Annotated in this window: 88 protein-coding genes and 3 pseudogenes; 39 read left to right on the top strand and 52 right to left on the bottom strand. The window is 42.9% G+C overall.

Annotated features, from left to right (window positions below; translation table 11 throughout):
- Nucleotides 1–52: 52 nt before the first annotated feature.
- From KTR06_RS12415 to KTR06_RS24495, 4 genes and pseudogenes are all read right to left on the bottom strand, one after another.
- Nucleotides 53–1,582: pseudogene (locus KTR06_RS12415) on the bottom strand (YWFCY domain-containing protein); the annotation flags it as partial.
- Nucleotides 1,583–1,612: 30 nt separating this feature from the next.
- Nucleotides 1,613–2,860 carry a conjugal transfer protein MobB gene (mobB, locus tag KTR06_RS12410; protein ID WP_005816802.1) on the bottom strand — a complete coding sequence of 416 codons (1,248 nt, stop codon included), beginning with the start codon at nucleotides 2,858–2,860 and terminating at the stop codon, nucleotides 1,613–1,615.
- Entirely contained in the window at nucleotides 2,839–3,267 is a 429-nt protein-coding gene (gene mobA, locus KTR06_RS12405; protein WP_004312006.1) for a conjugal transfer protein MobA, read from the bottom strand. The genes mobB and mobA overlap by 22 nt, the downstream gene beginning before the upstream one ends.
- Nucleotides 3,268–3,672: 405 nt before the next feature.
- Complete coding sequence (locus tag KTR06_RS24495) at nucleotides 3,673–3,813, bottom strand: hypothetical protein (protein ID WP_229039951.1); 141 nt, start codon at nucleotides 3,811–3,813, stop codon at nucleotides 3,673–3,675.
- On the opposite strand from KTR06_RS24495, the gene KTR06_RS12400 reads away from it, so the two are divergent.
- From KTR06_RS12400 to KTR06_RS12310, 20 genes are all read left to right on the top strand, one after another.
- Entirely contained in the window at nucleotides 3,812–4,738 is a 927-nt protein-coding gene (locus KTR06_RS12400; protein ID WP_229039950.1) for a ParA family protein, read from the top strand. The two genes, KTR06_RS24495 and KTR06_RS12400, sit on opposite strands and share 2 nt — an antisense overlap.
- A 2-nt stretch (nucleotides 4,739–4,740) precedes the next feature.
- Nucleotides 4,741–5,181 carry a DUF3408 domain-containing protein gene (locus KTR06_RS12395; RefSeq protein WP_004291503.1) on the top strand — a complete coding sequence of 147 codons (441 nt, stop codon included), beginning with the start codon at nucleotides 4,741–4,743 and terminating at the stop codon, nucleotides 5,179–5,181.
- 2 nt (nucleotides 5,182–5,183) lie between these two features.
- Nucleotides 5,184–5,537, top strand: coding sequence for a DUF3408 domain-containing protein (locus KTR06_RS12390; RefSeq protein ID WP_032534628.1), 354 nt, complete (start codon nucleotides 5,184–5,186; stop codon nucleotides 5,535–5,537).
- A 16-nt stretch (nucleotides 5,538–5,553) separates the two neighbouring features.
- Entirely contained in the window at nucleotides 5,554–6,282 is a 729-nt protein-coding gene (locus KTR06_RS12385) for a hypothetical protein (RefSeq protein WP_005816809.1), read from the top strand.
- Nucleotides 6,275–6,403, top strand: coding sequence for a hypothetical protein (locus tag KTR06_RS24660; protein ID WP_256445742.1), 129 nt, complete (start codon nucleotides 6,275–6,277; stop codon nucleotides 6,401–6,403). The genes KTR06_RS12385 and KTR06_RS24660 overlap by 8 nt, the downstream gene beginning before the upstream one ends.
- 81 nt (nucleotides 6,404–6,484) lie before the next feature.
- A complete protein-coding gene (locus KTR06_RS12380; RefSeq protein ID WP_005816811.1) occupies nucleotides 6,485–6,802 on the top strand; it encodes a DUF4134 domain-containing protein in 318 nt (105 codons plus the stop codon).
- Between the two features lie 11 nt (nucleotides 6,803–6,813).
- Nucleotides 6,814–7,146, top strand: coding sequence for a DUF4133 domain-containing protein (locus KTR06_RS12375; RefSeq protein WP_005816813.1), 333 nt, complete (start codon nucleotides 6,814–6,816; stop codon nucleotides 7,144–7,146).
- The gene (locus tag KTR06_RS12370) at nucleotides 7,143–9,647 is read left to right on the top strand and encodes a TraG family conjugative transposon ATPase (protein ID WP_005816815.1); all 2,505 of its coding nucleotides are present in this window, start codon (nucleotides 7,143–7,145) and stop codon (nucleotides 9,645–9,647) included. Before KTR06_RS12375 ends, KTR06_RS12370 begins: the two co-directional genes overlap by 4 nt.
- Nucleotides 9,648–9,685: 38 nt before the next feature.
- Entirely contained in the window at nucleotides 9,686–10,066 is a 381-nt protein-coding gene (locus KTR06_RS12365) for a DUF3876 domain-containing protein (RefSeq protein ID WP_005816817.1), read from the top strand.
- 23 nt (nucleotides 10,067–10,089) lie between these two features.
- Nucleotides 10,090–10,719, top strand: coding sequence for a DUF4141 domain-containing protein (locus KTR06_RS12360; RefSeq protein WP_025072698.1), 630 nt, complete (start codon nucleotides 10,090–10,092; stop codon nucleotides 10,717–10,719).
- A 3-nt stretch (nucleotides 10,720–10,722) separates the two neighbouring features.
- On the top strand, nucleotides 10,723–11,727 hold the full coding sequence (gene traJ, locus KTR06_RS12355) for a conjugative transposon protein TraJ (RefSeq protein WP_005816821.1): 1,005 nt from the start codon (nucleotides 10,723–10,725) through the stop codon (nucleotides 11,725–11,727).
- 30 nt (nucleotides 11,728–11,757) lie between these two features.
- Nucleotides 11,758–12,381 carry a conjugative transposon protein TraK gene (traK, locus tag KTR06_RS12350; RefSeq protein ID WP_004293887.1) on the top strand — a complete coding sequence of 208 codons (624 nt, stop codon included), beginning with the start codon at nucleotides 11,758–11,760 and terminating at the stop codon, nucleotides 12,379–12,381.
- A gap of 6 nt (nucleotides 12,382–12,387) precedes the next feature.
- A complete protein-coding gene (locus KTR06_RS12345; protein ID WP_004293888.1) occupies nucleotides 12,388–12,696 on the top strand; it encodes a TraL conjugative transposon family protein in 309 nt (102 codons plus the stop codon).
- On the top strand, nucleotides 12,677–14,023 hold the full coding sequence (traM, locus tag KTR06_RS12340; RefSeq protein ID WP_005816825.1) for a conjugative transposon protein TraM: 1,347 nt from the start codon (nucleotides 12,677–12,679) through the stop codon (nucleotides 14,021–14,023). Before KTR06_RS12345 ends, traM begins: the two co-directional genes overlap by 20 nt.
- Nucleotides 14,024–14,069: 46 nt before the next feature.
- Nucleotides 14,070–15,059 (top strand): conjugative transposon protein TraN, encoded by a 990-nt coding sequence (gene traN, locus KTR06_RS12335; protein ID WP_005816827.1) that lies wholly within the window; start codon nucleotides 14,070–14,072, stop codon nucleotides 15,057–15,059.
- Between the two features lie 2 nt (nucleotides 15,060–15,061).
- The gene (locus tag KTR06_RS12330) at nucleotides 15,062–15,637 is read left to right on the top strand and encodes a conjugal transfer protein TraO (protein WP_005816829.1); all 576 of its coding nucleotides are present in this window, start codon (nucleotides 15,062–15,064) and stop codon (nucleotides 15,635–15,637) included.
- A 7-nt stretch (nucleotides 15,638–15,644) separates the two neighbouring features.
- Nucleotides 15,645–16,529 (top strand): toprim domain-containing protein, encoded by an 885-nt coding sequence (locus KTR06_RS12325; protein ID WP_005816832.1) that lies wholly within the window; start codon nucleotides 15,645–15,647, stop codon nucleotides 16,527–16,529.
- Nucleotides 16,530–16,542: 13 nt separating this feature from the next.
- Nucleotides 16,543–17,046, top strand: a complete 504-nt coding sequence (locus tag KTR06_RS12320; protein WP_005816834.1) for a DUF3872 domain-containing protein — start codon at nucleotides 16,543–16,545, stop codon at nucleotides 17,044–17,046.
- Nucleotides 17,043–17,570, top strand: a complete 528-nt coding sequence (locus KTR06_RS12315) for a glycoside hydrolase family protein (protein WP_005816835.1) — start codon at nucleotides 17,043–17,045, stop codon at nucleotides 17,568–17,570. Before KTR06_RS12320 ends, KTR06_RS12315 begins: the two co-directional genes overlap by 4 nt.
- A gap of 188 nt (nucleotides 17,571–17,758) precedes the next feature.
- A complete protein-coding gene (locus KTR06_RS12310) occupies nucleotides 17,759–18,928 on the top strand; it encodes a YaaC family protein (protein ID WP_005816837.1) in 1,170 nt (389 codons plus the stop codon).
- Nucleotides 18,929–19,001: 73 nt separating this feature from the next.
- On the opposite strand, the gene KTR06_RS12305 is transcribed toward KTR06_RS12310, so the two are convergent.
- The 9 genes from KTR06_RS12305 to KTR06_RS12265 all read right to left on the bottom strand — a co-directional run bounded on the left by KTR06_RS12305 (nucleotide 19,002) and on the right by KTR06_RS12265 (nucleotide 22,639).
- On the bottom strand, nucleotides 19,002–19,223 hold the full coding sequence (locus KTR06_RS12305; RefSeq protein WP_005816839.1) for a hypothetical protein: 222 nt from the start codon (nucleotides 19,221–19,223) through the stop codon (nucleotides 19,002–19,004).
- A 117-nt stretch (nucleotides 19,224–19,340) separates the two neighbouring features.
- A complete protein-coding gene (locus tag KTR06_RS12300; RefSeq protein ID WP_005802263.1) occupies nucleotides 19,341–19,649 on the bottom strand; it encodes a hypothetical protein in 309 nt (102 codons plus the stop codon).
- A 45-nt stretch (nucleotides 19,650–19,694) separates the two neighbouring features.
- Nucleotides 19,695–19,997: a hypothetical protein gene (locus KTR06_RS12295; protein ID WP_316929544.1), complete on the bottom strand. Its 303-nt coding sequence runs from the start codon at nucleotides 19,995–19,997 to the stop codon at nucleotides 19,695–19,697.
- Complete coding sequence (locus KTR06_RS12290; RefSeq protein ID WP_005816843.1) at nucleotides 19,937–20,167, bottom strand: DUF3873 domain-containing protein; 231 nt, start codon at nucleotides 20,165–20,167, stop codon at nucleotides 19,937–19,939. Before KTR06_RS12290 ends, KTR06_RS12295 begins: the two co-directional genes overlap by 61 nt.
- Before the next feature lie 19 nt (nucleotides 20,168–20,186).
- The gene (locus KTR06_RS12285; RefSeq protein WP_005802259.1) at nucleotides 20,187–20,444 is read right to left on the bottom strand and encodes a hypothetical protein; all 258 of its coding nucleotides are present in this window, start codon (nucleotides 20,442–20,444) and stop codon (nucleotides 20,187–20,189) included.
- A 24-nt stretch (nucleotides 20,445–20,468) separates the two neighbouring features.
- Nucleotides 20,469–21,752, bottom strand: a complete 1,284-nt coding sequence (locus KTR06_RS12280) for a PcfJ domain-containing protein (RefSeq protein WP_032534630.1) — start codon at nucleotides 21,750–21,752, stop codon at nucleotides 20,469–20,471.
- Nucleotides 21,753–21,754: 2 nt separating this feature from the next.
- Nucleotides 21,755–22,177, bottom strand: a complete 423-nt coding sequence (locus KTR06_RS12275; protein WP_005816847.1) for a PcfK-like family protein — start codon at nucleotides 22,175–22,177, stop codon at nucleotides 21,755–21,757.
- A 13-nt stretch (nucleotides 22,178–22,190) separates the two neighbouring features.
- Nucleotides 22,191–22,412, bottom strand: a complete 222-nt coding sequence (locus KTR06_RS12270) for a hypothetical protein (RefSeq protein ID WP_005816848.1) — start codon at nucleotides 22,410–22,412, stop codon at nucleotides 22,191–22,193.
- 11 nt (nucleotides 22,413–22,423) lie between these two features.
- Entirely contained in the window at nucleotides 22,424–22,639 is a 216-nt protein-coding gene (locus tag KTR06_RS12265) for a hypothetical protein (protein WP_005816851.1), read from the bottom strand.
- 453 nt (nucleotides 22,640–23,092) lie between these two features.
- Here KTR06_RS12265 and KTR06_RS12260 point away from each other — a divergent pair, with 453 nt between their 5' ends.
- From KTR06_RS12260 to KTR06_RS12250, 3 genes are all read left to right on the top strand, one after another.
- Nucleotides 23,093–23,269 (top strand): hypothetical protein, encoded by a 177-nt coding sequence (locus tag KTR06_RS12260; RefSeq protein ID WP_217290380.1) that lies wholly within the window; start codon nucleotides 23,093–23,095, stop codon nucleotides 23,267–23,269.
- A 454-nt stretch (nucleotides 23,270–23,723) separates the two neighbouring features.
- Nucleotides 23,724–24,416, top strand: coding sequence for a hypothetical protein (locus tag KTR06_RS12255; protein ID WP_005816853.1), 693 nt, complete (start codon nucleotides 23,724–23,726; stop codon nucleotides 24,414–24,416).
- Nucleotides 24,413–26,710 (top strand): DEAD/DEAH box helicase, encoded by a 2,298-nt coding sequence (locus KTR06_RS12250; RefSeq protein WP_005816855.1) that lies wholly within the window; start codon nucleotides 24,413–24,415, stop codon nucleotides 26,708–26,710. Before KTR06_RS12255 ends, KTR06_RS12250 begins: the two co-directional genes overlap by 4 nt.
- 230 nt (nucleotides 26,711–26,940) lie before the next feature.
- Here the strand turns inward: KTR06_RS12250 and KTR06_RS12245 are convergent.
- From KTR06_RS12245 to KTR06_RS12205, 9 genes and pseudogenes are all read right to left on the bottom strand, one after another.
- Nucleotides 26,941–28,008 (bottom strand): annotated as a pseudogene (locus tag KTR06_RS12245) (glycoside hydrolase family 2 protein); the annotation flags it as partial.
- A gap of 52 nt (nucleotides 28,009–28,060) precedes the next feature.
- Nucleotides 28,061–29,500 (bottom strand): sulfatase, encoded by a 1,440-nt coding sequence (locus KTR06_RS12240; RefSeq protein ID WP_009039568.1) that lies wholly within the window; start codon nucleotides 29,498–29,500, stop codon nucleotides 28,061–28,063.
- 73 nt (nucleotides 29,501–29,573) lie between these two features.
- On the bottom strand, nucleotides 29,574–31,388 hold the full coding sequence (locus KTR06_RS12235; protein WP_009039567.1) for a RagB/SusD family nutrient uptake outer membrane protein: 1,815 nt from the start codon (nucleotides 31,386–31,388) through the stop codon (nucleotides 29,574–29,576).
- A gap of 28 nt (nucleotides 31,389–31,416) precedes the next feature.
- A complete protein-coding gene (locus KTR06_RS12230; protein ID WP_032851196.1) occupies nucleotides 31,417–34,806 on the bottom strand; it encodes a TonB-dependent receptor in 3,390 nt (1,129 codons plus the stop codon).
- A gap of 127 nt (nucleotides 34,807–34,933) precedes the next feature.
- A complete protein-coding gene (locus KTR06_RS12225; RefSeq protein ID WP_004295831.1) occupies nucleotides 34,934–35,962 on the bottom strand; it encodes a FecR domain-containing protein in 1,029 nt (342 codons plus the stop codon).
- 77 nt (nucleotides 35,963–36,039) lie between these two features.
- Nucleotides 36,040–36,627: an RNA polymerase sigma-70 factor gene (locus KTR06_RS12220; RefSeq protein ID WP_004308903.1), complete on the bottom strand. Its 588-nt coding sequence runs from the start codon at nucleotides 36,625–36,627 to the stop codon at nucleotides 36,040–36,042.
- A gap of 99 nt (nucleotides 36,628–36,726) precedes the next feature.
- Entirely contained in the window at nucleotides 36,727–38,181 is a 1,455-nt protein-coding gene (locus tag KTR06_RS12215; RefSeq protein ID WP_004325842.1) for an AbgT family transporter, read from the bottom strand.
- Between the two features lie 29 nt (nucleotides 38,182–38,210).
- Entirely contained in the window at nucleotides 38,211–38,939 is a 729-nt protein-coding gene (locus KTR06_RS12210; RefSeq protein ID WP_004317459.1) for a DUF5932 domain-containing protein, read from the bottom strand.
- Nucleotides 38,940–38,973: 34 nt separating this feature from the next.
- Nucleotides 38,974–43,290 (bottom strand): DUF5113 domain-containing protein, encoded by a 4,317-nt coding sequence (locus KTR06_RS12205; RefSeq protein WP_217290379.1) that lies wholly within the window; start codon nucleotides 43,288–43,290, stop codon nucleotides 38,974–38,976.
- 153 nt (nucleotides 43,291–43,443) lie between these two features.
- Between KTR06_RS12205 and KTR06_RS12200 the strand changes: the two genes are divergently transcribed.
- Entirely contained in the window at nucleotides 43,444–44,382 is a 939-nt protein-coding gene (locus KTR06_RS12200; RefSeq protein WP_008022499.1) for a ribose-phosphate pyrophosphokinase, read from the top strand.
- 140 nt (nucleotides 44,383–44,522) lie between these two features.
- Here the strand turns inward: KTR06_RS12200 and KTR06_RS12195 are convergent, their stop codons facing one another.
- The 5 genes from KTR06_RS12195 to KTR06_RS12175 all read right to left on the bottom strand — a co-directional run bounded on the left by KTR06_RS12195 (nucleotide 44,523) and on the right by KTR06_RS12175 (nucleotide 50,630).
- Nucleotides 44,523–45,692, bottom strand: a complete 1,170-nt coding sequence (locus KTR06_RS12195; RefSeq protein WP_008640042.1) for a phosphatidylinositol-4-phosphate 5-kinase — start codon at nucleotides 45,690–45,692, stop codon at nucleotides 44,523–44,525.
- A gap of 85 nt (nucleotides 45,693–45,777) precedes the next feature.
- Nucleotides 45,778–47,061, bottom strand: a complete 1,284-nt coding sequence (locus KTR06_RS12190; protein WP_049702726.1) for a pitrilysin family protein — start codon at nucleotides 47,059–47,061, stop codon at nucleotides 45,778–45,780.
- Nucleotides 47,062–47,065: 4 nt separating this feature from the next.
- Nucleotides 47,066–47,818 (bottom strand): 3-deoxy-manno-octulosonate cytidylyltransferase, encoded by a 753-nt coding sequence (kdsB, locus tag KTR06_RS12185; RefSeq protein ID WP_015531050.1) that lies wholly within the window; start codon nucleotides 47,816–47,818, stop codon nucleotides 47,066–47,068.
- Nucleotides 47,819–48,205 (bottom strand): 2-amino-4-hydroxy-6-hydroxymethyldihydropteridine diphosphokinase, encoded by a 387-nt coding sequence (locus KTR06_RS12180; RefSeq protein ID WP_008022508.1) that lies wholly within the window; start codon nucleotides 48,203–48,205, stop codon nucleotides 47,819–47,821.
- 97 nt (nucleotides 48,206–48,302) lie between these two features.
- Nucleotides 48,303–50,630: a transglycosylase domain-containing protein gene (locus KTR06_RS12175; RefSeq protein ID WP_049702725.1), complete on the bottom strand. Its 2,328-nt coding sequence runs from the start codon at nucleotides 50,628–50,630 to the stop codon at nucleotides 48,303–48,305.
- 228 nt (nucleotides 50,631–50,858) lie between these two features.
- Between KTR06_RS12175 and KTR06_RS12170 the strand changes: the two genes are divergently transcribed.
- Nucleotides 50,859–52,607, top strand: coding sequence for an AAA family ATPase (locus KTR06_RS12170; RefSeq protein ID WP_049702724.1), 1,749 nt, complete (start codon nucleotides 50,859–50,861; stop codon nucleotides 52,605–52,607).
- A gap of 87 nt (nucleotides 52,608–52,694) precedes the next feature.
- Here the strand turns inward: KTR06_RS12170 and KTR06_RS12165 are convergent, their stop codons facing one another.
- The 23 genes from KTR06_RS12165 to KTR06_RS12055 all read right to left on the bottom strand — a co-directional run bounded on the left by KTR06_RS12165 (nucleotide 52,695) and on the right by KTR06_RS12055 (nucleotide 78,642).
- Entirely contained in the window at nucleotides 52,695–52,787 is a 93-nt protein-coding gene (locus KTR06_RS12165; RefSeq protein WP_151433315.1) for a smalltalk protein, read from the bottom strand.
- 67 nt (nucleotides 52,788–52,854) lie between these two features.
- Entirely contained in the window at nucleotides 52,855–53,385 is a 531-nt protein-coding gene (locus KTR06_RS12160) for an HU family DNA-binding protein (protein ID WP_008022512.1), read from the bottom strand.
- 161 nt (nucleotides 53,386–53,546) lie between these two features.
- Nucleotides 53,547–55,106 (bottom strand): ATP-binding protein, encoded by a 1,560-nt coding sequence (locus tag KTR06_RS12155; RefSeq protein WP_232313597.1) that lies wholly within the window; start codon nucleotides 55,104–55,106, stop codon nucleotides 53,547–53,549.
- Nucleotides 55,107–55,404: 298 nt separating this feature from the next.
- The gene (locus KTR06_RS12150; RefSeq protein WP_049702722.1) at nucleotides 55,405–57,843 is read right to left on the bottom strand and encodes a polysaccharide biosynthesis tyrosine autokinase; all 2,439 of its coding nucleotides are present in this window, start codon (nucleotides 57,841–57,843) and stop codon (nucleotides 55,405–55,407) included.
- Between the two features lie 9 nt (nucleotides 57,844–57,852).
- Entirely contained in the window at nucleotides 57,853–58,677 is an 825-nt protein-coding gene (locus KTR06_RS12145; RefSeq protein WP_049702721.1) for a polysaccharide biosynthesis/export family protein, read from the bottom strand.
- Between the two features lie 34 nt (nucleotides 58,678–58,711).
- Nucleotides 58,712–60,118 carry an undecaprenyl-phosphate glucose phosphotransferase gene (locus tag KTR06_RS12140; protein ID WP_141409312.1) on the bottom strand — a complete coding sequence of 469 codons (1,407 nt, stop codon included), beginning with the start codon at nucleotides 60,116–60,118 and terminating at the stop codon, nucleotides 58,712–58,714.
- A 37-nt stretch (nucleotides 60,119–60,155) separates the two neighbouring features.
- Nucleotides 60,156–60,911: a glycosyltransferase family 2 protein gene (locus tag KTR06_RS12135; protein ID WP_141409313.1), complete on the bottom strand. Its 756-nt coding sequence runs from the start codon at nucleotides 60,909–60,911 to the stop codon at nucleotides 60,156–60,158.
- A 42-nt stretch (nucleotides 60,912–60,953) separates the two neighbouring features.
- Nucleotides 60,954–61,919: an NAD(P)-dependent oxidoreductase gene (locus tag KTR06_RS12130; RefSeq protein WP_008022523.1), complete on the bottom strand. Its 966-nt coding sequence runs from the start codon at nucleotides 61,917–61,919 to the stop codon at nucleotides 60,954–60,956.
- 110 nt (nucleotides 61,920–62,029) lie between these two features.
- The gene (locus tag KTR06_RS12125; RefSeq protein ID WP_217290378.1) at nucleotides 62,030–63,160 is read right to left on the bottom strand and encodes a glycosyltransferase; all 1,131 of its coding nucleotides are present in this window, start codon (nucleotides 63,158–63,160) and stop codon (nucleotides 62,030–62,032) included.
- A 9-nt stretch (nucleotides 63,161–63,169) separates the two neighbouring features.
- Entirely contained in the window at nucleotides 63,170–63,481 is a 312-nt protein-coding gene (locus KTR06_RS12120) for a serine O-acetyltransferase (protein WP_004303430.1), read from the bottom strand.
- 278 nt (nucleotides 63,482–63,759) lie between these two features.
- Complete coding sequence (locus tag KTR06_RS12115; protein WP_008022530.1) at nucleotides 63,760–65,073, bottom strand: UDP-glucose/GDP-mannose dehydrogenase family protein; 1,314 nt, start codon at nucleotides 65,071–65,073, stop codon at nucleotides 63,760–63,762.
- An 11-nt stretch (nucleotides 65,074–65,084) separates the two neighbouring features.
- Nucleotides 65,085–66,194 carry a glycosyltransferase family 4 protein gene (locus KTR06_RS12110; RefSeq protein ID WP_055234590.1) on the bottom strand — a complete coding sequence of 370 codons (1,110 nt, stop codon included), beginning with the start codon at nucleotides 66,192–66,194 and terminating at the stop codon, nucleotides 65,085–65,087.
- A 10-nt stretch (nucleotides 66,195–66,204) separates the two neighbouring features.
- Nucleotides 66,205–67,515 (bottom strand): HAD-IIIA family hydrolase, encoded by a 1,311-nt coding sequence (locus tag KTR06_RS12105; RefSeq protein ID WP_151922222.1) that lies wholly within the window; start codon nucleotides 67,513–67,515, stop codon nucleotides 66,205–66,207.
- Nucleotides 67,516–67,533: 18 nt separating this feature from the next.
- Nucleotides 67,534–68,178, bottom strand: a complete 645-nt coding sequence (locus KTR06_RS12100) for an SIS domain-containing protein (RefSeq protein ID WP_055234594.1) — start codon at nucleotides 68,176–68,178, stop codon at nucleotides 67,534–67,536.
- A gap of 3 nt (nucleotides 68,179–68,181) precedes the next feature.
- On the bottom strand, nucleotides 68,182–69,240 hold the full coding sequence (locus KTR06_RS12095) for a dehydrogenase (RefSeq protein WP_151922223.1): 1,059 nt from the start codon (nucleotides 69,238–69,240) through the stop codon (nucleotides 68,182–68,184).
- Nucleotides 69,241–69,352: 112 nt separating this feature from the next.
- Complete coding sequence (locus KTR06_RS12090) at nucleotides 69,353–70,495, bottom strand: glycosyltransferase (RefSeq protein ID WP_151922224.1); 1,143 nt, start codon at nucleotides 70,493–70,495, stop codon at nucleotides 69,353–69,355.
- A 3-nt stretch (nucleotides 70,496–70,498) separates the two neighbouring features.
- Nucleotides 70,499–71,716 (bottom strand): glycosyltransferase family 4 protein, encoded by a 1,218-nt coding sequence (locus KTR06_RS12085; protein WP_151922225.1) that lies wholly within the window; start codon nucleotides 71,714–71,716, stop codon nucleotides 70,499–70,501.
- The gene (locus KTR06_RS12080; RefSeq protein WP_236097339.1) at nucleotides 71,691–72,893 is read right to left on the bottom strand and encodes a hypothetical protein; all 1,203 of its coding nucleotides are present in this window, start codon (nucleotides 72,891–72,893) and stop codon (nucleotides 71,691–71,693) included. The genes KTR06_RS12085 and KTR06_RS12080 overlap by 26 nt, the downstream gene beginning before the upstream one ends.
- Nucleotides 72,890–73,969 carry a polysaccharide pyruvyl transferase family protein gene (locus tag KTR06_RS12075; RefSeq protein ID WP_151922226.1) on the bottom strand — a complete coding sequence of 360 codons (1,080 nt, stop codon included), beginning with the start codon at nucleotides 73,967–73,969 and terminating at the stop codon, nucleotides 72,890–72,892. Before KTR06_RS12075 ends, KTR06_RS12080 begins: the two co-directional genes overlap by 4 nt.
- 20 nt (nucleotides 73,970–73,989) lie before the next feature.
- Entirely contained in the window at nucleotides 73,990–75,162 is a 1,173-nt protein-coding gene (locus tag KTR06_RS12070) for a Coenzyme F420 hydrogenase/dehydrogenase, beta subunit C-terminal domain (protein WP_317196100.1), read from the bottom strand.
- Nucleotides 75,143–76,678 (bottom strand): MATE family efflux transporter, encoded by a 1,536-nt coding sequence (locus KTR06_RS12065; RefSeq protein ID WP_151922227.1) that lies wholly within the window; start codon nucleotides 76,676–76,678, stop codon nucleotides 75,143–75,145. Before KTR06_RS12065 ends, KTR06_RS12070 begins: the two co-directional genes overlap by 20 nt.
- Nucleotides 76,679–76,758: 80 nt before the next feature.
- Complete coding sequence (locus tag KTR06_RS12060) at nucleotides 76,759–77,334, bottom strand: UpxY family transcription antiterminator (RefSeq protein ID WP_055234608.1); 576 nt, start codon at nucleotides 77,332–77,334, stop codon at nucleotides 76,759–76,761.
- A 357-nt stretch (nucleotides 77,335–77,691) separates the two neighbouring features.
- On the bottom strand, nucleotides 77,692–78,642 hold the full coding sequence (locus KTR06_RS12055) for a tyrosine-type DNA invertase cluster 3b (RefSeq protein WP_032841658.1): 951 nt from the start codon (nucleotides 78,640–78,642) through the stop codon (nucleotides 77,692–77,694).
- Nucleotides 78,643–78,770: 128 nt separating this feature from the next.
- Here KTR06_RS12055 and KTR06_RS12050 point away from each other — a divergent pair, with 128 nt between their 5' ends.
- From KTR06_RS12050 to glyA, 8 genes and pseudogenes are all read left to right on the top strand, one after another.
- Nucleotides 78,771–79,181 carry a DUF4119 family protein gene (locus KTR06_RS12050; RefSeq protein WP_004315279.1) on the top strand — a complete coding sequence of 137 codons (411 nt, stop codon included), beginning with the start codon at nucleotides 78,771–78,773 and terminating at the stop codon, nucleotides 79,179–79,181.
- Nucleotides 79,182–79,409: 228 nt separating this feature from the next.
- Nucleotides 79,410–79,754 (top strand): SH3 beta-barrel fold-containing protein, encoded by a 345-nt coding sequence (locus KTR06_RS12045; RefSeq protein WP_009039539.1) that lies wholly within the window; start codon nucleotides 79,410–79,412, stop codon nucleotides 79,752–79,754.
- Nucleotides 79,755–79,778: 24 nt separating this feature from the next.
- Nucleotides 79,779–80,562 (top strand): annotated as a pseudogene (locus KTR06_RS12040) (DUF4373 domain-containing protein).
- A 112-nt stretch (nucleotides 80,563–80,674) separates the two neighbouring features.
- The gene (gene pyrB / locus KTR06_RS12035) at nucleotides 80,675–81,616 is read left to right on the top strand and encodes an aspartate carbamoyltransferase (RefSeq protein ID WP_009039538.1); all 942 of its coding nucleotides are present in this window, start codon (nucleotides 80,675–80,677) and stop codon (nucleotides 81,614–81,616) included.
- Nucleotides 81,613–82,074, top strand: a complete 462-nt coding sequence (gene pyrI / locus KTR06_RS12030) for an aspartate carbamoyltransferase regulatory subunit (RefSeq protein WP_004303448.1) — start codon at nucleotides 81,613–81,615, stop codon at nucleotides 82,072–82,074. Before pyrB ends, pyrI begins: the two co-directional genes overlap by 4 nt.
- Nucleotides 82,075–82,183: 109 nt before the next feature.
- Nucleotides 82,184–82,753, top strand: coding sequence for a flavin reductase family protein (locus tag KTR06_RS12025; protein ID WP_004303449.1), 570 nt, complete (start codon nucleotides 82,184–82,186; stop codon nucleotides 82,751–82,753).
- 16 nt (nucleotides 82,754–82,769) lie between these two features.
- The gene (locus KTR06_RS12020; protein WP_151920918.1) at nucleotides 82,770–83,510 is read left to right on the top strand and encodes a porin family protein; all 741 of its coding nucleotides are present in this window, start codon (nucleotides 82,770–82,772) and stop codon (nucleotides 83,508–83,510) included.
- A gap of 134 nt (nucleotides 83,511–83,644) precedes the next feature.
- The gene (gene glyA / locus KTR06_RS12015; protein ID WP_004303451.1) at nucleotides 83,645–84,925 is read left to right on the top strand and encodes a serine hydroxymethyltransferase; all 1,281 of its coding nucleotides are present in this window, start codon (nucleotides 83,645–83,647) and stop codon (nucleotides 84,923–84,925) included.
- Nucleotides 84,926–85,276: 351 nt separating this feature from the next.
- Here glyA and KTR06_RS12010 read toward each other — a convergent pair whose 3' ends face one another.
- Nucleotides 85,277–86,944 (bottom strand): formate--tetrahydrofolate ligase, encoded by a 1,668-nt coding sequence (locus KTR06_RS12010; RefSeq protein ID WP_008640016.1) that lies wholly within the window; start codon nucleotides 86,942–86,944, stop codon nucleotides 85,277–85,279.
- Between the two features lie 169 nt (nucleotides 86,945–87,113).
- Here KTR06_RS12010 and aspT point away from each other — a divergent pair, with 169 nt between their 5' ends.
- Nucleotides 87,114–88,808: an aspartate-alanine antiporter gene (gene aspT, locus KTR06_RS12005; protein WP_151922229.1), complete on the top strand. Its 1,695-nt coding sequence runs from the start codon at nucleotides 87,114–87,116 to the stop codon at nucleotides 88,806–88,808.
- A 22-nt stretch (nucleotides 88,809–88,830) separates the two neighbouring features.
- Complete coding sequence (gene aspD, locus KTR06_RS12000) at nucleotides 88,831–90,474, top strand: aspartate 4-decarboxylase (RefSeq protein ID WP_118218013.1); 1,644 nt, start codon at nucleotides 88,831–88,833, stop codon at nucleotides 90,472–90,474.
- A 175-nt stretch (nucleotides 90,475–90,649) separates the two neighbouring features.
- Here the strand turns inward: aspD and KTR06_RS11995 are convergent, their stop codons facing one another.
- Nucleotides 90,650–92,758 carry an outer membrane beta-barrel family protein gene (locus tag KTR06_RS11995; protein WP_151922230.1) on the bottom strand — a complete coding sequence of 703 codons (2,109 nt, stop codon included), beginning with the start codon at nucleotides 92,756–92,758 and terminating at the stop codon, nucleotides 90,650–90,652.
- Between the two features lie 131 nt (nucleotides 92,759–92,889).
- Between KTR06_RS11995 and KTR06_RS11990 the strand changes: the two genes are divergently transcribed.
- The 4 genes from KTR06_RS11990 to KTR06_RS11975 all read left to right on the top strand — a co-directional run bounded on the left by KTR06_RS11990 (nucleotide 92,890) and on the right by KTR06_RS11975 (nucleotide 96,534).
- Nucleotides 92,890–94,398: an ATP-binding protein gene (locus KTR06_RS11990; protein WP_049702695.1), complete on the top strand. Its 1,509-nt coding sequence runs from the start codon at nucleotides 92,890–92,892 to the stop codon at nucleotides 94,396–94,398.
- A gap of 12 nt (nucleotides 94,399–94,410) precedes the next feature.
- Nucleotides 94,411–95,106: a response regulator transcription factor gene (locus KTR06_RS11985; protein WP_049702694.1), complete on the top strand. Its 696-nt coding sequence runs from the start codon at nucleotides 94,411–94,413 to the stop codon at nucleotides 95,104–95,106.
- Nucleotides 95,107–95,128: 22 nt separating this feature from the next.
- Nucleotides 95,129–95,905, top strand: coding sequence for a hypothetical protein (locus tag KTR06_RS11980; RefSeq protein ID WP_049702693.1), 777 nt, complete (start codon nucleotides 95,129–95,131; stop codon nucleotides 95,903–95,905).
- Between the two features lie 80 nt (nucleotides 95,906–95,985).
- Nucleotides 95,986–96,534: a hypothetical protein gene (locus tag KTR06_RS11975; RefSeq protein ID WP_008022582.1), complete on the top strand. Its 549-nt coding sequence runs from the start codon at nucleotides 95,986–95,988 to the stop codon at nucleotides 96,532–96,534.
- The last annotated feature ends 56 nt before the right edge of the window (nucleotides 96,535–96,590 follow it).

The following is a 96,590-nucleotide window of genomic DNA, read 5'->3' as shown; positions in this document are numbered from 1 at the left end:
CACTTACCTAATCTCCTGCCACAGAGATAATTATTATATGCCCTTATGGGCGCACGACTTTGGCTTCCTTATCGCCATAGTCGCGTACTAACTGGCTGAAATCCTGAAATCCCAGACACACGGCAACCTTGTTGCTTCGTGCGGTGGCTATAAGATTGTCCAGCCCTTTGAAGTATATCGTGGGCAGCTCGTCGATGATGACCGACGACTTCAGCATCCCCTTCTTATTGATGAGCTTCACGATGCGGGAGTTGTACAATCCGAGTGCCGCGCCGTAGATGTTCTGACGGTCGGGATTGTTGCCCACGCATAGGATTTTCGGCTCTTCGGGATTGTTGATGTCCAGCGTAAACTCGCTGTCCGACATCACCCAATAGAGCTGCGGTGAAATCATCCTCGAAAGTGGGATTTTCGCCGACGCTATTTGTCCCATGAGCTGCTCCGCAGCCCCTCCGAGCCACGCATCCATGAACGGGGAAAGGTAGTTCTCCAGCTCCGGATAAGAGGTCAGTATCGGAAAAATATCCTCGTAACGGCGGTTCAAAAACTCGATGGCATGGGGAAACGTGCAATATTTCCCGTTCTGATAGATTTTAAGATACCATATAATGCTGGCGAACAAAATGATAGGTGATTCCACGAAGAAGTCGCCCTGCTTCTGCACCCATGTTTTATTAAGGTTGAGCATTATCGTGTAGGCACTCTCATAGGCATCCGTAATATCTTCCATAAAATCCGGGTGAATGGGATTGCAACGGTGTGAGCGTCGCGGGTCGTCGAAGTTGATTACATAGAATTTCGGCTTCACCTTGTAGCCCTCCGGATTATTCATCAGATGGTTATATGCGATGGTCGAAAGGTCGGGGTACTTGAAATCGTAGATGTATTGACTAAATCCCTTCTCAATCTGTTGCTTGATAAAATTGTTTACAACGGCGTATGACTTGCCGCTGCCCGGCGTACCCAACACGATGGACGCACGGAAGGGATTAACTACATTGATCCAGCCGTTGTTCCAGCGTTTCCTGTAATAGAAACGTGTCGGCAAATTGACCGAATACTCACTTTCGATAAGCCTCGTTTCCTGCATGAAACTCTCGTTCTCGTTGTTGAAAACATCATCCATCAGATTGTGTTTCAACAGGCGGCTCATCCATAGACCACCCATCAGCAGGCAGACATAGCCCGTGCCGATGGTAAGGACATACAGCCCCGTCACCGCTTCAACCGGCAGCGGCAGAGCCAGCAACCACCAGTTCAGAAAGAACAGCACGAACCCGGCGGAGAGTGCCGTCCAGATTCTTCCCCAAGTAATTTTCTCACCCTTGACCCCTTTCGTGCCCAGACAGGACAAGGCAAGCAAAAGGACGGAAAACAGTTTCGTGTACAGTATGGAATGGAACAGCCCCGCCGTGCGGTCGAAGTTCAGAAGGATTTTGTTCACCACACCGATGTTCACGCCCCACAGCCGGATGGCTTCGTAGCAGAACCAGTACACGTTCATGACCACTAAAATGATACTCACGGCACGCAGAAAATCCATGATTTTCGCCAATGCCCTCAAATCGTCTTCTTGTGACATAGATTAAAATTTTAATTGTTGATACTCCGATTACATACCCAAGCCCTTGCGCTTTTTCTTCTTTTTGCGCTTCATCGCCCGGATGAAAGCCTCTTCCTCGGCATCGGTCGCCGGACCTTCGGGAGTGAGCAAGCCCATACCGCCCGACACGTCTTCACGGTCGTATGCGGTCTGCCCGTGTACCTTGTCCGCAACATCCACCGGGATGGAAAGCGGTATAGGCGGTTGTCCGGCGTATGGCAGTGTGAAGTGTTCCTGCAAGGCATTCGCCGAAAGTTCCTTACCCATGCGCGAGCCGTTCAGCACGCATCCCGTGCGGTGGTCGATGAAGGTAGCCCCGTAGATGCGCCCTTCCTCCGTGTAGCGCAACACGGTGTCTATGCCTTTCTCTTTGAGTTGGGAAACAAACCGGTCCGTGTCATAAGTGCCTTGCAGCACGGAAAGGACGGTGCGTTTCGTCATGTCTGCCAGTTTCCTATCCTTGATTTCCGATTTGGAACGGACAAACTTCTTCTGTACGGCTTCATAGCCTGCGGACTTCCCGAAAAGCGAGGATTTGAACGGGTTGCCCACCTTGTTACCCTTGTCGTCCGTGACGGAATAGACCAGCCCGTGATACTCCCGTCCGCGCACGTTTCCCCTCGCTTCCTCCACCGTCATATTATATAAGGAAAGGAGCGCACGGTATTCGCCCATCGTCTGGAAGCGGTACTGCCCGTTCAGAGCCTTCACGGTGTTGCCCACCTGCTTTTTCACATCGCCAGCCGATGCGTCCACCTTGCGCAACGGGTTATCCAATCTCTGATTTTTTCGTTCTGCCGGATGCAATCCATACTTCTGTTCCAGTTCCCTGCGAATACGGTCGCTGCGGCGGTAGAGAAAATCCCGGTTGAGTCTTTTCCCGTTCTCGTCCACGTTGACCGTCACGATGTGCAGGTGGTGGCGGTCGATGTCCTCGTGCTTGAATACAAGATAAGGCTGGTTTCCGAAACCGAGTTTTTCCAGATACTCGCGGGCGATATTCTGCAACTCAATATCGGTCAGCACATCCTCCGGGTGCGGGTTGAGCGAGATATGCACCACCGGCTTCTCGACCTTCATCTGCGGTGGAAGGAAGGTGTGGAAACCCTCCATCGCCTTGCTTATATCCACCGTTCCCGAACCGTCATTGTAGATGCGGTTGGTGGTGAGAAGCCGCCCCTGCGCCTCGTTAATCTTCTCCCCGTTGTAGGCAATCGCGCCGTACAACGAGTCTCCTACACTGATTTTTGCGACCATTTTGCTTCCATTTCTCTCGACAATTCCACAATCTGACGGCTCAGTTTCACGAGTTCGACGGTGTGTTGCTCCAGCTTGTAGAGCAACGCCATCGCCTTTTTCTCGGAAAAATGCAGCCTCAATTCCTTCACGACTTGGTTGTAATTCGTCCCCACGGCGCGGAACTGCGCATGAAAATCCGATAGCTTGGTGTAGTAGTCCACCAGCGTCTTGTCCACCTTCAGCACCTTGAACGGTTGCCCGAAGAAGTGCGCTTTGAGGAAAACCGACCGTGCATAGACACCCGATTTTCCGAACATGGCGAGGAAACGGTTGTGTTCCTCCTCGTTGAAACGGACGGTGTAGCGGTACACCGCCGGATCGAGTTTGGGATTTCTCCCTGCTTTGCTTTTCCTTTTCTCTTTCATATCACTTTGGATTTAGCGGATTGACGGCATAAGCCGCCGCTTCTGTTCACGGCACCGCAGTTCTGAAAGGCTTTCCGACTTCGGAGGGAAAGCCCGTCCCCTGCAAGGGCAAGTGCTTTTCGTGGCTGCTCAAAATATTTTGAGCGGCTGAAAAGACATCTTGCTATGTTCAGGTGAACATAAAAATCCGTCAGGGGACGGATTGGGAAAATACCTTTTAGGACTCCGGGCCGCGCGCCATCGGCGAACCCTGCCGTCCGGGTGCAAAGTTACGCCCTTAAAGCGATATCGGACAGATGCTTGACCCGGTCAATGACTGCCAACCGGCGCAACGTGCTGCCACTTGCCGGAGAAGTGATACAGGTTCAAAAATATACTTGTTTATTTGCAGCATGATTCAAGAAACTAACGGTTTGAAGATATGAGAAACGGAATATTCAAATACCCGGAAAACCGCTTCTTCGGATACTTGCCGAAACGGATACCCGAACCGTCGGAAACCCGGTTCTCCGACAATTCGGTGACGTATGGATTCAATGACTTCATGACGCAATGTCGTCAATCACCATTTGTCCGACGCACCGCTTCACCACAGAACCGGATACGCGACGACCCGCCTGCGTGTGTAGTCACGGAAGCGGATGGTGCGACAGCCAAATCCGTATGGAAACAGAAAAACAAATCATCAACAATTAAAATGTATAGAACTATGAGTAAGGAAATCTTCGTTGCATTCGCAACACAAAAAGGTGGCATCGGCAAATCCACCGTCACGGCACTCGCCGCCAGTTACCTCCACAACGTGAAAGGCTACAATGTCGCCGTCGTGGACTGCGACGACCCGCAGCACAGCATCCACGGCCTGCGCGAACATGAGACGGCACTCATCGGCGGGAGCATCTACTTCAAGGCTCTCGCGTGCGACCATTTCCGCAAGATAAAGAAGAACGCCTATCCGGTCATCAAGAGCAACGCGGTGAACGCCCTCGACGATGCGGAAAGGATGATCGCCGCCGAGGTCGTGAAGCCCGACGTGGTTTTCTTCGACATGCCGGGGACACTCCGGAGCAACGGCGTGATAAAGACGCTATCGCAGATGGACTACATCTTCACGCCCCTGAGTGCCGATCGTTTCGTCGTGGAGAGTACCCTGAAATTCGTTACGATGTTCCGCGACAGGCTGATGACGACCGGGCAGGCGAAAACAAAGGGGCTGCATCTGTTTTGGACGATGGTGGACGGCAGGGAGAGGAACGACCTGTACGGAGTCTACGAGGAAGTGATCGCCGAAATGGGCTTTCCGGTACTTTCCACCCGCTTGCCCGACAGCAAGAAGTTCCGTCGTGACCTTTCGGAAGAGCGCAAGAGCGTTTTCCGCTCCACCATCTTCCCGATGGACACGGCACTGTTGAAAGGGAGTGGCATCCGGGAGTTTTCCGAAGAGATAAGCGACATCATCAGACCGCAGTGAGCATGGGCAGCAGGAAAGTGAACACGGAAGGCATCGACGAGGAACTGCTGTTAGCCTCCATCGGGCGGCGCACACAGGACGGGACACTGCGCCCCGCACAGGAAGTACCCGCAGCTGCACCGACCGAAGAGGACACCGCCGCACCGGAACCATCTCCTGTGCAACCCGTAACACGGGAAAAAGCGCAGAGGGAAAGTGGACGCCGGAAAAGGCAGGACGAGGACTACAACGAGCTGTTCCTGCGCCGCAACGAGATAAAGACCCGCCAATGTGTCTATATCAGCCGTGACGTCCACGGCAAGATCCTCAGAATCGTGAACGACATCGCCGGAGGGGAAATCTCAGTAGGCGGATATGTGGATACCGTGCTGCGCCAGCATCTGGAACAGCACAAGGAGAGAATCAACGAACTGTACAAGAAACAACGTGAAGATCTGATTTGAAAATGGAAAAAGAAATGACACCGAATGAAAAAAGACCACAGCAAGACTGCGGAGGTATGTTTGCCCAAGTGCAGGCGAGTGTGGAAATCCTATCGCCTGTCCCGGTAAGCGGCAAATGCAGTGAGAAGGACTATGAACGCCTGTTCATCCGCGACCCGGAAGTAAAGGCACGTGAGGGGAAGATGGCGTATGTGCGCCCGGAGTACCACGAGCGTATCATGCGTATCACCCGTGTAATCGGGCATGACCGGCTTACGCTGTCCGCTTACATCGACCATGTGCTGACGCACCACTTCAACCAATGCGAGGATGCGATAAAGAGCCTTTATGCCCGAAATTATAATTCAGTATTCTAACCAAAAACGGAAGGATATGAATTACACAATCAGCATGACAGACATTCTGCTGGCGGTATCGGTCGGCTGCAACCTCTGGTTCCTGTTCCTGCTCCTTTACGAGCGCATCATGGACACGCGGATTGTCCGCTTCTTCAAGGGCATTGTCGGATTATGGCGGTCGTTGGACAGGAATGTCCCCAAGTGCGTAGAGGCACATGAAGAAGTTTCCACGGCAAAGGCGGACATCATCGGCAAAAGCCGTTTCAAAATGGCGTCCACCCGGACAACCGCAGCCATACCGACGCAAGAAGCCGCCACTTCGGAAAAAGGCATTGAACTGTCGGAGGAAGAGGCTACTTTTGACGACGGAAACACGGAAACCGCATCCCGCCCGGCACAAGTCCCGGAGGAAAAGCTCGATGAAACATTCACGAGCATACCGCCGGAGGAACTGGGCTACGGGGAGGACGAACCGGAAGAGGACGCTTCGGACACGCCACGGGCTTCGGGCAGCAGTTTTGACGAGATCGACGACGCCTGCAAGACTGCCAAGAACCCGGACGCGACACAGGCGGAACGTGAAAAGGCGGCAAAGGTGTTCACCGACATGGAAGGCACGGAGCTGTACGAGAAAATGATGGAAGGCTCTTCGGAGATAGGCATACGCATCAAGGGGCTTATCGAGATTCGGCTGAAGAAACCTGAAAAGGAGTTCGTCGTGCCTGACAACGTAGAGGAGTTCGACATCCGCAACTATGTATGACAACAAAAAAAGAAATGAGCATGAAGGAATGACAATCAACCCACGCGGCGAGGAAGCGCAAGGCGCATCCGGTCCGCAACGGACACACCCAAGTCCGTGGAAACAAACGGGCATCCACTAAAACCAAAGTAAAGTAACAGAGTATCAACCGCCCGACAAAGGACCATCCACCCTTTCGACGGCACAAAAACAAGAACAGTTTATGAACAAGAACATCGTAAGAAACAGAAAAGCAATCCTCTTTGCGGCATTCATCATCGCCGCAACTGCCTCCGCTTTTGCGCAAGGAAACGGCATCGCGGGCATCAACGAAGCCACCTCTATGGTGAGTTCTTATTTCGACCCCGGAACTAAACTGATATACGCCATCGGTGCAGTCGTCGGGCTTATCGGGGGCGTAAAAGTGTACGGCAAGTTTTCATCGGGCGACCCCGACACCAGCAAGACAGCCGCCTCGTGGTTCGGCGCGTGTATCTTCCTGATTGTAGCCGCCACCATCCTGCGCTCATTCTTCCTTTAATGTAATAATGTATGGCTGAATACCCAATCAACAAGGGTATCGGCCGTCCGGTAGAGTTCAAGGGTTTGAAGGCACAGTACCTCTTCATCTTCTGCGGAGGTCTGCTGGCTCTCTTCGTCCTGTTCGTCATTCTCTACATGGTCGGCATCGACCAGTGGGTATGTATCGGCTTCGGCGCGGCATCGTCCTCCCTCCTTGTGTGGCAGACCTTCGCGCTGAACGCCCGGTACGGCGAACACGGGCTAATGAAACTGGGAGCGGCACGGAGCCATCCCCGATACCTGATTAACCGGCGGCGGATAACCCGTCTGTTCAAACGACAACGAAAGGAAGAAACGACATGAGGAATACATCAAAAATGACAACACTGGAAAACAAGTTCCCCCTGCTTGCGGTGGAGCATGGCTGCATCATCTCAAAGGACGCCGACATCACGGTGGCTTTCGAGGTGGAGCTGCCGGAACTTTACACCGTGACGGGCGCGGAGTACGAGGCTATACACGGCTGCTGGTGCAAGGCGATCAAGGTGCTGCCGGACTACTCCGTCGTCCACAAACAGGACTGGTTCATCAAGGAACGCTACAAGTCGGAGCTGCAAAATGACGACATGAGCTTTTTGAGCCGTTCTTTCGAGCGACATTTCAACGAGCGTCCGTACCTGAAACACACCTGCTACCTCTACCTGACCAAGACGACGAAGGAGCGTAGCCGGATGCAGAGCAACTTCAGCACGCTGTGCCGGGGGCACATCATCCCGAAGGAGCTGGACAGGGAAACAGCCACCAAATTCATGGAGGCTTGCGAACAGTTCGAGCGCATCATGAACGACAGCGGGCTTGTCCGCCTGCGCCGCCTATCCACCGATGAGATTGTGGGGACGGAGGGAAAGACGGGGCTTATTGAACGCTACTTCTCGCTCATGCCGGAAGGGAATACCACCTTGCAGGACATCGAGCTTTCGGCAAGGGAGATGCGCATCGGCGACAACCGCCTGTGCCTGCACACCCTCTCCGACGCGGAAGACCTGCCGGGCAAGGTGGCTACCGATACCCGTTACGAGAAACTCTCCACTGACCGGAGTGACTGCCGACTGTCATTCGCCTCCCCGGTGGGGCTTCTGCTCTCCTGCAACCATATCTACAACCAGTATGTGCTGATAGACAACAGCGAGGAAACCTTGCAGAAGTTCGAGAAGTCCGCCCGTAACATGCAGTCGCTCTCACGGTATTCAAGGAGCAACAGCATCAACCGCGAGTGGATAGACCAATACCTGAACGAAGCCCATTCCTACGGGCTGACCTCGGTACGGGCGCACTTCAACGTCATGGCGTGGAGCGACGACGCGGAGGAACTGAAGCACATAAGGAACGACGTGGGCAGCCAGCTGGCAAGCATGGAGTGCGTGCCGCGCCACAACACCATCGACTGCCCGACACTCTACTGGGCGGCGATACCCGGCAATGCGGCGGACTTCCCGGCGGAAGAGAGTTTCCACACTTTCATTGAACAGGCGGTGTGCCTGTTCACAGAGGAAACCAACTACCGCAGCTCGCTCTCGCCCTTCGGCATCAAGATGGTGGACAGGCTCACGGGGAAACCGCTGCACCTCGACATCAGCGACCTTCCGATGAAGCGGGGTATCACCACGAACCGCAACAAGTTCGTGCTGGGTCCTTCGGGCAGCGGCAAGTCGTTCTTCATGAACCACCTCGTGCGCCAATATTATGAGCAAGGCGCACATGTGGTATTGGTGGACACAGGAAACTCCTATCAGGGTTTGTGCGGCATGATCCGGCGCAAGACAGGCGGAGCGGACGGCGTGTATTTCACCTACACGGAAGAGAAGCCCATATCGTTCAACCCGTTCTACACTGATGATTACGTGTTCGACGTGGAGAAAAAGGACAGCATCAAGACATTGCTGCTGACGCTCTGGAAGTCGGAGGACGACAAAGTGACGAAGACGGAAAGCGGCGAACTGGGCAGCGCGGTGAACGCATACATCGAGCGTATCAGGGCTAACCGGAGCATCGTCCCCTCGTTCAACACCTTCTACGAGTATATGCGCGACGACTACCGCCGCGAACTGGCGGAACGTGAGATAAAGGTGGAGAAGTCAGACTTCAATATCGACAATATGCTCACCACCATGCGGCAATATTACCGAGGCGGACGCTACGACTTCCTGCTCAACTCCACGGAGAACATCGACCTGCTCGGCAAGCGGTTTATCGTCTTCGAAATTGACAGCATAAAGGAAAATCGCGAGCTTTTTCCGGTCGTGACCATCATCATCATGGAAGCCTTCATTAACAAGATGCGCCGTCTGAAAGGCGTGCGCAAACAGCTGATAGTGGAAGAGGCTTGGAAGGCGTTGTCTTCGGCGAACATGGCTGAATACCTGCGCTATATGTACAAGACGGTCAGAAAATATTACGGCGAGGCAATCGTGGTGACGCAGGAGGTGGACGACATCATTTCCTCTCCCGTGGTCAAGGAGAGCATCATCAACAACTCCGACTGCAAGATACTTCTCGACCAGCGCAAGTACATGAACAAGTTCGACCAGATACAGGCGTTGCTCGGACTGACGGAAAAGGAGAAAGGGCAGATACTCTCCATCAACATGGCAAACAACCCTTCACGGCTCTACAAGGAGGTGTGGATAGGCTTGGGAGGCACGCAGTCGGCTGTCTATGCCACAGAGGTCAGCGCGGAAGAGTATCTGGCCTACACTACCGAAGAAACGGAAAAAGTGGAGGTTTACCGTCTGGCGGAGAAGCTGGGCGGTGACATCGAAGCCGCCATCCTGCAGCTTGCCGAAAGGCGGAGGAACAAGGAATAACTAAAACAGAATGTATCAATAAAAAAAGAAAAACGCGTATGAATTTACCAAAAGTGAAAATGCTGCAAGTCAGCAAGTGCTTGATTGGATTGGCGGTCATGATGCTGCAATCCTGTGACGTGGCCGACAACCGCCGTGACATGCTGTGCGGGAACTGGGAGAGCGTGGAGGGGAAACCGGACGTGCTTATCTACAAGGAGGGCGAAGCCTACAAGGTGACGGTGTTCCGCCGGAACGGTCTGCGCCGCAAGCTGAAACCGGAAACCTATCTCTTGCAGGAGGAAAACGGCAACCTGTTCATGAACACCGGCTTCCGCATCGACGTGTCCTACAACGAGGCAACGGACGTGCTGACCTTCTCGCCAAACGGGGACTATGTGCGGGTGAAGCCGCAGCCGGAGAACCCGACAGAAGAATAACAACCACTAAAATCCAAAGTAACATGAGAACAAGAATAACAATGATTATCTGTTTGTGCCTGCTTTTCGCAGGCAGGGCAAGCGCACAGTGGGTAGTAAGCGATCCGGGCAATCTGGCGCAGGGTATCATCAATGCCTCCAAAAACATCATCCATACCTCCAAGACCGCCACGAACATGGTGAGCAACTTTCAGGAAACGGTGAAAATCTATCAGCAGGGCAAAAAGTATTACGATGCCCTCAAATCGGTGAACAATCTCGTCAAGGACGCCCGCAAGGTGCAGCAGACTATCCTGATGGTAGGCGACATCACCGACATTTATGTAAACAGTTTCCAAAGGATGCTCCGTGACGGGAACTTCAGACCTGAAGAGCTGTCGGCAATCGCTTTCGGTTACACGAAACTGCTGGAAGAGAGCAACGAAGTGTTGACGGAACTGAAGAATGTGGTGAACATCACCACGCTCTCCATGACCGACAAGGAGCGCATGGACGTGGTGGAACGCTGCCACTCGAAGATGAAGCGTTACCGCAACCTCGTGAGTTACTACACCAACAAGAACATCTCCGTGAGTTATCTGCGTGCGAAAAAGAAGAACGACCTCGACCGCATCATGGGGCTGTACGGAAACATGAACGAAAGATACTGGTAGCCTATGAATTTCGACAACCTTCACCAGATTCTACGTTCGCTTTACGAGCAGATGATGCCGTTGTGCGGAGACATGGCGGGTGTGGCGAAAGGCATCGCCGGGCTGGGCGCGCTGTTCTACGTCGCCTACCGGGTATGGCAGTCGCTGGCGAGAGCCGAACCGATAGACGTGTTCCCGATGCTCCGTCCTTTCGCCATCGGTCTGTGCATCATGTTCTTCCCGACTGTGGTGCTGGGCACGATCAACAGCATCCTCTCACCCGTCGTACAGGGCACGGCAAAGATGCTGGAGGCGGAAACGCTGGACATGAACCGATACCGGGAGCAGAAGGACAAGCTGGAATACGAGGCGATGGTACGCAACCCCGAAACCGCCTACCTCGTGTCCAATGAGGAATTTGACAAGCAACTGGAGGAACTCGGCTGGTCGCCCTCCGACATGGTGACGATGGCGGGAATGTATATCGACCGGGGAATGTACAACATGAAGAAGAGCATCCGCGACTTCTTCCGCGAGATACTCGAACTGCTGTTCCAAGCCGCCGCCCTCGTGATAGACACCGTCCGAACCTTCTTCCTCGTGGTGCTGGCGATACTCGGTCCGATAGCCTTTGCCATATCTGTGTGGGACGGATTCCAAAGCACGCTCACGCAGTGGATATGCCGCTACATACAGGTCTATCTGTGGCTGCCGGTGTCGGACATGTTCAGCACCATACTGGCGAAGATACAGGTGCTGATGCTGCAAAGCGACATCGAGCGGATGCAGGCTGACCCGAACTTCTCGCTGGATTCGAGCGACGGGGTGTACATCGTGTTCCTCTGCATCGGCATCATCGGCTACTTCACCATTCCCACCGTTGCCGGCTGGATTATCCAAGCCGGAGGCATGGGCGGTTACGGTCGCAACGTGAACCAGATGGCGGGACGCGCCGGAAGCATGGCTGGCGGAATTGCAGGAGCGACCGCAGGAAACGCAGTCGGACGTGTCGGCAAATTGCTGAAATAATCAATGTGCAATCATAAATTAAAAATATAAATGGAATTCAAATCACTTAGAAACATCGAATCGTCGTTCAGGCAGATACGCCTGTTCGGTATCGTCTTCCTCTCGCTGTGCGCCGTGGTGACAGTGTGGAGCGTTTGGAACTCCTACCGTTTCGCGGAGAAGCAACGGGAGAAAATCTATGTGCTGGACAACGGCAAGAGCCTGATGCTGGCTCTCTCTCAGGATTTATCGCAGAACCGCCCGGCGGAAGCACGGGAGCATGTGCGCCGCTTCCACGAGCTTTTCTTCACGCTGTCACCTGAAAAAAGCGCGATTGAACACAACGTAAAACGTGCCTTGCTGCTGGCAGACAAGAGCGTGTACCACTATTATTCGGACTTCGCCGAGAAGGGGTACTACAACCGCATTATCGCCGGAAACATCAACCAAGTGTTGAAGGTGGACAGCGTGGTGTGTGACTTCAACGCCTATCCCTACCGTGCCGTGACCTACGCCACGCAGAAAATCATCCGGCAGAGCAACGTCACCGAGCGCAGCCTCGTGACCACCTGCCGCCTGCTGAACGCATCGCGGTCGGACGACAACCCCAATGGCTTCACCATTGAGGGCTTCACTATCATCGAGAACAAGGATTTACAGACAATCAAACGATAACAGGACATGAAAAGTATCAGAAAATCAATGTGGGGCATGTATTGGAAACTCCACGACAAACGAAAACGCTTGGTGGCAAGGCTCAAAGGGTATCTGGACGGCTTGCCGCCGGAAACACGCCGCCGCATCGTGCTGGGGATGCTCGCCGCTTTCGCGGTGCTTGCCCTCTATACCTTCGGCAGAGCCGTCTATGACATCGGCAGGAACGACGGCTCACGTATGGAAACGGGACACGCCGGACGGGTAGAACTGCCGACCCCGGCGGAAACAGACAATCACTTAACACCTTATTTATATGGAACAGACGAAGAATGAACCGATGAAAGAGAACAAAACCGCTCCCGACACGGGAAAGCCCAAAAAGGAGCGCGAACCGCTGACTGAGGCGCAGCGGCTGAAACGGCAGAAGATGATCGTGCTACCCGCTATGGTGCTGGTGTTCATTGGGGCGATGTGGCTGATATTCGCCCCGTCCTCCGGCAAGGAGCAACCGCCGGGAACGGAGGGCTACAACACCGAGATGCCCGACGCTGACAAGGCGAACCGGCAGATTATCGGCGACAAGCTGAAAGCCTACGAGCATGGGGAGATGGAAGAACGGCTGGAGAGCCGCAACCGTGCCATCGGGCAGTTGGGCGACATGTTCGACCGCGAGATAGCGGGAACGGAGGACGGTACGGACTTCGACCTCGCCAATCCGGGCGGCAAGGAAGAAAGGGCAAAGCCCGCCACGCCGCAAACCATCCAATCCTCCGCAGCCGCCTACCGTGACCTGAACGCCACCCTCGGCAACTTTTACGAACAGCCGAAGAATGACAATGCGGAGATGGACGAGCTGTTGGAGCGTATCGCCTCGCTGGAATCGGAACTGGAAAGCGAGAAGGGCAAGGCTTCCTCTATGGACGAGCAGGTGGCACTTATGGAGAAGTCCTATGAGCTGGCGGCAAAGTACATGGGCGGTCAGAACGGAGGAAAGCCGGAACAGGCGGCAGAGCCAACTACCGTGCAGAAGGGAAAGAAGAACACGGCGACACCTGTAAGGCAGGTGACACGCCAAGTCGTTTCCTCCCTTGCACAACCCATGAGCAATGCGGAGTTTGTCGCCGCCTTATCGCAGGAACGCAACCGGGGTTTCAACACGGCTGTCGGCACGGCGGAGGTATCGGACAGGAACACCATACCGGCGTGCGTGCATGGGGCGCAGAGCGTGACGGACGGGCAGACGGTAAGGCTGCATCTGCTGGAGCCTATGGCGGTGGCAGGCAGGACAATCCCACGCAATGCGGTGGTGGTCGGCACGGGCAAGATACAGGGTGAACGACTCGACATCGAGATCTCCTCGCTGGAATACGACGGCACGATTATCCCCGTGGAGCTTGCGGTCTATGACACGGACGGACAGCCCGGCATCTTCATCCCGAACTCGATGGAGATGAACGCTGTCCGGGAAGTCGCCGCCAACATGGGCGGCTCACTCGGAAGCAGCATCAACATCTCCACCAATGCCGGGGCGCAGCTCGCCTCCGACTTGGGCAAGGGGCTGATACAAGGCACAAGCCAGTATATCGCCAAAAAGATGCGCACCGTCAAGGTGCATCTGAAAGCCGGGTATAGGGTCATGCTCTATCAGGAAAAGGACTGAAAATAACCATCAATCAAAAAAAATTACCACTAAAAATCCAAAAGTAATGAGAAAAGTAATCATCATGTTTGCCCTCGCTATGGGCATCGCAACTGCCAACGCGCAGGAGAATGTAACCGTTGAACAGAACAACGGAAGTAATGAACAGCCGACCTTGACGAAGGAGATCTGTCCGCAGAAGGAGGCGGACGGCGACCTATATCACGGGCTGTCACGCAAGCTGACCTTCGACCGCATGATACCGCCGCACGGTCTGGAAGTGACTTACGACAAGACCGTCCACGTCATTTTTCCGGCGGAGGTGCGCTATGTCGATTTAGGCTCGCCCGACCTGATTGCCGGGAAAGCCGACGGAGCGGAGAACGTCATCCGTGTGAAGGCGACCGTGAGGAATTTTCCCAACGAAACCAACATGTCCGTCATCACGGAGGACGGCAGTTTCTACACCTTCAACGTGAAGTATGCCGCCGAACCGCTGTTGCTCAATGTGGAGATGTGCGACTTCATCCATGACGGCAGCACGGTGAACCGCCCGAATAACGCACAGGAAATCTATCTGAAAGAGCTGGGCAGCGAAAGCCCGATGCTGGTGCGACTTATCATGAAGTCCATCCACAAACAGAACAAGCGCGAGGTGAAGCATATCGGCTGCAAGCGTTTCGGCATCCAGTATCTTCTCAAAGGCATCTACACGCATAACGGATTGCTCTATTTCCACACGGAGATAAAGAACCAGAGCAACGTGCCTTTCGATGTGGACTATATCACATGGAAAATCGTGGACAAGAAGGTGGCGAAGCGTACCGCCGTGCAGGAGCAGATTATCCTGCCGCTCCGTGCGCAGAACTACGCCACCCTCGTGCCGGGCAAAAAGAGTGAGCGCACGGTCTTCACGATGGCGAAGTTCACCATCCCCGATGACAAGTGCCTCGTTGTGGAGCTGAACGAGAAGAGCGGTGGACGCCACCAGTCCTTCGTGATTGAGAACGAGGATTTGGTACGCGCCGGCACCATCAACGAACTTCAAGTGCGCTGACCATGAGAAAGTACATTGCAATAATCATCGCGTCGCTTGCCCTGTTCACGGGGCAGGCGCACGCCCAGCGATGCCTGCCGAAAATGCAGGGTATCGAGGTGAGGGCGGACATGGCGGACGGTTTCAATCCCGGTGGCAAAGACGGCGGCTACAGTTTCGGGGCGGCTCTCTCCACCTACACGAAGAGGGGAAACAAGTGGGTGTTCGGTGGCGAATACCTCCTGAAAAACAATCCTTACAAGAACACCAAGATACCCGTGGCGCAGTTCACGGCGGAGGGCGGCTATTACTTCAAGATACTGTCGGACACTCGAAAAATCGTATTCGTCTATGCCGGGGCTTCGGCTCTTGCCGGATATGAGTCGGTGAACTGGGGGAAGAAGGTGCTGCATGACGGCTCCACGCTGCACGACCGGGACGCCTTCATATACGGCGGTGCGCTGACGCTCGATGTGGAGTGCTACGTGGCAGACCGTATCGCCCTGCTTGCCAACTTGCGGGAGCGTTGCCTTTGGGGTGGCGACACGCGGAAGTTTCACACGCAGTTCGGGGTCGGTATCAAGTTCATCATCAACTGACACGGGCATGGAAAGGACGGAAATAGATGCTGTCAGAAGGATGCCGCTTGCGGATTTTCTCGCACGGCTGGGGCATGAGCCTGTCAGAAGGAGCGGTAACGAGCTGTGGTATATCGCCCCGTACAGGGGCGAGCGCACACCCTCTTTCCGTGTGAACGTAGCGAAACAGCTCTGGTACGACTTCGGCTTGGGCAAAGGCGGCGACATCTTCACGCTTGCCGGGGAGTTTCTGCAAAGTGATGACTTCATGGCGCAAGCGAAGTTCATAGCGGAAACCGCCAATATGACGGTGACCGGATGGGGAAAGCCCACCTATCTACCAAAGCCGATTGAACCCGTCTTTGAGGATGTGGAGGTCGCTCCGCTGCTCCGCTCACTGCTGACGGAATATCTATCGGAACGGGGCATCCCTTACGCCATCGCATCCCGTCACTGTTGCCGCTTGAACTACGGTGTGCGTGGGAAACGGTATTTTGCCGTTGGCTTTCCGAACATAGCAGGAGGCTATGAAGTCAGAAGCCGCTTTTTCAAGGGGTGCATACCTCCGAAGTCCGTATCGCTGGTAAAGGCGAATGACATCCCGACTGGAAAGTGCCTCGTGTTCGAGGGCTTCATGGACTTTCTATCCGCCGTGACGCTTGGTGTAACCGGTAACGCTGACTGCCTTGTGTTGAACTCCGTCGCCAACGTGGAGAAGGTGGCGGGATTGCTGGATGGCTACGGGCGCATCGGCTGTTTCCTCGACCGTGACGAAGCCGGACGGCGGACGCTTGACGCACTCACCAAGCGATATGGGGAGCGTGTCACCGACCGTTCCTCCCTCTATGACGGTTGCAAGGACTTGAACGAGTACCTGCAACTGACAACGAAAAATAAAAAAACAACCATCTAAAAATCGAAAAATAATGAACATACTGAACAACAGAAACAAGAGAACAAACATCTTCAAGGCGGTGGCGTTATGCCTGATAGCCGCCGTGTCATTCACCTTCGTGTCGTGCGACGACGACATGGACATTCAACAGTCCTATCCCTTCACGGTGGAGGTCATGCCCGTACCGAACAAGGTGACGAAGGGGCAGACGGTGGAAATCCGCTGTGAACTGAAAAAGGAGGGCGACTTCGCTAACACGCTTTACACCATCCGCTATTTCCAGTTTGAGGGGGAAGGAAAGTTGAAAATGGATAACGGCATCACCTTCCTGCCCAACGACCGCTACCTGCTGGAGAACGGGAAGTTCCGTCTGTACTATACGGCGGAGGGTGACGAGGCGCATAACTTCATCGTGGTGGTGGAGGACAACTTCGGCAACTCCTTCGAGCTGGAATTTGACTTCAACAACCGGAATGTAAAGGATGACGGCTTGACCATCGTTCCCATCGGCAACTTCAGACCCTTGCTGAAATGATGCGTGTATTCATGACAATGCTCTGTTCGCTTCTGGCGGTCTGTTCCGTGTCTGCACGGATCAGCCGCCAAGAGGGAACGGACTGGCAGGCGGCAATCTACCGGCTGCCACTTTTCGAGAGGGCTGTGCGCTGCACGAAATATTTTGAGGGCTGGCACTCGGAAAAACATCACCCGTATGTGGGTTGGGGACACAAAATTCTGCCGGGTGAAAGGTATTCGGCACGAACCATGACGAAGCGACAGGCTGACGCACTCCTGCGGAAAGACATGCGGAACTTCTGCGCGATGTTCCGGCAGTTCGGAAAAGACAGTCTTTTGCTTGCCACGCTTGCCTACAATGTCGGACCATACCGGCTTTTGGGGAGCGGAAAGATACCCAAAAGCTCGCTGATCCGAAAGCTGGAGGCGGGCGACAGAAACATCTACCGGGAGTATATCGCCTTCTGCAACTACAAGGGAAAACGCCATGCCATGCTGCTCAAACGGAGGAAGGCGGAGTTTGCGCTGCTGTATATTCCGTGACTGTAAACGAAAATCCGATGAAGCCGTCAACTTCATCGGATTTTCTGTGTTTTCCATTCATTCGGGATTGATCGTGATATACTATTACAATGCCTAATTCTTTGTAAAAGCAATCATAATAATATAAGTTTAGAACAATAATTTATAACTTTGCACATTATTAAGATGTTATATGTGTTTTAGATAAGATGAAACAAATCAAAGCTCAATACGGCTTCCCCATTTTTATAAAAGAATCCTCAACCGATTATCTTTTGAAAGCAGAAAAGATTCGTGTGAGTGATATATGGGCACTTTGGCATTATATCATTAAATCAGAAAAGAAACGCTTTCCGGGAACGACAGATTACCCTTTTCTCTTATCTGTTCTTGAACAAGCACAGTATTTTTATGAAGCAGCATCACTGGCTCCTATTAAATCAAAACCTTTGCTGTATTACTATTCTTTTCTTAATATAGCTAAAGCCTCAATTGTTCTAACAAATTCAACTTTACTTACATTAAATTTAGAATTTAATCATGGTATCGATTCTTGTAGTATAAACAGCAATGCGCAATTACAAGACTGTTTTGTTACAGTAAAAAATCTTAAATCAGCTGGAGGTGTTTCCCAAAAAATATCCGTAGCGTATGAACTTGCGCAATTATTTGGTGATAATATAGAATTCAAGCATCCTAATCCAGCTAACCATGACAATGGTCCGTGGAAAATAGACATAATCTCATTATTGAAGTCCTGTATAGGTATTCATCGAACAGTTAGTGAAACATTTAAGACAAAAGAATCTTTTATTCGTCTTGAAGCTCCTATTATTGAAAAAGAAGGGCGGCATTTAGTGTACAAGGGAATGATAAACAGTACACCCAATGAACGTACTTTACTAACCTCTGCTGGGTATAACATCGAAGAAATAAACCTAAAATGGCACTTGAAAGAGGATTATAATATGACTACTCCTAATTTGAGTAGGCTCGTATTTTATCTATTTTCAAAACAACTATCATCTAAAGGATTATGGACTTATAGCACAGGAGATGAATATCGGTTGTATATTAATTCTAATCATCTCATAAAAGATGCAAGTAACATATATAAGTTTTTACCGCTAAATGCAACAGACCCGAATGTTCAACAACTGACATTATCATCTGCAACAGTTATATATTACTTGATGTTTTTCTTCGGTTCTATTACAAGATACCATCCATATTTATTTGAAAAAGTGCTTTCTGAAAAAGAAATTTGGTTGGTGAGTGAATTTCTTAAAACACAACCATTACAATTTTTGCTACTACTTACTTCTAAAGTATTGGGAAAACCACTATATACTTCAAGAATGCCTTTTTCGCAAAAATAAATCAGCCCAATCATACTATTTACTTATAATAAAAATCCGATGAAGCTGCCAACTTCATCGGATTTTACGCCTTTCATACATTCGGGATTGTACCCGTGTCTGTCACGTCACCATTCCTGCAAAGTTCGATGCTGCCGGGCGTAAATCCCATGCTACCGATTGCGATGTGACGGATATAGTCCGCATACTCCCGACCTTGAAAATTCTTTCCCGTAAGGTTTTTGAAAATCATCTTTATGCTTATGCCGTCGTTGCCGTGCAAGATGATTTTTCCGTCCTGCTTGATTGATTCCATGATTAAAACTTGTTTTTGTGAATAATATCGCAGATTGGCACAGAGGTTTCTTTGCTACTTTCTTTGTCCGCCATCATGCTCACCGAAAGAAAGTAGGGCGGCTCTCGCCGCCTCCACTCAAAAGCGTGTGTAAAGTCCTGTCACCATCGTGAACATTTCTTCCAGCATATCAAAATAGATGCCCTCGTGTACGGCAATGTCCTTTTCCTTGCATTCGAAAGTCTTTTTGCTGAATGTCCTGCGGTAGAACCGCATATTGTAGAGGTCTGCCCCCGCATCATAGATGATGTCAAGGCGGTTGGCACTTGTCTTGTTCCTTGTAAGGCTCATCCGTAAGCCATTGCCCATATCTATGAAATCACGGCTACCCGTCATGGCGGTAAAGCGTTTTCCGCCTATCTGCTGTAATATCGTCTTTGCTATCATATCCTTTGTTTTTAAGTGTTGGCGGTGCGGACACCGCCAACCCGTTCAAAATTCTCGCATCTCGGCAATGGGTGTCTGCCGTTGCAGCCATTCCTTCACACATTCCATGTTGTACTCGCTCGTGATGACTGCCGTATGGCTGTCGGTGGCGGTGAAACGTGTGCTTTCGTAATCATCTATCCACCCTTTGAGGGTGTCCGTTCCCCACGCTTGGGCATCGTTAAAGATACCGTCCAATGCCGTGATAGGCTCGCTGAATCTGACTATCAGCGTCTGATAGGTCGTGTTCATCGGTTGCCCTCCTTTCCTGCTTTTGCGTTCAGCCACTTGTCCCTTGCGGTTCGACACTCGTCCAAATTGGGTTTGACACAAGCGAACAGTTCTCCGTCTGTATGGCGGTAGTCGTACTGCACAAGTGTCCGCTTGCGTCTGCCGATACCCGATTGGAAACGCTCATATTTCTCCGTACCTGCTTCCGTACAGGTGCTTACTCCGTTGATAGTCATTCGTGTTGCCATAATGTTGCTTTTTAGATGATTAAAAATGTACTGACAGAACTCTGTTCTTCATCACCATTTCGGGGTTGCTTGTGTAGCGTTGGTGCAGGTAGAAATGGTGTGAGCCAAAGCCGTAAAGGAAAAACTTGTCAAGTCCGTGTTTCTCGGCAAACGCCTTTACGCTCTTTCTCAATTCCCCCTCACTCGTTGTGAGAGTGAGTAGGTTGACAAATTCAAGGAACAAGGCAGGGATTTTATCATCCCACACACAAATCATACTTTCAATTCTTACTTCCATATTATCGTTGTCTTAGGGTTGATGCTATGCCGCTTTCATCCGTTCGCGGATAAGGTTGGCGTTCTTGTTCACAAGGGCGATGATGCGGTCGTGGTGTTCGGTGTTCTCGTTGCATAAGCCACGGCACTGCACCACCTCAAAGGTTTTCAAGGACACTTCCACGGTTTCGATGCGTCTGCCGTCAATGGTCGCTGAAAGGATAAGGGAGTTTTCCCGATTGTGGTAACCGCCCACGCAGTGGTGCATCATCCGTCCTTCCTCTATCATTTCCTCCACACTCTCTATGACCTTGACGCAGATAAGGTTGTCGGAAAAGGCAAGTCCGAAGAATATGCCTTTGGCTTTCAGATATTGTTTTTCATCCTCAACCGCTTTCTGCCGTTGCCGTTCCGTCCGTTCACGTTCCCTTTGGCGGTTGCGTCTTGCCACCAACCTGTCGTGTTCGGCTTTGAGGTCTTGGGGGCAGGCGTACTTCGGGCTGTTCGTGTCCTTGCCGAAGTGCCGCAGGAGGTCTATCGTGTCACGCCACACGGAGCCGTCAGCGATGGTGTAGCCGTTACGGATGCAGATTTTGATTGACGCCCAATACCCCCCGATATTGAAAGAGTGGTGCAGGTAGTAGCGCAACATCTGATATTGCCCTGCCTTCAACAGCGTTTCCGCACGGCTGTCGGAAAGGATGCCTTTGAATAGGTCGTAAGGCAGGATATTGTGGTATTCGCCTTTGAAACCGTTGCGCTCCACTTCGGGAATGAAACGCTGTCGGGGGTAGGTGCATCTCGGAGTGATGTCGTATGCACGGGTTTCTTGGTTCCTGCGCACCTCCATGTCGCTGTATTCATTCCACAAGTCATAGTAGAATAAAGACATGCTACGCAGACGGGCAACGGTCGTTGTCCTGCCGTTGGGGGCAATCCATCTCTGCACTACCTCAAAGACGGAATACTCGGCTGGTTGTCCTGCCTTGTATCGGGAATTGACGGAAAAGAAACGTACCACTTGGTACTGCTTGCAGGTGGTGACGATGGAGAAATACTCCATATCTCTGAAAACGCTCTTTCGGGTGCGCAACGTTTCCAACTCCATGCCGCAATGTGGGCAGGTGCATCCGCAGATGGTGTCCGCGAGGTCGTGGTCGCTCTTCCACGAATGTCCGCACTCGGTGCAGATGTTCATGCCGTTTGCCCTCTTGATTGCGTAATGCTTGAAGCAATGGCAGAAAGCGTATGCCCTTTGTTCTTCGGTCAATCTCGGTAGTCGCTTGCTCAAACGTGCGACTTCCTGCTGTATGCGTGTTCTCGGTTTCATAATCAGAAATTGAATAGGTTGGGTTGTGGTACTTCTTGTGCGGTCGCTTTGGTGGCGGTTCTCGGCTTGTGGCGGTTCTGCAACTTGCGGAGTTCCTCCTCTTGGTATCTGCGGACAGCGTCCTGACGTGCCTCCGCCTTTTCCTCTGCCGTGAGTTCCACAACGTGGTTCACGACCGCTTGGCAGTTCATCGGCTTGCCTACCTCTATCTCGTTTTCCTCATAGTAGTGTACGGCTTGTCCGAAAATCTCCCCGTCCGTGAAACCGTTGCAACCGCTTTTCTTCACGTAGTTCAGAATGTAGGTCACGCACTCGTCTATGTTCTTGGCAGGGTTGCGGTAGTTCTTCGCAAAGAGCGCATCCTCTTCCGCACGCTGTTCCAGATACATCTGTATGGTTCTCTTAAAATGGTCTGTTCCTTTCATATCGCTGTCGTTTTTAGATTGTCTGTTTCAGTATCTCTCTCCAATAGGTCGGCTCTACTTCACCGAAAAGGAAGTCTATGAAATCCCTCCGTGCGTCCTTGTTCAGTTCGTGGTAGAGTTCACGGAATGTGCTGAAATTGCCGTTGATGTACGTTTCCACCATATACACGAAGATGTTGTCCACCTCGTAATACCTGCACTGCTGCGCTGCCGTCCTGCTGTTTCTCTTTGCCATGTCGGTAAGGGTTAAAGGGTGAGTAACCAAAGGATGAAGCCGAAGAAGGCAATGGTGGAAAGGATAGCCACGATTACACCTATCGCCACTCGGAACACTCCGTTTACAATCTCTCTTATGATGCCCCAAAGGATGCCGAACACCCCGGAGGCGGTGCGCATCATCAAGCCGCATATCGCCAACCCGATGTATTGCGCCACTTGTCTGAAATTTGCCGTTGCCGTCATATCTTCGCCGTTTTTGATTTTTTTGTTATTTATGCGGATTCAAGAGCTGAGGGAGTTGAGTTTCAAACTATCTTATCTGCCTCTCGTTTATCCGACATTTTTTTTATGCGTCTTTCTGTCGCATCGGTCGTTTTCGTTTCGGGTGCTTGAAAAGGTAGGGATTAGGGAATGCAAGGTTTTTCGGTCAAAATACTACCCGCAGGGCTGGAGATTTTTACCGAAAACAGGAGGCTTGACCTTGCTTTCCCGTCCAATCCCGGAATTACCTTTGCGCCCAGAACGGAAATGACTGACTGATGCGGCTCACTGAAAGGCGCTAAATGGAGGTAAACGAAAACAGAGGCAGATTGGGTAGAAAAAACTTCAGGGGAAAATCCGTAAAAAAGGAATCACCAAAAGGAAAAAGACATCACCGGAACGTGAAAAGGGCAAACCACAACAAAGGAAGTATGATTGTTTTCCGATCCGACAGGACTTGTCCTGCCGGGCGACAACAATCATTCTTCCCGGTTTGCCTGCTATGTGTGGCCGCCTGTTTCATTTATGGGGCAGGCTGACACGCTCTGCATTCACTTTCCGCTTCCGGCAAAAGGGACAGCGAAAAAAGAAAAATCATTTGAAAACCCGTAAAAGCACCTCTTGGCATAGGCGCAAAAGAAAGGGGCATTGCTTCATCAGTCTAAACATCGTTTAGGCGTGAGGCAATGCCCTTTTCTCCAACTATGCGGTAGTCGGCACACGTTTGTTCAAAACTTGTTTTGGGCAATGGTGTTCCGACGGACAATACCGCTTTTACGGAAAATCTTATGAGTTAAAGAATAAAATCAGGAAACTTGTTTCTCGAAAAATTCTCGCTTTATTGGAGAGATCGTCACATTTGACATATAAACCACTTAATAATAGCAACTAATCAAAAAATCTTTGTAACTTTGTACTATGTTAAAGGCTTTATAAATAAAAGTATCAGAACAATACGAAGAATAGTTAAACAACTCATTGATAGTGGAATAACAGAATATAAAGGTTCCCAAAAAATAGGAGGTTACTATATTCTTAATTCTTATAACGACTAAAGTGTGATAATATGCCATTTAGCATTGTTTGTGATCGTAGTTTTCATCAACCCCATATTAGATTATTGCGTATTCAACCTAATAATCTTCAGTTAACAATCCGCCATATATTTGTCTCTCTTGCAAATATGAGTTGGATTGATTCATTTTTGCCAGAATATCTTAGACAGTCTTTATATGCAAGAGTAGAACCTACCGTCAGAACGATAGCAAATCACCTTAATAATGGTAACCTTACTGCTGTAGATTCTAATTCTGGGGAACTTGTCGTTTCAGAACTTGCTCGGCAAGGAGTTGTCAATCGTTATAAGTATCTTGATATACCTATAGGAGAGCTTATTGCTACTCAAGTAGCCCAAAATCCTGGTTTTGACTTCTATTCGATAAATCTAAATGACATTATTCTGTTTGGAGAATCAAAATATGTAGCTGCAAGGACGGCTCATAATGATGCCCTAAAGCAAATTGTTAATTTTAAAAGAGATCAGAAGGATGATAAAGATTTGATTACAGTTCATCCTTTTGTTCCAGAAGATAGACGAAATGCTTTCGTAAATTATAATAATGGGCAAAAGGGATATATTGCTGCTTTTGCATCAAAAAATGAAAGTGATGATGAATTAATTGCCAAAATCCAAGCCAATGCTTATTTTCAACAATTAACAGGTAGCTCAGAATTAATCTGTGTAGCAGTTGATGTATGAATAGAATAAAACAAATTTTAGAGGGTAGCGATATTGAGCGACTTCTTGATGAAGTCATCTCAAACATATTTCATAAAGGTCTTATTGACATATCTGATTCTGAGACTTTATCTTTAATAAAAATATATCATCCGCAGATTTTTGCTTCTAAAGAAGAAGAGATCTTACGCTTTATGGCATTGTTTTACAAGAGCTTGTCTGAACCAAAAACATTAAAAGAGCAAATCTTTAGAATGTATGAGGATGTAATTTATGAACATTACAATTATTTCTATACCCCCGTACAAGTTGGCATAGCTTCCGGTATAGCTCAGAATAGAGTGTTTAGCTTTTCTGCTCCTACGAGTACAGGGAAATCCTATCTCATAATGAATTTAATTCGAGATTGTGATACGGATGTTGTTGTGGTTGTGCCTTCCAGAGCACTCATAAATGAGTATTATTCAAAACTTTGTAGTCTAATTCCTGATAAAAGTGTTAATATTCTTACATTTATTGAGAAAGTAAATATTGCACACGCTAATAAAAATGTCTTTATTGTTACCCCAGAGCGTTGTAGAGAGATATTTAAGTATGCCAATGATTTTAATATTGGGTTATTTTTGTTTGATGAAGCGCAATTAAGCAATGAAGAAAATCTAAGAGGAATGTATTTTGATAACATAATACGCCGTTGCCATGATAAATTCAAGAATGCAAAATTAGTTTTCGCTCAACCATTTATTGAAAATCCAGCTTCTCAGATAGAACGAAATAATTTAGGAAATGAACAAGCATCATATAGAAGATATAAGCATCGTAATGTCGGACAATTCTATCTTACATATAATAATTCCGATTTTTTCCACTTTGGTGTAAATAAGGAAATAATGGGTTCACGAAAAATCAAATGCAGTTTCGATCCCATATCAAAATGTATTGAAGAAGAAGGCTCTGTGTTATTTTATGTCTCCAAATCAAAGATACTATCACGTGAATTTTATCAGGAATTCAAGACCTATATCTCACTATGTAAAAAAATATCAGAAAAAAGAGCTCTTGATCTTATAAGTAAAATACAGATATATACTGGAGGCAAAACTGATTATTCAAGGAATTACTATTCCTTATTTATTGATTTACTCTCATATGGCATTGTTGTACATCATGGTTCGATGCCTTTAGAAGCACGACTTGTTGTTGAGGACTTCACAAAGAGTGGTTTTTGTAGAATTTGTTTTGCTACTTCGACCTTAGAACAAGGTATAAATATGCCTTTTGACATCGTTTTTTTAGATCGACTTGAGGCGAGTGATCCTATTGGGGTTAAAAATCTAATAGGACGTGCCGGGCGTTCATCAGAAGCTCCTGAATTTGATTATGGGTGCGTGGTAATAAGATCTTCTGGTATGACAAAGTTTCGTAAATTAATGAATACGGAAGATCGTCTATCATCCAAATCAATGCTTGATGAAGAAAGGTTAGATGATGATGATTTAGAAGAAATAAAACAAGAATTGAACGATGGCAGTTATGACGATTATCTCAACTTGCCACAAAGCAAGTTACAGCGATTAAGTGATGACGAGAGCGACCAGCTTATATCACAGTTGCTTGATTACTTGTTTTATAAAAATAAATTCATCCCATCTGAGATTGTTATTTCTAATGGCGAACGCTGGAAAAATATGATTGAATTGTTCGAAAAATTCTATGCTCACTATATAAGACGAGATTTGTCAAAAGGAGAAATTAGCATTCTTCATACAGCAATCCGTATTTTGGTTTGGCGTGTAGAAGCCAAAACGTTTAAAAATATGTGTCAGTTACGCTATCAATATGTGAGTCGAACAAAGGAACGATCTGAATATAAGCGGAATAAATGGGAATTCAAATTAGAAGCTAGATTCACTGCTAGATATCAAGAAATACCTAATAAGAATTGCTTTGCTGTGCCTCTATTTGAATATGGCACAGCGGCTTCATCTGTTGACTATGATAGCATTATATATGACACATATGACTATTTAGATAAACTCATAGGGTTTAAATTATCTGATATACTCTATGCGGCATTTTATAAATTTTTTGAACGTCATCAAGAAGAACGTGCATTCGCGGCTGCAAATTTTATTAAATATGGAACAGATGATCCTAAAGAAATATGGCTCTTAAAATATGGAGTAATGTTTGAAGATATGGAAATATTAAAACCTCATATTCAAGATATCAATGAGCAGGAGATTGTTGTTGCACAATCTTACTATGAGTTACCATCTGAAAATCAGAAGGTAATAGAACGCTTTGTAAACTAATGACAATTGTATAATACCTCTGCTAAAAAGTCAACGCTGTATGAGAAGAAAAAATCAGGGAGATTCATTTCACACTCTCCCGTTTTATTGTTACTTTTGCATATGAAGAGTTCTTTGAAAGTTACGCAATACGCAGAAGAGGAACGCAGTAGATAACTAACTAAATCGTAACCTATTACTATCAAGAGCAATTAACCTATGCTCATTTCCTGCAACTTACACTCTTTTCGTAACTTCGCCCATACAATAATACCATTTTTATCCATCAGATCATAAAAATAAGTAGCCTGCGGATAATGCGCCAAACGAACAGCATTCACTCCCATCTCCAACATCAATGCCACATCTTCCTCATGGTGTTGCGGGCGCAGCGCATTGCCCACCTCACTCCTATCCTGATGACGGCAAACGCCTTGAAGAGGCAAATGTTTTCCATTCAGGAAAAAACCTTTATCAGGGTCGATCCGGTAAAAACGAAGTCCCAACGGTTGTGTAACACGATCTACCATCTGACCATTCCGGAAAAGAGTCACTTCTGCCTGATAAAGGAAAGGATCCTGACGACCATTCCACAAATGAGGCTGATCGATTTCAAATGTAAGTTCCTGCTGCATTACTTCGTTTCCAGAAAGATTCACATTCTTTGTTCCTTCTTTCACCACCCTTTGACCATCTAACAGGCGTACGTTAAGCTCCACTTCCTGATTACCACTACTCCCGTTTGATAAATCAACAATAGCCCGTACCTTAGCATACCGATGGCTCACACTATCCTGTATCAGACGTACTCCGGGGGAAGCATAATCCAAAGGAGAAATACACGTCTCATCAGTAATCAACAAATGTACATCACGATAAATACCTCCGTAAAAATTAAAGTCACCGACCAGAGGCATAATATCCAACTGTTCACCATTATTCACCCGTACTAATATAGAGTTTTCTTTTCCATATTCCACCTTTCCTGTGATCTCAAAGATAAAAGCTCCATATCCCCCACGATGCTCACCTATATGACGACGATTTATAAACACATCTGCAATGTTATTCACTCCTTCGAAACGAATAAAAAGACGTTTTCCTTTCCATTCGGGACGAATAAATAAATTCTTCTCATAATTACCAATTCCCCGTTTATAGTCTATCTTACCGGACAAAGCATCCTGCGCATTCCAAGTATGAGGCAAATCAACTCTTACCTCTGTTCCCTTCTGTACCTGATGCGAAAACCGGAAATTCCAATCATTATTTAGCAAGATATCCTGTCGCTGGGCAAACATCGACATTCCGTAAAGCATGAGTAAAACAACCGATACCAAACGGCTGGACTGTAATAAAACTGTTTTCATATTATTTCTTTAATGATGACTTCTTTATTCTGATAAAAGAAGATAATGATTCAACCTTATTCTTATATTTTTTTTCATCGACCCGATTCTTGTTTTCCTTCCCGTCAATCCGATGGTCAAACAACATACTGGCTTTCTTCACGTCGCCTTTCATCCATTCCGCATAACTATAACGCCGGTCAACGGCATTATCTCCTCCTTCCCACTGAATATAGACTTCACCTTTCGTCTTAGCTTTCAGATTCTTGAAAACCCCGGCAAAGCTTTGCCCGCTTAGCTGTTCAGCGGGAACAGGCAGTTTACAAAGTTCACATAAAGTCGGGTACAAATCAACAAATTCCACCATCGATTTTGTTTTTCCTTTTTTCATTCCCGGCACACGGACAATCAACGGTACATGAGTAGAAGTATTCATCAGATTATGTTTACCTATAAAATCATGTTCTCCCAGATTCCAGCCATGATCTCCCAACAAAACCACAATTGTATTATCCGATAATCCCAGTTCATCCAATGCATCCAATACCTTGCCAATCTGTGCATCCACATAACTCAAACAAGCATAATATCCATGTTTTACCTCCCGCTGGAAGTCAATATCACTCGTATCCGCAACCCGTGCATACGCATATATCTCGCTCGAATTACGAACCTGCTCCGGCAATCCTTCAGGTCGGAAACGATTGGTAGCCAAAGGTATTTCCTCCCGTTTATATAAATCCCAATATTTCTTTGGGGCATTGAACGGCAAATGAGGTTTCCAGAAACCACAAGCCAAGAAGAAAGGTTTGCCAGCCTCCTTCATCCTTTTCAAGTCACGAATAGCTCGGTTTGCAAGTTTCCCATCATCATAGGCAGTATCAGGAACATCAGCAGATTCACAAAAAGGTCCCCTCATCGTTTTCGGATTAATCGTTTTTCCCGATTCCGAATTCATCCAAAGTTCCCATTTATTATATTCCGCCCAATATACATCATATCCATTCGGATGATTCCGGTAAGGAGGCTCACTCCACGAATCCGCATGATCGCTGATATGATGAAACACCTTGCCGTCCGAAATAGTATGATAACCATTCCGGGTGAACCATCCCGAAATAGGTATTGCTTCGGGACAATCTTTGCTGGCATAGGCGGAAAAACTAATAAAGCGATCGGGGTAATGAGGATATACACCCGTCAATAAACTAGCCCGGGATGCCCCACTCACAGGAATATTACAATACGCATTCTGAAACAAGACGCCACTTGCCGCCAAACGGTCCATATTAGGAGTTTTCACTACATCTACCCCGTAACACCCCAGTTCGGGGCGCATATCATCAGCCATTATAAAAAGCACATTCATTTGGGATGCATCCTGTTGTGCACGTAGTATAGATGAGATGCAGCAAGCTGTTCCACAAAAAAACGCATATTTTATTGATATTCTATTTTTCATTTTCTACCTTAAATTTTCAAGACCTGCAATATACTAAAATATTACAGGTCTTGTGCATCATTTCAATTTAAAATTACTTTGTCCATACCGGATTTTGTTCCAAATTCGTATTTAACGCCAATTGCTTCAAAGGCAACGGATACAGATAATAATGTTCCTGCCATCCAAGCGGGGTATCAAAGAAATAAACATATCCTTCATCAGCACCTGCACCACCCGTTACTTTCAAATTCTTGGCCGAAGCCCCTGTCACATAGGCACCCAGCGGTTGTTTGTTAACATAGTCTCCTTTCTTCCACCTGCGCAAATCATCCAAACGGAAACCTTCGCCCATCAATTCAACTCGTCTCTCTCTACGCACTTCCCACAAAAGAGCAGGAACGGAAGGATCACGCTTCGGATCAAAAGCATCATTAATATCATTCACCACCATTTTCGCCACATTAGCTCTTGCCCGAAGTTTGTTAATAGACTTATCCGCAGCAGCCTGGTCGAACTTGTTCAATTCGCACATCGCTTCGGCATAGTTTACCATCACCTCACCTATACGGAACAGCGGGGCATCTGTTGTATTCACCCCATTCGCGTTGGTAGCTACAGTATGTGTATTATAATATTTCCATACCCAGAAGCCCATTTGGGAAGCGTTCCAGCCCTGTCCCCAGTTCATATTCTTAAAGTGAGGTTGTCCTTGCACGGTGAATCCTTTAAAGTTGGAAGACGGCAAACGATGATAAGTTTCACCGGAAATCGTAGCCATTAAATCCATAAATTCCCTGTCCTGTGCATTATCCGTATATTTCCAATCAGCCGTACTGGGTCCGTTTTCTTTCTTCACCATATATGGAGGACAGATCGTCAAATACAACCGGTAATCACGATCACGGAATTGTCCATACATATTCTTATCACCCCCATAACGGCTAGTCGTCGTGCTAACCGGTCGTCCATCCGTACAAAGATAACTGTCTACCGCGTCTTTCGTTGCCTCAATATAAGATTCACCTGTACGCACCATACGGGTCAAACCATGCATTAACTGTCCGGTTTCATAAGCCTTATACAAAAGAATACCTGTCACCCCATCCAGTGTTTCCGAATTAAACAACTCATCATATTTAGGATGCACATTCGGATATTGCTTAATCACCTCTTCAGAAGCACGGGCACATTCTTCCAGATAAGTATCCGCTCCCGACAAACCATGATATTTTCTCCAAGTTCCTTCAAATAAAGCAAAACGGGAAATAAGAGCTTTCACCACATACATATTAATTGTATTTTTCCCATCCGCTTCGATATTACTGCCAATATGTGTTTCCGCATATTTCAAATTAGACAGAATATTGGAAGCCACCAAGTCACGACTATCACGTTTTCCATAAAGCTCGGGACTTTCCTCAGTCAAAGCATGCTCTACCCAAGGAATATCACCAAATTTAGAAAGCATCTGAAAGTATTTATAAGAACGGAAGAAATATCCCACACTTCTCCAATGCTCCCTCTCGGTTTCACTCATTTCCGAATGATCAATATTATCGAGCATCAGGTTAACACGACGGATATAATCATAATCCCAATCTTTAGACTCATCCGTAGCCTTTGCTTTGCGATATGCCCACTGACCTTCATATCCATCCAATCCTTTTATCATGTTATCCGATTCAAAATCACCACGGAAAATTTCATCCGTTTGCCCTGTATCATACGTATATCCGAAGAACACGTTATACAATCCCCATGTATACGTTTTAAAGTTGTCATAGGTAGTAAAGACCGATGCTTCTGTTTGCTGTCCTTTGGGATAAACCTCCAGAAATTCGTCATTTAGACAAGACGACATCAACAAACAAAGACTAACGCTTACACATAGTATATATTTATTCATAATAATTACTCTTTAAGTTGTGAAACAATCAGAATGAAAGGTTTATACCGAACGAATACTGTCTCATATACGGATAGGTAAAACCACGTTGTCCTAAATCATCCGTGACAGAACGTTCCGGATCAAGTCCCTTCGGCAAGTGGTCGAACGTATAAAGATTCTCACCACTGAAGAACACAGCCAAATTATTAACTCCAATCTTACTCATCCACTTAGACGGGAAATTATAAGAAAGCGTTATATTACGAATACTTAAATACGATCCATCCTGTAGATAACGAGTTTGTACACGTGTATTGGCATCTGTATTTCCGGCCGCTTTCTCATAAATACGGGGGAAATAACTATTCGTATTTTCCGGAGTCCAATAATTCAACTGTGAATCATAAACGGTAGTCCAAGCATCATAATGCGGATAAAACAGATCGTTCATCACCCACAAATCTCGTTTACCAACTCCTTGTAGCAAGAATGACAGAGAAAAACCGTTCCAACTTGCACTACCATGAATACCATACTGATAACGCCGGGTATTATTACCAATGATTTTACGGTCTCCCGGATCTTTCGTTGTACTGGTACCACTGTTGATAATATCATTACCATCCAAGTCCTTATATAATATATCTCCCGGATTCGGATTATAACCTTCCACTTTAGCAATACCCGGCTTCAGTTTGCCATCTGCATCGAAATCATCTACTGTGTACAAACGATCGGTCACATACCCCCAAATTTCACCCAGTTCCATTCCTACGCGATATGTTTCATTATCGTTCTTGTCCTTGCCAAACAGTCCTGTTTCGTTGTTGTATTTAGTAATCTTTGTTTTCGCATCGTAAAGATTAAAGCCTATGCTATATTTCACTTTTCCGATCTGATCGTTCCAGTCAACCGAGATTTCCCAACCTTTAGAACGAAGGTCAGCCGTGTTCTGTAAAGGGGCACTTGCACCTAATACACCCGGAAGTTCAGAGCCCGGAGCAAGCATACCCTTAGTATCTCTACGATACCAGTCGAACACCATATTCAATCTGTTATCCAATAGCCCAAGATCGAATCCGACATCAATTGTCGTTACTTTTTCCCAAGTAAAGCTATTGCTAACCAAAGCAGCTGGTTTCAAAGTAGTAACTTTAATACCGGAAACAGTCCAATAAGCCTGTTCCGCATCCATACCGGGAATATATGCGTAAGGAGTGATGCTCTGATTTCCAATATTACCCCAAGAACCACGCAATTTCAAGTTCGAAAGAACAGAGTTCAAAGGTTTCATAAACGCTTCCTCGCTGATACGCCATCCGGCGGAAACCGAAGGGAAGAAACCGAAACGGCTATTCTTCGGGAATTTGGAAGAACCGTCATAACGTCCGTTCGTTTCAAGCAAATACTTGCCGGCAAACGAATAGTTAATGCGATAGAATAACCCTCTTACCGTATAACGTTCAAATTTGTCTTTAGCAAAATAATCACCTGTCGACTGCGAAATAGATGGCAGATCTTCATTAATCATATTCATACGCGACATCTCAGCATAACGATAATCACTACTCTCCTGATTGAAACCTCCCATCACCGTTACATCATGTTTGCCCCATGAGTTGTTATAGTTAGCATAGAAGTTCAATGCATTATAATCCGTAATACCATTGGAATATTCATACTTGGAATTGGCAGTGGAAACCTCTTTCACAAAGTTACCTCCATGTGCATAATAGAACTTCTTCTCAAATTTCGTTTTCTCGTTACTTAGATGATTGAATGTATACTCACCAATCAACTTCACATTCTTCAAAGGACTGATCGTAACCTTTCCGAAAATACGAAGATTATTCTTTTGAATAGTTGTCGGATATGCCAGATCAATCAAGTTACGAGGAGTATTGATCGGTAATTCTTCGCCGTCAATATTCATTGTTCCAGTAGGAAAATAAGAAGGAAATGCGACTGCTGCTCCCCATATACCATATCCTCCGGAAGTTTCCGGCAGAGAGGAGTTAGAGTTCGTATATTTAATATCCAATTCCGGAGTAATCCATGAAAACACATCTGAACGGAGATAAGAAGACACATTGTAACGCTTGTACGTATCTTTATCCGAAGCCAGTACCCCATTTTCATTCACCATACCGAAGGAGAAACGATAAGAAATATCTTTCGTACCGCCACCTACCGAAATATTATGAGTTTGCTGGAAACCAGTCTCCATCATATCATCGAAAAGATCAGTTTCTGCCAAGCTATAACGCAGCCCGTCCACCATTGCATAACCATCCGGATATGCAGACGGATTAGCATTATATTCCTTCAAAAGTCCCAACCAGGTATCTACGTTCTGACCACTTTGATAATTGATTGTCCCCATGTCCTTATAAGCCTGTACCGTTTGGAGCGGAGTAGCCTTATGAGGCATATTGGCAGGTCTGCTAAAAGAGAAGTTATTTGAATAATTAATAGAGAGTTTAGTTGCATCCGAGCCTTTCTTTGTAGTAATCAAAATCACACCGAAAGCTGCCCGTGCTCCGTAAATAGCAGAAGATGCCGCATCCTTCAAAACAGTCACCGATTCAATATCGTTCGGATCGAGCATATTAATATCCATCTCCACGTTATCCACCAGCACCAGCGGTTTCCCATTCTTATCCAAACTGTTGACACCACGAATGTTGAAACTCATTTCTTCACCGGGTCTTCCTGAATTACCTGTAATCTGCAAGCCGGGCATTGCCCCTTTCAAAGCGTCACTCACAGACACCACCGGACGGTCACCTAAAACATCATCCATCTTCACACTGCTCACCGCACCTGTCAGGTTCGCTTTCTTTTGTACGCCGTAACCAACAACTACTACTTCGTCTATTAACCGAGTATCTTCTTTCAAAGTTACATTGAGAGGACGTTGATCTTTCACCACCACTTCCTGTGTGGCATAGCCGATATACGATATGGATAAACGGGCATTCGGAGTAACCATCAAAGAAAAATTGCCATCCATATCCGTAATGGTACCTTCCGTAGAATCGACCACTTTCACATTTGCCCCAATCACCCCTTCACCTGTAGGATCAGTGATTCTACCTTTTAAGACAAACGCTTTTTCCTGTTCTTTCTGCGGTGTCACTGCATGGAACATAATCACCCGGGGTCCGTTCACTTCATAACTGACGTCCGTACCGGCCAGCAATTGTCCCATCACATCATTAATAGTACCGTTATTTATATTCACAGAGACTTTCCTATTCAAATCAATGTCATTATTACGAATCAGGAAAGAGTAATTGCCTTGCTTCTTTATTACTTCAATGGCTTCTTTCAAAGTAATATTATCTACTTTCACACTGAATCGCTTACTTTGTTCCTGTGCCGATAGCTGGAAACCACCAGTCAAAACGTTTCCTACAGACAAAAGCAGAAGCATTAATAATATTCTTTTTACTATTAATCTCATATTTTTCACTATTAAAGGTTAACATAATATCTTTCTATACAACGCTGAACCGCCGATATATCTATCGACTAAGTTCCCAATCATACTTTACTTTTTCTTATTTTACCTCCTTTTTCTTGTCAGTTATAAAGATAGTGTCTCCACTAACTTTCCATGTATATTGCTTCTCAACGTTGATTTCTCCCAATATATCATTGATACTTTGATTACTATTGAAACATCCGGAAAAGCGTTCCGCTTTCAGACGTTCACTCTCTAAACTGATCTTCACCTGGAATTTGCGCTCCAGACGGTGTGCGATGTCGGCAAACGGAGCATCTTCAAATGTCAGGCCACCATCCAACCAGTCACAGGCAGAACTAGCATTTGATTTCATTTTCTCCATGCGGCCCGTATTCTTATCGTAAAAAGCCTGTTCGCTAGGGAATAGTTTCATTACCGAACCGGACAAAGTGGCTAAATTGACACGACCTTCCAACAAAGATACCATTACATAATTATCGTCATCATAAGCGCGTACATTAAAAACAGTCCCTACCACCTTTACCTGTACACCATTCGTATTTACAAAGAAAGGAATCTTCTCATTTTTCGCCACCTTGAAATATCCTTCGCCATCAAGCGTAACATCACGTTCACGAATACCGAACCCACGGCAATAACGTAACACAGAACCCGCATTCAATGAAACCTCTGTTCCATCCGGAAGCACAATATTCGTCCGCGAACCAGCTGGCACTTTAATTTCATAAGGAGAATCCGCATTCGTATATACTTCCGTAAGATTTTCAGTATAAGTGTACCAGAAGTAATTACAGCCCAACAACAAAATAATTGCAGCAGCTACCTTCAGCCACACAGGAACTATCTTCCGCGAACGGACAGGTTTCATCTCAGCAGCGGCTATTTTTTCTTTTATCTGTGATAAATTAGCATCCTCTACTTTGGCAAATGCAGGCACAGAAGAAACAGCCCATACTGCGGACATCTCCCGGAAAATTTTAGCTGCATCTTCATTGGAAGCCAGATAAGCGAACAGAGCTTCTTTCTCTTCTTCGGTGCAGTTACCGGACAGATAGTTGCTTATCCGGATTTCCAATTCTTCTATATGATAAGAGTCATTCATAAACGTACTTTTTCTATGGGTGTATATAACTAGATACGCAATAAAAAAAGAAACGTTTAAAAGAAAAGCGATTTTTTTTAGAGAAACATCAAAATAGCTATCATATAAGGAGTACCCAATGATTCGCGTAGCTTAGTCAATGCTATTTTCATCTGTACTCTTACAGTGGTCACATTAATATTCTGCTCCTCGGCAATTTCACTGTATGTCTTACCCTCATACAAACTTGCTTTAAATATGGCACGGCATTTGGCTGGCAATTCCTCCACCTTCTTCATGATGATGGTATTCATTTCGCTATGCTCCAATGCCTGCAAAGGATTATCGGAAGAAAGAATATGATTTTCGAGAAAAGCCCAGATTTCTTCCATCTGTTCCGTCATCTGTTTTTCGTTGAAGTAGGAAGAACGCAGATAACTAATACTTGCGTTTTGAATAGCACGCCGCAAGTACGGAAGAGCCGGGTGAGTGATATGGTGGCGATTCTGCCAAAAAGCGACAAAGACATCATTCACAATCTCCCCTGCCACCCTCTTGTCATGCACATAATAAACAGCTATCGCACACAAATAAAGGTAGTAGGTATGATAGATTTTATCAAATGCTTTTGTATTACCGTGATTTAACTGTTCAATTAGATTTTCAGAGATTTCTGGTAGATTCATTCGTTGTCTTTCTTTAAGGAACGGTGCAAATATAGCGATTAATTCAGAAAAACAAAATTCCAATCAGATAAACCGGAGCCCGGCAATCATTCCTTAACCCTACAATCCCATCGGTATTTTCAACAAATACCAAACGATAAACAGCAATGTCCAGACAACCAGGATGCCTAATGAATATCTCCAAGTATATTTCAGCAATGAACCATACGTAATCTGCTTATCATATTGCCGCATATAGGTAAGCACCAGAGGCATATAGAATAAGAAAGGAGTAATGGCATTCGTCGAACTATCTCCGATACGGAAAGCACATTGTGCTATATCCGGAGCAATTCCCATCTGTGCAAACATCGGGATAAAGATAAAAGACATAAAAGCCCATTTGGAGGTAGCAGATACCATAATCAGATTTATCAATGCCGTAAACAGAATAAACAGAACAAGAGCAGACAAAGGAGCCGGTTCAAACGAAGAAAGCAAGTCAGCCCCCATAATCGCCAGACATTTATCCAGATGGGAATATTCAAAACAGGCAAACATCTGCGCAGCGAAGAAAGCGATAACGAAATACACTCCAAGAAGCTTCATTGGCTGCGTAAGTCCTTCAATCACATCATTGTCAGTGCGATACCGTCCGGAACTGAATCCATAAGCCATTCCCGTAATACCTGCTCCCAAAGAAAGCAAAAACAAAATACCGGCAATAAAAGGCGAATGCATCAAACCACCATTCACACCCCGCAAAATTCCATAAGAAGAAAAAGTAAGCCACAAGATAAGAGCCACATAGATAGCTGCCACAACAATGGAAATCATAATGGCACGCCGCTCTTTACGAGACAGAGGATGGTAAGCCACCACCTTCATACTGCCTTCATACTTACCTAACGTAGGAAGAAGCCATTTTTGAGTAATCCAATACACAATAGCCGTAATGGCCACCGTTGAAGCACTCATAAAAAAGTAATTGCAAAGAGGTTCTGTATTCCCCTGATAACCCGTTTGTGCCAGTGCAGCCTCTTGCGTGGTATGCGCCAACAACGGGTCCATCGTACTCAATACAATATTAGCACTATACCCACACGCAACGGAAACATAAGCCGTAACAATCCCTGCAATCGGATGAAGCCCCACCCATTGAAACAGCATAGCAGCAATAGGCAATAAAATGATATATCCACCATCACCAATGGCATTCGACAACAAGCCAAGTACAATCACCCACAAGACGATCTTCCTCTTTTCCTGTCGGTTTCCCACCCCCATGCGGATACATGCATCAATAAAACCGGAATGTTGTGCCACTCCCAATCCAAACATAGCAATTATCACCATGCCTAACGGAGCAAAGCCCGTGAAATTCTTAATAGCGTTCCGCAACCACCAACGGATTCCTTCCGGGCTCAACAGGCTTTGTACACGAATGTCCTCACCTGTCTGCGGCAATGTCACTTTCAACCCATAGATATCACATATCCATGAAAGAAAGACCACTGCCATTGTCAGCAGAAGGAACATCGTAGCGGGATGGGGCATACGCCATTTATTCTTCATTACTTTCCAGAGGTATTACTTGCCATTACTTATTCTTCGTCAGGCTCCAGATTATCCAAATCGATAATACGCAATTCCAGTGCACGTACTGCCAATCGGGTAGCATTCACTCCCACCCGTTCTCCATTCGGGAAAAGGCGTCCGATAAGATCATTCTGTCGTTTCTCCAATGATTTTACGCCGAAAGGCATCCCTTTCAGATTGGCGATCATCTCCTTCGTATATCCTAATGCCAAATGGCGGAGAAAACGTTCGTCATATTCATCAATGTCATAACTGATGACCGCCTCCTGACGCTTGGCATCGTTGGCTACAGATTTCTTGAAACGATCTACAATCTTTTCCAAAATCGGATAGTTAAATACCAGCTTCTTTCCGTCCATCACAGCCTGCACATCTGTTTTCGTCAGTAGTTCTCCCGTTTTGAGGATAATTCCGTCGGCACCGGCATTCAATACATCCACCCACAACTTTTCATTCAGAATCTCACCTGTGAAGATCAGTACCCGGACTCCTTTGTAGCGTTTGAATATATTCCGGCAAATGTCAACACCAATGGTCGTAGAACCTCCCAGTCCTAAATCCAACAATACCAAATCGGGAAGCTGCGCCTCCATCAACGGCCAGAACTCACTTTCCGTCATTGCCGTACCGATCACTTCCGCATTCGGTATTTCATGACGGAATATTTCTTCTGTCCCTTTCAACTCCAGTTTTACATCCTCTACGATAATAACTTTAAACTTCTGTTCTTCCATGTTTCTTATCTAATAACTTTTATGTGTTCTCCTTTTATCGGCGCGGAATGGTGAAATAAACCGTAAATCCTCCGCCTTCAGCCGGTTCGGCATTGATACGACATCCTCTGCGTCCCGCAAATTCGTCATGGTCGCGGATTATCTGCTTGCATACCAGATATTCCGTTCCTCTCAACTCCCCTTTCTCACCGGAAGTCATACGTGCCAGATTCGGATAAAATAATTGATTCAATTCTTCCACACTCTTTTCACGTCTCGTATCCGTAAAGAGAAAACGAATATATTCATTATCCAGACGTGCTTGCAGACGTATCACCCCATCTTCACGCACAGTCAATGCTTCATCAATCAAATTTTCCAATAGAAAACGCAACTGGTTCACGTCTCCTATCACCTTCGCTTCCATCGATTCTATCTCCAGTTCTATCCTCTCCGAACGGTTCTTCATTGATTTCTTGAAGTATTTTCCGGCAGCGTCCAAAAGCTCCTGCACCGGAATCACAGTACGCCGGAAAGTGACTTCCTCCAATTGACGGGAAGCGCACGAACTCAAAATCGTAAAGATTCCCTTATAATATTCAATCAATTCCGTCATAGTCTCCACCGCTTCACGCTCCTCCGTTTCCGAAAGCTTCTGTGTATTCAACCGCCCTACAATCTGTTTGATTTTATTCGGATAATAGATCGTCTCATGTTTAATTGTCGACAAGCAGTTGTCAAGTACCATATTCTGTACATGCAACATACTGTCTTCCCAGGAAGCTCTGCGTGTTTCTTCATGCGCCGATTCAATATCCCGGTATTTAGTAGCCAGTTTCACCACTGCATTAAATACGACAATAGCCACATATCGCGCTACCAGTTCAAAAAGCAGCCGGTCTGTTTCCTGTTCTGTTCCCTCCCTGCGTTCCAGATAAAGCACACCGACACATTGATGTTCACCTCCTGCTTCCACCATCAGCGGAATTGCCAGAAGATGCTGTTCAGAAAGATATTCTCCGGAACTAAAACACTGCTCTACCATCTCCGGCATTTCCTGCCCGGGACGAGAAGCGTATTCCAGCCGATGTGTCGTTTCGTTATAAACGGCAATTCCCATCCGGTCAATTGTCAGTAGTTCATTCACCGAAGCGAATGCTTCATCCACAATACGTTGCGGGATTTCTTTAAGCGTACTTTCCTCCCGTTGGAGTGCCTCTGCATTTTCTTGTTCCTGCGGTCTGACCAAAGATGCCGCAAATACCTTTTGATTAATCTCAAGTACCTGTTCGAGATTCAAACGATTCTGCAAACGTTTTCTCATATACAGGAAATAGTATCCGACCAAAGAAACAATCAGTAGAACAAAACATAAAATAATTCCTACTGTCTTATTCGTATTCGACCGTTCCAACTGTCGGCAATATGCTTCAAGAGTCTGATCTTCTCCTTGCAACTTATACAAATCCGTAAATGCCGAATTATTGTAACTGTATGCATCCAACTGTTTCAAAGCCAAAAAAGCAACCGCCGCCTCATTCCTGATATCCAGAATCACATGATAATCCGAATCAAACAATTCGTTCCACCAACTGATTTCGGCAGGCGTTCCTTCACCCACCAGCTTCATATACCGATGCGGACGATCCGGACGCGCATATTTCTCATAATGCTCGTTCAACAAGAGTATAGCAGAATCTATATATTGCAAAGCAAATTCATAATTTTCATCCACATTAGCAAAATAGGCAGCATTCGCATAATCCGACGCTGCATCCAGTAAATCCTCATAGGCAGAATCCGTAACCACCACTATCGAATCGCCCTCCTGCAACATGGGAGGAATCGGATCATGCAGACAAGAGCTCACCCCAAACGGAAGCAACAGGCAAAGCAACAAGACTCCCATCGCTTTACGCACTCCCGAAGGCAAACGGAAATAGAAACGACTCCCCTTCCCCAATTCACTCTCTACATCAAAGACACATCCCCGGAACAATTCATTCGTTTTCTTATATTTCTCAATGATTCCCTTACAATTCATCAGTCCGAAACCACTGCCCTTATTTTCCTTCAGAACCTCCGGATCAGCTACATTCTTCATTCCGATGACACGAGAGTCATATACTTTCTCACCGATAATACGAGCCACATCTTCTTCGGAAATCCCCCTTCCGTTGTCTTCTACGGAAATCTCGACATACGCGTCCATAGTACGGGCACACACTTTGATTGTTCCTCCTTCCGGAGTATATTTTCGGGCGTTTTCCGCCAGCGTGTTAATCATAAACAAAGTCAATGCCCGGTCAGCCTTCACCATAACCGTAGTCGGTTCTATTTCCAACTTCTGATTTTTCATTTCAAAAGCACGTCTCCCTTTGCCTAACAGTTCAAAGAGTTCATTGAGATCGAACGTTTCAATATTCAGGCTAAGCGTCCCCTGCTTCATCTTAATCCAAAGAGCCAAAATATCATTGTATTCATTAATCGTAGTTACCAGCTCGTCAATGTATTGATACTTCTCTTTCTTTATCTTTTCATGATCGATATATCCTCGTTCCGTCAACTTATGCACCTCATTCAAGATACGGTCGATATAAGGATTTATCCCATTCACAATGGCCAGACAAGCCTTCTTAATCAGATTTTGGCGTTTATTTCCCGCGATATGTTGTTCGTAAACATATCGTTGCTTTTCCAATTGCATCCGCTCGTCACTCAACGCTTCTACCATCTGCTCATTGTCCGCAGCCCAAACGATATACGGTTCAAGCACGTGCACCAACGCTTTTTCATCACGGTTCAACCGATGCAAAGGAACCAGTGCCGCTTTTCCTTCCTCCGGAATTTCCAGTTGAAGACGCCCTTTTCCGAACAGTTGGTCGATGCCTTGTTGAATTAACGGAACATTCATTGGTATAGAAGAAGTGATGTCCCGGCAAAGAGCCAGTATCCGTTGCAGACGTTCCACATCTACTTGATTCCTTATTTTAGATCGCTTATTGAAAAACCACCAAAGAATAACCACCAGTACAAGTCCGGCAATAACCAAAGAAAGCACAAGCGTCATTTGTCGTGAATCGGATTCCAACGAAAGATAACGACTCTCCAACTCTTTATCCTGACGAGTATAATTCAGAATATCCAGATATATATTTCGGTTGTAATCAGAAGCATACTTCATTCCAAGCCCGGCATACGATACACTCAATTGTTCCCGAATCCTCGAAATCCATTCAGGCACCGTCCTTACGTCTTCCTCCATAATCCACGGTACTCCAGTATATGTCGTATCTCCTTCCGCATAAATACGCAACTTGTCCAACGTATCCACTGCATGATGATAATAAAGCATATGGTGTTGGTTCACACAATCCAACGCTTTTGTAAGCGTATCCAATGCTTCCGAATAACGTCCGTGCTCATTCATATACTTACCGATAGATACATACGCACCGGCAATCTGATACAAATCATTATACTCCCGGAATTTTTCAAGCGCAAGCTGTGCCATTCGCAAAGGTAAAAGCGAATCTACAGGAAAACCGAACTGATCCAGCGCATATCCCCTCCTTGTTCGGAAGAGTTCGAAGTTATTGGGAGAAACCATCAGATTAGCCAACCCTTGCAGACCATTTCCTTCGAAATAAGGATGATTAGTCTGAACCGCAGTCCTCCAGGTTATATATAGTTGGTCAAACTCACGCATTTTCCTATCCTCCGGCTTGGTGGCTTCCACCAATGAAGCCGATCCTTTGATATAATGATAATAAAGCAACTGATTCGTATCTGCCAATACTTCATCTTCCGGGATCTGATTGAGAGATGCGATGGCTTCCTGCCTTTGCTGAAGATAATAGTAATAAATAGAAGAAACAATGAAAAATTCGGTGAAAGCATAATCCAGTCGAAGTGCCTCGTGGCGGTCAGCAAACAAATCACTCTCTTCCCGAATACGTTTCATACGCCGGAGCGCACTGTTACGATAATCATAAAATTCTTTGTTCATAGCTGTCCGCTGACAAATCTTCATCAGTCCGATATCAGCAATCAACAGTTCAAGCTCATTTTTAGTCAGTTTATATACTTCCTTATGCAACGCTTCCGCCCGGTCAAAATCCATCGCCATAAAAGCACAGAATCCGAGATTATTAGATGCCTCCGCTTTCCCCGACTTATAAAAATTTACCTGTTGATAAGCTTCATTGGCATATTTATAGGAGGAATCCAAGCTTCGATAACGATAAGTATACGCTTTCCCGTTTAAAGAATCAATCAGGCGCACCTCTTTGGTCGGCACCATATCAGTGCACGAAAAAAAAGAGGTAAACAACACTATACCTATTATATATAAAGGAAAACGTGAACTCATTTTTGACTATTAACTGTTTTCAGAAAGCAAATCTACAAATATTTCCGATAAGTTGGAGAGAAAAATATTTTTTATACAATAAGTCCTTCTAAATAATAAGAGAAATTCCTACCTTTGCAGGCAAATTAACAAATAGGTAACATCTATTACAAAATGAGCGAAAAAGCACCCTTTATGGTATTCTCGGGAACGAACTCGAGATATCTTGCAGAAAAAATCTGCGCGAGCCTGGATTGTCCTCTGGGAAATATGAACATTACCCATTTTGCCGATGGCGAATTTGCGGTTTCATACGAGGAGTCAATTCGTGGCGCACATGTATTCCTGGTTCAATCCACTTTCCCTAACTCAGACAACTTAATGGAACTTCTCCTGATGATTGATGCTGCTAAACGTGCATCAGCAAAGAGCGTTGTAGCTGTAATCCCCTATTTCGGATGGGCTCGTCAGGATAGAAAAGACAAACCTCGTGTATCTATCGGGGCTAAGTTGGTAGCTGATCTGCTGTCTGTTGCAGGTATCGACCGACTGATTACGATGGATTTGCATGCTGACCAGATCCAGGGATTCTTCAATATCCCGGTAGATCACTTGTACGCATCAGCTGTATTCCTCCCTTACATCCAGTCATTGCAATTGGAAAATCTGGTTATTGCTACACCGGACGTAGGAGGTTCAAAACGTGCCAGCACTTTCTCCAAATACCTCGGCGTACCATTGGTACTCTGCAACAAATCACGTGAAAAAGCCAATGAAGTAGCATCTATGCAAATCATCGGTGACGTGGAAGGTAAAAACGTTGTCTTGATTGATGATATCGTAGACACAGCAGGAACAATCACCAAAGCAGCCAACATCATGTTGGAAGCCGGTGCCCAATCTGTACGCGCTATCGCCAGTCATTGCGTAATGTCTGATCCGGCTTCTTTCCGTGTGCAAGAGTCTGCCCTGACAGAAATGGTATTTACTGACAGCATCCCTTATGCTAAGAAATGCCCGAAAGTGAAACAGTTAAGCATTGCCGACATGTTTGCTGAAACAATCAAACGAGTAATGAATAACGAATCTATCAGTTCACAATATATCATTTAAATGAAGAATGATAAATGAAGAATGAAGAATAAGAAAGCCGGCTAATTTCAAGTTTAGCCGGCTTTCTTATTTGTCTCAACATACTAAGAATTTGAATTGGTGATAGTAAGCAACCAATTTTTCATTCATCATTCATCATTTTATTGGAGTCTTCCGAATTTATAGGTTCCTTTTTTAATCACTTTTCCATCTTTATCTGTTTCGACAAAAGGGCCATCCTTCTTTCCTTGTTTGAAAAAGCCATCGAAGCGATTACCATCTTTGTCGATTTGTACGCCTTGACCCTCTTCCAATCCATCAACGAACCCACCTTTATATTGCATACCAGCAACAGTTTTCAGAGTGCCTTGTCCATTGGGACGGTTATCTTTCCAGTCACCGTCATAAACATCGCCATTGCTCCATTTATAAACTCCTTTACCATCACGTTTATTATTTTTCCAGCTTCCTTCATACACAGCACCATTCGCCCAGGTAAAAGTACCTTTTCCGTCTTGCATGCCGTTCTTGAAATTACCTACATATTTATCACCGTTAGCATGGTAATAAACTCCTGGACCGGTTCGCTCACCTAAGAGATACGAGCCCTCATAACGGTCGCCCGTGTGAAAGTAATAAGTACCTTTTCCATGTTGAATATCATCCGCCCAGTCACCATCATATTTATCTCCATTGGTATATTCAAAGACCCCTTTTCCGTGACGAACATCATCCTTCCAGTCTCCATCGTATTTAGAGCCGTCATCCCAGTTCATGGTACCTTTACCGTTCTTCTTATCATTTTTCCAGTGACCGGTATATTTGGCACCGTTTGCCCAAGTATATGTACCTTCGCCTTCACGTTTATCATTCACCCAATGACCTACATACAAATCACCGTTATGATAATACATAGTTCCTTCACCATGCTGATAATCCTGATACCACATACCGTCGTAACGGTTGTTATTCATAAAATAATAGATACCTTTTCCGTGCTGCTGGTCCTGGAACCACTGTCCTTCGTACTTTTCTCCGTCAGGGAACATATAAATTCCATATCCTTCACGTTTCCCTTTCACATATTCACCTTCAAAGACATCACCGTTTTTAAAAACCGTTTTTCCTTTTCCGTTCGGTTTTCGCCCTTTCATTTCTCCCGTATAGACACTGCCATCCTTAAAAGTATAGTTGCCAATCTTTATTTCAGTGGAGAATGTATCTTTAATTTTTCCGAAAAATCCGCCTTTTTTTCCTTCATTTTCTTGTGCCATTACTCCCTCTTGTGCGAGGAGAGCCAATAAAAGTGTAGTATATAGATATTTCCTCATTGGTTTTAGTCGTTACTCATTTTAGAATTACAATTTGGACAAAGATACAATTTCTATCCCAAACAGCCCACTTTCGGAAAGCAATTTATGACAACTTTTTACCTGCAATGACCTCTTTTAATGTCTCTTTGCACAAATAGCGCTGTGCCAAATCTTGTATTTCTGCAGGAGTAACCTCGTTTACAGCCAGCAGAGAACGTGAAAAGTAGTCATCATCCAGACCGGAAGTAGCAATAAAGATCCATGCATCCGAAAGTGAGAAAGGAGACTCATAACTACGGCACATTTCGCCCAACATATAGTTGCGTACGATAGTCAGTTCTTCCATCGACACAGGTTCCTGATGCAGACGGTCAATTTCATGATATACTTCCTGTATCAACGGTTCCACATATTCATTATCCGTTTCTGTCGAGATAGCCAGCAATCCGCTATCCGGATAAAACATGATTCCTGCTGAAATGCCATAAGTATACCCCTTTTCTTCACGGATATTAGACATCAGACGACTGCCGAAATAGCCTCCGAATAAAGTCATCAATACCCGGAGTTTCAGATAATCAGGATGGTTACGAGTGATGGTTGTATATCCCATCTTTACAGCACTCTGCATGGCATCCTCACGTTCTATAAAAATTCTCTTTTCGGGAACGGCAGTAAAAGGAAAGCTTAATTTCGATGCCGGCTGTTGATGTTGACCAAAAGAAGTGCCGAATGTATCCGTCACCCGGCTGATAATATCCTCCGTCACCTTGCCGGACAAGAATATAGAGCAATTGCCCGAATGGTAATACCGTTCATAAAATTCACGAAGCACTTCCGGAGTGATGGCATGATAATCTTCCTCCACCACTATTTTACCACATGGATGCTGTTCGCCATAAAGCGACTTCAACAGACTGCGATGTGCCAGGAAATCAACTTTGGAAGTATTGACCAGATATTGTTGGATATTGGTATCGAGGATAGTATGCAATTCTTTCTCCGGGAAAAGCGGTTCTTTAATCATGGATTCTACCACCTCCAATGTTTTCGCCAAATACTTATTCAACGAATAAACAGTGATGTATGCATACTCCGACGAGCTGGACAGTTCGAGCCACGAACCGTAGTAATCCAGTTTCTCGGCAATGGTGGCAGCCGTATATTTTGTCGTACCTTCGCGCAACATCCGGTTTGTAAACAAGGCTTGCAGTTTCTGCGACTGCTGCCAACGGGCTCCAGCGAAAAGCACATCTATGCGTACTACTTCCTGTTCACCCGCATTAATAACAGTCAATGGAATACCATTTGGCAATGTCATTCGGACGGGAGGAAGTATACGAAAATTTTTCAGGGTTTGTATTTCAGGTTGTATTTTACGATCCATACGATTAGATTCTATTCTTCAAAAACTCTTCTGCCCGTTCCAAATCTTGCGGGGTATCGATTCCGATAGTTTCTACTTCACTAATGCCTACCTTTATCTTATATCCGTTCTCCAGCCAACGGAGCTGCTCCAAAGATTCAGCCAGTTCCAGAGAAGACTGCGGAAGCATGGTTATCTCCTTCAGCACATCTGTACGATAGGCATACAGTCCGATATGCTTGTAGTAGGTATGTCCCTTCAGCCAGTCCTGTTTCTCGGCATTACGCTGATAAGGAATAATGGATCGGCTAAAATAAAGCGCGTTCCAGTTCTTATTGACTACCACTTTCGGTGAATTTACGTTTTCCAGTACAGCAAACGGTTCATCTGCAGTAAAAGGTTTCACCAGCGTGGCAATCTGCGTGGTTACATCTTCGAAACAAGCCTTTACCGCATCCAATTGTGAAGGCTGAATAAAAGGTTCATCTCCTTGTATATTAACCACGACATCAAAGTCACCTCCAATCTTTGTACAAGCTTCATAACAGCGATCTGTACCGCTTTTGTGATGAACAGAAGTCATCACAACCTTACCTCCGAACGCCTTGACAGCAGCTTCAATACGCTCATCGTCCGTGGCTACATAAGCATCATCCAAAACGCCAGCCACTTGTTCATACACACGTTGTATAACAGTTTTTCCACCCAACATAGCCAACGGTTTTGCAGGAAAACGAGTGGATGCATAGCGGGCAGGTATAATTCCAAGAAATTTCATCTACTTAATAAATAATGAAGAATGGAAGGCAGATAATGACTGTTGTATATATCCCCTTTGCCAATCTTCCGGTTTTACTATTTTGTTATCATATAAAAGCATGTCAATGTCCAGACAAACTTTCTCCTCTTTTTTATCTTCCGGACGACGTCCGGACCTTTGCTCTATATCTTTCAGCATTTTCCTCACTACCTCTTCATCTTTATCGGAAAAGAACATAACCACTTGGTTGGAAAACAAGGCCGGATTCTTAAAAAATAAAGGTTCAGTTTCCAATTCGGGCGCAAAACATATAGAAGAGAACGATTCAGTCAGTTCCTGTCTGGCAAAAGTCAAATTCTCTTTCCTGTTGTAATTACTCCCTATGCAAACAATATACCTATGCATTAAAAAATAAGTATTTAAGTATTAAACATTAGATATTAGAGATATTACACCTACAGTTCAGTGCCCCAAACGCTACGGGTTAATACTTATTTCAGACTTAGTTAAAAAGATCGTCCAATCCCCCCTCTTCTATCACCTCTCCGTCCGGAGTTTCCGAACCGGCACACGGATCAAATCCTTCAGGGAGTTTAAATTTCTCCTGCTGGTCATATCCCAAAGTCGGGTCATCATACACTTTCTTCATATACAATGCCCAAATAGGCAAAGCAGCGGCAGCTCCCTGACCATAAGTCATTCTACCAAAGTGAATGTCACGTTCATCACCTCCTACCCAACAACCGGATACCAATGAAGGAGTGAATCCCATAAACCAGGCATCAGAGTTATCATTGGTCGTACCTGTTTTCCCACCCATATCGGCGGTAATTCCATAACGACGAACACGCCCACCTGTTCCTTCATTAATAACAGCGCGCAACATAACCAGCATTTTATATGCACTTGAAATACTTATCACCTCCTCCATTTGCGGTGCAAAGGTAGAAAGCACATTACCATCACTATCTTCAATGCGTGTAACAAACAATGGAGCTACACGAATTCCTTTATTGGCAAAAGCTGTATATGCACTTACCATCTCACCCACAGAAATTTCACAAGGTCCCAGACAAAGCGAAACCACCGGGTCGATTGCTTTATTACGAACCCCAAAACTATGGATCAAACGTACAAGATTATACGGATTCAGTTTGCCCATCAAATAAGCAGAAATCCAGTTATCAGAATTAGCCAATCCCCACTTCAGAGTCACCATTTCCCCATAACGTTTATTATTTGCATTACGAGGCGTCCAAGGAGTTCCGTTCTCATCAATCAACGTTTGCTCTACGTGGCGTGTCTGATCACAAGGAGAAAAGCCATTTTCCATTGCTAATGTATACAAATACGGTTTGATAGTAGATCCCACCTGACGACGTCCCACCATTGCCATATCATACTGGAAATATACATAATTCGGTCCGCCTACATAAGCCTTCACATGCCCGCTTACCGGATCCATCGACATGAATCCTGTTCGCAGGAAAGATTTGTAGTAACGGATGGAATCCATCGGTGTCATAATTGTATCTTTATCTCCCTTCCAGGAAAAGACAGTCATTTCTTCCGGGGTATCGAACGCTTTACGAATCTGCTGTTCCGAAGCTCCCGCCTCTTTCATAAGACGATAACGATCCGTCTGCTTCATAGCTTTTGTCAGCAACTCCTCCACTCGTTTTTCCGGCAGTGATCTTGCGTATGGAGCATTTTTGCTTCCCTCTTTTTCTTTGAAAAACACAGGTTGCAAATAATCACCTAAATGCTCTTTTACTGCATCCTCTGCATATTGCTGCATACGTGAATTGATCGTCGTATAAATCTTCAATCCATCTGTATAGATGTTATAATTCGTACCGTCTTTCTTTTTATTTTTTGCACACCAACCATACAACGGGTTAGTTTCCCACGCGATAGAATCTTCGTAGAATTTCTGCATTTGCCAACCACGATAATCACTTTTTACCGGTTTCGGTGCTGTCATCACACCACGGAGATATTCGCGGAAATAAGTAGCCAATCCCTCTTTGTGGTCAACGCGGTTATATTTTAGTTTCAACGGAAGAGCCTGCAAAGAATCACATTCTGCATCTGTGATATAACCAGCTTTACGCATCTGCTCAAGCACTACATTACGACGGCCACGGGAACGTTCGTTGAAACGGACCGGATTATAAAGTGAAGGATTCTTGCACATCCCTACCAACGTAGCTGCCTCTTCGATCTTCAAATCTTTCGGTTCGCATGCGAAGTATGTATGTGCAGCAGTTTTAATACCAACCGCATTATTCAGAAAATCAAACTTATTGAGATACATACTCAAGATTTCCTCTTTGGTGTAGTAACGTTCAAGCTTCACCGCAATCACCCATTCAATCGGTTTTTGGAAAAGACGTTGAAGCGTGTTTCTCGCCACATTTTCTGTAAACAACTGTTTGGCAAGCTGTTGCGACAAAGTACTACCTCCACCTGCATTTTTCTGAAACATCAAACCACGTTTCACAAACGCACGGAACAATGCTTTGGCATCAATTCCAGAATGTTTAACAAAACGGACATCTTCCGTCGCAATAAGAGCATTGATAATACTGGGAGACAAATCCTTGTAAGCTGTATATACCCGATTTTCCTTACTGTAAGACCACGTGCCAAGCACTTTTTCATCTTCAGAGAAAATCTCCGTTGCAAATTTATAACTCGGATTTTCAAGTTCCTCTACAGGAGGCATATAACCAATCCAACCCTTTGAGATAGAGACAAAGATGACAACAATAGCCAACACAATGACTGCCAGAAATATCCAAAGAGCCTTTATTATTTTTCGAATCATGTTTTTTCTTGCTTAAAATGACGCATTTAATTAAGGTACAAAGGTAGATAAAATCCGCTATTCAGCCAACGAGTTTGATTATAATTTCTATTTTGTTAAAATATGGAGCGGCACTCATAACAAATAGCACGAAACCAAAAAGAAAGAACGTTTGTTTGGGAAAGTAGCGGAAAGGAAGTATCTTTGTCTACACTTATTCAAAGTATATTCATATAAAAGGCATAAATTATGGAATATGTATTATCAGACAGGAAGTTGTTACCTTATGGTATGATGAACTTCGAGGACATCCGTTTGGACAATTATTATTACGTGGATAAAACCTCTTTCATCCCTTTGATAGAGCAGTCGGATCGTTTCTTCTTTTTTATCCGTCCGCGTCGATTCGGAAAAAGTCTGACCTTGAATATGCTTCAACATTATTATGACATACGTACCAAAGATAAGTTTGACGCTTTATTTGGCGACCTTTATATCGGAAAGCACCCTACGAAAGACCGTAATAGCTATCTAGTAATAAAATTAAATTTCTCAGGAATCAGTGGAGATTTACACAGCTACCGCAAAGGTCTGGACGAACATTGCAAAATCGTATTTGACTATTTCTGCGATGTTTATGCCGACTATTTACCCGAAGGAATCAAAGAAAAAATGAACGAAAAAGACGGGGCAGTCAGCCAATTCGAATATCTGTTTACGGAATGCGCTCGTGTAAATCAAAAGATTTATCTCTTCATTGATGAATATGACCATTTCACCAATACAATACTCTCTGATGTCGACAGCATGAACCGTTACACTGATGAGACACACAAAGAAGGTTATTTACGTGCCTTCTTCAATAAAATAAAATCCGGTACCGACTCCAGCATCAAACGTTGTTTCATCACAGGTGTCAGTCCCGTAACAATGGATGACTTGACCAGCGGCTTCAATATCGGCACTAATTACTCCCTTTCATCAGAATTCAATGAAATGATGGGATTCACAGAAAGTGAAGTTCGCGAAATGTTAACTTATTATTCTAATACAGGGCATTTCAACCATACCATCGATGAATTGATAGAAATTATGAAACCGTGGTATGATAATTACTGCTTTGCACAAGAATGTTATGGTCAAACCACTATGTACAATTCTAACATGGTGCTTTATTTCGTCAAAAACTACATCCGATACGGTGAAGTACCGAAGGACATGGTAGAAGACAACATCCGTATCGACTACGAGAAATTGCGTATGCTCATCCGCAAAGATAAAGAGTTTGCGCACGATGCTTCCATCATACAGACCTTAATAAGCCAAGGCTACATCACTGGAGAAGTGAAGAAAGGATTTCCAGCCGCCAGTATTATTGATCCAGACAACTTCATCAGCCTACTCTATTATTTTGGTATGCTTACTATTAATGGTACACATGAAGGAAAGTGCAAACTCACCATTCCTAATCAAGTAGTCCGCGAACAGCTTTACACCTATCTATTGAACACTTACAATGAAGCCAACTTAAGCTTCAGTAATTATGAAAAAAATGAATTATCCAGTTCACTCGCTTATCGAGGTACATGGAAAGCATATTTTGATTATATAGCCGATTGCCTGAAGAGTTATGCCTCCCAGCGTGACAAACAAAAGGGAGAATTTTTCGTGCATGGTTTCACATTAGCCATGACTGCACAAAACCGATTCTACCGTCCCATTTCGGAGGCAGACACACAAGAGGGATATGCCGACATCTTCCTATCTCCATTATTGGATATTTATCCCGACATGAAACACAGCTACATAATCGAGTTGAAATATGCCAAATACAAAGATTCAGAGAATCGTGTGGAAGAATTACGATTGGAAGGTATCGCCCAAACAAACCGTTATGCTGATACTGATACAGTGAAAAATGCAATTGGCACCACACAGTTGCATAAGATTGTAGTAGTGTATAAAGGAATGGAAATGAGAGTATGCGAGGAAGTATAATTCTCTAATTATATCTAAAACACAAACAGGCGGGATTTTTCCCGCCTGTTATTCATTCATAAATATACCTATTTATAAGATAATCAATTACAAGTTTGCTGCCTGTACACCGACCACTCCGGCAATTGCACCAGCAACAGCAATAATCACTTTCAAAATAATACTCCACGTTTTTTTCATAGACATTTTTCTTTTTTATTAAACACTAAATAAACACCCTAACCATCAATCATTAATTGACAATTCATTATGCGGCAGGATCCGGTGCTTCTCCGCTACCGCCACCTTCATTTCCTCCGCCTTCTTCTCCGCCATCATCCGGTTTTTCAGGATCATTAGGAGAAATTGTCATATTAAGCTTCTTCAGATATTCATCCAAGCTAATCAAATCCAACTTCTCATCTGCACGAGTAGCAGTCTTTGTAACGCGCAGCTCTTTATTCGCCTGAAAAAAGATACGAACGCTCTCTACACTTTTTGCATTTATATCCTTCGCCAGTTCGGCACCTTTCGAACGGGCAGTCAACATAAAGACGCCCAGACCTTCAATATTCACAGACTTACCTTCCAGCAGCTGCTCCTTCATCTTTTCCACAAAATTTTGGATCACACTCTTGATATCACCGACAGACAACGAAGAACGATCCTGCATTTTCTGTGCAATATATTTCAGGTTGACAGACTGACCTAAAGTGATCAGATGCGGATAATATCTCTTGGGAGAATTGGGAACACGCGGATCTGTTGGGCGCGTAATGACTTTGTAAATTACACTCATACTACGTTTTTTTAAAGATTTAAATTCAAATTATTTATTCACGTTTTGTTGATCAACACTGCAAAGGTGAAGCTTTTATTCCGGATAGAAAAGAAAAAAGCCCCTTGCGGAGCTCTTTATATTCATACTAGTATATAACAATTTATTAATCAGCAATATAATTAAACTTTTAGAATTTTCCATTCCCCTATTGTACACTGTTCGCTATCAAAACTGACAGCCACCTTTACTATAGGCAATCCGCACAAAGCAAAACGTTTGGGGTAATTCTTCAGATCAATTTGCTCCATCGCCCTATCCGCACTCTTGTCCAGTTTCAATTCCATCACATACAACGTAGTCTTTGTACGAAGCACCATATCCACCCGTCCACTGGCAGTACGAACCTCCACATCTACATAATAGCCCAACAAACTGAATATAATATAAAACATCTGTTGGTAGTGCCCCTCATATTTCGTATTATCACATTGAGGAATGGTAGACAGAAACGTTTGCAAACGACGTAAAGCAGCATCCATATCATCATTACGAATATCACGGGAAAGATAAGCTACCATAGTATTGGTTTCCGGTGTTTTACTAGCAACATAATTAGGAAGAAGACTTTTCATCAAACCTATTCTTACCTCCTTATTAGGAATATCCAATGTATATAAATCTAACTCCTTATCATAATCTTTTATCGTGATATAGCCACTTTGATATAACAATGGAGTAATGCTCACCATTCTTTCTGTAGGTGCATCAAAATCCTCCGCAACCGCAGTTTTTCTCCCTATCTCGGAAGGCGCTACACCAAATTTATCCAGCATCTTTATCAAATAAGTAGGCGTACCACTACCAAACCAATAAGAATTAAATTTACCATCTGCAAAAGCGTTAAGCAAACTGAATGGATTATATATATCAGGAGACGGATAAGTGAAATGATAGCCGTCGTAGTTTTCTTTCAGTTTTGCCAATACCTCTTCAGAAGTAACCTCCAGTTTTTGGGCTAATGCGTCTACATCATCTTTCATTTGGACAAGTATCTCGTTTTCTGTAATACCGCAAATGGCAGCATAAGACTCATTCATGCTAATATTCTTGATATTGTTCAATTCACTAAATATACTAAGTTGGGAGAATTTGGTGATACCGGTCAAAAACACATACCGCAAATAAGGATCACACGCTTTAAGAGGACTGTAGAAATTGCGCATGATGTTACGCAATACGCCAAGCCTCTCTTCCTCGTGTACTACATCCAGCAGAGGAGCATCGTATTCATCTATCAGCACAACCACTTGTTTCCCTGTCTGCTCGTAAGCGCGCTTGATGAGTCCTTCCAGACGCTGATTTGGATTAATCTCTCCCTCCATCTTTCCGTAAACCTCCTCATAACGAATTAGCTTCATATTCAACTCTTGCAACAGCTGTTCACAGTCTGCATGCTTGGCTGTACTCATATCAAAGTGAAGCACTGGATATTCCGTCCACTCCTTTTCCAGCTTTTCTATAGCCAACCCTTGAAATAATTCTTTCTGACCAGAGAAATAACTATGTAATGTAGAAGTCAACAATGACTTACCAAAACGACGAGGACGACTCAAGAATACGTATTTAGTGAAATGTACCATCCAATACACATATTCCGTTTTATCAATATAAAGGTAATTACTTTTCCGTATTTCCGAAAAAGTCTGTATTCCGATGGGGTATCTTCGTAAATTTTCCATTTCAATTCGATTTTTCACAAAGCTACAAAAAATATTCATCGCACCATTCACTGTTTTAAAAAAAATATCAACGATCTTCACAGACAGTTGATATTATAGAAATCACATCGGATTTACACCGACATGAGGGCGTTGATCAGGAATACACCGCTGTATATTTCCTGACCACAAAATGTAGGGTTCTTCATGTGTGTAGCATAAAGTTAGGGACCTACATGTTTCATCTCACTTTTGTGTAAAGTATTATAAACCACTCTATGACATTATTAATTTTAAAATATCTTGGTTATCAATGGATTTATTCTTCCTTACCAGATTGTTCTCCATATCCATAACCATAGCCGTATCGTTTACCATAACCATAATACTTGCCATATTTACCATAGCCGTAATAATAACCGTACTTTCTTTTCTTCAAATCCAAACCATTTATTACTGTACATAGGTTAGGCAACTTATTTCCATCAATAAGTTCATTAATCAAAGTATACTCATTTTTACGGGTATAATCCGCACGACATACATAAACAGATAAATCAGCCACACGTCCTATTAATAAGGTATCAGTTACCATACCGACAGGAGCGGTATCGAGAATCACATATTCAAAATTCTTTTTGAGAGTCTCAATCGCTTTATCCAATCCATCACGTGCTAACAATTCTGTCGGGTTAGGAGGAACTGTTCCACCAGGAAGAATATAGAGATTCTTACTGACATCAGAGAGCTGTACCAAATCCATCAAATTCTTTTCCGGATTAGCCAAATATTGAGTTATCCCTTGTTCTCTTTTTGATATATTGAATACCTTATTCAAACCTGGCTTGCGGATATCAAGACCAACTATTACTACTTTCTTCCCTAATAAAGAAAGACTGATAGCAAGATTACCAGAGATAAAAGATTTACCTTCACCACTGACTGTGGAAGTAACTAAAATCACCTTCTTGCCATTTCCAAGCATAAACTGAAGATTCGTCCGGACATTGCGGAAAGTTTCACTCATCAGGTTGTTTTGATTCTCAAATACAGCAATAGCTCCCTGCTTTTCATCTGTCAACGGGATATCACCGACAATAGGTGCACTAGTAAGTTTTTCTACATCTGCACGACCTTCAATCTTGAATTTGGTTAATTCAAGCAAATATATAACCCCTACCGGAATTCCGACTCCTAGTATCAAAGCGATCAAATAAGTAATTTTACTTCTAGGAGCCACAGGAGCATCATCTGCTATAGCTTCATCTATAATCTTCGCATTATTGGCTGTAGCAGCCAGAGTTATAGCATTTTCCTCACGTTTCTGAAGAAGCATCAAATAGAGTCCGGCCTTAATTTCCTGCTGACGCGCAATACTCACAAATTCGCGCTCCTGCCCAGGTGCCTCACTAATGCGACGGGAATAACGGCTCGCTTCACGATCCAGATCTGCCTTTGTGATAAACAATCCACGCAACACCCTGTCTAAAGAAACTTGCACATTCTCTTTCATTGCACTAATGCTGGTATCCAGGTTTATAATGGTAGGATTATTCTCTGTTGACGTACGCAGCAAACGTTTTCTCTCAACAAGCACATCATTATAACGATTAATGGCAGCCGCAAGATTCAAATCCTGCAATCCGATATTACTGGGCAGAACCTCATAACCTTCATTCTGCATATATTTCTGAAGATCCTGCAGCAAATTAATCTGGGTTTGATTCTCTACACGCTTCTTTTCATATTCAGCACTACCAGTTAAAGCGATCTGAGCATCACTGGTCAAATCCGTAATACCTGCCCCACGTTTAAAACTCTCCAAATCCTTTTCCGTGCTACCGAGTTCTTTTGAAATAATTCCAATACGTTCATTGATAAATTCTGCAGTTTTCTGTGCCACTTCATTTTTATCATTATTCGTATTGATATTATACATCTCCAATAGCTTATTGATAAAATCTTTGCCTCGCTGCACATTTGAGTTTTTCAACGATATGACAGCTACAGAAGTAGTTTTGGAAGTGGGTTCTATAGTCATATTTTTGCAACACCATTTCGCTACCGTCAAAGGCTTATTAATTGTTGCTGTAATATTACGTGTAGTCTTTTCCAAATTTGTAGTTTCTTCCGATGTTCTTTTAGAAGATAATACCGAGTCCGGCGTCAGGAAAAAAGCCAATGTCCCTTTATCGGTAGGAAAAACCGCCGGCAATTTCTCAAAATGTTTCTGATATTCATCATCGTCAATCTTCACAGTCACATCCATACTTCCCTGTGGTTGTAATGCCATCTTCACTATCATCGGCTCCTCCAACAAATCAGCCTCCTGCGGAGTCAGACTCACTTGTACAGGTGAAGTCTTATACATGTTCCTGGAAGGAAACTCATCCTCATCTGTATAAGAAATATAAAGTCCCAAATCTTCAACCACCTCTTTGACGATAGTCTTTGAACGGAGAACTTCAATCTCATTGTCAATATTCTGCGAAGAAGAGATCATACCATCCAATCCCAGACTCTCCAACCCGGAAAGCATTCCGGCACTCCCCCCTTTCTTATCATCCTTTATTAAAACCGTAGCGGAAATATTATATACGGGAGTGGATACATACAAATAGACCCATGCCGCAATCAAACACGCCACAACCGCCCCCACAAACCAAGGCCAGTGGATCAAATATTTAAACAATAGTTCCTTAACGTCTATATTTTCTTCCTTAGATTCTTGTGCTTCGTTGAAATCTGTTTCTTTCATTGCAAATCATTATTTTAAAATATTTACTAATAGGCTGACAATGGATACCAAGATAGAAGTGGCTGAGAACCAGAGACTGGTACTGTTACCTACATCTGAATTTCGAGCCTTTGCTTTATTGGGAGTTACATAAACAATATCATTCTGTTGCAACCAATAGTAAGGTGAAAGAATGGTTTCGGCCTTGTTCAAATCCAAGGTTACAATTTGCTGTTTGCCGTTTGCGTCTTCACGAATCAACTTTACATTATCACGAAGACCGTATACCGTCATATCACCAGCCATAGCCAATGCCTCCAACAGATTCACTTTCTCATTAGAGATAGTAAAAGTTCCGGGACGGGTAACCTCACCGATAACAGATATTTTATAATTTACCATACGGACCGTTACAATGGGAGTCTCCTTCATGTAAGGCTTCAATTTATCTATAATCAGCTGTTCTGCTTCCCTTTTCGTTAAGCCTCCTAACTTCAATTCTCCTAACACCGGAAAATTTATGTTTCCTTCATTATCTACCAAATAAGGCTGTAATACAGGTTGAGTAGTCACATAAGACGAAGTACTCACAGCTATTCCGGCATTGCTGGCAACCGTCAGGTTAAAAGGTATCGCAAGTTCAGGATTAGTACACGATACCACAATAGTCAACAAATCCTTGGGCATGATCTTGGCATCATACAATTTTTCCTGTTGTTCTACCTCGTTCACAACTTCCACATTCTGGAAATAGGGAACCTTTTTATAAGACTGACAGCCAGCCAATAGGAATGGCAACAATAGTAGCCACAAATTTCTTTTGTTTAGTCTTCTCATCATAATTCTTAAATTCATAATTAAACGCCCTTTAATTCTTAAGTTTTATTTTTTAATATGCTTCTTTTTCTCCATGTATAGCATTATACACCGTCTTATACATAATATATAAGTCCAATAAAAAAGTCCAATGCTCTATATACCAGATATCACGTTGCACACGTCCCTCCATCTGCCAGAGCTCTTTCGTCTCACCACGAAAGCCCGTCACTTGAGCCCAGCCAGTTATTCCAGGTTTAACGAAGTGACGAACCATAAACTTGTTTATCAGATTAGAATATTCCTCTGTATGTTTTAACATGTGAGGACGAGGACCTACAATAGACATATCTCCTTTCAATACATTGATAAATTGAGGCAATTCGTCCACACTCGTCTTTCTCATTATCTCTCCGATACGTGTTTTACGAGGATCATTTTCCGTAGCCTGAAGAGTGTCACATTGCGCATTAACTTTCATTGAACGAAACTTGTAACACCAGAATTCACGACCATCCTCACCACTGCGTTTTTGTTTGAAAAAAACAGGACCGGGAGAACTTAACTTGATCGCAATTCCAAAGAATATATAAACGAATGGAAAAACCGTAATAAGAAATAACCCTGAACAAACAACATCAAAAGCACGCTTGATAATACGGTTCTCCAGTGATTCCAATGGCTCACAACGAATAGAAAGTACAGGAACATTCCCCAATAACTCAAAATGCATTCTACGCTTCAAATAATTACGGACATTTGGAACACTAAAGAAACGGACCAAATGATTTTCACAGTAATTAATGATAGGAACAATCTCCGCACTTCGTACAGAAGGAAGACTACAATAAAGCTGATCGACCTCTCCCGCATGTTTTTCTAAAAAATCAGTTACTTCATTTGGCTGCCCTAAATATAAAACATCTTGTGGATATCGGTCCGAAGGAAAATCCTCGAAATAACCCAGTACACGATAACCGGACGTAGGATCATCCGTCATCGCATGATAAAGTTCCTGCATATTCTCATGGCTTCCAACCAATACTACCTTGCGAACATTTCCTCCCTTTTTCCGATAAAGCTCCAAACAGTGACGGGAAATTAAACGATAGCTGACAATAACAATTATTAAAGCAACATAAAACAGTCCGAAATATCGGGAATGGGAAAAATGAAAATGAAAAACAAGCAACGTACAAACCGAAAAAAAGACAAAAGGAACCATGTTACGTAAGACACGGATCATTATCTGTTCGGGACGTACCACAGGACGATGAAGAATAACACCTGAATGCATGTTACAAAGTAAATAGCACAGAGTGATAAGAGTCATGCCCTGAAAGATAGAACCGCAATGAACACACCAGAAACGGGTACCCAGTAACAAATTAAATCCCCATAAAAGCAGGTTCAGCAAAATAAGATCCCCAAAAAGGACCAAAGATTTTAGGACTTTGTTAAAACGTTGGACTTCCTGCATACACTTTATTTTTATAATTCTTATCTGGAATAATGACCTATTTTTTCAGTAACGCGAGTACAAACTGCGGTACTTTCCAAGCCATCTTTTCCAACTTAGTCAAAGTAGGCCATAATCCGTGCGAAACGTACACCCTAATATCCTCTTCCCACATCTTCTTACGTTTAGCACTATCAGTAGAAAGCCCCCCCATACGCATCCGCACGACATATTCATTGAGATATGTCACCGTGAGTCCACCAGTCAACAGATAACGCACCAATAAGTCACTATCAGCTGCAATTTTATAACTCTCGTTATAAAGCCCCTGTCTCATCATTACATCGCGTCGTATATAGCAAGTGGGATGAAGAGGAAGCCATCCATGACGCACTTTCCAAAGACGATACCCTCCCCCAATCCAGTTGCGCACCACTTTGTTCGTATCATCAGGATTCACAAAGAGACCATCACCATACAAGAAATCGGCATGTGTCCGTTTCATCCGTTCTACAATGCGCCCAACTACCCCATTATCGTAGAAAAAATCATCCGAATGTAGCAATCCGATTATCTCTCCCGTAGCCACACGAATACCTTTATTGATAGCCTCATACATACCATGGTCAGGTTCCGATATAATAATCGAGATACGATCCGCATATTCTCGGATAATATCCAACGAACCATCCGTACTGGAGCCATCCACCACTATAAACTCTATGTCATTATAATCCTGTGCTAAGACACTCTCGATAGCACCCCGAATCGTTGCTGCACGATTGTAGCACGAAGTTATAATTGAAACTTTCATAAAATCCCGCTTTATCTATTAGTAAAACATATACTGCCTCTGTTACTCATACTTATGAATCCAATCCAACGTAACTTTAGTACCCTCTACCCTCGATACCGGCAAATGAGGAGCTATTGATTTTATAGGCTCCAGATTATGAACATTATCCGTTGTCATATTATGCAGTCGGAAACTCGTCATAGGAAAAGCTATCCCTATCTTTTTTAAGCAATCTCCCACATACCCCATCCATCGGAAGCAAAAATAAGGGACATGAGGAATTTTAATACTTTCAATGTTTGCTATTTCATTAGCCCAATCTGTGATCGAATAAGCCTCATAATCACCTAAGTAATAAATATTCCGATTGACTTTTTTCGGAGAAGCCCGGAGAATTGATTCTATTTGATATATTGCATTATCAATATAACCATAAGTTTTTTTGCAAGCCTTTTCACCCATATGGAAATACATATGCTTTAGAACAATATGAAAGAATTTATCATAAGGCTCGCCAAACCAAGGCCCCCAAATGCTTGTAGGCCGAATGATACTCCAGGTGTAAGTTGTAGGATTGGCCTTTTTAATTCTTTTTTCGGTTTCCACTTTACTCTCTCCATAAAGAGTATGAGGCGCATAATCTTCAAAGTCTTTGGGCATATACCCCGGTTCGCAAACATACATAGAAGATGCAAAAATTGCACGCTGTACACTTCCGGCTTCATTTATAGCCGCTAATACATTGCTCACTCCACTCATGTTTGCATCATAATCTTGAAGCGTAACACCTCTCAAATCTGTACGGGCAGCCAGATGTATCACAATTTCAGGCTGAAACGCTCTAAATATAGATACAACACTCTCCTTATCACATATATTTATTGGTTTCCAAATACGATTATGTGCACTGATTTTGGGCTTTTCAATATCAATACTAAGAAGTTCAATGTTCTGATTAAAAAGGAAATATTCAATAAGATTAGTACCAATAAATCCACTGCCCCCGGTAATTAATATTTTTATCATTGCTTTTATCATCTAATTAATAAAATGAGAACTGATTACATGAAAAGACGCATGAATATTATAGAAGAAATAATATTTTCATGTGTATACCACAATCCTACTAAACTTATTTACAAAGAATAAATCTGGCAGATAAAATCTTCTACACTTTTACAATATTGCGTAACAGAATACATCGATCGTGATTCAGTATAAGCGTTCCGCCTAATATGATTATAATGTTCCTTTGATTCTAAAAGAAGAGACAATTTCGACGGAATTTCTTGTATAGAGTTGAACAAATAACCATTGAAACCATCTTTTACTAATTCAGATGTACCACCTGTGTTCAATCCTATAACAGGAATACCTCTTTGCATAGCCTCTACAGTCACTCTTCCAAATCCTTCACATCTAGAACACATTAACAATATGTCCATATCCTTATATATTTGATTTGAATTTTTCTCAAACCCATGAAAAACAACAGAATTATCCAAACTCAAAGATTTAACAAGCTTATGTATAACTCGTTTAAATCCCCCCTCTTTATCTCCCCAAATGTTCAATTTTGCATTTGGAAATATTTTTAAAATTTTCGGCATGGCATTGATTGCCAAATCTTGGCCTTTCGCTTTATCGAATATGCCAACGACCCCTAAGTTGAGAGAATTGCATATTTCCTTATCTTCAAATTCTACATTTGCGTCTTTCAGGCCGTTGTATATCACTCTTTGGCTTTTACCTAAAGGCTCACCTAAATTCACATGATTAGCAACTGAATAAGAAACATATATAACACCATCACTCTGATTTATAAACCTTTTCTTGCCTTTTTTTCCCATTATAAATTGCGCACCATGATCCAAATCCATAAACTCTCGAATATGCGATATATGTTTCACACCCAGTTTTTTTGCGACTTCAATACCGGTCATTTCAGCTGAAGTATTGGAATAAATAATATCTGGTGAGAATTTTTTTGCTTCTTTAATTAGAAAGGGAAGCTTAAAGAAAGTCCAAATATCGAGAATAGGAAGTGCCAAGTATTTTATATTACGTTTTAAATAATAGAGTTGTGTAAACATTGGTATCACTTTATAATCTATACCAATCATATCGAGTTCCTGACAAATATCTCCTTTAGAAGGTAAAATCAATTTCACATCATACTCATTATTGTGCAGATATTCAATGATAGTTAGCATAGAACGATTCGCACCATACAATTGACTATAATTAGCGATAAACAATATTCTCATAAAGTTTAATTATAATAATTCATACGTTTTTATTCCTTCTTTCTTGACAATAACGGCTGGATTTCCTATAATTGTGCTATTTGCCGGAACACTTTTAACGACTACACAACCCGCTCCAATTATTACATTATCTCCGATGATACAATCTCCCAATATTGAAGCACCACAACTAACAACCACATTATTTCCTATAGTTGGAGTTTTCCCATTTTTTTGACCAAGAGTAACATTGTGAAAACACCTAAAATGATCTCCTATAGATTTTGCATTCAAAAAAGTATTAAATGCATGTTCCATTTGAATATCATGGCCTATATTCATATTCTGATTGATTTTCGTATAGTAACATCTCGGAAGCAACCAGCTAAATAAGAAATGAATTCGACCAACCCGATAATAGAAAACATTTCTGTAAGGTTTATCATAGATGAGATGATAAATAAACTGTGTCAATGTTGGCATATCGGATTGTATCTTCTTTCTATTTTGATGAAAAAAATAAAGAAAAATATGTATCAGAAAGAGAGGTAATAAAATCCATGCGCATACAAGCCTTGTTTTTATTATTTTCATATAATAAACATAACACTATGTAATTTTCACTTCTCACCTATCCGAGTATACACAAATCCTAAACCTTCAAGCTCTTGACGATTATAGATATTACGACCATCCACAATCACATTGCCCTTCATACACTTCCTAATGACATTCCAAGTTGGCATACGGAACTGTCGCCATTCGGTCATCAGGGCTAAAGCATCGGCCCCGTCGGCTACATCGTACATATTTTCACAATAAGTCACTACATTACCTATTCTACGCTTACATTCCGGCATAGCAATAGGGTCAAACACCCGAACCGATGCACCGGCTTCCAGCAACTTCCCTATTACAACTAGTGCAGGAGCTTCACGCATATCATCCGTTTCTGGTTTAAAAGCCAATCCAAGCACAGCAATGGTTTTACCCTTCACATCCCCCATCAACGTTAAAAGTTTATTGTAAACGATCGTTTTTTGATTCTCGTTCACACGTTCTACTGCTTCAATCACCTCCATGTGATAGCCATTATCAATTCCCGTATGAATCAATGCCTTTACATCTTTCGGGAAACAACTGCCACCATAACCGCACCCTGCATAAAGAAACTTCTGACCGATACGGACATCTGCTCCAATACCTTTTCTCACGTTATCTACATTAGCTCCCATACGTTCACACAAGTTAGCTATGTCATTCATGAAACTGATACGTGTAGCAAGCATGGCGTTAGCCGCATATTTTGTCATTTCAGCAGATGGAATATCCATGAAAATAACACGGAAATTCTGAATCAAGAAAGGATGATAGAGCTTAGTCATCACTTCTTCGGCTTGCTTACTTTCAACACCAACGACCACACGGTCGGGACTCATGAAGTCTTTAATAGCAGCTCCCTCTTTCAGAAACTCCGGATTCGAAGCCACATCAAATGGAATGTTTACGCCACGTTTGTCAAGTTCTTCTTGGATAACAGCTTTCACTTTTTTAGCAGTACCTACAGGAACCGTACTTTTAGTAACCAAAATGGTATACTTATTAATATTCTGACCGAACTCACGAGCTACAGCTAGCACATATTTCAGATCGGCACTACCATCTTCGTCAGGAGGAGTACCTACAGCGGAAAATACGACCTCTACATCACCCAAAATCTTAGTGATATCAGTTGTGAAATGCAAACGGTCATAGGCAACATTACGTTTAACCAAATCTTCAAGCCCTGGCTCATAGATTGGCATCTCACCATTCAGAAGTTTGTCAATCTTCGCCCGATCAACATCCACGCAGGTAACTTTGTTACCCATCTCTGCAAAACAAGTGCCGCTTACTAAGCCGACATAACCTGTACCTACAATTGCTATATTCATTGAATGTAATTTTATATTTGATACAATATTTTATCGTTAATAAATTGCTGAAACAGCTTACAGATATCATTATTCCTAATATAATCCTCCCTATATTTACTCTGATTTCTTCTTAAACAAGATATATCTTCCTCGTTTAGCATCAATACTTTCTTTAAAACAGCCGTTAGTGCCTCGCAATTGTTACTTTCAAAAAGAAATCCATTTACTCCATCTTCTACCATATCGCTAAAAGGTACTATATCTGATGCAATGATAGGAACTGAATAGTTTATCGCTATGAGCGAAGGCCCCGACTGGGTTGCAGAACGATATGGCAAAACTAAAAAGTCAGCCTTAGAGAAAATAGTTGGAATATTCTCGTTAGGGATAAATTCAAAATTCAATTCATATATACTTTTATCCTTAATTAGAGATAAATATTTCTCTTGTTCTTCCTTTGTTGCCTTACCGGCAATTATTACTTTCAGATTTGGATTTTCAAGATTATTAACGGCTTTAATAAGCAAATCCAATTGTTTATAGTCTCTAATCAAACCAAAAAATAAAAGTGTCACCTCATTCCCCTTTTTTTCTATTATGGGTGCTATACCGAAGTCTTTTAATGGCATTTCCGTAAAAAATGCATTTTTTGACGGATAATCTTTTTTAAACAAATCCATTTGCATTTTTGAATAGAAATGAAACCATTTGAATGATTGATAGAATCGCTCCTTCAAAAAATCGACTAGCTTTGAACCTCTAAACTTCGTATCACCATGTTCGATGTAATTGTGAGAACATATTATTGTTCTTTTCTTGGAAAGAAAAAGAAGAGTCAGAATAATAAAGAACGGATTCTTTCCCGGAATAAAAATGTTTATATAATCTTTTCTCCGACATTCCTTATATATTTTAAAGAAATACTTAATAGCTGTACCGATTGATCTCAAGTCTCTATCTCTATACTTTTGATGTACATGTACCAATTTGACATTTCGTCCGATTTCTTTTTGAGGATACTTACAATTATCAAAAGGAGAAAGTACAAATACGTTTAGGTGATACTCTTTAACTAATTCAGGTATTATCGTTATATCAGTATCCCACCAAGAATCGTATGTTATATAATTTATAACCATTCTTATGTATTTATGAATAAAGAATCTTTTTAAGTATCTGCATTAATGCTTCTTCTTGATTTTGTTCCACTCTAATAGCCTCCTTCACCCCAGCATTTTCCCCCGCTCTCACATCTCCGTCACTATCCCCAATCATATACGACTGCGACAAATCGATATTGAAATCTTTTGCTGCTTGAAGCAGCAAACCCGGTTTGGGCTTCCGGCAATCGCAGTCACACTTATATTCAGGCCGCTCGCCAGGAAATCCTTTATCTGTATGATGAGGGCAAACATAAATGGCATCAACAAAAGCTCCCTCTTTGCCAAGTTCCGTTTCCATCTTGTTATGAATTGCCTGTAATTGCTCGAAAGTACAGTCACCACGGGCAATGACTGGCTGATTAGTGATCACGATAGCCAGATAAGCACTTTTATTGATAGCCTTGATAGCTTTAGCTACGCCTGGAAGAAGTTCAAATTGCTCGGGCTTGGTGATAAATCCTACCATCTTGTTGATAGTTCCATCCCGATCCAAAAAGATAGCTTTCTGTCGGTTCTTTAGATTATGAGCATGCACCTTGCCGGTCTTTATATCATTCTCTGCTTCAAAAAAGCGATCGGGCGTACCCATATCTTTAACATATTCCGGAGTATCATAAGCATAGATACGTCCGCTGCCAATATTTATTTTCAGCACATCGCGGTCGAGGTCTATCTTATCGGGAGTCTCCGGATGACGGGGTACAAAATTTTTCATCGTCTCCTTCAATAGTTCTGGGGAGATCAACTCGATGCCCGCATTCACACGATTTTTATAATAGAGACGTTCATCTTCTTTCGCCATCCAACAAATCACCCGATGGGTATCTACAGGCATACCACCTGCTATTTGGGGGGCTTCAATCTCCGTAACAAGCAGCGAACTGTCGTAAGGATGACCGTTAGGATGTGCCACTAAGCTAGCCCACGCTTTCTTTTCTTTATGGAATGCGATAAAGCGATTGAAATCCACGTCAATTATCACATCTCCACAAAGGAGCAGAAAATCTTCTGTAAGCTGGGGCATCTTGAATAGAGCACCTGCAGTTCCCAATGGATGATCCTCGATGAAATATTCAATGCATACCCCAAAACGACTTCCATCTCCAAAATAGTCCTTAATCTTTTCACCCAGATAACCGATAACTAATATTATATCAGTCAGGCCACATGCCTTAAGGTTGTCTATCTGATGCTCTAATATTGGCTTGCCACAAATGGAAAGCATTGGTTTGGGCACATCATTCGCCACAGAAGCAATACGCGTGCCACGTCCTCCAGCCATTATTACTGTCTTCATATAATTATTGTTGTTGATTTATCCAAAGAATTTTTCTTCCAGCATCAAACACAGGCAATGATATACCGGAAGATGTAATTCTTGTATCTTGTAAGTTTCAGTCTCGGGTACTCGGATACACACATCGGTAAATTCCATCAAACGATTTTCCTTTTCCCCCGTAAGTCCCACAACCTTCAATCCTTTTGATTTTGCAGCTACAGCAGCATAGAGAACATTCTTACTGTTACCTGAAGTAGATATACCCAAGAATACATCACCAGCACGCCCCAGACCATTGATTTGCTGTGCAAAGACAAGTTCAGGTACAGCATCGTTCATGAAGGCAGTGGTAAGCGAAGGTTCACCCACGAGTGAAATGGCAGGTAACGCCCCTTGCAGATGATCGGCAAGGACTGTCCCCATTTCCTCATCAATCTTCATCAAGCGGTCTATTTGAGCTGCATAGATTTTACGCTTCATCTTGAATTCCTTCATCAACTCGCCTACAATGTGTTCGCTGTCCGAGGCACTACCACCATTGCCGGCAACAAGCAACTTGCGCCCTGCCGAATAGGCTTCTTCCAGTATCTGATAAGCCAAGATGATATTTTGTTTACATACATCGAGAGTAGGATACCTCTCTATCAAAAGATCTACATGTTTTACTAACTTCTCTTCCATAAATCACTTAATGCTTAGTGAACCTACAGTATCCGTAGGATATATTTTCCAACCATGAGCACCTCCATCACTAAATTGGAACGGCATAACTAATCCATGAAGCTTCTTCAGTGCTTCTTCTACTTCTTTCTTATGCGTTGGCTCTACGATGAACATAATGAATCCACCACCACCTGCACCCGACACTTTTCCTGCTTTGGCACCTGCAGCCATAGCTACGTCCATAGCCTCTTGAATCACAGGATTGGTAATGTTATTTGCCATCTTCTTTTTATTTTCCCAACCTTCACGGAGAATATCCGCGAAGCCGTTTATGTCTCCTTTCAAAATGGCCAGTTTCATATCCTTGGCACTCTGTTTTATCTTGTGCATAGCTTCAATAGCATCGCTCTCTCCACTAGAGGTATTCTTTTTCTGTTCCTCGATAATAGCGGCACTACTACGCGACTTACCAGTAAAGAACAACAGCATACTGGCTTCCAATTCATCAATAATCCAACGCTTAATCTTAAGTGGATTGACAATCACCATATCGTTTTGCAAAAATTCCATGTAATTGAATCCTCCGAAAGCTGCCGCATACTGATCTTGTTTGCCACCAGAGAGACTCAAGTCCTTGCGTTCTATCTCGTAGGCTAGGCGGGAAATCTCGTAGTCTCCAAGAGGTAACCCTAGCCATTCTACAAAACATTTCAATATACAAACAACCATAGTAGACGAGGTACCCAGCCCCGATCCGGCCGGAGCATCATTGTAGGTAGTTATCTTGAATGATTTGGCATCGAGATCGTAATCCTTAATAATACGATTATACACACCTTTTATCAGGCTTGCTTCACCATCTATCTCCATTCTTTTTGTAGAAGGATAACACTTAAAACAGTTTGAGTCATAACTGTTAAGAACGATGCTATTGTCTCTTGTCTCTTCTATGGTGCAATAGGCATAAAGATTGATGGTGGCATTCAATATTAATCCTCCATAAATATCACTGTAAGGTGAAACATCACTTCCCCCTCCAGCCAGACCAAGGCGAAGAGGGGCTTTTGAACGTATTATCATAAAATCAATCTAAATGTTTTTCGTTTTGGATAATAAAAATATGAGATATAATAGAGAAATACTGTTTCTTGTTTTTCCTTAAAGAAATAGGATTAATTTGCTTTTATATTTATCAGAAATCAAGACTTGATAATAAATCCAACCACATAAGCCCCACTTTTTCCACATCAAACAAAGAACTTTTATCTATTGCAGCTTTTCTAATCAAATTCTTTTTTTCTTCAGGATAATTAATGAATTCCACAACTCGTTTCGCATATTCATCTTCATCAAACGAGTTGATTATAAACCCGTTTTCGCCATCATCTATAATATCATGTACAGAAGCAAATGAATCAAATGCGAAAGGTACACATCCATACTGCATTGCTTCTACAAGGACCATTCCAAACCCTTCATAATTACTTGTCATACAACTTATTATGGATTTCTTATAATAATCATCCGGATTTTTAAAACCATAAAAATTAATTCTTTCAAGATTCATATCCTTTGCCTTATTCTCGAAAAACTCTTTATCTGGACCACCTCCTACAATGTCCATACGATAATCAGGAAGCCGATCTTGTAGTTTTTGCCAAATGTTAAGCAGTGAAGATATTCTTTTTTGGGGCTCTGAAATGCGTCCAACATATAATATCACTTTTTCACGCTGTGTATCATCTAGAGAGTAAAATGTATCTAAAGGAAAAGGATTTGGAATAGCCACCACATTCTTCTGATCAAACTGAAAAATTCTTTTAAGATCATCTCTAAAAGATTCAGATAGTATAACTATTTTCTGATTATTATGAGCTATGTTACCCATAGCCTTGTGAAGACGGATATTAAACCTTATTCTTCTCAAAAACTTGTCTAATAAAGTATTCTGTAATCTGCTTGAAAGATAATGTATTCTGCCAAACAGATAAGCCGATGGTATATTATGTATATGATGTATAACTTTTATATCAGAAAGGGTTGACAAGTATCTCACAAGTCGAAAGTATTGAAATGCGCATATCACTATGTGAATATCCTGATTTTGAATAACTTGATCAATTATTTCGTTATATTTTACACCACAACGATAATCATCAGAATAAAAGATGCCTGTGTAGACAGAGTGTGTATCATAATCAGATTTTACTCTATATACAGCATATACATTATATCCATTGTTACGCAAAAAAGGGGTAAGATTATGATAAACTTTTTCTAAACCACCAGTTGTGGGATCTATAGCATTGGGGAACGTTATAAGTATATTTTTCATAAACTATATTTTAGAATGGATGTATTCTACAAATTGTTTATATTGAAGTTGATTGTCAAACAATTGTGCCCGCAATACAGAATGCAGAGCCATATTTTTCAATTTAACTTTGTCCATACCATATATATTTTTCATTGCAACGGCCAATGAATTGACTAGATTTTCGTCATTCTTGACAACAATACCACATTCCCCATCAACAATTTCCGGCATACCTCCACTTCTCGTTATAATAACAGGCAATGAGCTTGCAATCGCCTCAAGGCAGGTTAGTGCAAAAGGTTCCTCCCATGTGGAAGGGAATACACCTACATTTGCAATTTGATAGTATTTATGGATGACTTCATACTTCACAAAACCTGTAAATATAACCCTCTCACCCAATTGATAAATGATAGACGCAAGTTCTTTTTCGAATGGAGACACATAGGTCGAAGAAAACGCAAAGCTCCCGACAATAAGCAAATAGGCATTAGGCATTTTATCTTTAGATTCCAAGAAAGCAAGCAGCAATTCTTTTATACCTTTGTAATCCCTCAATCTACCCGAAAAAACAAAAAGAAAGGAATTTACAGGAATATTAAGCGACTTTCTTAATACATTTCTTTCTTCAATTGTAGTCCTTACATTGAACTGATCGAAATCTATTGAATTATACAATAACCTGATGGCAGCTCCATATTTTCCTTCAATATTTTTCTGCAACACTTTGCATATATAATTGCTAATCCCCAAATAAAGGTCTGTTGATTTTGCATTCAAATCATCCCAATGACGCAAACCATGGAGCGGTATATTATGTATGCGTTGTATAACGGGCAATGCGGTTTTCCTTTTTATATAATCAGCATTAATTGAGGAACCTTCCAGAAGAACAGCATCAATATTGTTACTATTCTTGATGAAACGAACCAACGCACTTGCATAACAATATCCAATAAATGGCAGACCTGTCCGTAAAGCTATAAAATTATAACAACGCTTTAGAAAATCTGTTATTCGATTCAAAATACTCGAAGTACTAACAAAGTGAAAATGGGTACACCTATACTTTTTTGCCTTTTCTCTTGCATTAGCATTGTCAATAGAAAAAATCTCAAGTTGCATTTGCTTTTCTTTTTCATTGGTATCAATCAAAAGCTGAACCAATGTTTCTACTGCACCTCCCAAAACTGACGGTATAGGTAATGTCCCATTATTCATTATAGCAATTCTTTTCATACAAGGATATTTTATAAATGAGGTATAGACATATTGCTTGTATCAAAAAACATCCTTGGCGAACAAATTCAGCAGAGGTAAATCCACAAGTCAGAATGTATCCGAACCATACAGAAAGATATAAATATTTCTTAGGAAGTTTTGCAAATGCCGCTTTTAGTGACCACCATAACATTCCAATCAGACTAAGTACTCCAGTCATCCAACTAATTCCCAACAATCCCCAATCGTAATAATGCAATCCGTATGATTCATTTCTCAAAATTTCTAAAGAATAAGATGTTCTTAATGCCCGGTTACATAATCCAGAACCCAAAAACATCTCTACCGTACTCTTATAATGATGACCATAATAATGGAACAAAGTTGCATATCTAATATAATCTTTATTGCCAAAAGTCTGGTCAGATTCTTGCCTCTCCATCATTCCTTCAAAAACCGTCTGAAAGATGGGAGTAAGATAAAGTAAATAAGCACCTAATCCTCCCAATGCACACCATAAGACAAGTTTCTTTGAAAAGCCGTTAAATCTTATAATCATTATTATAGAAAATACAGCAGAAAAGAACAGTAAAGTTCTAAATCCAAATAATAACATACAAATCAATGAAAGCAACATGGGAAGTATATAGTTCATTTTCTTCTCCAAAATTTTATTCAAAGTATAAAAATATCCCAATGAATTAATGGACATTCCCACCATTCTAATTCGTCGGTTTAACACATCTATTGTTTCATTGTATTGATTGTTTTCATTTAGAAATACAAGTTTGGGATAGACTGAAACTTGATATAAGTAACAAAGGCAGAATATGATAAAAGCCCAAAACAACACCTTTTCGAGAACTTCGATACTTACGTTGTATTTGCACAAAACAAAATAAAATACAACCATAAAATAGATATTATATTCAGCCATGATACTAACTGGACTTTCATACCTAAAATACATACACGAAAAAATGCTTAGTATACAACTGACTACAAAGATTGAAATGGGCTTACTGTAGGATGTTCTTTTTTTAAAGAAAAAAAAGAAAATACCCACCAATACAGGAAATAGATATCTAGGTGTTGGAAGAAGACCGTAACCTTGTTCCAATATCAGACAAGCTATTAATAATATCGGAAAGGAGTTAGCCAATGGATATCTTTTGACTATTGCATTATTCATCATTGTATAGCCTGCTTTATAAATGTTTCTGAAGTCCGGACTAGAATATCTATATTAGGGGTGTTATGAGACATTTCCTGAATATCCCCGCTATCTACATCAACTGTCGAATTTTCTATGCCGAAAGTATTCATTACGTCCAAAGCTCGTCCATCTCCGGGCGAATTGAACAATACGGTTTTGAAAGGCTTGTTGAATATTATAGAAAATGCGGTTCCGTGAAACGATGTTGTAACGACACATGAGGCATTGGCAAACAATCCCACAAATTCAAAAGGAGATGCTGTTAATATTCGATTCTTCATTTTTTTATATTCAGCCTCTGCTGTTACTTCAACCACACTCATATGGTGTAATATAGCATATTTATTTGCCATATCCAGTACCCTATCGTCTCTTTTTACTTGATATACAAGAAGGTATGGTTTATCTATAAAAGTTGGTTTAACAGCTATCTTTTGCCATTCATTGGCTGATAATAAAAAGACAGGGTCTACAACTTTCGTTATTTCTTTATTTATGAGTGGTTGCAAAATATTTTTAAGTTCTGACTCTCTAACTGAAATATTCTCAAAATTGGAGAGCACTTCTTTATATTTTTTATAGTCATCGGAGATGATTCGTTTGGCTTCAGTACTAGCTGCATAGGATATAAATTTACCTTTATGACTGACACTTCCACAAAAGAATTTATCAAAGCCATTGGTAATTCTAGGATTCCAAACTTGGTCACTACCACAAATTATTATATCATAGCCTATAACCTCACTGTCTGTTTCCGTATATTTCCGAGTTGAAAGAGGTAAGCTATCTATAAATGATTGAAATTTGTCAGAACGTTCTTTTCTTTCCGTTAAGAACGGTAATATTCTAAGAACAAAGATAACTTTTCGTATTATATTAAGTCGGGAAATTCTACGCCAAGGCATAATACCATGAGACATGGTTAACGATCTGGGTCTATAATCTATTATCTCTGCATCATAGTTATTCTTCCGCAAATACGTTACTAAAGCATAGGCCTGCAACACGGCCCCATAATTGTGAGCACAATGAAATGTCAATATTCCTATCTTCATATTAAATGGATAATTTCCGCTTAATTTTGTCCATTAACATTCTTAGTTGATAACGATAACCTACATTTCCATATTTCCTGGCAACATACAAAAATCCTCTTTTTTGATAATCCTTTGCAAATTGATGCCAACGAGGATCTACGTTGCAATGAGTTCATCAATTCTACATGCTTTGTATGCAGCATATAAGAACATTCCCTAAAAAGGCTACACCCCTTATCTGTGTTACAAATAACAAGCGAGATTCCTTTATTGTCTGTATTCATTTCCGGTGCGACTTTTTCATATCCCCAAAAGTCTCCGATAGTCAAATCAGAAGGTCTGGAAAGATTGCAATATCTACAATGCTCACAAGAGGGTCTGGAGACTAATCCTGAACCAAAAAGATACCCTAACAGAAAATCTTTATGAATAGAGTTATCCGCAAGAGTAAAACTTTCCATATATGGTTGATACCATCCAACAGATTTATCTCGAAATTCTAGTTTGATAACGTTTGATTTGAATTTTGATTCTATATAGCCAAGATAGTCTTTCCATATAGAAGGACTGGGCACTGCATGACAAATAATGTCTACGAGAATGAGATTTTTTCTTTGAGCTTTTCCTATATAACTATTCAAACCTGCAGTTTGACATGGAGTACCAGAGAATAAAACAGCCAGACCTGCCTTCAAATCTTGCTTCACTTGGCGGAACACCGTATTCATATCGCTCTGTACATACTTACTTCCCTTGAATTCGTTACATTCTTCTTTTGTAATTGCTCGTTTATGGACGACTCTAAAATGGTCAGCATATCCTGCACCATACACAACGCCACCATGTTCCAGAATATAATCAGACATAGCAACAAATACGGCTCCTGAACGACTATATCTTAATTCTTCTTCTATTTTATGCCTTGCCGCATAAGCCAAAGGCTTATCTATATTAAAGCTTTTATCGTAATCGTCATTAAAAGCACACACCTTCTCACACAGACCGCAATCAACACAATTGCTTCGATCCACTTCCGGATAGAGAAATCCAAGCGCATCTGGCTTCATTGTAATAGCATCATGAGCGCAAATACTGGCACATGCAGTACATCCGCAACAATCTGCCGGATTATTAATATTTATCATTGTATCAACCGGATTTTTCTTATTGTTATTGAATAAACTCGTTCTATCATCTTCTGATTTTTGCACATAAAGCACTTACCTTTGCCCGGACAAAAACTCTTTCTTCTTTACTGCATCCTATATAGAATATCGAAATTGATGTGGTAAGTATTGACACTACAGATATAATTAAAAAGGATAAAAAGGTTTCATTTATGTTCTTTAATAATAATATCGGTACAATCGCTGATGTTGACATTACCATCAGGACTTTTAAATACACATATTTCAAATACTTGACAGAAGATAATCCAATCATTCCTCTGAGCATATAAAGACGTGCAACTAAACAACATTGAGATATAAATATTGCAACAAACAATACAGATTCCGGTACACATCCTAAACGAAGAAAGATATATGATATAGGGAGATTCAGCATCTGCAAACCACCTACCATAATCTGATAGTTCCGAATTCTACCCGTAGCAAGCATGGCTGTAATCAGTGGATTTGAAATAGATTCACTCATGGCAAGAAGCAACGTTAGCCGCACAAACAGAACCGCATGTTCCGGCACCAATTTCAACCATAGTCCAAGAATATAGTGAGTATTGATAATCACAGGCAATGAGAGCAACAACAACATATAAAATGAGAACTTCGCTCCTTGAAAGATAAGTGTCATCATATAATCGTAATTGCCAGAAGCATAAGATTTTGTAATTTGTGGATTTAATGCTGTCATGAAATTACTGACAAATCCTGAAATTGCTGAATTTACTTGCATAGCAATACCTTTAGCTGCATTTACAGATGGACCGAAAAACAAATTAATGACAACATTTCCACCTTGATCTCTTAACACGGATGAAGCAGCTCCAATGAAATTCCATCCTGCAAACCCAAACATATTCTTTAAAAGTTCTTTATCCCAACAAAAATGATAAGTACACTCTTTGAAATGCCTTTTACAATAATAGCCATAAGTAAAACGAATAATTACCGCTACAGAACACATCAAAATTGAATAAAACAGCAATTTATCCATAGGAGCTATAACGATCAAATATGCAATAATAAGTTTGCCTATAGCTTCCAATATACTGATATAAGCAAAAGCCGACATTTTTTCATGTGCTATTATAGATGCGTTATATGGAACACTTATAAGATTTATGACAAAAGTGACAATAGAAAATTGGAGTACCCAATTAGCTGCCAGTATTCTATCTGCTGGAATAATCATCTTAGAATTAAGAAACCATACACCAACAAGCTCTATTAATATGACTACGATTAAAGATAACAATATTTGGATAGTAACCGATGCTGAAAATATCTTATTCAACTTACTTTGATCACCTTTCCCCAATTCAAAGGTAATAAATCTACTGATAGAAGCAGATAATGACCCCGATATTACCGAAAACATAGCTACAACGCCACCTACGACATTATATATACCAAAATCTTCAACTCCTAGAGCATCTAGTATGACACGTGAAGTATATAAACTCACGATCATCATAAAAAGCATACGAATATAGAGAAGTAAGGTATTCTTCGCTATTCGCTTATTGTTGTCTGTCGCTTGAGACATGTAAATATTTACTATATGCCTATAATACCTTTAAAGGTTATTCGGCACCTCCTATGTCATACTTTTGATTAATAATTTGATTATTGCCTCTCACCTATCGGCTCTACATACCCAACCGGCATATCCGCACAAGCACACCCCAGCATATTCAACCGGACAGCAATCTTACTTCTACCATCTATCATGACAAGTTCTCCTACAAGCCCTGTCAAGGGACCTTTAATGACACGCACTTTTTCACCACGTGCCAAAGGAGCACTATTCATACAAATTGCCTCTTCGGAATAGTCGAGCATAAAACGGAAACGAGCCATTTGTTCATCAGGAATGATAGTTGGACTGCTCTCACCACGCATTACCATATACCGACTAACAGTGGAAAAGGAAAGAACCTCTTTACGTTCTTTGGGATCAGCGTGTACAAAAACCATCATCGGAAGCAATACGGATTCAACCACTTTACGGCGGTCACTCCATTGATGTACTTCTTGCTGGACTGGTACAAAATTTTCAATCCCCATTTTATCTAAACGCTCGGCTACTTTCTTTTCATGATGCATACGGACCAGAGCGACATACCAGCGTTTAGAGTGTGCTACGCCTTCCCCTGTCCCAATACTAGGCCCAGCACTTAAAGTTTCTTTCGTTAGAATCATACTTTTTTACCCCTTACTTTTCCGTTACTTCTTAGGTAACGGATAAGGTACTCATTCACAGAAAAACAGATGAAAGCAGAAAAACATGGACAGGAACTGCCTACAAAGATGTTTTTCTAACCTACGCGAAGGGAAAAGCATCTTTGGAAACAGAGTACAGGAATTTCAGGCATGATCAAACAGAATCATCATGTCCTGATATATTTTTGTTGCATATTTCAACAATTCAGAAAAAAAAGAAGATTTTACTTGTTTACTATTTGTATTTTTGCATATCTTTGCACCGAATAATTATCCGTTACCTAAGAAGTAACAGAAACATTTCGCCCTTGATTTCTAATACTTTATCGTTAACTATCAACCTAAACGATAGTTTCTAATGTAAGATAAATTCCCTTTATTTACCTCTGTACGTTCTTTGAGTTCAAAACCTTTTAAATAGATTTGTGTCGTTTTTATAGATTTATGCCCCAATGATTCACTGATCATTTCAATTGGCACTCCACGATACTTCGCTGTCGTTGCCCAAGAATGGCGCAGTGTATAAGAAGAAACCGGAGATTTTAACCGTAAAACTCTCGCCAAATCTTTCAAACGATTATTAAAATTCCGAAGAGCAGACTGATATTCACGATATGCCCTTTCATCCTTCCGTTTTTTGTTACTACAAAGTATATCAAATAGATAGTCCGGACAATCGGGAATGGGTTCCTGATTACTCCAGAGTTGATTTATCATTCCCCTGGCGGTATCCAATACTTCGACGCTCATGGGAGTTTTCGTCTTGATTCGATTATAGCGCAACACGCTCTGATCTAAAGCTGATTTTTCCAAATGTGCCAAATCAGCAAATGACATTCCACAAAACTGAAACATCAGGGCGGCAATAATTTGTGTACGACGTAAACGTTCCGATTTGGGATCTTCATACAAAAGCTTATGTAATTCACCGGCAGACAAAGCTTTCTTTTGCCGGACATCCACACCTGTATAGACATCATGAAACAATCGAGGAACATAAGGGGCACTCCCCGCTTCCACTCCCCGATTGTAAATACTACGAAGCATACGCATATACGTAGAAATCGTATTGGGCTTCAAACCACACTCATAAAGATACTGACCATAACGTCGTAAACGTTCCTTGGTAACTTGCTTGAACGACACATTCAATGTACCACAATACCTCCCGAAAGAATAAAGGGCGTTCTTATAAACGTGCGCCGTAGAATAACGCCCTTCCTTTCGTAAACGATTGATGTAGTTCTCACCACATCGACTAAATCCATTTTTATTCATCATTTGCATCACTAGTTATTTTATATATATACTATTTGGCAAGCGACAAAAGAACAAATCTTTTTGCAGGTTCAATTTCACTTTCCAGATATTATTTTCAAATTAACATTCATTAATATTGCAAAAATTAACTAATTATGAGAAGCGAAAAATCTAAAAAAGGAAGTAAAAACAACAAAGCAAAGAGAAATGTTCAAACAGTGGAAAAAGCCCCAGGAAGACAGTCAAAGGAAGAAATCATCAGTGAAGAAGAGCTGGAAAACAGAATAGCAATCAGTGGAGATATCCGCCTTTATCTCACCATGCATTTGAGAATCTTTATCGATGGATATTTCCACCATCCTAAGAAAAAAAAGCTGATAAATCTGGCCCAATATATCTATGACCAAAAAGTATTATACATTCACAAGCATGGCGGCTATAAGTTAATGGAACTTAGCAGTATACATGCTGAATTGGCGGCATTGAAAAAGTCTGTGGAAGAAGAATATATGAAAGAGAAAAAGGAAAAAAGAGAACAGGCTGAAAAGCTTAAAAGCAAGTACTAAGAAAAAATAATGGGACAAGTGAAATATAAGGCCTACCTTCGCCGCCGTTTTCAACCGGTCGGAAAACAACAAGAATTTCTCTCAAAAAATAGTGACGGTATGCTGTTGTCATAGCGTCACTATAATGAAAGGATAGTAACGCTATGACAACAGCATACCGTCACTATCCGACAGGGGATATTTATGTTTAAATAAAAACTTAATTTTTCAATCAAAAAACAGAAGAAAATGAGACAAAAGATCAAGAAAGGCAAGTTAGAAGCTTGCAAATTAGTATGGAAAAAACGTATTACTGCCGAAAAGGGGATTTCGGATAAATGTGCAGAGAGAATTGTACAGGAGTGCATTAAACTAATAGAACACATGTTGTATGGAAATGCAATGATAGCTTTTCATAAGCAGGATGGTACGTTCTGCCTGGAAAGAGGAACACTGGTAGGATATGAAAAATTCTTTCATAGAGAATTTAATATCACAGCACAACAAGAGTCTATTATCTATTGGAGTGAAGAACAAAAAGGATGGAGAAGATTCATGATCGGAAACCTAATGGAATGGAAAGCTATTGTATAGTTTATAATAAAAAAATATTGAATAATGAATATGATTAATAAAGGGATACCTTACTTCCCGACACCGGCAAACTTTTTTGACGAAGAGGTTATGGAGTTATTAGAAGCAAAATTCGGAGTGTTAGCTTCTTACATGGTCATGAGATTGCTTTGCAAAATCTATAAAGAAGGATATTACATCTCTTGGGGGAAAGAACAAAATCTAATTTTCGTCCGCAAAGTAGGTGGCGGGATCAAAGAGGATATGATGGAAAAGATTGTCGACCTGTTATTGGAAAAAAGGATTTTTCCATAAAGAAACCTACGAGAAACACGGTATACTCACTTCGGAACAGATTCAAAGAGTGTGGTTCGAAGCTACGACACGAAGAAAAATAGATTTCTCACAACTACCTTATTTATTAGAGACCAAACAGAGAAAAAGGATACACAAGGATGAGTTGAACAAGGAAAATGCTAACATTTTTCCAACTCAAGAGGAGGTGAGTTCTGAAAATGCAGACATTTCTCGACAAACTAAACTAAAGGAAACTAAACTAAATACTGAAGAAGAAGAAGAAATAAGCGATGCTTCGTTTGAAATTCCGGGGTATGCATACAATCAGGCCACACACAACATGAACGGACTGATAGAAAGCCTGGAACGCCACAAAGTGACTAATTTGAAGGAGAGGCAGACAATTCTCCGGTTATCGGACTATGGCAGGAAAGGCACCCAAGTATGGAAACTACTCTCCAATACGGCCTGGAGCAAAATCGGAGCACCGGGGAAATATATCATTGCAGCACTAGCCAGCGGACGGAAATAAACCGACTGATTAAAAGCTGATAAAAAAGGTACGAAAAATCTGTGCTTTTCACAAATTCTTCGTACCTTTACGCTCCGGTAAAACAAGTTCTATCCACATAAAAGATAACAAAATGGAAAACAGAAGTTTAGTAACCATTGCCGAACATTCTAAAGAAAAAATCCTCTACATGCTCGAAATGGCGAAGCAGTTTGAAATGAACCCCAATCGCCGGTTATTACAAGGAAAGGTAGTAGCAACCCTGTTCTTCGAACCTTCCACCCGTACCCGCTTGAGTTTTGAAACAGCTGCCAACCGTCTCGGTGCACGAGTAATCGGATTCTCTGACCCCAAGGCCACCAGCTCTTCCAAAGGGGAAACACTTAAAGACACGATCATGATGGTGAGTAACTACGCAGATATTATCGTCATGCGACACTATCTCGAAGGAGCTGCACGATATGCCAGCGAAGTAGCCCCGGTGCCCATTGTCAATGCAGGTGACGGAGCTAACCAGCACCCGTCGCAGACGATGCTCGATCTTTACTCTATCTACAAAACGCAAGGAACGCTGGAAAATCTGAATATTTTCCTGGTGGGTGACTTGAAATACGGCCGCACCGTACATTCTTTGCTGATGGCGATGCGACACTTTAATCCGACTTTCCATTTTATCGCTCCCGAAGAATTGAAAATGCCGGAAGAATACAAACTTTACTGCAAAACGCACCAAATAAAATACGTTGAACATACAGACTTTTCCGAAGAGATTATCGCCGACGCCGATATTCTGTATATGACCCGTGTGCAACGCGAACGTTTCACCGACCTGATGGAATATGAACGGGTGAAGAATGTATATATTCTCCGTAACAAAATGTTGGAAAACACACGTCCGAACCTGCGTATCCTGCACCCGCTTCCCCGTGTCAACGAAATTGCTTACGATGTGGATGACAACCCGAAAGCATATTATTTCCAACAGGCACAAAACGGTCTGTATGCCCGCGAAGCAATCCTTTGCGATGTATTAGGTATCACATTAGAGGACGTTAAAAACGATATTTTATTATGAGCGAAAATAAACAAGCATTGCAAGTAGCTGCCCTGAAAAACGGAACAGTGATTGACCATATCCCATCTGAAAAGCTCTTCACCGTAGTGCAACTGCTCGGTGTGGAACAAATGACAAGCAATATCACGATCGGATTCAACCTCGACAGCAAGAAGCTGGGTAAAAAAGGAATCATCAAAATTGCAGATAAATTCTTTTGTGACGAAGAGATCAACCGTATTTCAGTAGTGGCACCGCACGTCAAACTGAATATTATCCGCGATTACGAGGTAGTGGAAAAGAAAGAGGTAAAAATGCCGGATGAGCTTCGTGGCATCGTGAAATGTGCCAATCCGAAATGTATTACCAACAATGAACCGATGAGCACCATCTTTCATGTGATAGATAAGGATAATTGCATCGTGAAATGCCATTATTGCGAAAAAGAACAGAAACGAGAAGAGATAACAATCCTCTAACTTCAGCTCACCACAGATTACACGGATTCACACAGATTTTTATTTTATGGAATAATAATATCTATATCTGTGTTAATCTGTGTAATCTGTGGTGAAAAAAATGACAACTATGAAACAGGACTGGAAACCAGGAACGATGATTTATCCGCTGCCGGCTGTACTAGTCAGTTGCGGAAAAGAGGAAAGCGAATATAATATGTTCACAGTAGCATGGACGGGTACGATTTGCACGAACCCGCCCATGTGTTATATATCCGTACGTCCGGAACGCCATTCATACGATATTATCAAAAAAAATATGGAGTTTGTCATCAACCTGACAACCAAAGACATGGCTTTTGCCACCGACTGGTGCGGAGTTCGTTCGGGACGTGATTATCATAAATTCGAAGAGATGAAACTGACACCCGGACAGTGTACGGTAGTCAGTGCCCCGCTGATTGAAGAATCCCCTCTTTGCATTGAATGTCGTGTAAAAGAAATCATCTCTCTTGGTTCACATGATATGTTTATTGCCGACGTGGTAAATGTGCGTGCCGACGAACGGAACCTGAACCCCGAAACCGGAAAGCTGGAACTGGCGGAAGCTAATCCGCTGGTATATGTGCACGGAGGATATTACAATTTGGGAGAGAAAATCGGTAAGTTCGGTTGGAGTGTAGAAAAGAAAAAATCATAAAAGGAACGATACTGTCATGGATATGCTGCGTAAATTCATTTTTTTAGGTTTATTAGTTGCAGCCGGCAGCCCGGTTGTCGGACAGAATTATAACGCAGACAGAGTAGACCGTCCCAATACAAAAAAAATAAATATCGGTATCAAAGCGGGCTTCAACTCTTCCATGTTCATGGTGTCTGAACTAAAAATTAAGGATGTGACTATCAATGAGGTACAGAATAACTATAAGATAGGTTATTTCGGTGCTCTCTTCATGCGCATCAATATGAAAAAACATTTTATCCAGCCTGAAGTGTCGTACAATGTAAGCAAAGGTGAGATTACGTTCGACAAACTCGGTTCCCAGCATCCTGCCATCGAGCCTGATTACGCATCGGTACAATCGGTGTTGCACAGTGTCGATTTTCCCGTTCTATATGGCTATAATGTGGTGAAAAAAGGACCTTACGGAATGTCTATCTTCGCAGGTCCCAAGCTTCGCTACCTATGGGGAAAGCACAATGAAATCACTTTTAAGAATTTCGACCAAAAGGGTATTCACGAAAAGTTGTATCCGTTCAATGTCAGCGCAGTGATTGGCGTAGGTGTCAACATCTCACGTATCTTCTTCGATTTCCGCTACGAACAAGGTATAGGAAACATCTCCAAGTCTATCATTTATGACAATATCAACTCCGACGGCAGTACGGGTGTGAGCAACATTATTTTCCGTCGCCGTGACAGCGCATTAAGTTTTTCACTGGGATTCATTCTTTAAGAATAAAATATCATTAAATCCCGCTTTTTAATAACATTTTTCTTGCTGTTCCTTCATTCTTTATTTATTTTCATTAACTTTGTGCGCTTAAAATAGGTATCTCGAATTAGAAATTTAATCTTACTTATAAAAGAATGAAAAGAGACGACATCATTTTCGACATCATCGAAAAAGAGCATCAACGTCAGTTGAAAGGAATCGAGCTGATTGCATCAGAAAACTTTGTGAGTGACCAGGTAATGCAGGCAATGGGTTCTTGCCTGACTAACAAGTACGCAGAAGGTTATCCCGGCAAACGTTACTACGGAGGTTGCGAAGTAGTAGACCAAAGCGAACAAATCGCTATCGACCGCTTGAAAGAAATTTTCGGCGCTGAATGGGCAAACGTACAACCACACTCGGGAGCACAAGCTAATGCTGCTGTTTTCCTTGCTGTTCTGAATCCGGGCGACAAATTCATGGGATTAAATCTGGCACACGGCGGACACTTGTCTCACGGTTCATTAGTGAACACTTCCGGTATCATCTATACTCCTTGCGAATATAACCTGAATCAGGAAACAGGACGCGTTGATTACGACCAGATGGAAGAAGTCGCTCTTCGTGAGAAACCAAAAATGATTATCGGTGGTGGTTCTGCATACTCTCGTGAATGGGATTACAAACGTATGCGTGAAATCGCTGACAAAGTAGGCGCTATCCTGATGATCGACATGGCTCATCCTGCCGGTCTGATCGCTGCCGGAGTGCTCGAAAATCCGGTTAAATATGCACATATCGTCACTTCTACTACACATAAAACACTTCGCGGACCTCGTGGTGGTGTCATCATGATGGGTAAGGATTTCCCCAACCCATGGGGTAAGAAAACTCCGAAAGGTGAGATCAAAATGATGTCTCAATTACTGGATTCTGCCGTTTTCCCGGGTATCCAAGGCGGACCATTGGAACATGTAATTGCTGCTAAAGCAGTTGCTTTCGGCGAAATCCTGCAACCTGAATTTAAGGAATATGCTAAACAAGTACAGAAAAATGCTGCCGTACTTGCACAGGCTTTGATCGACCGTGGCTTTACCATCGTTTCCGGTGGTACAGACAATCACTCTATGTTGGTCGACCTGCGTAGCAAATATCCTGATTTGACAGGTAAAGTGGCAGAAAAAGCATTGGTTTCTGCTGATATTACCGTTAACAAGAACATGGTTCCGTTCGACAGCCGTTCGGCTTTCCAGACTTCCGGTATCCGTTTGGGTACTCCTGCTATCACAACTCGTGGTGCAAAAGAAGACTTGATGCTCGAAATTGCAGAAATGATCGAAACTGTATTGTCTAACGTAGAAAATGAGGAAGTTATTGCACAAGTACGTGCACGCGTCAATGAGACAATGAAAAAATATCCTCTTTTCGCTTACTAAAACACAATTTTAAAGCTAGTAATTGTAAACTGTTATTAGCTTAATTCCCATTTAAGGTCTGCTCTTTACGAAAGGAGCAGGCCTTTTTTTTATTTATTAACGGTCCCGTTCGAACCATCTTTCCGGAATTTCGTTTTTCTTACTATAAAAGAAATATATGATGTCATATATCACCCACAACAAGTACGAATTCAACCGTACAGTGTGCATGAAGAGAAAAGAGAAGCACACTGGACTCTATATACAGTCATCCCCGTCTTTCCACATTCATTTTATAGGGAAAGACGGGGATTTATTTTTATCGGCATAGCGCCAGAACAAGTGTTCTTTAAGTGTATATTTAAGTGTATATCAGCTCAATCCTTCTATTTCTCCATCCACAATATCAATATGCAATGCTTGCGGTTCTTTAGGCAATCCCGGCATACGAAGAATTTCTCCGGCAATGGCTACAATCATTTCAGCTCCGTTATTGATTACAATATCTTTAATATGGAACTCGAAGTTGTTCACCGCGCCATAAATCTTAGGATCGGCAGAGAATGAATACTGTGTTTTAGCAATACAAACCGGATAATGAGTGATGCCCATTTTCTCGATCAGTTTGATACGGTTGCGTGCAATACTGCTGTAAGTAATAACGCTGGCTCCGTAAATATTAGTAGCCACCTTTTCAATCTTCTGCTGTATATTATCTTCTTCCTTATATGTATAACGCAAAGGTTCGGACGGATTATTTTCGATTGTATCTACCACCAGGCGGGCCATGTCTACTGCCCCCTCTCCTCCTTCACTGAACGCATTGTTGATGGCAAAACCGACTCCCAACTGTTCGCAATGTTCACGCAGCAATTCCATTTCTTCATCGGTGTCGGACGCAAACTTATTGAAAGCTACGATAACCGTCTGACCGAATGAACGAAGATTACGGACATGTTTGTCCAGATTACGCAATCCTTCTTTCAGTCCTTCCATATTCGGTTCTTTGATACGGTCGAGACTGACACCTCCGTGCATCTTCAATCCTTGTGCCGTAGCGACAATCACCGTGAGACGCGGTTGGAGTCCACTCTTGCGGCATTTGATATTGTAGAACTTCTCTGCACCAAGATCGGCACCGAATCCGGCTTCTGTAATTACATAATCGCCGAAAGACATTGCCAATTTAGTGGCCAGAATAGAGTTACAACCATGCGCAATATTAGCGAACGGACCGCCGTGTACAAAAGCAGCGGTTCCTTCGGTAGTCTGCACCAGATTAGGATGGATGGCATCTTTCAATAGCACGGTGATAGCTCCTGCCACTCCCAGATCTTTTACAGTAAAAGGCTGGTCATCATAAGTGAAGCCCAACAGGATGTTTTCGATACGACGACGCAAATCACTCACATCTTTGGAAAGACAAAGAATCGCCATAATTTCCGAAGCAGGAGTAATATCGAAACCGGACTCCTGGGTAATCCCGTTGGATTTAGGTCCAAGACCGACAACGATGCTGCGCAACGAACGGTCGTTCACATCAAGCACTCTCCGCCAAAGAATTTCTTTCAATCCGAAACCTTTTGCCTGGTTCTGATAGAGATAATTGTCGAGCAATGCCGAAATCATGTTATGGGCAGAGGTGATGGCGTGAAAATCCCCCGTGAAATGAAGGTTAATCTTATCCATCGGAAGCACTTGTGCATATCCTCCACCGGCCGCTCCTCCCTTCATTCCGAAACAAGGACCGAGAGACGGTTCACGAAGAGCGACAATCGCATTCTTTCCAATTTTATTCAGTCCCAAAGCAAGACCGATAGATACGGTAGTTTTGCCAATGCCCGCTTTGGTTGCCGTGATAGCAGTGACCAGGATGAGATTGCTTTTCTTCACTTTCTCTTCATCAATCAGTTGTTCAGGGATCTTTGCGATGTAGCGACCATAATTCTCCACTTCCTCGCGAGGAATTCCGACACCTTCGGCAACTTGCTTAATCTTCTTCAGCTCAATGCTGCGAGCAATTTCTATGTCTGATTTCATACAGAATATGATTAGTTTTATTTTTGAAAGAACAAAAGTATAACAAAAAAGCGAAATAGAGAAATTTAAAGTTCATCGGATATTTATATATCTATTTATCATAAACACTATAAACTCTTTTCACGCAATAACTGTTGTAAATGGCATAACCTAAAACAACAACTTAATTATGGAATGGATTATTAATCAACTAAGGGTACACCCTGAACTTGCTATTTTCCTGACGCTCTTTGCCGGATTCTGGCTGGGCAGACTCAAAATAGGGAAATTCTCATTGGGGACAGTCACCAGTGTTCTGCTGGTCGGAGTATTGGTCGGGCAACTGAATATCACTGTGGATGGCCCAATGAAAGCTGTGTTCTTTCTGCTTTTCCTGTTTGCCGTCGGCTATAAGGTAGGTCCGCAGTTTTTCCGCGGATTAAAAAAGGATGGGCTGCCACAGGTGGGATTCGCTGTACTGATGTGTATTGTCAGCCTGGTGGCACCATGGATACTCGCCAAAATCATGGGATACCATGTAGGGGAAGCTGCCGGACTTTTGGCAGGCTCACAGACCATATCCGCCGTGATCGGCGTGGCAAGCGATACAATCAACCAATTGGGAATCAGCGATGCGCAAAAAGCGACATTCATCAATGCGATTCCGGTAGCTTACGCTGTAACTTATATCTTCGGTACAGCCGGTTCTGCATGGATTCTGGCTTCTCTCGGCCCTAAAATGCTGGGCGGACTGGATAAGGTGAAAGCCGACTGCAAAGAACTGGAGGCTCAAATGGGAACATCGGAAGCTGATGAACCCGGATTTTCCCCGGCTCTTCGTCCGGTGGTATTCCGTGCCTATAAAATCACCAATGAATGGTTCGGCAAAGGAAAGAAAGTCAGTGAACTCGAAACATATTTATGCAAGAATGATAAACGGCTGTTTGTAGAACGGATTCGTCAAAGAGGAGTGGTGAAAGATGTCAATCCGAACCTGATTCTTCGCAAAAACGACGAAGTGGTGCTAAGCGGACGCCGTGAGTTTGTAATCGGAGAAGAAGACTGGATCGGTCCGGAAGTGATCGACGCACAATTATTGGATTTTCCGGCGGAAACTCTTCCCGTAATGGTGACTCACCGGACGTTTGCCGGGGAAACGGTAGCCAAAATCCGGGCACAGAAATTTATGCACGGAGTCAGTATCCGTAACATCAAGCGTGCCGGAATCAATGTTCCGGTATTATCCAAAACAGTTGTGGATTCGGGAGATATTCTCGAGCTCACCGGTCTTAAACATGAAGTGGAAGGCGCTGCCAAACAAATGGGTTACATTGACCGTCCGACCAATCAGACGGATATGATTTTCGTCGGCCTGGGCATTTTGCTCGGTGGTCTTTTCGGCGCACTGGCTATCCATCTGGGAGGTGTTCCTATCAGTCTTTCTACCAGTGGCGGCGCATTGATTGCCGGACTTCTGTTTGGTTGGTTACGCAGCAAGCATCCTACTTTCGGAGGTATCCCCGAACCCTCTTTATGGGTATTGAATAATGTAGGGCTGAATATGTTTATCGCAGTGGTCGGCATTGCTGCAGGTCCCAGTTTTATAGCCGGATTCAAGGAAGTCGGAGTCAGTCTGTTTATTGTCGGTGCACTGGCAACTGCCATCCCTCTTCTCGCAGGATTGCTGATGGCGAGATACCTGTTCAAATTCCACCCTGCCCTTTCATTGGGATGCACGGCAGGAGCACGTACCACAACAGCTGCACTGGGAGCTATTCAGGATGCAGTGGAAAGTGATACACCTGCATTAGGGTATACAGTGACGTATGCAGTCGGCAATACGCTACTGATTATCTGGGGAGTCGTCATCGTGTTGCTTATGTAAAACTATATAAATAAATATCATTATGGAAAAGAAAACAAATAACCCTGCCATTACGAAAAGTTATGCCAAGAAAATGGAAACGATCAGCCCGTTCGAGCTGAAAAACAAACTGATCGATATGGCAGATGAAAGTATCAAGAAAATAGCACATACCATGCTGAATGCGGGAAGAGGTAATCCGAACTGGATTGCTACCGAACCACGCGAAGCATTTTTTCTGTTGGGACAATTCGGACTTTGCGAATGTCGCCATGCGTTTTCACTGGAAGAAGGAATAGCAGGCATTCCGCAAAAGGCTGGAATAGCCGCCCGTTTCGAGGCTTTCCTGAAAGAGAATGAAAAAGCTCCGGGTGCTAATCTGCTGAAAGAGGGCTACAATTATATGTTGATGGAGCATGCTGCCGATCCGGATACGCTGATTCACGAATGGGCGGAATCGGTCATCGGCGACCAGTATCCTGTGCCCGACCGTATTTTACATTTTACAGAGTTAATCGTGCAGGATTACTTGGCACAAGAGATGTGTGACCGCCGTCCGCCGAAAGGGACTTTTGATCTTTTCGCCACCGAAGGAGGTACGGCAGCCATGTGTTATCTGTTCGATTCTTTGCAAGAGAATTTCCTGTTGAATCAGGGAGATGCCATTGCCTTGATGATTCCCGTGTTCACTCCTTATATAGAAATCCCGGAATTGCGACGCTATCAGTTTGACGTTACCGAAATTTCTGCCGACCAGATGACTCCTGACGGATTGCACACCTGGCAGTATAAGGATGAAGATATAGACAAGTTGAAAGACCCGCGGATCAAAGCGTTATTTATCACCAATCCGAGTAATCCGCCCAGTTACGCACTTAGCAGGGAGACTACCGAACGTATCATCAACATTGTGAAGAATGACAATCCGAACCTGATGATTATTACGGATGATGTGTATGGAACGTTTATCCCTCATTTCCGTTCATTGATGGCAGAATTGCCACACAATACGCTTTGCGTTTATTCGTTCTCCAAATATTTCGGAGCTACGGGATGGAGAACCGCAGTGATTGCTTTACACGAAGACAACATCTACGACAAAATGATTGCCCGCCTGTCGGAGGAGCAGAAATCAATATTGAACAAACGTTATTCCAGTCTTAGCCTGCAACCGGAAAAAATGAAATTTATCGACCGCATGGTGGCTGACAGCCGGCAGATTGCGCTGAATCATACCGCAGGGCTTTCTCTGCCCCAACAAATGCAAATGAGTTTGTTTGCCATCTTCTCGCTTCTGGATAAGGAAGACAGTTATAAAACCAAGATGCAGGAAATTATTCATCGCCGCCTGCATGCGTTGTGGGATAACACAGGGTTCACACTGGTAGAGGATCCGCTGCGTGCCGGATATTATTCGGAGATTGATATGCTGGTATGGGCAAAGAAATTCTATGGAGATGACTTCGTTGCTTATCTGCAAAAGACATACAATCCGCTGGATGTGGTTTTCCGCCTGGCAAACGAAACTTCACTCGTGCTGTTGAATGGCGGTGGCTTTGCCGGACCGAAATGGAGTGTGCGTGTGTCACTGGCTAATTTGAATGAGGCCGATTATGTGAAAATCGGACAAAGTATCAAACGTGTGTTGGAAGAATATGCCCAAACATGGAAAGCATCAAAAGAATGAACTAAGTAGTTCATTTTATAAATGGGAATTTAATTCAGACAGAAGAACATAAGAACAAAAAATAAAATAGCAGTTAAATAAGCAACAGAAATAATTTTCAAAGCGCAGCATTTATGTTCTTTTGTTCTTATGTCTGAAATATTTCTCGCTCTTATGTCTAAAAATAAATTAGCATTTATTTAAAGCGGGAGGTATCGACCTCTTCCCTCTTCTTCTCTTTGTATCCTCCGAATTTATAGTTAAACGAAACGCCGAACGTGCGGGTGGTCCGCATATAGTGGTTCTTCACATTCTGCAATCCGTAACGGACTTGTGTTGAAATGGTAGAGGTATTGAATATATCGTCACACTTCAACGTCAGTTGCGCTTTTCCTTTCGCAAAGGTGTAACGAAGCGCCGCATCCAGGTTTCCCGAACGGGGAAGATCAAAAATTCCTTGTATGGCTTTATTTTGATAGAATCCGGTCAAGGTGAGTTTTAAATCGGGTTTGGTGGAAAGGGTAAAGGTATTGTTCATCGTCAACACGAATGTATAGAGTTTGCGGTCAAACGGGATGTCCCAGAAATCACTGTCTTTCTGGCGATAGCGAAAGCCGATGGCTGTTATACGGGAGTCCAGCCATTTTTTCACCTTGAAAGGAACTGTCATCATTAATCCGGCCTGCGATGAAAAATCAAAATTGAAGAATTTGTAAATCTCCACCAAGCGTTCCGGTGATTGGTAAAGGGTCTGCATTTCGTTGTTTTTTGTATAGCTATAAAAGACGGAAAAGACGTATTTGCTTTTCAAGATATAATTGAAGGTCGCTTCATAGTTCGTTGCAGGTTTGAGATAAGGATTGCCTTGAATTTCAGAATAAGCTCCCATATAAGAAATAGCGTTTTGTACGCTCCAATATTCAGGATATTCCTTGTCACTACTCAATGAGAGTTGCAGGACATGTCCAGCAGTGGGCATATAAGTCAGATTGGCTACCGGATAGAGACTCCATTCATTCCAGATATCTGTATGATATTGCTCTGCTGCCAGGGAAACATCGGCCGAAAGTTTATCGCCAAAGTTCTTGCTTAGTCCTGCATAGACATTCAGAGTTTGTTCGCAACGGCGGGAGTCCATGTTATTATCCGGCAACAGGTGGGCTGTTTCAGGATCGTAATATTTTTGGTAACTATGGTCCAAAGCGGTTGTGTAAGCTATACCATAATTCAATCCCCATCCTTTGCCTAAGTTATGTTCTTGCCCGGCATAAAAACGCCATTGGTTGATTTGTTGTTTATCCCGGCTTAAGAAATTCATCGTTTCCGTTCCCAGCGTACTATATAATAACTGGCTGCCGGGAGAATGGTAGTAAGTAAATGCTGCACCTGCTTTCAGTCCGAAAGGGGTTTGATAGTCCAGCTTCACATTATGGAGCTGGCTGTCTCCCTGCGAATCGGTAACGGAGTTCTGTGCCCCGGCAGCTACGGCATAATGTTTGGAATCGGTAAAGGCGGTTGTATAGACCAGGCTTAACAGATGATCTTCGGCGAGGGAGTAATCCATCCCGAAACGTACCTGATGACTGTTGGTACGGGAAGTCATGATATCATCCATATCCATCTGATGTACCGAACCGTCGGCCAACGTGTGAAGCGCTTCTTTCTCCGTGATTCTTCGGTCGCGATCATACGAGTAAGAGTAAAGAAGATCTGCAGAGAATTTACGTCCGGAGTACAGAAGGCTTCCACGTTCTGCCAAAGATTCGTAATGGTGTTGATTGAAAGCTGTATAAAGTTCTCCCTGAAGAGAAGATGCCTGTCCTGTGCCGGGTGCTAATATCAGGTTAATCATCGGTCCGCGTACCTGATAGCGTGCCGGAGCGGAATACATCACTTCCGCCTTTTCAATTCGGCTGACAGGAATCGATTTTAATAAAGCATCCAATTGTTCGGCAGACAGAGTGGTCACTTTTCCGTTGATGACAACGGTAACACTCTGTCCTCCTAATGTCAGACTGCCGTTCATATTGACTATGCCCGGAAGATTTTTTAAAATATCATAGGCATTATCCACAGGCAGGTTGCCTACCAGTCTCGGCACATCATACACGAGTTTACCTTGCTCCGCTTTCACTATCGGGCGTTCACCCATAATCATCACTTCGGGCAATTCTTGGAACAGGCTATCCATATAGCCTATATTTTTCACACTATCGGCAGGTTCCTGTAACGGTTGTTCTACTTGCGCGGTGGCGTGTATACACCCACATAGAAGAGATATCAATAATGAATTAATCCGTTTCATATCGTATTTATTTTTGTATACGGCAAAATACGGTAGAAAAAACGGAAAATTGCGTTATCGCTGACTTATCTAGTGTTATTTAGTCTTATCAAAGAGAAGGATAAGAATAGTTTCCTATTATCTTTGTCAGTATGAAATTACCGCTAAAACATATCGTCATTCTGGTTATATGCTCGCTAATCGGAATCTTCGTCTACCAAGCTTATTGGTTGACAGGGCTTTACCGGACGATGAAATCGGAAATGGAGAGCAATATCAGGGATGCGATGCGCACAAGTGACTTCAATGAAGTCGTGCTCCGGATAAATGATTTGCAAAAAGATAATGTGGAACATGGTTCGGTAACAGTGTCCGCTGGATATGACGCAGACGGTCATTCATTAGTGACTCAACAAACGATTTCTTATACGGATAGCACCCGTCAGGATACGATACACTCCCGGACGGAAACAAACGTGGATACGGTAAAAACCGTTGGTAATGATCCGGAAGCTGTTGCAAGTAGTGAAAGCGGACTGGATGTGTTATTAAAAAAACAAGATTCGCTAAAGGAGCTGTTAATCAGTATCCAGCAGGGGATTCATTCGGGGGTGGACACCTATATAGATGTAAACCTGCAACGATATGACAGTTTGCTCACCCACGTGATGAAGGAGCATCATCTTTCTATTCCTCATCACACTCTTCTGATTTATACCGGAACCCGTGCCGATTCTTCCATTATATATATAGATACATTAGGCATGGCAGGAGATAGCAGTTATATCCCCAGTCCTAAAGCAATCCGCTTTGACTATGAATTTAACCGGCATCGCAGCCAACGCTACCAACTGATATTCGAGCCGATCGACTCATTGGTGTTGAAACAGATGACCGGTATTCTGGTCACTTCCTTTGTGATTCTTCTGATTCTCGGATTTTCTTTCTGGTTCCTTATCCGGACGCTCTTGAAACAGAAAACGCTGGACGAAATGAAAAGCGATTTTACCAATAATATCACGCATGAGTTAAAGACTCCCATTGCTGTGGCCTATGCGGCTAATGATGCATTACTGAACTTTAATCAGGCGGAAGAGAAAAGTAAACGCGACCAGTATCTGCGCATCAGTCAGGAGCAGTTGCAAAGACTTAGCGGATTGGTGGAACAGATTTTATCCATGGGAATGGAACGTCGCAAAACGTTCCGTCTGCATCCGGAAGAAATCAACTTGAAAGAGCTGATTACCCCGCTTGTAGAGCAGCATCAGCTAAAGGCGGACAAACCTGTACATATCTCATTGGATATGAAACCGGAAACGCTTGTTATTGTAGCCGACCGTACGCATTTCAGCAACATCATCAGTAACCTGATAGATAATGCGGTGAAGTACTCGAAGGAGGAAGCCGAACTGTCTATTTACTGCCAGCAGACTGGGGAAACAGTGACGATCAGCGTTAATGACCGGGGAATCGGGATTCCGCTTGATAAGCAAAAGCATATATTTGATAAATTCTACCGGGTCCCGACGGGAAACCTTCATAATATAAAAGGGTACGGACTAGGGCTTTTTTATGTCAAGAGTATGGTCGAGAAACATGGAGGGACTATCACCGTAAAAAGTGAACCGGACAAAGGAAGTACTTTTACCATTACTTTATAAACCTGTAAAATCATGAGTAAAAACAAAATCACAGTATTACTGGTAGAAGACGAACAGACGCTCGCCATGATTATCAAAGATACACTTGAAGAAAATGATTTTATCATTCATACGGCAAGTGACGGCGAAGAGGGATTAAATCTCTTCTTCGAACTTCATCCGGATGTACTTGTGGCTGATGTGATGATGCCGAAAATGGATGGCTTTGAAATGGTACGCCGAATCCGCCAAACGGATAAACAAACTCCTGTCTTATTCCTGACTGCCCGCTCGGCCATCAATGATGTGGTAGAGGGGTTTGAACTCGGAGCAAATGATTATCTGAAAAAACCGTTCGGTATACAGGAACTGATTATCCGTATCAAAGCATTGGTGGGAAAAGCTTATCTCTTTACAGAGAATAAGGTAGGAAACCGTTTTGAGATAGGGAGTTATCTGTTTGATCCTGTGGCACAGACTTTATTGCACGCAGGAGTGAAACAGGAACTCTCCCATCGTGAAGCGGAAATCCTGAAACGACTTTGCCAGAACCGGAACCAGATAGTCAACACGCAAGATGTCTTGCTTGAGCTTTGGGGTGATGACAGTTTTTTCAACTCCCGAAGCCTGCATGTGTTCATTACCAAATTACGGCATAAACTCTCGCAAGATGAACAGATACGTATTGTGAACGTGCGTGGAATCGGCTATAAACTGATTGTCAACTGAACCCTTAAAACCGCAAAGTGCCATGAATAAAAGACATCTTCTCACAGGATTTATGTTTTTACTTTGTACCTATACCGCATTTGCGCAACAGGTGGAAGTGAAAAAGGATAGCATCGGCCGCGCGGTTCATCTGCCACCGGAGCAAAAACAGCTATTAAATATGGATAAGGATGGTTTTGTCTTACCCGATATGAATGTAGCGCCAAACGACAGGAAAGCAACCATTCAAGCGGATAGCATGACGCTTCATATATCTCCTCCCGAATTTATTGATGTTCCCTGGCCGGCTCCCAGATTGGGAACTTCTTTCGATCCTTTCAGTCGTGACTATAATCGTTCGGATATATTCGGGATTAATGCAAACAGCTATTTAAGTACGTATAGTTTATATAACACTTATCCTACCATGGGAACGCATATTCAGGCGGGTGCCATTTATACGTATACTCCCAATGACCGATGGGAGTTTTCGGGTGGGGTGTTCGGTGCCAAATATACAATGCCTTCTTTCCAGCATGGTGCCAGAAACGATTTTGGTTTTACCGGTTCGGCTGCTTATCGCATCAATGACTTTCTGCGCATCCGGGCTTTCGGCGAATATTCTGTGAATGGTGAGCGGAATGCGTCACAGGGCTATCTCACACCTATATATCCGCAAAGTGGTTATGGCATGGTTCTTGAGATTAAGTTCAATGATTATATCGAACTTCATGGTGGCATGGAACGTTCGTACAACCCGATGAAAAGGAAATGGGAAACGAGCCCTGTCCTTTATCCGGTTATTAAACTGAAAAGATAGTTTTTTTCTAAGAAAACATAACGGAAGCGAATAGTCAGGCTGAAAATCTCTATCTTTGTGGTAAATCAACCTTTACGAAGATGAAAAAACTGATTCTATTTCTTTCGCTGATATTATCGGTCGGTTTTGCATCCGCACAGTCGGAAATTCCTTCCGATAGTATTCGTCGTGCTCCATCCACCAATATTAAAGAGTTTGGTGGCTTTCTGCTGGATATGGGGTTAATGAATGTAGCAACTCCCGAACTTCCCAAGTTTAATTTAGAGATGCCTAATATGACGAAAGATTATAATCAGCTCTTTCGTTTAAATACAGACGTTACTTATTCGCAAGGATTCACTGACTCTTTTTCTTCGTCTTCTTTCTCTGGTTTTTCTGGCTTTGGCTACGGATATGGTTGGGGATTGTCCTCTTCTCCACAGTTTATGCAGATGGGGTCTTTCAAACTGAAAAACGGAATGAGAATCAATACCTACGGAGATTATGATAAGGATGGCTGGCGGGTGCCTAACCGCAGCGCTATGCCTTGGGAAAGAAATAATTTCCGGGGAGCATTCGAACTGAAATCGGCAAATGGTAATTTCGGAATACGAATCGAAGTACAACAAGGACGAAATGCGCCTTATTAAATAGGGATATTCAGTAAATGTTCCTCTTTCTAAAAAATCAAGAGAAAAGCTTTGCT

The sequence above is a fragment of the Bacteroides sp. MSK.20.12 genome, assembly GCF_019052435.1.
In the GTDB taxonomy this organism is placed as follows: domain Bacteria; phylum Bacteroidota; class Bacteroidia; order Bacteroidales; family Bacteroidaceae; genus Bacteroides; species Bacteroides xylanisolvens.
This window is presented reverse-complemented; position numbering and strand designations above follow the sequence as displayed.

What these genes read in the sequence shown, in the direction of transcription:
- traK (WP_004293887.1), top strand. Translation starts at nt 11,758, where the DNA reads ATGGAATTCAAATCACTTAGAAACATCGAATCGTCGTTCAGGCAGATA.
- KTR06_RS12150 (WP_049702722.1), bottom strand. Translation starts at nt 57,843, where the DNA reads ATGAAAGAAACAGATTTCAACGAAGCACAAGAATCTAAGGAAGAAAAT.
- KTR06_RS12105 (WP_151922222.1), bottom strand. Translation starts at nt 67,515, where the DNA reads ATGAAGACAGTAATAATGGCTGGAGGACGTGGCACGCGTATTGCTTCT.
- mobB (WP_005816802.1), bottom strand. Translation starts at nt 2,860, where the DNA reads ATGGTCGCAAAAATCAGTGTAGGAGACTCGTTGTACGGCGCGATTGCC.
- KTR06_RS12300 (WP_005802263.1), bottom strand. Translation starts at nt 19,649, where the DNA reads ATGATAGCAAAGACGATATTACAGCAGATAGGCGGAAAACGCTTTACC.
- KTR06_RS12325 (WP_005816832.1), top strand. Translation starts at nt 15,645, where the DNA reads ATGGAAAGGACGGAAATAGATGCTGTCAGAAGGATGCCGCTTGCGGAT.
- kdsB (WP_015531050.1), bottom strand. Translation starts at nt 47,818, where the DNA reads ATGAAATTTCTTGGAATTATACCTGCCCGCTATGCATCCACTCGTTTT.
- KTR06_RS12285 (WP_005802259.1), bottom strand. Translation starts at nt 20,444, where the DNA reads ATGGAAGTAAGAATTGAAAGTATGATTTGTGTGTGGGATGATAAAATC.
- KTR06_RS12400 (WP_229039950.1), top strand. Translation starts at nt 3,812, where the DNA reads ATGACGCAATGTCGTCAATCACCATTTGTCCGACGCACCGCTTCACCA.
- KTR06_RS12065 (WP_151922227.1), bottom strand. Translation starts at nt 76,678, where the DNA reads ATGTCTCAAGCGACAGACAACAATAAGCGAATAGCGAAGAATACCTTA.
- KTR06_RS12155 (WP_232313597.1), bottom strand. Translation starts at nt 55,106, where the DNA reads ATGGAAAATTTACGAAGATACCCCATCGGAATACAGACTTTTTCGGAA.
- KTR06_RS12085 (WP_151922225.1), bottom strand. Translation starts at nt 71,716, where the DNA reads ATGAAAAGAATTGCTATAATGAATAATGGGACATTACCTATACCGTCA.
- KTR06_RS12255 (WP_005816853.1), top strand. Translation starts at nt 23,724, where the DNA reads ATGCCATTTAGCATTGTTTGTGATCGTAGTTTTCATCAACCCCATATT.
- KTR06_RS11975 (WP_008022582.1), top strand. Translation starts at nt 95,986, where the DNA reads ATGAAAAAACTGATTCTATTTCTTTCGCTGATATTATCGGTCGGTTTT.
- KTR06_RS12190 (WP_049702726.1), bottom strand. Translation starts at nt 47,061, where the DNA reads ATGGATCGTAAAATACAACCTGAAATACAAACCCTGAAAAATTTTCGT.
- aspD (WP_118218013.1), top strand. Translation starts at nt 88,831, where the DNA reads ATGGAAAAGAAAACAAATAACCCTGCCATTACGAAAAGTTATGCCAAG.
- KTR06_RS12275 (WP_005816847.1), bottom strand. Translation starts at nt 22,177, where the DNA reads ATGAAAGGAACAGACCATTTTAAGAGAACCATACAGATGTATCTGGAA.
- KTR06_RS12120 (WP_004303430.1), bottom strand. Translation starts at nt 63,481, where the DNA reads ATGAATATAGGCCATGATATTCAAATGGAACATGCATTTAATACTTTT.
- KTR06_RS12270 (WP_005816848.1), bottom strand. Translation starts at nt 22,412, where the DNA reads ATGGCAAAGAGAAACAGCAGGACGGCAGCGCAGCAGTGCAGGTATTAC.
- KTR06_RS12220 (WP_004308903.1), bottom strand. Translation starts at nt 36,627, where the DNA reads ATGAATCTACCAGAAATCTCTGAAAATCTAATTGAACAGTTAAATCAC.
- KTR06_RS12310 (WP_005816837.1), top strand. Translation starts at nt 17,759, where the DNA reads ATGAAACAAATCAAAGCTCAATACGGCTTCCCCATTTTTATAAAAGAA.
- KTR06_RS12145 (WP_049702721.1), bottom strand. Translation starts at nt 58,677, where the DNA reads ATGAATTTAAGAATTATGATGAGAAGACTAAACAAAAGAAATTTGTGG.
- KTR06_RS12385 (WP_005816809.1), top strand. Translation starts at nt 5,554, where the DNA reads ATGAATTACACAATCAGCATGACAGACATTCTGCTGGCGGTATCGGTC.
- KTR06_RS11985 (WP_049702694.1), top strand. Translation starts at nt 94,411, where the DNA reads ATGAGTAAAAACAAAATCACAGTATTACTGGTAGAAGACGAACAGACG.
- KTR06_RS24495 (WP_229039951.1), bottom strand. Translation starts at nt 3,813, where the DNA reads ATGAAGTCATTGAATCCATACGTCACCGAATTGTCGGAGAACCGGGTT.
- KTR06_RS12045 (WP_009039539.1), top strand. Translation starts at nt 79,410, where the DNA reads ATGAGACAAAAGATCAAGAAAGGCAAGTTAGAAGCTTGCAAATTAGTA.
- KTR06_RS12390 (WP_032534628.1), top strand. Translation starts at nt 5,184, where the DNA reads ATGGAAAAAGAAATGACACCGAATGAAAAAAGACCACAGCAAGACTGC.
- KTR06_RS12130 (WP_008022523.1), bottom strand. Translation starts at nt 61,919, where the DNA reads ATGATAAAAATATTAATTACCGGGGGCAGTGGATTTATTGGTACTAAT.
- KTR06_RS12380 (WP_005816811.1), top strand. Translation starts at nt 6,485, where the DNA reads ATGAACAAGAACATCGTAAGAAACAGAAAAGCAATCCTCTTTGCGGCA.
- KTR06_RS12235 (WP_009039567.1), bottom strand. Translation starts at nt 31,388, where the DNA reads ATGAATAAATATATACTATGTGTAAGCGTTAGTCTTTGTTTGTTGATG.
- traN (WP_005816827.1), top strand. Translation starts at nt 14,070, where the DNA reads ATGAGAAAAGTAATCATCATGTTTGCCCTCGCTATGGGCATCGCAACT.
- KTR06_RS12315 (WP_005816835.1), top strand. Translation starts at nt 17,043, where the DNA reads ATGATGCGTGTATTCATGACAATGCTCTGTTCGCTTCTGGCGGTCTGT.
- KTR06_RS11990 (WP_049702695.1), top strand. Translation starts at nt 92,890, where the DNA reads ATGAAATTACCGCTAAAACATATCGTCATTCTGGTTATATGCTCGCTA.
- KTR06_RS12050 (WP_004315279.1), top strand. Translation starts at nt 78,771, where the DNA reads ATGAGAAGCGAAAAATCTAAAAAAGGAAGTAAAAACAACAAAGCAAAG.
- KTR06_RS12265 (WP_005816851.1), bottom strand. Translation starts at nt 22,639, where the DNA reads ATGACGGCAACGGCAAATTTCAGACAAGTGGCGCAATACATCGGGTTG.
- KTR06_RS12100 (WP_055234594.1), bottom strand. Translation starts at nt 68,178, where the DNA reads ATGGAAGAGAAGTTAGTAAAACATGTAGATCTTTTGATAGAGAGGTAT.
- KTR06_RS12060 (WP_055234608.1), bottom strand. Translation starts at nt 77,334, where the DNA reads ATGATTCTAACGAAAGAAACTTTAAGTGCTGGGCCTAGTATTGGGACA.
- KTR06_RS12250 (WP_005816855.1), top strand. Translation starts at nt 24,413, where the DNA reads ATGAATAGAATAAAACAAATTTTAGAGGGTAGCGATATTGAGCGACTT.
- KTR06_RS12115 (WP_008022530.1), bottom strand. Translation starts at nt 65,073, where the DNA reads ATGAATATAGCAATTGTAGGTACAGGTTATGTCGGCTTAGTAAGCGGC.
- mobA (WP_004312006.1), bottom strand. Translation starts at nt 3,267, where the DNA reads ATGAAAGAGAAAAGGAAAAGCAAAGCAGGGAGAAATCCCAAACTCGAT.
- KTR06_RS12200 (WP_008022499.1), top strand. Translation starts at nt 43,444, where the DNA reads ATGAGCGAAAAAGCACCCTTTATGGTATTCTCGGGAACGAACTCGAGA.
- KTR06_RS11980 (WP_049702693.1), top strand. Translation starts at nt 95,129, where the DNA reads ATGAATAAAAGACATCTTCTCACAGGATTTATGTTTTTACTTTGTACC.
- KTR06_RS12230 (WP_032851196.1), bottom strand. Translation starts at nt 34,806, where the DNA reads ATGCTTCTGCTTTTGTCTGTAGGAAACGTTTTGACTGGTGGTTTCCAG.
- KTR06_RS12090 (WP_151922224.1), bottom strand. Translation starts at nt 70,495, where the DNA reads ATGAAAAATATACTTATAACGTTCCCCAATGCTATAGATCCCACAACT.
- KTR06_RS24660 (WP_256445742.1), top strand. Translation starts at nt 6,275, where the DNA reads ATGTATGACAACAAAAAAAGAAATGAGCATGAAGGAATGACAATCAAC.
- KTR06_RS12320 (WP_005816834.1), top strand. Translation starts at nt 16,543, where the DNA reads ATGAACATACTGAACAACAGAAACAAGAGAACAAACATCTTCAAGGCG.
- KTR06_RS12305 (WP_005816839.1), bottom strand. Translation starts at nt 19,223, where the DNA reads ATGGAATCAATCAAGCAGGACGGAAAAATCATCTTGCACGGCAACGAC.
- KTR06_RS11995 (WP_151922230.1), bottom strand. Translation starts at nt 92,758, where the DNA reads ATGAAACGGATTAATTCATTATTGATATCTCTTCTATGTGGGTGTATA.
- KTR06_RS12140 (WP_141409312.1), bottom strand. Translation starts at nt 60,118, where the DNA reads ATGCAGGAAGTCCAACGTTTTAACAAAGTCCTAAAATCTTTGGTCCTT.
- KTR06_RS12210 (WP_004317459.1), bottom strand. Translation starts at nt 38,939, where the DNA reads ATGGAAGAACAGAAGTTTAAAGTTATTATCGTAGAGGATGTAAAACTG.
- KTR06_RS12330 (WP_005816829.1), top strand. Translation starts at nt 15,062, where the DNA reads ATGAGAAAGTACATTGCAATAATCATCGCGTCGCTTGCCCTGTTCACG.
- KTR06_RS12195 (WP_008640042.1), bottom strand. Translation starts at nt 45,692, where the DNA reads ATGAGGAAATATCTATATACTACACTTTTATTGGCTCTCCTCGCACAA.
- KTR06_RS12290 (WP_005816843.1), bottom strand. Translation starts at nt 20,167, where the DNA reads ATGGCAACACGAATGACTATCAACGGAGTAAGCACCTGTACGGAAGCA.
- KTR06_RS12165 (WP_151433315.1), bottom strand. Translation starts at nt 52,787, where the DNA reads ATGAAAAAAACGTGGAGTATTATTTTGAAAGTGATTATTGCTGTTGCT.
- KTR06_RS12080 (WP_236097339.1), bottom strand. Translation starts at nt 72,893, where the DNA reads ATGATGAATAATGCAATAGTCAAAAGATATCCATTGGCTAACTCCTTT.
- KTR06_RS12025 (WP_004303449.1), top strand. Translation starts at nt 82,184, where the DNA reads ATGAAACAGGACTGGAAACCAGGAACGATGATTTATCCGCTGCCGGCT.
- KTR06_RS12055 (WP_032841658.1), bottom strand. Translation starts at nt 78,642, where the DNA reads ATGCAAATGATGAATAAAAATGGATTTAGTCGATGTGGTGAGAACTAC.
- KTR06_RS12175 (WP_049702725.1), bottom strand. Translation starts at nt 50,630, where the DNA reads ATGATTCGAAAAATAATAAAGGCTCTTTGGATATTTCTGGCAGTCATT.
- KTR06_RS12375 (WP_005816813.1), top strand. Translation starts at nt 6,814, where the DNA reads ATGGCTGAATACCCAATCAACAAGGGTATCGGCCGTCCGGTAGAGTTC.
- KTR06_RS12225 (WP_004295831.1), bottom strand. Translation starts at nt 35,962, where the DNA reads ATGAATGACTCTTATCATATAGAAGAATTGGAAATCCGGATAAGCAAC.
- glyA (WP_004303451.1), top strand. Translation starts at nt 83,645, where the DNA reads ATGAAAAGAGACGACATCATTTTCGACATCATCGAAAAAGAGCATCAA.
- KTR06_RS12215 (WP_004325842.1), bottom strand. Translation starts at nt 38,181, where the DNA reads ATGAAGAATAAATGGCGTATGCCCCATCCCGCTACGATGTTCCTTCTG.
- KTR06_RS12240 (WP_009039568.1), bottom strand. Translation starts at nt 29,500, where the DNA reads ATGAAAAATAGAATATCAATAAAATATGCGTTTTTTTGTGGAACAGCT.
- KTR06_RS12010 (WP_008640016.1), bottom strand. Translation starts at nt 86,944, where the DNA reads ATGAAATCAGACATAGAAATTGCTCGCAGCATTGAGCTGAAGAAGATT.
- pyrI (WP_004303448.1), top strand. Translation starts at nt 81,613, where the DNA reads ATGAGCGAAAATAAACAAGCATTGCAAGTAGCTGCCCTGAAAAACGGA.
- KTR06_RS12160 (WP_008022512.1), bottom strand. Translation starts at nt 53,385, where the DNA reads ATGAGTGTAATTTACAAAGTCATTACGCGCCCAACAGATCCGCGTGTT.
- KTR06_RS12205 (WP_217290379.1), bottom strand. Translation starts at nt 43,290, where the DNA reads ATGAGTTCACGTTTTCCTTTATATATAATAGGTATAGTGTTGTTTACC.
- traM (WP_005816825.1), top strand. Translation starts at nt 12,677, where the DNA reads ATGGAACAGACGAAGAATGAACCGATGAAAGAGAACAAAACCGCTCCC.
- pyrB (WP_009039538.1), top strand. Translation starts at nt 80,675, where the DNA reads ATGGAAAACAGAAGTTTAGTAACCATTGCCGAACATTCTAAAGAAAAA.
- KTR06_RS12170 (WP_049702724.1), top strand. Translation starts at nt 50,859, where the DNA reads ATGGAATATGTATTATCAGACAGGAAGTTGTTACCTTATGGTATGATG.
- KTR06_RS12110 (WP_055234590.1), bottom strand. Translation starts at nt 66,194, where the DNA reads ATGGTTATAAATTATATAACATACGATTCTTGGTGGGATACTGATATA.
- KTR06_RS12075 (WP_151922226.1), bottom strand. Translation starts at nt 73,969, where the DNA reads ATGAAGATAGGAATATTGACATTTCATTGTGCTCACAATTATGGGGCC.
- KTR06_RS12280 (WP_032534630.1), bottom strand. Translation starts at nt 21,752, where the DNA reads ATGAAACCGAGAACACGCATACAGCAGGAAGTCGCACGTTTGAGCAAG.
- traJ (WP_005816821.1), top strand. Translation starts at nt 10,723, where the DNA reads ATGAATTTCGACAACCTTCACCAGATTCTACGTTCGCTTTACGAGCAG.
- KTR06_RS12020 (WP_151920918.1), top strand. Translation starts at nt 82,770, where the DNA reads ATGGATATGCTGCGTAAATTCATTTTTTTAGGTTTATTAGTTGCAGCC.
- KTR06_RS12135 (WP_141409313.1), bottom strand. Translation starts at nt 60,911, where the DNA reads ATGAAAGTTTCAATTATAACTTCGTGCTACAATCGTGCAGCAACGATT.
- KTR06_RS12125 (WP_217290378.1), bottom strand. Translation starts at nt 63,160, where the DNA reads ATGAGAATATTGTTTATCGCTAATTATAGTCAATTGTATGGTGCGAAT.
- KTR06_RS12345 (WP_004293888.1), top strand. Translation starts at nt 12,388, where the DNA reads ATGAAAAGTATCAGAAAATCAATGTGGGGCATGTATTGGAAACTCCAC.
- KTR06_RS12395 (WP_004291503.1), top strand. Translation starts at nt 4,741, where the DNA reads ATGGGCAGCAGGAAAGTGAACACGGAAGGCATCGACGAGGAACTGCTG.
- KTR06_RS12370 (WP_005816815.1), top strand. Translation starts at nt 7,143, where the DNA reads ATGAGGAATACATCAAAAATGACAACACTGGAAAACAAGTTCCCCCTG.
- KTR06_RS12365 (WP_005816817.1), top strand. Translation starts at nt 9,686, where the DNA reads ATGAATTTACCAAAAGTGAAAATGCTGCAAGTCAGCAAGTGCTTGATT.
- KTR06_RS12095 (WP_151922223.1), bottom strand. Translation starts at nt 69,240, where the DNA reads ATGATAATACGTTCAAAAGCCCCTCTTCGCCTTGGTCTGGCTGGAGGG.
- KTR06_RS12180 (WP_008022508.1), bottom strand. Translation starts at nt 48,205, where the DNA reads ATGCATAGGTATATTGTTTGCATAGGGAGTAATTACAACAGGAAAGAG.
- aspT (WP_151922229.1), top strand. Translation starts at nt 87,114, where the DNA reads ATGGAATGGATTATTAATCAACTAAGGGTACACCCTGAACTTGCTATT.
- KTR06_RS12360 (WP_025072698.1), top strand. Translation starts at nt 10,090, where the DNA reads ATGAGAACAAGAATAACAATGATTATCTGTTTGTGCCTGCTTTTCGCA.